Here is a 112,901-nt window from a genome sequence, read left to right on the forward strand (position 1 = left end):
ATCGCGGTACCGGACACGCGTGACGGTGGCGCTCAGGCATGTCCCGGCCGACCCAACAACCCATAATCGGTTTCACCAATGTATCACCTCTCGCGAGAGTCGAAACAGGAGAGCATCAATTCTTCGGGTAGCCGTAGCGTTCGCGTATCCTCTACAAGGAACCGAGACCGATGACGAAACAGGAGACAGTCATGGCCCGAGCACTGCGTGCCGATGCCGAGCGCAGTGTGCGCGCGATTCTGGAGGCGGCCGAGCGGGTTCTCGCCCAGGACGCGGGTGCCTCCATGGAGCAGATCGCCGAGGCGGCGGGGCTGACCCGGATCACGGTGCACCGGCGGTTCGCGAGCCGGCAGGCTCTCCTGGAGGCGCTCGCGGTCTCGGCGAAGCAGCAGCTCATCGAGGCCATCGAGGAGGCCCGGCCCGACGCCGCCCCCGCGCTCGTCGCTCTCTACCGGGTGACCGCGAACGTCCTGACGGTCAAGAGCGCCTGGCGCTTCACCCTCAGCCACGCCACCCCCCACAGCGAGGCCGCCGCCGCTCTCTGGGCCGAGATCAACGCTCACACCCATCAACTACTGGCCAGGGCGCAGCGCGAGGGACTCCTCGCCCCGGACGCGGACCTGGAATGGACGATGCAGGTGTACTACGCCCTCCTCAACGAAGCCCTGAACAAGCCCGGGTCAGAAGCGGATCCGGTCGGTCAGGACCCGGACGTCCTGGCCACGCTCGTCATCGACACACTCCTGCACGGCGCGGGACCGCGTCCCTGACCCGCCCCGCGGCTGCTCGTACCGGTGGGTATCGGCCCGGACAGCGCCGTCACCTTGCTGATCACCATGGGAGACAACTCCGAGCGGCTGAGCACCGAGGCGTCCTTCGCTGCCCTGTGCGCAGTCAGCCCCATCGAGTACTCCTTGGACCGTCGGACCTCGCGTCGGCTCAACCAGGGCGGCGACCGGCAGGCCAACCTGATCAGGACGGTATGACCCCCAATCATAGGGGCGACCGTGAGACGTGAGAGGGTCTGACGCGTGAGTGAGACACCGTCGAACACCCTGCAATACCGCTTTGACGGGCCAGAAGACGGACCGGTCCTGATCCTGGGGCCCTCCCTGGGTACGACCTGGCACATGTGGGACCGCCAGATACCTGAGCTGTCCCGCCACTGGCGCGTGCTGCGGTTCGACCTGCCCGGCCACGGCGGCGCCGCCGCGCACCCCGCCCATTCGATCCCCGACCTCGCCGAGCGCCTGCTGGGCACGCTCGACAAGCTGGGCATCGACCGCTTCGGCTACGCGGGTTGCTCGATCGGCGGGGCCATCGGCGCTGAGCTCGCGCTACGACATCCGCTCAGATTGGGCTCCCTCGCACTCGTCTCCGCCGCACCGCGCTTCGGCACCGCCGACTCCTACCGCCAGCGCGGCGTGGTGGTCCGCACCAACGGCCTCGACCCGATCGCCCGCGCCACCCCCGACCGCTGGTTCACCCCCATGTTCGCCGCCGGTCAGCCCGCTATCGTCGACTGGTCCGTCCAGATGGTCCGCACCACCGACCCCGGCTGCTACATCGCCGCCTGCGAGGCCCTGGCCGCCTTCGACATCCGCGCCGAACTCGGCCGCATCGGCGCCCCGACCCTGGTCGTGGTGGGCGCCGACGACGAGGTGACCCCGCCGGCCGACGCCCGGGTGATGGTCGCCGGGATCCCCGACGCCCGGCTCGCGCTGGTCCCCGGCGCCTCCCACCTGGCGCCCGTCGAACAGCCCACCGCCGTCACCGACCTCCTGGTGCGCCACTTCTCCGCCTCCTGGCAGTCCGCGGACCAGCCGACCGGGATGACCGCGATCCCCACCCCCGCGGCTCGATCGATGCTCGCCACCGCGCCGCCCACCGGCGTGCCCGTCAACGGCTTCCCGGTCAATGGCGTCCCCGTCAACGGAGTCCCCGTGAATGGAGCCGCGAACGGAGCCGTCAACGGCGTTGCCGACGGTGTACACATCACCGGCGCCCCGGTCGCCGAGATCAGCTACGTCGAGCCCGGCTCCGCCCTCGTCGACACCCGTTCGGACGCGTACGAGAAGGGGATCAGGGTCCGCCGGGAAGTGCTCGGCGACGCCCATGTGGACCGCGCCCAGTCCAACGCCGACGAGTTCACCGGCGACTTCCAGGACTTCATCACCCGCTACGCCTGGGGCGAGGTGTGGAACCGGCCCGGTCTGGACCGACGCACCCGCAGCGTGATCACCCTCACCGCGCTCGCCGCCCGCGGCCACCTCGACGAGCTCGCCTTCCACACCCGCGCCGCGCTGCGCAACGGGCTGACCCCCGCCGAGATCAAGGAGGTGCTGCTGCACACCGCCGTCTACTGTGGGGTGCCCACCGCGAACTCGGCCTTCGCCGTGGCGCAGCGCGTCATCCGCGAGGAGACCACGCCCGAGGGGTGACGCTTCCCGTGAGCGCCCCCGGGAGCGCCCGGCGCGCCCGCCGGGAGGACAATGATCCCCATGAAGCTCACCAAGAAGGGCCACGCCTGCGTGGCGCTGGAGAAGGACGGTCAGTCGCTCGTCATCGACCCCGGCGCGTTCAGCGAGGAGGACGCCGCGGTGGGCGCGGACGCGATCCTGGTCACCCACGAGCACATCGACCACTTCGACGAGCCGCGGCTGCGCGCCGCGCTCGACGCCAACCCCGCCGCGCGGATCTGGACGCTCGCCGCCGTCGCCGAGCGGATCGCGGACGCCTTCCCGGGCCGGGTGCACACCGTCGGCGAGGGCGACACCTTCACCGCCGCGGGATTCGACATCGAGGTCCACGGGCAGCTGCACGCCGTCATCCACCCGGACATCCCGCGGATCACCAATGTGGGCTACCTGGTGGACGGCACCGTCTTCCACCCCGGCGATGCGCTCACCGTGCCCGAGCGGCCGGTCGAGACCCTGATGCTGCCGGTCCACGCGCCGTGGAACAAGCTCGCCGAGATCGTCGACTACGTCCGCGAGGTCGCGCCGAGCCGCGCGATCGACATCCACGACGCCCTGCTGTCCGACGTCGCGCCGCTGGTCTACGGCCGTATGCTCGGCCCCGAGGGCCCCGGAATCGGCGCCGATCACCTGCGCCTGGTGCCGGGGGAGAGCGTCACGGCCTAACGACCTGGGGTGCGGTAGGGATCGGCGTCGCGACGCCCGGCACGGCCGCTCGCGGCGTTGCCGAAACGCCCTAGTAGCTCCTTCGCCGAGCTCTCGGCTCCGCTCGAGCAGGGGATACCCCATCCGAGGACCTTCCGGCGCCTCGCGCTCGACCGCACCGGACGCCGCTTCTTCTCCCGATCCCTACCGCACCCCAGGTCGTAGCGAATCCCGCGCGGTGAGCGTTGTCGGACCCGCGAGGTAGGTTGTCCCCTATGCGCATCGCGACCTGGAACGTCAATTCGATCACCGCGCGGCTGCCCCGCCTGCTCGCCTGGCTGGAGAGCAGCGGCACGGACGTGCTGTGCATACAGGAGATCAAGAGCGCCGAGAGCGCCTTCCCGTACGAGCCGCTGCGCGAGCTCGGCTATGAGGCCGCGGTCAACGCCACCGGCCGGTGGAACGGGGTGGGGGTGATCTCCCGCCTCGGCCTGGCGGATGTGACCTTGGGCCTGCCCGGCGGCCCGGACTACGAGGGCGAGCAGGAGCCCCGCGCCATCGCCGCGACCTGCGGCGGCGTCCGCGTCCAGTCGGTGTACGTGCCCAACGGCCGGGAGATCGGGCACCCCCACTACGACTACAAGCTGCGCTGGTTCGAGGCGCTGCGGACCTCCGCCGCGGTCGACGCGGCGGCCGGCGGCCCCTTCGCCGTCCTCGGCGACTTCAATGTGGCGCCGACCGACGAGGACGTATGGGACCGCGCCGTCTTCGAGGGCTCGACGCATGTCACCACCAAGGAGCGCGAGGCGCTGGCCGCCCTGCGCGAGGTGGGCCTGTCCGATGTGATGCCGCGCCCCCTGAAGTACGACCACCCCTTCACCTACTGGGACTACCGGGAGCTGGGCTTCCCGAAGAACAAGGGCATGCGGATCGACCTGGTGTACGGCAATGAGACCTTCACCAAGGCCGTGAGCGATGCGTATGTGGACCGCGAGGAGCGCAAGGGCAAGGGCGCCTCGGACCATGCGCCGGTCGTCGTCGACCTCGAGGTCTGACGCGTCAGACCGGCTGACGCCTTTGACCGGCTGACAGCTCCGACCGGCTGACGCTGTCGACCGGCGCGTGGTCCGGCGGGCGGGTCAGCCGGTCAGCTGCCGCAGATCGATCGAGTCGGCCATCGCCCGCAGCCCCGCGTCGCCGGGGTGCAGATGGTCGCCGCTGTCGTACGCGGGCGCGATCCGCTGCGGCCGCTCCGGATCCCGCACCGCCGCGTCGAAGTCCAGCACCCCGTCGAACTCCCCGCCGCTGTCCCGGATGAAGGCGTTGACGGCGGTGCGCCGGACGTCCACGTCCGCGGTGCACAGCGACTCGCCCTCGCAGGGCGCGATCGTCGCCATCACCACCCGCAGCCCGCGCTCATGCGCGCGCTGGGCGATGGTGCGCAGCCCGGCGGTCAGCTGCTCGGCCGAGGCGCCCCAGCGCAGATCGTTGATGCCCTGGAAGACCACGACCGTACGGACGGTCGTCTGGGCGAACACATCGCGCTCCAGCCGGTGCAGGGCGCTCACCCCGCCGGTGTCCGTGCTCACCCCCTCGCCCGGGTAGCGGTCGGTCACCACGCGGTTGGCGGAGATGCCCTGGTTGAGCACCCCGTACGCGGGGACGTCGGACTGGCCGAGCAGCCGCCGGGCCAGCACGTCCGGCCAGCGCCGGTTGGCATCGGTGGTCGACTTGGTGCCGTCGGTGATCGAGTCGCCGAGGGTCACCACCGACCCCGGGCCGCCCCCGACGTCCACACCGGTCAGAAACGGCCAGGTGGTCAGGGTGCCGGTGTACGCCTCGCCGCCCGCGTCGGCCGTGTGGTCACCGCTGCCCGGCGGGCTCAGATACGAGCGCTGGGTCGCCTGGCTGTGCACCGGCACGGCCTGGACCGGCTCCGGCAGATGGATGCTCACCAGCAGATTGGCGTCCGGTGGCACGTCGAAGCCCACCGGGTCGCTGAACTCCTGCGCCCCCGCCGCGATCTCGATGCCCTCCCGGCCGCCGAAGGTGAGCGGGACGGGGTCGCCGTCCGCCGCCGCGCCCTGCGCCTGCAGCGAGACGCTGGCGTGGCCGATCCGCACCGGGGCCGCCGCGAAGGTGTTGGCCAGCCGGATCCGGGCCGTCGGGCCGCCCGCGCTGGTGTGCACCACGAGCCGCAGCGTCTGATCGGTCCACGGGCCGACCGCCGTATAGCCGCTGGTGCTCGCCGACCAGCTGCCCGTCCAGCCCTCGGCGGCCCGGCGCACCGAGGCGGCGAACACATGCAGATCGGCCGCGCCCGGGTCGCGGGGCAGCACCACCGAGGAGATCTCCCGGCCGCGCTCCACCGGCACCGTCACCGCGTACAGCCGCGCGGTCTCCACCCGCTGTCCGGCACCGCTGTTGACATGGGGGAGGGCGACCGCCCGGGTGCCCGTCGGGCCCGAGCGCCAGTCCGGAGCGGTGAGCGTGTACGTACTGCTCGACCCGTCGCGGTAGCGGACGAGGCCGGTGCCGCTCGCCTCGCCGCCGGTCCCCGCGACCAGGAACGACAGCCCGTCGCCGCGACCGCGCAGCCGTACCGCCTGCCCGTCGGCCCGTACGTTGTCGGCGCGCGCGTCGTTGGCCGCGCGGGGCCAGGTGAGCCGGGCCGAGTCGATGGTGAGGGTGCGGCCCGGGGTCCAGCCGGCGGCCCGCAGATCCTGCGCGGACAGCGAGTTGCCCGTCCCGTCGAAGTCCGCGCCGCCGGGGTCGGCGTCGTCGCTGACCGCCGTGTTGTCGAAAAGCCGCTCCAAGGGGAGCGGCTTTCGGGGTTCTTGGCCGGGCGACCCCGGCGTGGCGGCGCCCGCCGGCGCCGCCGTCCAGGCGAAGGAGAGGGCGATACCTCCCGTCACGAACGCGGTCGCTGTCCACCGTCTGCCGACGAGCATGCGTGTGTCCCCTCTCGCAACCAACCCAACCGGCGATCCGACAGGTGCGGGACGAACGTAGAGAGGCGGGTGGGTGCCGTCAAGACAATGATCAGATCACGGCACGTCCGCGCGCCCTGTGGTGTGGTGGGCGTGGGGGTGCCACGCTGAGTGGTATGAACATCCCGTTCTTGGGCAACTGGCGCAAGCGACACGACCAGGCGCACGGCACGGCTGTCATGACCGCCCGGGAGGCGGATCCGCAGGGCGTGGCCCAGCTGTTGTCGGAGTGTGAGCTGCTGCGCGCCCGGGCGGCGTCCGCGGGGGTCGGGCTCGACGACTCGGCGGCCTCCTTGGAGGCGCTGGACCAACTGCTGCCGCGCTGGCGCGACGACCCCGACGAACTGCGGTGGCTCGGCAACGACGCCGGCCTGTATCTGGGCACGGTGATCATCCGTACCGTGCCCGGTGCGCTGTGGCAGGTGTGGCCCAACGGGCGGCCCGTCGTCCGGCTCTCCTCCGGGCGGGAGATCGATGTGGTGGGGGCGGGCTATGAGTGGGCGGCCGACGGCGCGCCCGAGCTTTCGCATGTGTACGCGGAGGTCGCCGAGATCTGAGCCGCGTTCCTGAGCGGTGTTCCGGGGCCGCGTTCCCCCACTCGGTCGCTCTGGGAGGTTAAATACCCATTGATGCGTGTCGTCGGCAAGGCGTCCCTTATGTGCGGATAGTTTGCGCTGAGCCCGACACAGCTGAAAGTGGGTGTGGCGGTATGGCCGTCGGCGAATCGCTGATCGAGCTGCGCGAGGTCAACAAGTACTTCGGCGCGCTGCACGTCCTGCGGGACATCGACCTCGCCGTCGGCCGTGGCGAGGTGCTGGTCGTCATCGGCCCCTCCGGCTCCGGCAAGTCGACGCTGTGCCGGACGATCAACCGCCTCGAGTCCATCGACTCCGGCGCCATCACCGTCGACGGCGTGCCCCTGCCCGAGGAGGGCAAGGAACTGGCCCGGCTGCGTGCCGACGTCGGGATGGTCTTCCAGTCCTTCAACCTCTTCGCGCACAAGACCGTGCTGGCCAATGTGATGCTCGCCCAGCTCAAGGTGCGCGGCCGGACCAAGGAGGAGGCCGAGCGGCGCGCCCGTGAGCTGCTGGACCGGGTGGGGCTCGCGGACCAGGCGGCCAAGTACCCGGGCCAGCTGTCGGGCGGTCAGCAGCAGCGGGTGGCCATCGCCCGCGCGCTGGCCATGGACCCGAAGGTGATGCTCTTCGACGAGCCGACCTCAGCCCTCGACCCGGAGATGATCAACGAGGTGCTGGAGGTGATGCGCCAGCTGGCCCGGGACGGTATGACGATGGTCGTCGTCACCCATGAGATGGGGTTCGCGCGGTACGCCGCCAACCGCGTGGTGTTCATGGACAGCGGCAAGATCGTCGAGGACCGCCCGCCGGACGAGTTCTTCGCGGCGCCGAGCACCGAGCGCGCCAAGGACTTCCTTTCCAAGATCCTCAAGCACTAGGGCCTGGGTGGACCACATGACGCGCATCCGCCGCGCGCTGAGCGGCCCCGGGGAAGTAGGGGTGGGTTTCCGCGTCGTCTGGTGCAGGGGGCACCTCCCAGCGGTAGCTGGGGGAGCATCGCAAGGCGGAGGCTGTGACATCGGCGGCTGCCGCCGCGGGCCCTCGTACCGGGCGCTGCGGTCGATGTGCCGCTGGCGCGGCGTGGCGGGCGGCTCCGACAACGCGGCGAGGTGCCGCCCGCCGCGGCAGGGGGCACCTCCCAGCGGTAGCTGGGGGAGGCTGATGTCACTGCGGCGGCGTGGGGGCCTGCCTCGACTTCCCCGGGGTCGCTTGGCGGCCCTGGTCCTCGCCCTGGTGGTGCTCGCCGCGGCGGCGGGCTGTGGCAAGGAGGGGAGCCCGCCGGTCAAGGGGCCCAAGCCCGGGGCGCTGCCCGCCTACAAGGTGGCCACCGGCTTCCGGCTGCCCTCCTCTCCCACCTGGCAGAAGGCCAAACGCCGCGGCTACCTCATCGTCGGCGCCAAGGAGGACCAGCCGTACCTGGGCGAGAAGGACCCGGCCACCGGCCGCTACTCCGGTTTCGATATCGAGATCGCCAAGATGATGGCGGCCTCGCTCGGCTTCGACCCGAAGACGATCAGGTTCAAGACCATCGCCTCCGCGAACCGCGAGACCGCCCTCCAGAACGGCCAGATCGACTACTACGTCGGCACGTACACCATCAATCCGCTGCGCAAACGTCTGGTCGGCTTTGCCGGCCCCTACTTCATCGCCGGTCAGTCGCTGCTGGTCCGCACCGACGAGCACGACATCCACGGCCCGAAGGACCTGGCCGGCAAGACCGTGTGCTCGGTGGCCGGCTCCACCCCGCTGATGCGCATCCAGACCGACTACCCCAAGGCCCACGCCGTCGCGTACGACACCTACTCGGTCTGCGTCGACAACCTCATCAGCCTCCAGGTGGACGCGGTCACCACCGACAACACCATCCTGCTGGGCTACGCGGCCAAGGCCCCCAATGAGCTGAAGGTGGTCGGCAAGCCGTTCTCCAAGGAGCCGTACGGCATCGGCGTGCCGAAGAAGGACAACGCGCTGCGCTTTACCCTCAACGGCGCGATCGAGGCCAACGAGCGCAACGGCAACTGGCTGAAGGCGTACAACGCGACCCTCGGCCTGTCCGGTGTGCCCGCCCCCAAGCCACCGCCCGTCGACCGCTACCCGCCCCCGCCGCGCTGAGACCCGCCGCGCTGAGAAATCCGTTCCGCCCGTCTCCGCCGACCGACCCCAGGACCCGCCCCCATGGACGTTCTCACGCATAACTTCTCCCTCTACGGCGAGGGCTTCCTCGGCACCGTCGAGCTGACCGTCTACGCCTCGCTGCTCGCGCTCGGGCTCGGCGTCCTGATGGCCGGTTTCCGTGTGGCGCCCGTCGCCCCGCTGCGGGTCTTCGGCACCGCATGGGTGACGGTGCTCCGCAACACACCGCTGACCCTGCTCTTCTTCGCGGTGATGCTCGGCCTGCCCCGCTTCGGGCTGGTCCTGCCGTTCTTCACCTTCGCGGTGCTCGCGCTCGGCTGCTACACCTCGGCGTTCATCTGCGAGGCGGTGCGCTCCGGTATCAACACCGTGCCGGTCGGGCAGGGCGAGGCGGCCCGCAGCCTGGGCATGAACTTCCCGCAGACGCTCGGCTCGGTGGTGCTGCCGCAGGCGTTCCGCACCGTCATCCCGCCCATCGGCTCGACCCTGATCGCGCTCGCCAAGAACTCGGCCATCGCCGGTTCGTTCAGCGTCACCGAACTGCTCGGCACCTACAAACCGCTCAATGAGCGCGGCTACAGCATCATCTGGACCTTCGTCTGGATCGCCCTCGGCTATCTGATCATCACGCTCGCCATCAGCGCGCTGTTCCATGTGCTTGAGCGCCGCTGGGGAGTGCCCCGATGACCACCACCAGCGCCCTCTACGACATCCCCGGCCCGCACGCCCGGGCCCGCCACCGCGCCTACGGCATCCTCGCCGCCGTCGTTCTGCTGCTCCTGCTGGGCTGGGTCGTCTATGCGCTCATCGACACCGGCCAGTTCGCGGCCGAGAAGTGGCGGCCCTTCGAGTACAAGGGCATCCAGCTCCTGCTGCTGCGCGGCCTCGGCAATACGCTCAAGGCCTTCGCCCTCGCCGCGATCCTCTCCCTCGCCCTCGGCGCGGTCCTCGCGGCCGGGCGGCTGTCCGACCACGGCACGGTGCGCTGGGTCGCCACGCTCGTCGTGGAGTTCTTCCGCGCGATGCCCGTGCTGGTGATGATCTTCTTCATCTTCGTGGCGCTGAAGGCGCAGCCACTGCCCGCGCTCGTGGCCGGACTGACCCTCTACAACGGCTCGGTGCTCGCCGAGGTGTTCCGTGCGGGCGTCAATTCCGTCGAGCGCGGGCAGCGCGAGGCGGCGTACTCGCTCGGCCTGCGCAAAACGCAGGTCATGGCGTATGTGCTGGTGCCGCAGGGGGTACGGGCGATGCTGCCGGCCATCATCAGCCAGCTGGTGGTGGCCCTGAAGGACACCTCGCTCGGCTTTCTCATCACCTACGAGGAGTTTCTGCACGCCGGCAAGCTGATCGCCGGCAACCTCGACTACGGCCTCCCGTTCATCCCGGTCGTCATGGTCATCTCCCCGGTCTACATCGGGATGTGCATGCTGCTGTCGTGGTTCGCCAACTGGGTCGCCCAGCGGGAGCGGCGCAGCGTGAAGACCGAGGCGGTGCGGGTGGCCCCGGCCGAGCCCGCCACGATGCTGCCCGGCGACACGCGGACGTGACTCGGCGACCCATCTCCATGAATCGCTTATTGACGCCCATATCGTTCTCGAACTGTCGAAGATTTGCCCTCCTTCTTTCACGGCTTGTAGAAAAGAACGCCGCGAGAGAGGAACGCCATGACTGAACGGCTGCAGCGGGCTCGTGTGGGCAGTGACGCATTGCAGGCACTGGTTGAGGGGCTCGCGGAGGAACTCCGCCGTTCCGTGGTCCTGGACGATCCTCTCGTCCGGTTCATCTGCTCGAGCCGGCACTTCGGTGACGAGGACCCGGTACGCATCCGCAGCCTGCTGCAGGGCCGTGCCGACAGCGAGGTCATCCGGTACGTTCTCGACCAGGGCGTCGCCCAGTGGCCCAAGCCCGGGTTCATAGAGGGCAGCGACGACCTCGGGCTGCTCGCCCGCTACTGCGTACCGTTGCGCACACACGGGCACCTGCTCGGCCTGCTGATGGTCGTCGCACCGGACAAGGCGCTGACGCCACAGGAGACCGACACCATCGCCCGGGCGACCCCGGCCATAGCCGCGCAGATGTACGCGGAGCACCTGGCGGCGGGGGCGGAGGAAACGGGGACGCGGGAACTGCTGCTGGCGCTCCTCGGCGCGAGCCCGGCCGAGCGGAGCGCGGCCCAGCAGCGGCTCCTGGACAGCGGCCTGCTCCCCGACGCCCCGCATGCCGTGGTCAGCGTCGTCCAGCTCTCCTCCTCCCACGAACCCCCGGGGCAGGCGGAGGTCGCGCTGCGCGGCTCGCTGGAGAGGTTCCGTCAGACGCGGTCGGCACACGGCATCCTGGCCGTCACCGCGGAACAGGCGACCCTGCTCCAGCTCAGCGACCGGCCGGTGAGTCAGCGGGAGCTCACAGAGCAGTCCACTCAGATCCTCGAAGCCCTCGCCACCTACCTCGACGCCTCGGCGGCCCCCGTGCTCGGCATCGGCGGACGCCAGAGCGGTGTGGCTGATGCGTGGACCTCCTACGAGCAGGCGCTCGTGGCGGCCCGCGCCGCGCGTCGGATGCCTCATCTGAAGGGCATCGGCGACTGGGAAGAGCTCGGAGAGTTCGCCGTGCTCCTCCAGCTTCCGGACCGTTTCCTGAACGAGACCCTGCTGCCGAGGCAGCTGCGCGCTCTGCTGGCGGCTCCTGGCGGGCACCGGCTTGAGGAGACCCTGCGGTGCTTTCTCGAGCACGCCGGTTCGATACCCCGGACCGCGGAAGCGCTCCAGATCCACCGGACCTCGCTGTACTACCGGCTGCGGCAGATCCAGGAGGTCACCGGGCTCGATCTGGACAGCGGCGCCGACCGGCTGACGTTGCATCTGGGCCTTCGCATTCAGGAGCTCCTGGGGCCGCGCGGTGACAGCACCGCCGGGTAAGCGGGCCCGTACCTTTTCCGCCTCGGCCGGCACGGGCGCTACAGAGTGATGAGGTTTTCCTCCGTCAATCGCTACGTAGCGCGGTGGTGGCGACGGGCCCGGTGAATCCAGAATGCGTTATGCGGGCGCCGACCACGGCGTCGGCTGGAACGCGTATGCGGTCACCGACGCGGTGGACCGGGATCCGCCACGAAGGTCGGGCGGGGGACGGAGAAGGGCCATGGGCGAGCTGACGACCAACGACGGGGTGCGGCTGGTGTACCGGGACAGCGGCGGCGCCGGGGTTCCGCTGATCATGCTCCACGGCTGGGGTCAGACGCAGGAGATGTTCCGGCACCAGCTGACCGGTCTGGCCCCGACCCGTCGCGTCGTCACGCTGGATCTGCGGGGCCATGGAGTGTCCGGGAAGCCGCGGCACGGATACCGCATCGCCCGCCTGGCCCATGACGTCCTCGACCTCGTCGACCACCTGGGGCTCGACCGTTTCGACGCGCTCGGCTGGTCGATGGGCGTCTCGGTGTGGTGGAGCTTCATCGATCAGTACGGCACCGACCGGATCCGCCGGTTCGTGGCGGTGGACCAGCCGGCGGCCGTCGCGGCCGTCCCCTGGATGACCCCCGAGCAGCAGCAGGACTCCGGCGCCATCTTCGACGTGGCCGGCCTGCTGGAACTCGGTGCCGCGCTCGCCGGGCCCGACGGCGACCGGGTGCGTGACGACTTCGTGCGCGGCATGTTCTCCGGCGACCCCGACCGCGAAATCCTCGCCTTCGTCGCCGAGGAGATCAAGTCGACGCCGGCCTACGCCGGAGTGCCGCTCCTCTTCGACCACTGCGCGCAGGACTGGCGCGATGTCCTTCCCCGCGTCGACGTGCCGACATTGGTCATGGGCTGCGACGGGAGCCATGTGAACCCCAGTTCGCAGCGGTTCATCGCGAGCCGGATCCCCGATGCCCGGCTCCATGTCTTCCCGACCAGCGTGGCGAGCTCACACTTCCCGTTCCTCGAGAACCCGCCCGCTTTCAATGCCGTCGTCGACAAATTCCTGTCGTAGACCTCGGGGCGGCACGGAAACCCTTACAGCGAAATAACGAAACCTGGTGCGACTGGAGTTCGCCGTGACCACGTCGTTCATATCATGCATGCCAAAAAACGCGGAAAAGCGAATGTTTGAACGCGCTCCCCACGACGGTTCGGGGCGCTTCACGATCCTTCCCTGGTCGTCACCGGGAGGAGAGGGTGAATGCCTGTATCTGGGGCTGAACATTTTCGGTTCACGGCGACTTCCGGGCGAGGAGTCACAGCCGTCTCCGAGGCCGGGCGATCTGGTTCTCGCCGACTCCCCGCGGTCCGCGTGCCTTCGCCACGACGGCTTCGCGTTCTTTCGAATACCCTGCTCTTACCTGGGTATTTCGGGAGACGACCTGCGCTTCCTCGCGGATACCGAGGTGAGTGGCGGCAGGGGCGTCGCCGCGCTGGTCTCGAGATTCCTGACCATGCTCACTGGCGAGGTGGATGTCCACACCTCGGAAAACGGACGGCGGCTCGCGCTCAACGCCGTGGACCTCGTCGCGTTGCTCGTGGCGGAACTCCTTGAATCCCGCAGGGCCGAGACACCGGACGCCGGCAGCGAGATGCTCACACGCATCCGCGTCCACATAGAGAAGAACCTGATGGATCCCGGCCTGTCGCCGGAGTCGATCGCGCGTGCCCATCACATATCCGTCCGCTACCTGCACAAGCTGTTCCAGAGCGATGGCGTCACGGTGAGTGCGTGGGTGCGCCAGCGCAGGCTCGACTCCTGCCGCCTCGACCTCAGCCGGGCGCCGAACCGCAGGCGCACCGTGGCGGCGGTGGCGCAGACCTGGGGTTTCGCCAGCCCGTCCCACTTCAGCCGGGTCTTCCGTCAGACCTACGGCATGTCCCCGAGGGAGTGGCAGGCATCGGCCTCCGTCGATCAGTGAGAAAAGCGACCTTCCAGCTGCCTTACCCAGAGGAGAAAGCCAGCACATGCCCAGTTCCACTCCCACGGTCGTCCTCGTTCACGGCGCGTTCGCGGACGCGGCCGGCTGGTTCGGGGTCATCAACGAGCTCCAGCGCCACGGCATCCCGGTCATCGCGCCCGCGAACCCACTGCGCGGCCTGGCCTCCGATGCCGCCTACATAGCCTCCGTGGCAGCCCGGACAGCCGGCCCCGTCGTGCTCGTCGGACACTCCTACGGCGGCGCGATCATCACCGTCGCGGGTGCCACGGAGAACGTCGTCGGACTCGTCTACGTCGCGGCCTACGTTCTCGAAGAGGGGGAAAGTCTCGGCGAGCTACAGGGTCGCTTCCCCGACTCTCAGCTGGTCGGCAGCCTGAAGCAGTGGACCTACCCGGTCGAAGGCGGCGACCTCGCCGAGGAGGTCAGCATCACCGAGGAGGCATTTCCCGCGGTCTTCGCCGCCGATGTCTCCGAATCCGTCGGCAAGGTCCTGGCCGCCTCCCAGCGTCCACTCGCCGTGTCCGCGTTCACGGAGGCCGCCTCCGCGGCCGCCTGGAAGACAAAGCCGTCCTGGGCGATCGTGGCCGGCGCGGACCAGGTCATCAACCCCGAGGTGGAGCGTTTCGGTGCGAAGCGGGCGGGGGCCGTGACCGTCGAGATCGAGGGCGCGTCCCATGCCGTCGCCGTCTCCCGGCCGACCGCGGTCGCGGACCTGATCCGCGACGCCGTGCGCGCGACGAGCTGAGCCACGCGGTCACGCGGACGATCCGGCCGCCCGTGTGGCCCTTTGCGGGAGGGCGGGCGACGGCTCGTCTAGTCGCGGACCGGGACCGACAGATACGACGGGTCGCCGGCCGGAGAGGAGAAGGTGAGGTGCGCACCGTCGGGGTTGTGTTCGATGTACAGCGGGTCGACGGTGTCGACGACCAGCGCGAGGCGGTGTCCGGCCGGGACGTCGTACGCCGTCGAGAACAGGTCAAGGTCGACGGCGAAGGGCGTGCCGGGCGTGCGGTCGTGGAAGGTGACGGGGGCGTTGGTGATGAGCTTGCCGACGCCCAGCGCGTCCACGTCGTAGAGGTAGGCCACGGCGGTGCCGCTGGACTTGTCGCTGGTGACGGTGGTGTGCAGGCGCACCGTGCCGCGGATGCGCTGCGCCGCGTCGTAGCGGTCGGTCCGCCAGACGGCGGCCCGCTCGCGTGACAGCAGCGGGACCGAGACCAGCGGCGGGATCTTCAGGAACTGGTCGAGCGCGCCGGTCAGCAGCACCGTGCCCGCGTTGGCGCCGGAGTCGGCGTTCGCGGCGATCTGCCGGGTCTCGCCGAGGTCGACCCTGCGCTGCGCGGAGGGCACGGCCGACCAGCTGGGATAGCCCTCGTAGCCGTCTGCCGTACGGGACTTGAGCTGGACCGGCCGCTCCTGGTCGATGCCGTTGCGCTCGCCCTTGACGTAGCGGTCGAGCCAGCGCCTGGCGTCGTTCCAGGTGTCGTTGGGCAGGCCGAGCAGCCCGGTGAGCTCGCCGGTGGCGTGGTCGCCCGGCCGGAACTCCAGGCGCTTGGGGCCGGTCAGCTTCTCGTAGAAGCCGGCGTAGGTGTTGGGCGGGAAGATGGAGTCGCCCCAGGCGTTGGCCAGCATGATCGCGGCGCCGTTGGCGTTGATCCGGTCGAGGTAGGTGGCGGCGGAGCGCTTCTTGCCCCACTCGACGATGTCCTTCTCCTTGGCGAGGTTCGAGCCGAGGAAGTCCTGGAAGATCTGGCGGAGTTCGGCGCTGGGGCGGCCCAGCAGCTCACCGGAGCCGCTGAGCAGGGCGGCGGCCTGGGCGTGCTGGGTGCGGCCGCTGTAGATGGAGCCGACCAGATCCGCCCAGCCGCTCAGCGCGGCCACGGCCTTGATCCGCTTGTCGAAGCCGGAGGCGAGCAGGCTGATCCCGGCGCCGTACGAGACCCCGGCCATGCCGATCCGGTCGGGGTCGGCGGGGGTGTTGGCCAGCGCCCAGTCGATGACCTTGGACGCGTCGGCGACATCGGGCGGGCCGGCGGTCTCGATCTCCCCGCCGGACTGCCAGAAGCCGCGGACGTTGTAGCTGACCACGACATAGCCGGAGTCGGCCAGCTTCTGGGCCTGGGCGAGATATTCGGCCTGGGGCAGGGCCCAGCTGGTGGGCAGGACGACGAGCGGAAGGCGCTGCGCGTCGGCTGCGCCGCGCGGGGTGACGACGTTGGCGGCCAGCGTGACGCCGCCGTCGCCGGGGATGTCGACGAAGCGTACGGACGAGTCCGCGGCCTGGGCGGCGGTCGGCGGCGGGGCCAGGGGCGCGGCCTGCGCGGCGGGGGCGAGGCCGAGGGCGGCACCGGCCAGCAGCGTCGCGAAGACGGCGCTTGCGGTGGTGGCGCGCAGGGGGGTGCGGGCGTGGGTCACTGTCGCTCCTGAGGGGGAGTGGACCGGCAGAGGGGGCCTGTCCGGCGCCTGACAGGTCCTGAGTGGCTAAGTGACCCGACGGTAACCGCGATGACTTACCCGTGGTAATAGCCGGGTAAGTTACGCCTGGGTAACGATGGTTGGGTCCGGCTCCGCCGCCCGCGCGTCCGGCAGCACGACCCGGAATACCGTCCTCCCCGGCCTGCTCGCCACCTCGATCGTCCCGCCGTGGGCCGCCACCACCGCCCGCACGATGGCCAGCCCCAGACCGGTGTTGCCCGCGGCCCGCGAGCGGCTCGGGTCCGCGCGCGCGAAGCGCTCGAACACCTCGGCCTGCAGCGCCTCGGGGATGCCAGGACCGTCGTCCGCGACCGTCAGCTCCGTCAGTCCTGTCTGTCCGATGCGCACTCCCAGGCGGACCGCCACCTCGGTGCCCGACGGGGTGTGCGTACGGGCGTTGGCGAGCAGATTGGCCACCACCTGCTGCAGCCGGTGCTCATCGCCCGTGACCGTCACCGGCTCCTCGGGAAGCTCCAGCGTCCAGCGGTGGTCAGGCCCCGCGGCGCGTGCGTCGCCCGTGGCGTCCAGGACGAGCCGCGTCAGGTCGACCGGCTTGCGGGCCAGCGGCCGGCCCGCGTCCAGCCGCGCGAGCAGCAGCAGGTCGTCGACCAGCGTGCTCATCCGCTCCGACTCGGCCTGGATCCGCTCCAGCGCGTGGCGCACCTGGCCGGGCACCGGCCCGGGGTGGCGCAGCGCCAGCTCCGCGTGGCCGCGCACATTGGCCACCGGCGTCCGCAGCTCATGGCTGGCGTCCGCGGCGAACTGCCGCAGCCGCTCCTCACTGGCGTGACGGCTGGCCAGCGCGTCGCCGACATGCCCGAGCATCCGGTTCAGGGCGGCGCCCACCTGGCCCACTTCGGTGCGCGGATCGGTGTCCGGCACCGGTGCCGGCATCGCCACTTCCCCGCTGGCCAGCGGCAGCCGCGCCACCCCGGCCGCGGTGGCGGTCACCCGCCGCAGCGGGCGCAGCGACAGCCGTACCCACAGCGCCCCCGCCACCCCCGTCACGGCGAGTGCGGACCCGAAGACCACGGCCTCCACCAGCTCCACCCGGTGCACCGTCTCCTCCACGGAGTGCAGCGGCAGTCCGGTGATCAGGACGTCGCCGTCGTCACCGTTCACGGCCACGACCCGGTAGGCGCCGAGCGCCGAGAGCCGGATGCCGTGCCCGCGCCCGTCGACCGGCACGTCCGTGAGGGCCCGCTTGTCGGCGGCGGTGAGCGGCACATGGGCATCTGTGTCGTCGCGTACCACCGCCGCCTGCGTCGCCTCGTCGCCCTTCAGCCGGGCGCCGAACGTGTACTCCGACTGGCCGCGCGTATCGGGCCGGTTGTCGTCGTCCGGCCGTTCGCCGTGTTCCAGACTCGCCGGGAAGCGGCCGCCGACCGCGGTCAGCTGCTGATCCAGGCGGCGCACCAGAAAATTCTCAAGGGTCAGGACCGTGGTCAGCCCGACGGCCAGGGACGCGGCCGCGAGCAGCACCACGAGGCCCGCGGTGAGCCGGGCGCGGAGGGTGCGGGGGAGCGCGGCCCGCAGTGCACGGGGGAGCGGCCGACGGCTCATGGTGTGTCCGGCTTGAGCACGTACCCGACCCCGCGCACCGTGTGGATCAGCGGGGTCCGTCCCGCGTCGATCTTCTTGCGCAGATAGCTGATGTACAGCTCGACGACATGGGCCTGGCCGCCGAAGTCGTACGACCACACCCGGTCCAGGATCTGCGCCTTCGACAGCACCCGGCGCGGATTGCGCATCAGGAACCGCAGCAGCTCGAACTCGGTGCGGGACAGCTCGACCACCACCCCGCCCCGGGTGACCTCCCGCGCCTTCTCGTCCATCACCAGGTCGCCCACCACCAGCCGGTCCTCGTCCGGCTCGCGGGCCATCCCGGCCCGGCGCAGCAGCCCGCGCAGCCTGGCCAGGACCTCCTCCAGACTGAACGGCTTGGTCACATAGTCGTCGCCGCCCGCGGTGATCCCCGCAATCCGGTCCTCCACGGCGTCGCGCGCGGTCAGGAAGAGCACGCACACGCCCTCCAGCTCCGCCCGCAGCCCGCGCAGCACCGTCAGCCCGTCGGCGTCCGGCAGCATCCAGTCGAGCACGACCGCGTCCGGGCGGAACGCGCGGGCCGTGGCCAGTGCGGACGCGCCGTCGGCCGCCGTACGCACCTCCCAGCCCTCGTAGCGCAGGGCGCCGGACAGCACCTCCGTGAGGTCGGGCTCGTCGTCGACGACGAGGACGCGGACGGGTGTGCCGTCGGGCCGCAGCAGGAAGGTGCTGCCTGTGGTGTGGTTCTCCATGACACATCCAGCATCGCCCGGCGCGCGGCGAGACGGGCTCCCCGGGCCCTCTGAGTTTGCTCTGAGTTTCCTCTGAATCCCGTGCTGATCCCCCCTTTCGCGGGGTTTTCAGAGGGTTCTCAGAAGGTGGGCTGTGAGGCTGACCGCCCTGACCTCCTGCCGTCTGCGAAAGGACCCCTTGTGGCCAGCACCGTCTACGACCGTCACGCCGCGCCGCGTGCCCGGCCGAACGCCCCGGGGCCGCCACACCTGGTCCCCGCACTCGCACAACTGGCGATCTGGGCGGGCGCCGCCGCCGTCCTGGCCCTGTGGTGGAGCGACACCACCTCCGTGGTCGGCGCGGCGGGCTGGCTGACCGACGCCGGCCGCATCACCGGGCTCCTCGCCGGGTACGCGTGCGCGATTCTGCTGCTGCTCATGGCCCGGGTGCCCCTGCTGGACCGCAACGTCGGCAGTGACCGGCTGGCCCGCTGGCACGCGATGGGCGGCCGCTACACGATCTCCCTCGCCCTCGCGCACACCCTGCTGATCATCTGGGGCTACGCGCTGACCTCGCGCACCGGCCTCGTGGACCAGACCACCACCCTCGTCTTCCACTACCCGGACCTGCTCAAGGGCACCATCGGCTTTCTGCTCTTCCTGGCCACCGGCATCCTCTCGGCGCGCGCCGTCCGCCGCCGGGTCTCGTACGAGACCTGGCATCTCCTGCACTTCGCCACCTACCTGGCGGTCTTCCTCGTCTTCGGCCACCAGCTCTCCGACGGCGCCGACTTCGTCGGCAACCGCCCGGCCCAGCTGGCCTGGTACGCGCTGTACGGCGGGGCCGCGGTGCTGCTGCTGTGGTTCCGGTTCGTCGTCCCCGTACGCCGGGCGCTGCGCCACCGGCTGTGGGTCTCGGAGGTCCGGCCGGAGGCGCCCGGTGTCGTCTCGGTGTACCTGACCGGCGACCGACTGGACGAGCTGCGCGCCGAGCCCGGCCAGTTCTTCCGCTGGCGCTTCCTCGCGCCGGGCCTGTGGTGGGCCGCCAACCCGTACTCCCTCTCGGCCGTCGCCCACCCCTCATACCTGCGGATCACCGTGAAGGCGGCCGGTGGCCACAGCGAGGCGCTGGCCCGGCTCACGCCCGGCACCCGGGTCCTGGCCGAGGGGCCGTACGGGGCGTTCACCGCCCGCCGCCGGCGCGCCCCGAAGGTGCTGCTGCTCGGCGGCGGGGTCGGCATCACCCCGCTGCGGGCACTGTTCGAGACCCTGCCCGGCGAGGTGACGCTCGTCTACCGCGCCCGGCGGCCCGAGGACCTGGCGCTGCGCATGGAGCTCGACCGGCTCGCCGCGGCGCGGCGAGCGGTCGTCCACTACGTCGTCGACGAGCCGGCCGAGTACTCGTCCCCGCTCACCTCGCGCGGCCTGCGCCAGCTGGTCCCGGACGTCGCCGAGCGCGAGGTGTACCTGTGCGGCCCGCCGGGGATGGCGGAGGCCGCCCAGCGGGCCCTGCGCAGGGCGGGGGTGCCGCGCCGCCGCATCCACCACGAGTCCTTCGCTTTCTGACCCCGGGTCCCCGACCCCTGCCCCGAGCCCCGATACCCCAAGGAGACCTGGCCGTGCGCAAGGCCGCCATCACCACCGTCTCGACCGTCGCGGGCGTGGTCCTGCTGCTGTCGCTCAAACCGCACCACAGCCCCACGGCGATCGCGGCGGCCCAGCCGCCGTCCCCTTCATCTTCTTCGTCCTCGTCATCCCCTTCGTCATCCCCTTCGTCATCCCCTTCGTCCTCCGTGCCGTCCTCGTCGGGTGGCTCGTCGGGGACCTCGCACACCACCTCGGCCGGCCCGACCGGCACCTACACCGGCGACACGATCAACACCCGCTACGGCCCCGTGCAGCTCGCCGTCACCTTCTCCAAGGGGAAGATCACCACCGTCAAGGCGCTGCAGACCCCGTCCGGCGACGGCCGCTCCCAGCAGATCGCCTCGTACGCCGTACCGCAGCTCACCAATGAGACGCTGCAAGCCCAGAGCGCGCAGATCGACGCGGTCTCCGGCGCCACCTACACCAGCGAGGGCTACGTCCAGTCCCTGCAGAGCGCCCTGGACAAGGCCGGTGTCTGAGGGGCGGCGCGGGGGCGTGCGCCATGTCGAGCACGTCATGGGCACGGTCTTCTCGTTCGACATCCGCGACCCGGCCACGCCCGCCATCGGCCGGGCCCTGGAGGAGGCCGTGGCCTGGCTGCACCACGTGGACGAGGTGTTCTCCACGTACCGCCCGGACAGCGCCATCAGCCGGCTCGGCCGGGGCGAGCTCCCCGTGGAGCGGTGCGGGCCCGAGGTGGCCGAGGTGCTGGGCCTGTGCGAGGCGGCGGCGCGCGCCACCGACGGCTGGTTCAGCCATACGGCCGGGGGCCGGCTCGACCCGTCCGGGATGGTCAAGGGCTGGGCGGTGGAGCGGGCCTCCCGGATCCTGTACGGGGCGGGGGCGCACAACACCTGTGTGAACGGCGGCGGGGACATTCAGCTGCGGGGCGAGGCGGCCCCGGGCGTCCCCTGGCGGGTCGGCATCGCGCACCCTCTGCGCCCCGGGGCGCTGTGCGCCGTCGTCACCGGTCGCGACCTGGCCGTCGCCACCTCCGGCACGGCCGAACGCGGCCCTCACGTACTGGATCCGCACACCGGTGAACCGGCCACCGCCCTGGCCTCCCTCACCCTGACCGGCCCCGGCCTGACCTGGACCGACGCCCTGGCCACGGCCGCCTTCGCGAGGGGCCCGGCCGCCCGCGCCTGGGCCGAGGCCCTGGAATCCCATCAGGCCATGGGGGTCACCGCCACCGGCGAACTCTGGCAGACCCCGGACTTCCCGAGCTGAATCTGAATCCGGGGTGAGTATGGGATGGCGACACGCCGTGGCGTCGGCGTGTCGCCGTCCCATACTCACCCCAAACGGGCTCAGTCGGCCTTGTGAGCGGCGCGCGAGCGGCTCGGGGCCGAGGTGGCGGCCTTGGTGACATCCGCGACGACCTCGACCACGTCCGGTCCGTACGACTGCGAGTTCACGACCTTCAGCAGCAGGCAGAAGGAGCCGTGCGCGCCGTACTTGCGGGCCATCCGGGCGCGGTTGCGTACGAGGTGGCGGATCGCGGCGCGGTGGGTGACCGGGCGCTGGCCCGCGGCCAGGAACACGGGACGGCCGCTCTCACCCGCCGTGAGCCGGGCCAGCAGCACATACTCCACGGCGCCCGGCTCCGGGCGGTACTCGGTCCCGCCTATGGTGAACGAGCCGCGCTCCTGCGACTCGTCGCCCTGGTGGACCGCGACCCCAGGCAGCAGATTGCCCATATGGGCGGCGAGCCGGCGGTGCGCCGTCGGGTCGCCGACGCAGAACTCGGTGCGCGCCCCGAAGCCCTGGAGCCCGGTGTCATGCGGGGCGACCTCGGCGTGTGCGCCGCAGTTCTCCACGACGGCGGCGATCCCGAAGAGCGCGAGCGCGTCATGGCGCGGGATGCTCCAGTGCGCGGAGGTGCTGTCCCGGTGCGTGACCAGCACGCACTCCGAGCCGTCCGGCAGTCCGAAGAACGCCTGCTCGCGGGCGCGCTTGCGGCGCGCATAGGCTGAGTGCACGGCCCAGCCGAGGGCCAGGCCCACGACCAGGGCCGCGCCGGAAGCGATGAGGTCCTGCACGGTGTCAGTCATGGCCGCGCATCGTAGCCGCGATGTGGGTGTTTGTTCGAGCCGGTGGGAGGCTTCGCCTTCTGTGCGCCCCCTGTCGTTTCCGGGACGGTCACCGGTAGGCTCCGGCCCCTGCCGCTCGCTTGGAGGCCCGGATGGAGCACGCCGCAAGACCAGCCGTAACGTCCTCGACCACAGCAACTTCCACTGCCTTGCGCCGACTTCCGGCCCTCGCCGCGACGGCCGGTCTGGTCGTCGCCCTCGGCATCGCCCCGGCGGGCGCGCGAGGCGGCGCACAGGGCGGGGCGGCCCCGGCCGGCACACCCGCCAAGACCCCCGTGGCCGTCGGCTACGGCGGCGCGGTCTCCAGCGTGGACGCCGACGCCTCGGCGGCCGGTATCGAGGTGCTGCGGCGCGGCGGCAACGCGGTGGACGCGGCCGTGGCCACCGCGGCCGCGCTCGGCGTCACCGAACCGTATTCGGCGGGCGTCGGCGGCGGCGGGTACTTCGTCTACTACAGCGCCAAGCAGCACAAAGTGTTCACCCTCGACGGACGCGAGACCGCGCCGCGCAGCGCGGACGACAAGCTCTTCCTGGACAAGGACGGCAAGCCGATCCCGTTCGCCGACGCCGTCACCAGCGGACTGAGCATCGGCACCCCCGGCACCCCCGGCACGTGGGACACCGCGCTGGACACCTGGGGCACCCGCTCGCTCGCCCAGGTCCTCAAGCCCGCTGAGCGCATCGCCCGCGACGGCTTCACCGTCGACACCACGTTCCGCCAGCAGACCGCCGACAACCAGGCCCGCTTCAAGGACTTCCCGGACACCGCCAAGCTGTTCCTGCCCGGCGGCGAACTGCCGGTCGTCGGCTCCACCTTCACCAACCCCGACCTGGCCCGCACCTACGCGCTGCTCGCCAAGAAGGGCGTCGGCGCCGTCTACAAGGGCGAACTGGGCCGCGACATCGTCAAGACGGTGCGCAAGCCCCCCGTGGACCCCGCGGCGCAGCGCGTCGTACGGTCCGGCGATCTGACCGAGCGGGACCTCGCCTCGTACAAGGTCAAGCGCCAGGCCCCGACCAGGACCTCGTACCGCGGCCTCGACGTGTACGGCATGGCCCCGTCCTCCTCCGGCGGCACCACGGTCGCCGAGGCGCTGAACATCCTGGAGAAGACCGACCTCGGCAAGCTCAGCGACCGCGACTATCTGCACCGCTACATCGAGGCCAGCCGGATAGCCTTCGCCGACCGGGGCCGCTGGGTCGGCGACCCGGCCTTCGAGGACGTGCCGACCAAGGGCCTCACCTCGCAGCGGTTCGCCGACTCCCGGGCCTGCCTGATCAAGGCCGACGCCGTACTGAGCAGCCCGCTCGCGCCCGGCGACCCCGCCCGGCCCACCGGCTGCGACAGCGGCGGGACCGCGGCCCCCACGACGTACGAGGGCGAGAACACCACGCACCTCACGGTCGCCGACAAGTGGGGCAACGTCGTCGCCTACACCCTCACCATCGAGCAGACCGGCGGCAGCGGCATCACCGTGCCCGGCCGTGGCTTCCTGCTCAACAACGAGCTCACCGACTTCTCCTTCGCCCCCGCCAACCCCGCCGTCCACGACCCGAACCTGCCCGGCCCCGGCAAGCGCCCGCGCTCGTCCATGTCGCCGACGATCGTCACGGACAAGGGCCGCCCGGTGCTCGCGCTCGGCTCGCCCGGCGGTGCCACGATCATCACCACCGTGCTGCAGACCCTGCTCAACCACCTCGACCGCGGTATGCCCCTGGTCGACGCGATCGCCGCCCCCCGCGCCAGCCAGCGCAACGCCGCACAGACCGAACTGGAGCCGGGGCTGTGGAACAGCCCGCTGCGCGGACAGCTCACGACCCTCGGCCACTCCTTCAAACAGAACCCCGAGATCGGGGCGGCGACCGGCGTACAGCGGCTGTCCGGCGGGCGCTGGCTCGCGGCGGCGGAGACCGTACGGCGCGGCGGCGGTTCGGCGATGGTGGTCAGCCCGGACGAGTGACGGGACCGTCGGGAACTGTCGTCGCTGGTGGACCTCGGCCGGCCGGTGTGTGCGGAGTCGGAAAAACTCCCGTAGCACGTTCGTAACCGTCCCTGTAACACGGAGGGTGTCGAATGCGTCCCCACTGGAGGGGGATTCGTCCATGGGGACGCGGACGGGGACACGGGGAGAGGGATGACCATGGCTGGCGGTCAACTCCCGGCCGAGGTTGAGGAGTTCGCGCGCTACCTGCGTGCGCTGACGAGGCGTCTGGACGCGGAGCGGGGCTGGTACGGAGTCTTCGCGCAGCGCGACCCGGAAGGTATGCGCGCATGCCTCGACGGCCGGGAGGTGCCGCCCTGGGACGTGGTCCAGGCCCTGCTCCAGGACCTGTCCGCCCAGCGCGGCCTCGACGTGGCGAAGGAGGCCGCCACCCGCGCCGCCGCCCTGTACCGCGCCTCCGTCACCGCCTACGACACCACGGTCGGCGGCCGCACCGCCCTCCAGGGCCGGCTGGAGGCGATGCTCCGCGAGCAGCGGCACGCGGCCAAGCGCGAACGCGAACTCCACGCCGCCGTACGCGAAGCCGACGCCACCGCCCGCGAACGCCTCTCGACGGACCTCGCCTGGGCCCGCGACGACTGGGAGCGAGCCACCGCCCGCTGCGAGGAGCTCCGCGCCCGCCTGACCGCCCTGGATGCTCTGCCCTCCCGAACCCCCGCCGCCCGCGGGGGTTCGCCGTCTGGGGGCGGGCGGGGTGGTCTGGCCGTGCCGGACGGGTGGTTCCGGGATGAGGCGGGGGCCGCGGGGTCCGCGCATGCTGGCTCCGCGCACGGCGGGGCGGAGGGGCCGTCGGCTGATGGCGGCGGGATGGCGGGTGGCTCGCAGGCGGGCGGCCCGCGGGCGGGCGCGGGGGCCGCAGCTGCCCGGATGAGGCCACCGCGCGGTTCACGGTTCGCCTCGGCGTACGACGAGACGGACGGCGAGGTGGACGGCGAGCAGCCGCCCGCAGAGCCCGGCTGGGCCGCGCGGCAGGACCACGATCAGAGGGCTGACGGCGGTCCGGGCGCCGGGGCGGCAGCGGCAGCCGGGGCCGGTGGCTCCGCGGTAGCGGCGGAGCGGCCGGGTGGTCCGGGGACGGCTGCGGTGCCTGACGAGCCCGGCGCGGGCGTTGGTGGGGCAGCCGGGGCCGGGGCGGTCGGCGCTGGGCGGGGCGACTGGGCCGCCGGACCGGCTGGGTCCGGCTGGGCCCCACGCCCGGACGATGCCGGGCTGGCCGGCGGCGGCGCTGGGGCCGAGGCGGCCGTCGGCGAGTCTGGCGAGGCCGGGGCGGCGGGGGAGTCGGGAGGGTCCTCGCCTATGGGTGGCCGCTGGGCGGCCGATGGCGGCCCGGGAGGCGCGGCTGGGGGATCGGGCGTTCGCGGGGCCGCGCCGACCACCGGGCCCGTCGGCCCGGCGGGCGCGGCTGGGGGATGGGGCGATCGCGGTGGTGCCGGGGGGCCGAGCGGCCCTGGCCGCGGTCTGGGCGCTGTTGCAGCGGATGCGGCCGGGCCTGCCCCGGCGGCGGGCGGCGGGCGGGGTGACTGGGCTGCGGGGCCCGGTGGTGGCGACGCCACCCGGCCCGGCGTGGGCGGACCAGCTGTGGCGGCGGGCGGCGCTCCGGCCCCGCGCCCCCGGCCGCGTGGGGCGCGGTTCGCCGGGGTGGAGGAGTCCGCGCCCGTGGCGCGGCCGCGCGGGGCCCGGTTCGCGGGGGCCGCGCCGGCCGAGCCGAGCGAGACCGTACAGGTGGCGACCGCGGCGACCGGCGAGGCCGAGGCGGAACAACCAGCCACACCCCGGGGCGCGCGGTTCGCCGGGGCGTACGACGGTGGCGGCGGGGACGGGGCGAAGCGGCGTAGGCGGGACAAGGCGCAGGAGGAGGCCGAGCGGCGCGCGGCGCAGGAGGCGGCGCGGACCGCCGAGGCGCGGCGGGCCGCCGCCGGGGCCGTGGACCGGCTGGCGCGGCTGCGGGCGGACGGCCGGGGCGGGGAGGCGCATGTCCTGCTGTGCGAGGCCGCCGCCTGGCCCGCCCCCTGGCTCCCTCTACTCGCCGCCGAGCTGGAGCGCGCCGGGCTCGACGCGGACGTGGCCACCCTGCTGTGGGAGGTGGCTTGCCTCCCGCCCGCCGCGCTGGCGGCCGCCGCCGGGGCGCTCGTCGCCGCCGCGCGCGGCGAGGACGGCGCGCGGCTGCTGCGGCAGAGCGTCGCGCGCCCCGTCACCGACGTGGCCCAGACCGTGCTCGCGCTGCTGGCCTCGGGCAGCCGCGCGGAAGCGGCGTTTCTGCTGGAGGCGCTGGTGCGGGCGCGCAGACCCGACGAGGCCGCGCAGGCCGCGGCGAACGCCCCGGCCGAGCTGGTGCCGCTGCTGCTGGACGCCGCGAGCGGCGTGTCCTCCAGCAGCCACCACGATCTCGCGCACGCCCTGCGCGCCGCGGGCCTGCCGGGCGTGCCCGGCCTTGCCTGACCCTGAAGTGACCCGCCTTGCCTGACATAACACGAAACGTGAACGTCTTCGTTGAGTAACGGCCGCGGTATTGCCAGAGTGGTCAGTGCGCTTCTACGTTCTTTCCACAGCCGGAATCTACGTGCGTAGACGCCTGCGAAGGCGAAGGAGCTGACCATGGCCAACGTCGTACGTGCCGCGCTCGTCCAGTGCACCTGGACCGGCGATACCGAATCGATGATCGCGAAGCACGAGGAGTACGCCCGGCAGGCCGCCGCCCAAGGCGCCAAGGTGATCGGCTTTCAGGAGGTGTTCAACGCCCCCTACTTCTGCCAGGTGCAGGAGGCGGAGCACTACCGCTGGGCGGAGCCGGTCCCGGACGGGCCGACGGTCCGGCGGATGCGGGAGCTGGCCCGGGAGACCGGCATGGTGATGGTGGTGCCGGTGTACGAGGTGGAGCAGTCCGGCTTCTACTACAACACCGCGGCGGTGATCGACGCGGACGGCAGCTTCCTCGGCAAGTACCGCAAGCATCACATCCCGCAGGTCAAGGGGTTCTGGGAGAAGTACTACTTCAAACCGGGCAACCTGGGCTGGCCGGTGTTCGACACCGCGGTCGGCAAGGTCGGCGTGTACATCTGCTACGACCGCCACTTCCCCGAGGGGTGGCGCGAGCTCGGCCTGGCCGGCGCCCAACTGGTCTACAACCCCTCCGCGACCTCGCGCGGCCTCTCGGCGTATCTGTGGCAGCTGGAGCAGCCGGCGGCCGCGGTCGCCAATGAGTACTTCATCGCGGCGATCAACCGCGTCGGCGTGGAGGAGTACGGCGACAACGACTTCTACGGCACCAGCTACTTCGTGGACCCGCGCGGCCAGCTCGTCGGCGAGGCCGCCGGCGACAAGACGGAGGAGCTGCTCGTCCGGGACCTGGACTTCGGCCTGATCGACGAGGTGCGCCAGCAGTGGGCGTTCTACCGGGATCGACGGCCGGACGCGTACGAGGGGCTGGTGAAGCCGTGAGCGTCGGACGCGCGGCCACCGGGCCGCAGGCGGACACGATGCCCGCACCTCTGCGCCGCGCGGCCGAGGGTGACATGAGCCGCTGCCGCGGCGGGGCGAACAAGGAGGCACGGTGAGTGACGAGCTCCACGACCGCCACAAGGCCGTTCTGCCCGACTGGATCGCCCTCTACTACGAGCGGCCGATCGAGCTCACGCACGGCGAGGGCCGCCATGTCTGGGACGCCGACGGCAACCGCTACCTCGACTTCTTCGGCGGCATCCTCACCACCATGACCGCCCACGCCCTCCCCGAGGTCACCAAGGCGGTCAGCGAGCAGGCGGCGCGGATCCTGCACAGCTCCACGCTCTATCTCGACCGCCCCATGGTGGAGCTGGCCGAGCGCGTCGCCGAGCTGTCCGGCATCCCCGACCCGCGCGTCTTCTTCACCACCTCCGGCACCGAGGCCAATGACACGGCCCTGCTCCTGGCCACCACGTACCGGCGCTCCAACCAGATCCTGGCGATGCGCAACAGCTACCACGGCCGGTCCTTCTCGACCGTCGGCATCACCGGCAACCGCTCTTGGTCGCCGACGAGCCTGTCGCCGCTTCAGACGCTGTACGTACACGGCGGGGCGCGCGGCCGCGGCCCGTACGCCGGGCTGTCGGACGCGGAGTTCATCAAGGCGTGCGTCGCCGATCTGGAGGATGTGCTGGGCCAGGCGTACGGCCAGGTCGCGGCGCTGATCGCGGAGCCCGTGCAGGGAGTCGGCGGGTTCACCTCACCGCCGGACGGGCTGTTCGCCGCCTTCCGGGAGGTCCTGGACCGGCACGGGATCCTGTGGATCAGCGACGAGGTGCAGACCGGCTGGGGGCGGACCGGCGACAACTTCTGGGGCTGGCAGGCACACGCCGCCTCCGGCCCGCCCGACGTCCTCACCTTCGCCAAGGGCATCGGCAACGGCATGTCCATCGGTGGCGTCGTCGCCCGCGCCGAGGTCATGAACTGTCTGGGCGCCAACTCCATCTCCACCTTCGGCGGCAGCCCGATCACCATGGCCGCCGGTCTCGCCAACCTCACCCACCTCCTCGAACACGACCTCCAGGGCAATGCGCGCCGCGTGGGCGGGCTGCTCATGGACCGGCTGCGCACCGCAGCGGCCGGGCTCGACGTCGTACGCGAGGTGCGCGGCCGGGGGCTGATGATCGGCATCGAGCTGGTGGAGCCGGGCAGCGACCGGCCCTCGCCCGACGCGGCCTCGGCCGTCATGGAGGCCGCGCGCGAGGGCGGGCTGCTGCTCGGCAAGGGCGGCGGCCACAACAGCAGCGTGCTGCGTATCGCCCCGCCGCTGAGCCTGACCGCCGCCGAGGCCGAGGAGGGCGCGGAGATCCTGGCGACGGCGCTCCGCACGGCGCAGGCCATGGCGGACGGTTCGGCGGAAGCGGCCGACGAGGCCGGAAGGAGCACCCTCTGATGTCCCGCAGCTCCCGCACCGTGATCCGCGGCGGCCTCGTCATCACCGCGGCCGAGGAGACCCGGGCCGATGTCCTCGTCGAGGACGGCCGTATCGCCGCCCTCGCCGCGCCCGACAGCGCGTACGCCCAGGGCTGGACGGCCGACCGTACGATCGACGCCACCGACAAGTACGTCATCCCGGGCGGGGTCGACGCGCACACTCACATAGAGATGCCTTTCGGCGGCACGTTCGCCTCCGACACCTTCGAGACCGGTACCCGCGCCGCGGCCTGGGGCGGGACGACGACCATCGTGGACTTCGCGGTCCAGTCGATGGGCCACTCACTGCGCGAGGGGCTTGACGCCTGGCACGCGAAGGCGGCGGGCCTGTGCGCGATCGACTACTCCTTCCACATGATCCTCGCCGACGTCAACGAGGGCACGCTCAGGGAGATGGACCTCCTCGTCGATGAGGGCATCACGTCCTTCAAGCTCTTCATGGCCTACCCGGGCGTCTTCTACAGCGACGACGGAAAGATCCTGCGGGCCATGCAGCGCGGCGCCGCCAACGGCGGGCTGATGCTGATGCACGCCGAGAACGGCCTCGCCATCGACGTCCTGATCGAGCAGGCACTGGCCGAGGGCAAGACCGACCCGCGCTACCACGGCGAGGTCCGCAAGTCGCTGCTGGAGGCGGAGGCCACCCACCGCGCGATCCAGCTGGCCCGGGTGGCCGGGGCCCCGCTGTACGTCGTGCATGTCTCGGCCGCGGAGGCCGTCGCGGAGCTGGCCCAGGCCCGCGACAAGGGGCTCCCCGTCTTCGGCGAGACCTGCCCCCAGTACCTGTTCCTGTCCACCGACAACCTCGCCGAGCCGGGCTTCGAGGGCGCCAAGTACGTCTGCTCGACACCGCTGCGGCCGCGCGAGCACCAGGCGGCGCTGTGGCGGGGCTTGCGCACCAACGACCTGCAGATCGTCTCCACCGACCACTGCCCCTTCTGCTTCGTGGGCCAGAAGGAGATGGGCCGCGGCGACTTCTCCAAGATCCCCAACGGGCTGCCGGGCGTGGAGAACCGGATGGATCTCCTCCATCAGGCGGTCGTCGAGGGACATATCTCGCGCCGCCGCTGGATCGAGATCGCCTGCGCCACCCCGGCCCGGATGTTCGGCCTCTACCCGAAGAAGGGCACCATCGCGCCCGGGACGGACGCCGATCTCGTCATCTACGACCCGCGGGCCGAGCAGACGCTGTCCGCCCGGACCCATCACATGAACGTCGACTACTCGGCGTACGAGGGGAAGCGGATCACCGGGCAGGTGGAGACCGTGCTGTCGCGCGGCGAAACCGTCATCGACCGGCGGCAGTACACGGGGCGCGCGGGCCATGGGCAGTTCATCGCGCGCGACACCTGTCAGTACCTGAACTGACCCCTATCGGATATCTGAACTGACCCTGGGAGCGAGTATGGATTTCGGACTCGTCCTGCAGACCGATCCGCCGGCGGCGGGGGTGGTCGAACTGATGCGGCGCGCGGAGGGCGCGGGCTTCACACACGGCTGGACGTTCGACTCGGCCGTGCTGTGGCAGGAGCCGTTCGTCATCTACAGCCGCATCCTGGAACACACCGAGCGGCTGATCGTGGGCCCCATGGTCACCAATCCGTCCACCCGCACCTGGGAGGTCACGGCCTCCACCTTCGCCACGCTCAACGAGATGTACGGCAACCGCACCGTATGCGGCATCGGCCGCGGCGACTCCGCGATGCGCGTGGCGGGCCGCAAACCCAACACCCTCGCCCGCCTCGGCCAGGCCATCGACGCCATCCGCGATCTGGCCGAGGGGCGGGAGGCGGTCGTCGACGGCACCCCCGTGCACATCCCCTGGGTCGAGAACGGCAGACTGCCCGTCTGGATGGCCGCCTACGGCCCCAAGGCGCTCGCCCTCACCGGCCGCAAGGCCGACGGCTTCATCCTGCAACTCGCCGACCTGTATCTGACGGAGTGGATGGTCAAGGCGGTACGGACCGCCGCGGCTGAGGCCGGGCGCGACGCGGCCGCGCTCACCATCTGCGTCGCGGCCCCCGCGTACGTCGGGGACGACCTCGACCACGCCCGCGAGCAGTGCCGCTGGTTCGGCGGCATGGTCGGCAACCACGTCGCCGACCTGGTGAAACGCTACGGCGAGCACTCCGACGCCGTCCCCGAGGCCCTGACCGCGTACATCAAGGGCCGCGCCGGCTACGACTACGCCCACCACGGCCGCACCGGACACCCCAGCACGGGCTTCGTCCCCGACGAGATCGTCGACCACTTCTGCCTGCTCGGTCCGGTCGAGGCCCACATCGAGAAGCTGCGGGGGCTGCGCGCGCTGGGGGTCGACCAGTTCGCGATCTACGCCATGCACGACGCGAAGGAGGCGACCATCGACGCGTACGGCGAACGCGTCATCCCGGCGCTGGCCGACTGACCGGTCTTCCCCTCCTCCGAACCCAACAGCAGCACCGCTGAACCCAACGGCAGAACGCTGAACCCAACGGCAGAACCGCGCTACGGACGCTCCCGCACGGCCCGTCCTGACCACTGTCGAACGAAGTGGGGTTCCATGATCGCCAGCGCACCGCCACCGCCATCGCCGCCCCCGTCGCCCGCCGGATCCGCCCAGACCACGCACCCGGACGGCCGCGTCGAGCTCCCCGTGGGCGCGGCCGTCCCCACCGGGCGGTACGCCAACGAGGACCTGCTGCCCGTACCCGTCGCCCGGCGGACCTGGAACACGTACAACTTCGCCGCCCTCTGGGTCGGCATGGCCCACAACGCGGCGACCTGGACGCTCGCCTCCGGCCTCATCCAGCTCGGCATGGACTGGAAGCAGGCGGTGCTGACCATCGCCGTGGCCAATGTGATCGTGCTGGTGCCGATGCTGCTCACCGGCCACGCCGGCCCGCGCTACGGCATCCCGTTCCCCGTCTTCGCCCGCGCCTCCTTCGGCGTCCGGGGCGCCAACTTCCCCGCGCTGATCCGCGCGGCCGTCGCGTGCGCGTGGTTCGGGATCCAGACGTGGATCGGCGGGGCCGCCATCTTCCTCCTGGCGGGGAAGGTGCTCGGCGACTGGTGGACCGGCGCGGCTTCCTTCGGCGGCTATCCCTGGACGCATTGGCTGTCGTTCGCGCTGTTCTGGGTCCTGCAGATCGCCATCATCGTGCGTGGCATGGAGACCCTGCGGCGCTTCGAGAACTGGGCGGCCCCGTTCGTCATCGTCGGCGCGGTCGCCCTGCTGATCTGGATCTCCAACAAGGCCGGGGGCTTCGGCCCGCTGCTGGACCAGCCCTCCGAACTCGGCTGGGACGGCGACTTCTGGTCGGTGTTCTTTCCCGCCTTGATGCCGATGATCGGTTTCTGGTCGACCTTGTCGCTCAACATCCCCGACTTCACCCGCTACGGGGCCAACCAGCGCTCCCAGTTCTGGGGCCAGTCGCTGGGCCTGCCCACCACCATGACGCTCTTCACCCTGCTCTCGGTCCTGGTGACGTCTGGTACGCAGGCGGTCTACGGCGCGCCCATCTGGCAGCCCGAACAAGTGGCGGCCAAAATCGACAACTGGGCGGGCGTGCTGTTTGCCCTGATCACGATCCTGGTCGCCACCGTATCCGTGAACATCGCGGCCAATGTCGTCTCGCCCGCCTTCGACCTGTCCCATATGGCACCCGGAAAGATCACCTTCCGGGTGGGCGCGGTGATCGCCGCGGTCGTCGGGGTCGCGATCTTCCCCTGGAAGCTGTACTCCAGCCCCGATGTGTACATCTTCACCTGGCTCGACACGGTCGGTGCCCTCCTCGGCACCGTCGCGGGCATCCTGATCGCCGACTACTGGATCATCCGCCGCGCCTTCCTCCACCTGCCCGACCTCTACCGTGAGGGCGGCCGCTACTGGTACTCCGGCGGCTGGAACTGGCGGGCGCTCGCCGCCTTCGCGGCGGGTGGGGTGCTCGCGATCGGCGGCGCGCACACCGACCCCGGAACGGCGGGCCCGTTCCCGGAGGACGGGCTGATCCCGTTCCTCAAGCCGCTGGGCGACTACGGCTGGGCGGTCGGGCTCGGGACCTCGCTCGTCCTCTACACGCTGCTGATGCTGGGACGCCGGGAAACGACTCCCAGGCCATAGTCCTCGGATCTTTTCCGGTAAGCTTCTTGACCCTTGACCCGGTGGCACCCATTATCTTCCGCCATGAAGCGACGACAAGCACTCGCATTGCTCGGAGGTCTTGGCTTAGCCGGACCACTCGCTACCCTCGCGCCCTCCGGCCGCGCATCGGCCGCCGAACTGCCGGAGGGCGTCTACTTCCAGAACCGCGGCAGCGTTGAGGGCTGGGACTACAGCTACACCCAGAAGCAGGGGTCGATCAGCACCATCGACACCCCGACCTACAAGGGCGCGCACTCACTGGAGGCGACCCAGACCTACATCAACGAAACCGGGGGCTACCACTCCGAAGTCCTCCAGCGGGGCGCACAGAGCGTCGGCCAGGACCGCTACTACGGCCAGGCCATCCGCCTCGCGCCCGACTGGCGGTTCCACAACCAGAACGTCACCTTCCAGCAGTGGTCCCCCGAGGACCCGGAGGGCCCCTGGCTGCTGATGTTCGTCCAAGGGGACGAGATCCGTTACGGCGGCCGCGCGGTCTCCGGGACCGTCGGCAAGATCACCGACCTGAGGGGCACATGGATCAGGCTGGTCGTACGGCTCAAGCTGGCCGGCGACGGCCAGGGCGCGTACGAGGTGTGGCTCAACGGACGCAAGACCGTGAGCTCGACCGGCATCACCCTGCTGCCGTCCACCTCGCAGACCATCCGCTGGTCCAGCGGCATCTACTGCACGGCCTGGCGGGACGGCACGCCCGCGGGCGCGTCCACGCTGACGATCCTCCATGACCAGCACCGCATCGCCGCGTCGTACGCGCTGGCGGAGCCGGCCAACTGGACCTGACGCACCCCCACCCTGCCCGCTCGGGCCGCCGGCACGGCACCCGCGTGGTCCATCACGGCACCCGCGTGGTCCACTCCCGCGAGCCGAACTTCGCCTCCGCCAGCCGCTGCGCCTGTGCCGCCTCCTCCTCCGTCACCTTGCCGTCCGCGAGCCCGTACCGCTCGCGGAAGGAGGCGATCATCCGGTCGATGACGGCGGCGCGCGCCAGTCCGGTCTGCCGGCGCAGCGGGTCCACGCGCTTCTTGGCGCTCCTGGTCCCCTTGTCGGACAGCTTCTCCCGGCCGATACGCAGCACCTCGACCATCTTGTCCGCGTCGATGTCGTACGACATCGTCACGTGATGCAGCACCGCCCCGGCCCCGGTCACCACCCGCTTCTGCGCGGCGCCGCCGATCTTCCCGGCGTCGGTCGCGATGTCGTTGAGCGGCTGGTACCACGCCGCGATGCCCATATCACCGAGCGCGCCCAGCACCCAGTCGTCGAGGTACGCGTACGAATCGGCGAAGGACAGGCCGGACACCAGCGACTCCGGCACATACAGCGAGTACGTGATGGTGTTGCCGGGCTCCACGAACATCGCCCCACCCCCGCTGATCCGCCGCACCACCTCGACGCCGTGCCGCTCCGCGCCCTCGGGGTCCACCTCGTTGCGCAGCGACTGGAAACTGCCGATGATCACGGCCGGCGAGGCCCACTCCCACACCCGCAACGTCGGCGGCCGCTGCCCCAGCGCGACCTCCTCGGTCAGCACCTCGTCCAGCGCCATATGCAGGGCGGGCGGCTGCGGACCCTCGTGGATCAGCTGCCAGTCGTAATCCGTCCAGTCGGTGGCATGCGCCAACGCCCGCCGCACCGCGACACCCACGGCCTCCGCCGTGAACCCGAACATGACCGCACCCTCCGGCAACGCCGCCTCGACCCGGCCCGCGAGCCCGCGCGCATCGGTGTCGGCGGGTGCGCCCTCCAGCGCGCGGTTGATGGCGAGCAGCGCCTCGTCGGGCTCCAGGAAGAAGTCCCCGGCGACCCGGACGTCCTTCAGCCGTCCGTCCTCGACCTCGAGATCCACCACCACGAGCTTCCCGCCCGGCACCTTGTACTCACCGTGCATCCGCGCACCCTCGTTCTTGTTGCTGCCTCTGTGTCCCTAGCCTCGGCGTCACCGAGGATTATTCCGCCACGGGGGCTCAGCCGAGCGGGTGCGGCCGGGACAGGCGGTGCGGCGGGGCGAAGGACAGGCCGTTCTCGTCGAGGGCGTTATGGACGGTGATCCGGCCGTCCGGGAAGACGAAGCTGACATCGACGGTTCCGCGGGCCGCGTCGGGGCCGGTCCATTCGAGGAGTTCGACGTTCTGGAGGGGATGGCCCAGGAGCGGCGCCGCTTCGGGAACGGTGCCGTCGCGCCATTGGAGGGCGAAGCCCGGCCATTCGACGGGGCGGCGCGGATCGATGGCGTTCCAGGTGAGGGAGAGTTCGTCGAGCTTCCAGTGGTTGATCTCCACCTGTTCGCCGTCGAAGTCGAGCAACACGGGGCAGTCCGGGAACCACTCGTCGTCCTCCAGATCCCACACCACCCATAGCCGGGCCAGGGGGCGGCCGATGAGGGTCCGCAGCCGGGCTCCGTGGAGCTGCCTGACCGCGCGGGGACCGCGCATCCAGTGCGGCCGGTAGCCCTGGATCCCGAAGTCGAACACGCGATCAGTGTGGCAGCCGTCCGCCACGCCCCTCAGGCGAGGCCGGAGCTCGGGTCGACACCGGTCAGCTCGCAGCTCGCGTCCCACAGGCGCGCCGCGGCTGTGGTGTCGGTCAGGTGATCCCAGAGGGGTGCCGGCCGTGGCAGGCCGCGCAGCCCGAACACCCGGGGAGCCCACAGCTGTCCGCCCGCCACGGCCGGGTCGAGGACGGCCCGTACGGCGGGCCAGGCGGCGGCCTCCTTGCCCTGGACCAAGAGGCCGGCCGGCAGGCCGCGCAGTCGGGCGCTGGTGGTGCGGATGTGGACGGGTGGGCGTGAGGGGGTGAGGGAGTCCAGGGCGCCGCCGGGGTGGGTGACCATGCTCAGCGCCGTGCTGCCGGCCGCCCGCAGGCGGCGGTCGAGTTCCAGGGCGAAGAGCATCTGCGCCAGCTTCGACCGTGCGTAGGTGCGTTTGGGCTGGTAGTCCCGGGTGCTCTGGAGGTCGTCGAGGTCCAGCCGCTCGGACTTCGCCGCGAAGCTGCCCGTGGTGACGATACGGGCCGCGGGGGCGGCCGCGAGCAGCGGTGCGAGCCACCGGGTCAGCGCGAAGTGCCCGAGGTGGTTGGTCGCGAACATCAGCTCATGGCCGTCGTGGGTCTCGCGGCGGGGTGGGTGGTCGAGCATCACCCCGGCGTTGAGGACGACCGCGTCGAGACGGTCCAGGCGCAGCGCTTCCACGGAGGCCTCGAGCGAGGAGAGGTCGGCGAGGTCCAGCCGCAGGGCACGCACCCGCGCGCCGGGCACCCGGGACCGGATCGAGGCCATCGCGGTTTCGGCTTTCGCCGTGTCCCGGCTGCCGAGCACGACGGTGGCCCCCGTACCGGCGAACTGTTCGGCGACGAAGTAGCCGATACCCGCATTGCCGCCGGTGACCAGGACATGCCTGCCTGGGGCGGACGGCAGCCGACGGACGTCCCATGACTCGGTCGGGGTTGGGGAGGGCATACGGGCTCCTTGCGCTCGCGGGGGAGGTGGACCCGCTCAGCGTCACAGTGGTCGCCCACATGCCGTCGACAGATCGCCGACGGCCCTGGCATGACGCCTCAGTACCTCTGCCTGTCCGGTGCGTCGACCAAGAGGGAGCGTCGTACGGTGCGGAAATCGCGGCGCTTGAGGAGCACAGGCTCCGCTGCGCTCCGCCGCGACTGCTGCCGCGCGGTGGCCGAGCGGTCGGTCCAGCGCACCGCTGGGCTGACCGGCTGGCGCGGTGCGTGGGCCACCAGGTCCCGCTGAGGTCGTCGGGGTCTTGGGGGCAGGCACACCGCGCGCGGTATTGGGAGTGGTCGGACCGGCTGGTCAGCCCATGTGTACGGCAGGGGCGTCGGCGTCGGCCTCGGTGTGCTGGCGTTGGGCGTTGATGGCCAGCACGGTGACGACAAGTCCCGCGAGGAACATGGCGCCCGCGGCGGCGAATGCCATGGTGTAGCCGTGGGTTACGGCCTCGCCCGCGCGGGCCGCCAGGGCGAAGTCCTTGGTGGCGAGCGCTCGGTAGAGGGTGGTGGCCGCATCGGGGAGTTTGTCGTTGGCGGCCGAGGTGGCGATCGTGGACAGCACGGCGAGGCCGAGCGCGCCGCCGATCTGCTGGGCGGTGTTCAGCAGTGCCGACGCGATGCCCGTGTCGTGGTGGGCGACGCCGCTGACCGCGCCGAGTGTCATCGGTACGAAGCTCATGCCCAGGCCGAGCGCGGTGACGAACATGGCGGGCATCAGATGCGCGGCGTAGGAGGAGTCGGGCTCCAGAGTGGCGAACCAGAACATGCCGACGGCCCCGACCAGCAGCCCCGGACCGGCGATGAGCCGCGGTGCGAAGTGCGTGATCAGCTTGGAGCTGACCCCGGCCGCTGTGGCCATGCCGAAGCTGAAGGGGAGGTAGGCGAAGCCGGTCTTCACCGGGCTGTAGCCGAGGATGAGCTGCATGTACAGCGTCAGGAAGTAGAACGTGGCGAACATGCCCGCGCCGATGAACAGCATCGTGGCGTAGCTGCCGGAGCGGCTGCGGTCCTTCAACAGGCGCAGCGGCAGCATCGGGTCCGTGGTGCGGGTCTGGAGCAGCAGGAAGGTGGTGAGCAGTACGGCCGCGCCGGTGAAGGACGCCAGGGTCAACGCGTCGGTCCAGCCGTGTTCGCCGCCCCGGGTGATGCCGTAGACCAGGGCGATCAGACCGCCGGTACCGGTGATGGCGCCGGGTATGTCCAGACGGCCGGGGTGGCGCTCCGCCTCGACGAGGGTCTTTGTGCCGGTGAGCACGGCCAGGCCGATGGGGATGTTGACGAAGAACACCCAGCGCCAGTCCAGGAGATCGGTGAGCGTGCCGCCGAGCAGCAGGCCGACCGTGGCGCCGACGCCGCCCATGGCCGCGTACACGCCCATCGCGGTGTTGCGCGGCTTGCCCTGGGGGAACGTGGTGGTGATCAGGGCCAGGGCGCTGGGCGCGGCGAGTGCGGCGCCGACGCCCTGCAGGACGCGGGCGGCGATCAGCAGGCCCTCGCCCGGGGCCAGGCCGCCCAGCAGGGAGGCCAGGGTGAAGACGGCGATGCCGGTTTGGAACATGCGCCGCCGCCCGAACAGGTCACCGGCCCGTCCGCCGAGCAGCAGCAGTCCGCCGAAGGCCAGCGCGTAGGAGTTGACGATCCAGGCGAGGTTCGCGTCGGTGACGTCGAGGTCGGTCTGGATGGCGGGCAGCGCGATGTTGGTGATGGTGGCGTCGAGGACCACCATCAGCTGGGCGGCCGCGATCACGATCAGGGCCAGCCCGAGGTGCCGGCCCCCGCCCGGCGGCGTGCTGGGCGTATCGGCCGGTGCGACGGCGGCAGCCGCACGGTCGGTGGACATGTCGGTAGACATAAGAGAGAGCTCCGGAGGAGAGTCGATTGGCCCTGCTGCGCAAACGGCTTGCGAATCGCTGAGAAAGGCAAGTCTGCAGATGGGGGAGTCGGTATCTGCGTTCGATCATCCCAGCGGTATATGACAATGGACGTCATATATCGAGGGGATTATTCGAGCGGCGCGGTTTCGGGGTACAGAGCTGCCGTTGCCTGTGCCGCCTCCCGGAGCGCGTTCCGTAGTTCGGGAGGATCGATGACCTCGACCTTCGGCCCGAAGGCCAACAGGATGGTGGCGTGGCCGAGTGAATGGAACCGCAGCGTCAGCTCGGTCGCCTGTGTGTCCGGGCCGTCTCCGTCGTGTATGCCCTCGGCGTTGGTGAGGTCGGTTTGGTGGACCAGCAGGAACCGGGTGAGGGAGTCGGCGGCCACGCGGACCGTGACCTTCACGGGCCGCTCCAAGGTCTCGATCTCGCGGCGCAGGTCCTGCCATACGTGCTGCAGCTCAACCCCAGGGCGGAGACGGGCCTGTTCGGACAGGACGCGCGCGGTCACGAGCCGATCGGCGCGGAAGAGCTTCGGCCGGGCCTGGTGGTCGGCCACCAGGTACCAGACGCCGGCCTTGTTCACGAGCCCGTACGCATCCAGCGTGTAGGAGCGTTCGCTTCCGTCACGGCCATGGCGGTAACGGACGCGCAGCCGCCGGTCGCCGAACACCGCGTCCTGCAAACGGGCCAGCTCCGGGACCGGAGCGGGAGCGGCACCGGTGCGCCACCGGTCGGGCTCGATGAACACGCGGCGGCTGGCCAGATCGGCGTCCGGGCGGTGGACCTCGGGGAGCACCGCCATGATCTTACGGAGGGCGGAGCCCATGGCCTGACCCAGCCCGAGATCCGCGTGGGCACTGTCGGACAGCAGAACGAACAGCGCCCGTGTCTCGTCCGCCGTGAGGCCGCTGACGTCCGTACGGTAACCGGGCACCAGCGCGATGCCGCCGCGCGCCCCGCGCTCCGTGTAGACCGGGACGCCCGCCGCCGACAGGGCCTCGACGTCGCGCATCACCGTCCGTACGGACACCTCAAGGCGCTCGGCCAGCTCCCTGGCGGACGTCTGCCCATGCGTCTGCAGCAGGAGCAGAAGCGCCAGCAGCCGCTCGGAACGCACAGCTCACCTCCTTGCGCTTCTCCCCGGGGCCATCGTTCGATGGGAACGCCTCCACCGTAAAGCTCGATATATGACAGGCAGCGTCATATATGGGAATGCGGAGAGGGCAGAGAGGGCACCTTGTCCCTCGATCCCGGGCCTCAGCCCGACGACACCGCCCGCAGAGCCCGCAGCGCACCCGGGTGGCGGCCGGTGAGGCGGTCGAGGGCGGCGGAGGTGGCGTCGTCGGCGGGGAGGTGGACGATGAGGCGCTGGTCGTCGTCGGCGGGCAGTTCGAGGGTTTCGTACGCAAGGCGAAGTTCGCCCACCTCGGGGTGGCGCAGCCGGGTGACACCGCTGGAGCGGGGGAGGCCGGGCAGGGTGGCCACGCGCTCGCTGAAGGCGTCTCCGGTGATGACGGTCAACTCGTCGGCGAGGTGGGCGACATGGGGGTCCGCGCGGAAGGGGCCCTGTTTGAGGGCGGCGACCTGTTCGTCGGCGACATGGGCCCAGTCGGGGTACGCGGTGCGGGCGCGCGGGTCGGTGAAGACGAAGCGGGCGAGGTTCGGCTCGCTGCCGTCCAGCAGGCCGATGGGGCCCGCCAGCCGTTCGTAGCCGGCCGTGTGGGCGAGGATGTCGCCGAGCCGGTTGAGCAGGACGGCCGGGGCGGGCTCCAGGCGGTCGAGCAGGGCGCGTACGGTCGGCCGCACCGTACGGGCGGGGCCCGCGTCGCCCCTGCAGCTGTAGCCGGGCTCGGCACCCTTGGTCAGCCGGTGCAGATGGACGCGTTCGGCGGTGGTGAGGCGGAGCGCGTCGGCCAGCGCGGAGATCACCTGCGCGGAGGGGCGGCGGTCGCGGCCCTGCTCCAGCCGGGTCACATACTCCACGCTGACCCCGGCCAGCGTGGCCAGCTCGGCCCGGCGCAGCCCGGGCGTACGGCGGCGCGGGCCGGTGGGCAGCCCCACCTCGGCGGGGGTGACCGCCTCCCGGCGGAGGCGCAGGAACATACCCAGCTCGTTGTCGCTCACCGTACGAACGTAACAGCCGGGTTGAACGGGATCGTGGCCCTGCCACTACCAGCCTCGGCCCGGCCTTCCTGGCACTGGCGCGGCCCGGCAGATTGGACGGCGTGGCCCTCCCGGCCACTTCGCCACCTCAGCAAGAACCACCTCAGCAAGAGCCACCTCATCAGGCACCACCTCATCAGGCACCACCGCATCAGCAACAAGGAGCACGCCCAGCCATGTCCAGCCAGACCCTCAAGCTCGCAGTGATCCTCGGCAGCGTCCGGGAGGGCCGGTTCGGCCCGACGGTCGCGAACTGGTTCGTCGAACAGGCCGAGGCGCACGGCCGGTTCGCCGTGGACCTCATCGACCTGGCAGACACCCCGCTGCCGCTCGCCCTGCCGCCCATGCCGCCCGCGATGGAGCCGAACCTGCCCCGCCCCGCCGAGATGGCCGACCTCACGGCGCGGCTCGCGGCAGCCGACGCGTTCGTCGTGCTGACGCCGGACTACAACCGCGCCTACCCGGCCGCGCTGAAGGCCGCGATCGACTGGCACTACCTCGAGTGGCAGACCAAGCCGGTCGGCTTCGTCGGCTACAGCGGGGCCAGCGGCGGCCTGCTGGCCATCGAGGGCCTGCGGCAGGTCTTCAACGAACTGCAGGCCCACACGGTCCGCGACTACGTCTCCTTCCCCCGCTACTACGAGCTGTTCGGCCCCGACGGCACGCTCAAGGACCCCGAGGGCCCGAATGCCGCGGCGAAGGCGATGCTGGACCAGCTGCTGTGGTGGGGCTCGGTCCTCCACGACGCCCGGCGCGACCGCCCGTTCGCCGCGGCGTAGTACGCGGCGTAGTACGGGGTGGGGCGGCTAGCCGAAGGGGATCCGGTCCAGCCAGAAGTCGAGGAGTCGCGCGTCCCCCAGCACCTCGACGCCCTCGCCGTGGGCCGGGCGCCGGCGGTAGACCAGCAGCAGGAGCTCGGTCAGCGGGGCCCGCACGGCGACGGCGGCCTTCTCATGGGCCCGGCGCCAGGCGATCACCTCGCCGGTGAGGTCGACCACCCACTCCGCCACCGCATCGGGGCCGGCGTCCGTGGCGTGGAGGTGGATGGTGCGGCCGGGGCCCGGCAGCTCACGCATCCGGGGGTGGATCTCGAAGTGCATCGGCAGCGCGCCGAGCTCCATCCACTCGTCGAGAGCGTCGAGGGCCATGTCCTCGGCGAGGGCGAACTCCGCGCCGAGCGCCAGCGTGGCATCGGCCCGGTGGACGACCGTCTCATGCGTGAACCGGCGGGCGAAGAAGGCCGCGGTCCCGCCGGGCACCGGGGTCCACACCTCCGCGTCGGGCCCCGCCGCGCGCAGCGTGTCCGCCAGCAGCCCGGCGCCCTCGGCGAGCCAGGGGCCGAGCACGGCGGGGTCCTCATGGGCGTACGGGGACAGGTCGCGGAAGTGGTCGTCGGGGAGCGGGCCCGTCGCCCGGGTCCGTACGATCTCAGCGGCCCAGCGCTGGCCGCCGCCGAGATGGCGCAGCAGCTGGCCGACGTTCCAGCCGGGGCAGGACGGCACGGGGGCCGTCAGGTCCGCGCCCTTGATGAGCGGTCGCAACAGGTCGGTCTGCGCGGCGATCTCGGCACATAGGCGATCGTGACTCAGAACGGTCATAGCGCCACGGTAGGACGTGCCACTGACAGCGCCCCGTAGAGCAGGGATCAGCGGGTGCCGGGGGCGGGCTCGGGCTCGGCATCCTGTACGGGCTCCGGCTCCGGCTCGTCCCTGGGCTCCGGCTCCGGCTCGTCCCTGGGCTCCGGCTCCGGCTCGTCCCTGGGCTCCGGCTCCGGCTCCGTGAGCGTGCCCGCGATGAGCCAGGCCAGGGCGCACAGCGCGATCAGCGGGGCCAGCGCGGTGCGCAGACCGGCGACGTCCGCGAAGGCGCCGATGGCCGGGCTGGCCACGCCCCCGACGCTGACGGCCAGGCCCAGCGTGACGCCGCTGGCCGTGCCGACCCGGTTCGGCAGATAGTCCTGGCCCAGCGTGACGTGCAGCGAGAACGGCACGTACAGGGCGGCGGCCGTCAGCGCGGCGAAGGCGTAGAGGGCCGGTCCGGGGATGAACACCAGCCCGGCGACGGCGGGGACCGCCGCCCCGTAGGCGATGCGCAGCGTACGGACGCGTCCCCAGCGCGCGGCCAGCGGGCCGCCCAGTACGGTGCCGACCGCGCCCCCGGCGAACAGCGTGAACAGCGCTGCCGACCCCGCCGCCGAGCCCCCGGGGACGCGCTGCTGGGCGTACAGGGCGATGAACGCGCTCAGGCCCACGTAGACGATCGAACGGCAGACGATGACCGCCGAGAGCCGCAGGAACTCCGGCCAGTTGTCCCGGCCGGTGCCCCGTGCGGCGGCCTGCTCGGCCGCCGCGCGCCGGGCCAGGGACCGGATCGCGGAGGCCGTCAGCACCACCCCGGCCACCGCGGGCACCATCAGCCACGGCGATGCGTTCAGCCCTCCGGCGGACAGGACCGGGGATACGGCGACGGGGGCGAGGGCGAAGCCGATGTTGCCGCCGAGCGAGTACCAGCCCATCGCCACATGGCTGCCGCGGCTCGCCGTCCGGGCCAGCCGCGCCGACTCGGGGTGGTAGGCGGCCACCCCGATGCCCGAGAGGGCGACCGCCAGGCAGGTGAGCGCATACGAATCGCCGGGCCCGGACAGGGCGATGCCAAGACCCGCGCCCAGGGAGCTCACGGGGATCAGCCAGGGCATCGTCCACCGGTCGGTCAACGCCCCGAACAGGGGCTGCACGATCGAGGACAGCAGCGTGGCCGCCAGCACGATGCCGGACGCCGCCGCGTATCCGTAGTGGCGCTCGGCCACCAGGAACGGCACCAGCGTGGGCACAGCGCCCTGGTAGAAGTCCACGGTCGCGTGGCCGATGGCCATCATCGTGATCGGTCTGGATACGGAGCGGTCGCGGGAGTGGTTTTTCGATGTCACGCCGACGATCCTCCGGGCCCGGCGGGTTGGCAGGCTTCCGATAAACTGCCAGGTGATGTCGGTATCCCGCCAAGCGTTCCGCCGCACCGTCCCGGCCCGGCCGCACCGGCCGACGACCACCCGCCTCCTGGACCCGGGCAGCGGGTTGTCCGCACACCGCCATGACGTACACCAGGTCGTCTACGCGGGGCGCGGTGTGCTGTCGGTGACCACCGAGGCCGGGAGCTGGGTCGTCCCCGCCACCCGGGCGATCTGGGTGCCCGTCGGCACCCTGCACCAACACCGGGCGTACGGGCGCACCGTGCTGCACGGTGTCGGCCTGCCGGTGGAGGCCAACCCGCTGGGCCTGGACGGGCCCGCGGTACTGGCGGTCGGCCCGCTGCTGCGCGAGCTGATCATCGCCTACAGCCGCCCGGACGCCGACCCCGCAACCGCGGAGTCCCGCCGTCTGCTCGCCGTCCTGCTCGACCAGTTGCGACAGGCCCCACAGCAGCCCCTGCATCTGCCCACGGCCCGGGATCCGCGGCTGGCCGCCGTATGCGCGCTCCTCCAGCACGACCCCGCGGACCCCCGGCCACTGCCCGAACTGGGCGCCCGGGTGGGGGCGAGCGCCCGCACGCTCACCCGCCTCTTCCGCGCCGAGATGGGCATGACGTTTCCCCAATGGCGCACCCAACTACGGCTGCACCACGCGCTGCTGCTGCTCTCCGACGGCCTCACCGTCACGGCGGTCGCCCACCGCTGCGGCTGGGCCTCGGCCAGCGCGTTCATCGACGTCTTCCGCCGCGCCTTCGGATACACCCCCGGCGACTACCGCAGGCAGGGCTGACGCTCGCCCGACGGTGGCCTGACGGTCAGCCGTAGCCGTAGCCGCCTGACGGTCAGCCGCAGCCGATCCGCGCGGTCCCGACGGCGACGTCGTCGTACCAGAGCGTGTCATCGCCCTCGCCGTAGCTCTCCCAGCCCAGCCGCAGATCCGTGGGCGCGGGGCGCCAGCCGCCCCGGGCCAGCCACTGCTGGTCGACGTCCTGGGTCGGGGTGCCGTCCACGACCAGGCCGGTGACGAGGGAGCCGTTGACCCAGGTGTCCAGGCGGCCCGCGGAGCGGTCGAGCCGGAACTCCAGGCAGGTCCAGGTGTTGAGCGGCAGTGGCGTGGACAGCGCCACGCCTGCTGGGCTCTGCGCGGGGAGGGTCGCGTCGTCGGACTCGCGGTTCCATTGGAGGGCCTTGTTCTGCCCGCCCATCCGCAGGTCCTTGGAGTTGTCGTTGGTGTCGCGCAGGGCGGCGAACGTGACGTGCTGGGCGGGGAGCGCGGTGGTGTGGCGGACCCAGAAGCGTGCGTACAGCTCGGAGCCGGCCGGGACGTCGGACAGGGACGTACCGGCGAAGGCGTGATTGCAGTACCCGGCCTTGCCGGTCACCCGTACGGACTTGGTGCCGGCGTGGGCGACGGTGGAGTCCACGGTCGCGGTGCCGGTGCCGGAGCAGTTGGCCACGCTCGTGGTCCAGCGGCCTGAGGGGGCGGTGCCGGTCTGCGACTCGAAGTCCTCGCAGAAGCCGCTTGCCGTGCACGCGGCCGCGGGGCGGGCTTGGGCGGAGGGGGCGGTGGCGGAGGCGGCGGGGGTGACCGCCGCGGCGGCGGCCAGTGCGGCGGTCGCGGCGGCGAGGGTGCGGAGGCGGTTGGGCTTGCGGGGGTGGGGGTTCGGGTGCGGTTCGGGTGCCATGGGGGTCCTCCTTCGGGGCGCGGGAGTTGGCATTTATGGGAGCGCTCCCATCCAAGGAATGTAGCTGTGAGCATGACAGTCCGGAAGTCGGTCGGCGGTGTTTTGAACCGACGCCGCCGATGAGCCGTAAGGGATAACGGCGGCCCAGACCTCCCGAGCCTGGTCCGCCGTGCCACCATCAGGCTTCGCAAGCACGGAAGGAACTTCGGGGTGTCGCTCTTCACGCGCTCTCGTCAGCTGCCGGACAGGGACAAGGCGAACGCTGAGGAGGGCCCAGCACCGGACGGCCTCGCGGCGCACTCGCCGGACGGGGCCGCCGTCACGGATGATGCCGCCGAGAGCGCGTCGTCTGCGGACGAGGTCGCTTCGGGTGGCATGGCTGCGGATGGTTCTGCGGGTGCTGCGGTGTTGGGTGCCCCCGCTGCGGACGAGGCCGTGGCCGACGAGGCCGTAGCGGGTGACGCCGTGGGCGTCGCCGCCGAGGGTGGCAGCCTCGTGGGTGCCGTCGGGCTGGATGACGCCGCCGAGCATGGCAGCCCTACGGACGCCACCGCTTCGGGCGCCGCGGCTTCAGGCGTCGCCGCGCTGGGCGCCGTCGCTGGGCGCGGGGCCGGTGACGACGCTTCCGTGGGGGACGCTGCGGACGATGCCGCCGCTGGCGTGGCCGTGGCTGCTGATGCCTCGGCAGACACGGCCGTCGCAGGCGGCGCTCCTTCGCAGGCCGCTGCCGGGCGTGGTGCTTCTGCGGGTGCCACCGCGCGCGGCGATGCCTCCGACGGGGGCGCCGATGCGGGGGGTTCCGCGTCTGATGCCGACCTTGCCGGTGTCCCTGGCGCGCGTGATAGCGGCGAGGGGGACACCTCCACGCGCGCCGCCGAGTCGGCTGCCGCCTCCCCGGGCGATGGCACCCCCGGTGATGCCGCGTCGGGTGCTGCTGCTGGGCGCGGCGTCGGCGGTGACACCATCGCGGGCGACCTGGCGGGTGACGCCGCCGCCCCGGGCGATGCCGCCTCCCGAGATGCCGTGCCGGTTGGCGCTGCCTCGCAGGCCGCCTCCCCGGGTGCAGCGGACCCAGGGGCCGACGCCCCCGGTGACGACGACCTGAACGCCGCCACCCCTGGTGACACCTCGCCGGGCGATACCGCTCCCAACCCCGCTGCCCCCGATGACCCCGCCGCCCCAGGCGATACCGCCACCGGCCAACCCGCCACCGAGGCCGCCGCAAGCGGCGGCTGGCGGGGCAAGTACCCCGTCGCCGCACGGGCCTTGGCGTGGGGGGCCACGGCCGTGTCCGTCGCGTTGGTGTTCTTCGCGCTGCTGTTGCCGAATCAGCTTCCCCTCATCCAACCCCGCACCTTCCTGCACATCCCCGTGGAGGGGGTGCTCGGCGCCGGGGTGTTGCTCATCCTGCCGCCGATTCCGAGGCGGGTGGCCGCGGTGCTCGCCGGGGTGTTCCTCGGTCTGCTGACCATCCTCAACCTCCTCGACATCGGCTTCAACGAATTCCTCGGGCGCGGCTTCAACGTGGTGCTCGACTGGATCCTGCTCGACGACGCCCAGTCGTACCTCGAGGACTCGCTCGGCTCGACGACCGCGACGCTCGCCACGATCGGGGTCGTGGTGCTCGTTCTCGTCCTGTTCGCCGTCATGACGCTGGCGTGTCTGCGGATCGGCAAGGTCATGGCACGGAACAACACCGTGGCGACCCGTGCCGTCCTCGTGCTCGGCACCACGTGGGTGGTCTGTACGGCGCTCGGGCTGCAGGTGTCCGGGGCGCCGATCGCTTCCAGGAATACGGTCGTCCTCGTCCAGAACCGGGTGAAGTGGGTGAAGGCGACCCTCAAGGACGAGCGGGAGTTCAAGAAGGTGGCGGCACGGGACTCCTATGGGAACGTCCCGGGCGATCAGTTGCTGACCGGACTGCGCGGCAAGGACGTCATCTTCACCTTCATCGAGAGCTACGGCCGCAGCGCCATCGAGGACCCGGAGATCGCGCCGGGGGTCGACGCGGTGCTCGACGAGAAGACCAAGGAGCTGAGCGGCGCCGGGTACTCGTCCAAGAGCGGCTGGCTCACCTCGGCGACGTACGGCGGCAACAGCTGGCTCGGCCACTCCACCTTCCTGTCCGGACTGTGGATCGACAACCAGAGCCGCTACCGCACCGTCACCGCGGGCCATCACACCACCATCACCAGCGCCTTCAAGCGCACCGGCGCCTGGCGTACGGTCGGCATCATGCCGGGGGTGACCAAGGGGTGGCCGGAGGCGAAGTTCTACGGCCTCGACAACCTCTACGACTCCCGGGACCTCGGGTACAAGGGCCCGAAGTTCAGCTGGTCGACCATGCCCGACCAGTACGCCCTGACGGCCTTCGAGCGTCTTGAGCACGGAAAGAAGCACGACAAGCCGCTGATGTCGGAGATCATCCTGACCTCCAGCCACCAGCCGTGGGCGCCCATCCCCAAGATGATCGGCTGGGACGAGGTCGGTGACGGCTCGGTCTACGACGACATCAAGAAGGCGGGCAAGGACCCCAAGGACGTGTTCACGGACTCCACCCAGGCGCGCGCCGAGTACGGCAAGTCCATCCAGTACTCGCTGAACAGCCTCATCGACTACGTGGTGAAGTACGGCAACAAGAACACCGTGCTCGTCTTCCTGGGCGACCACCAGCCCATGGCGAAGGTCAGCGGCGACAAGGCCAGCCACGATGTGCCGGTCGCGATCGTCGCGCACGACCCGGCCGTGATGAAGCGGATTTCCGACTGGGGGTGGCAGGACGGGCTGCGGCCCGGCGCGGACACCCCGGTCTGGCGGATGGACACCTTCCGGGACCGCTTCCTGAGCGCCTACGGCCCGCAGCCCGGCTCCGGAGCGCCCAGCTCCGGGTCACCCAGCCCGGGGTCGTCCGGTTCCGAGGCGTCCGGTTCCGAGCCGTCCGACTCCCAGCCGGCCAGTTCCAAGTCCACCCGTTCCAAGTCGTCCCGCTGAGCCGATCAGCCCCCGATGTCCAGCACCGCCTTCCCTCGTACCCGCCGCCCCAGCAGCGCCGCCACCGCCTCCGGCGCCCGCTCCCACGAGCCGCGCCAGCCGATCTGCGGGTCGAGTCGGCCCTTGGCCAGCAGGCTCACCAGATAGGCGAGGTCCGGGCCGAAGGGGGATCGTACGACGAAGGGTTCGAGCCGCCGGTCACCGCCCGTCAGCCGCTCGCGCTCGAAGTCGACGGTGGTCGGTTCGAGCGACGCCTTGCCGATGGACTGGGCCGAGCCTCCGGGCTCGACCAGGGCGAACGCCTCGGCCAGCAGCGGGCCGCCCACGTTGTCGAGGACGCCGAAGACCGGTGCGGTGACGTGCTCGAGGCCGACGACGACCTCGTCGGCGCCGAGTTCGCGCAGCCCCTCGCCGCGCTGCGGGCTGCCCACCGCCGCGATGACGTACGCGCCCGCGAGCGCGGCCAGTTGCACCGCGAAGCGTCCCAGGCCGCCCGAGGCGCCGGTGATCAGCACCCGGCGGCCGATCACCGGGCCCAGCGCGCGCACGGCCTGGAGCGCGGAGACCCCCGCGCCCGGCAGGGCGGACGCCGCGCCGAGTTCGACCGCGTCCGGGACCACGGCGAGCTCGGCGGCGTCGACCGCCCGCCGCTCGGCCCACGCTCCCGGTGGTCCGAAGGACACCACGCGGGTGCCGGCCGCAGGGCCGGAGCCGTCGGCGGCGGCTTGGACGACGATGCCCGCCGAGTCCAAGCCGAGCACCTGCCCGGGACGCGCTCGCTCTTCCCGGTAGGCGAGTTCGCCGAAGTTGAGGGATGCCGCGTGGACCTCGACGAGGGCCTGTGCGTCGTGAGGCACCGGCTCCGGGGCCTCGCCGAGCCGCAGGCCCTGGGGAGCCTCGGGGTCGTACAGCAGAGCGCGCATCGCGGTCGCGTCCTTTCCGGTCGCTTGGCCGGCGCCGGGTCGGCGCCGTCGCGTTTCACGCTGCCTCCGGGGTGCGACCGCTGTCCAAGACCTCCTGTTATAGCCATCGGTTATCGAGGTGGCGGGCCCGGGACGCGGTTAAGTTCAGGTAACACCTATTTCCGTGGGCTGTTTCTCCGCTTGACCTCGCCTTTAGGTTCGGCGAGATCGTGATCTTCAAGTGGAGGGTACGGCTGTGGGCATATCGCGCAGAAAGCTCATCCGGCGCGGCGGACAGGCCGCTGCCGGAGCCGGAAGTCTGTGGCTGGGCGGCCAGTTGACCGGGCTCGCCACGGTGGCGAACGCGGCTGAAAACGCAGAAAAGGCCGAAAGCGCCGACAGCGCCGCGGACGGCGCCACTCGGCGGATCACCGTCACCCAGGCGACCAACGCCTCCGCCGCGCTCTCCCCGGACGGCCGGACCGTCGTCCTCGATCTGCTCAATCTGCTCTGGACCGTCCCGGCCGCCGGAGGCGAGGCCACCCGGCTCACCGGTATCGACCAGGAGGCGACCGAGCCCGACTTCTCGCCCGACGGCCGCCACCTGGTCTACCAGTCCTACACCGACGGCAACTTCCACCTCTGGCTCGCCCGCGCCGACGGCACCGGGGCGCGCCGGCTGACCAAGGGCAGCGCCGACCACCGCGAGCCGCGGTTCTCCCCGGACGGCAAGCGGATCGCCTACGCGGGGGAGGCCGACGGCCGGTACGCGATCCACGTCCTCGACCTCGACAGCGGCGCCACCAAGGTGTGGGCGCCGAGCACGGACGCCACCGTCCAGCAGGCGCAGCCCTTCTGGCACCCCGACGGGAAAGCGATCGCCTTCACCTCCGGCAAGGGCGACGCCCCGCAGAGCGTCGTCCAGGTCGATGCCGACGGCAAGCGCACCACGCTCGCCACCGTCACCCAGGGGCGAGTGGCGGGCCCCTCCTTCTCGCCGGACGGCGCCCGCTTCGCCTACGTCCACCTCGGCTCGGCGGGCACCGCCCTCGTGGTCGACGGCGAGACGGTGTCGGACGCGGAGGAGGACGTGTTCCCGTTCGCGGCCCGCTGGCCGTCCGCGGACGAGGTGTTCTACACCGCCGACGGCAAGGTCCGCCGCAGAAAGCTCTCCGGAGACAAGGCGCGGACCGGAGGAGCGGCGAAGGACATCGCCTTCGCCGCCCATCTCACCGTCCCCCGCGTCCAGGAGCGGCCCGCCGCACCCGACAGCGACGCGGCCCCGGCTTCCGCCTCGCCCCGCCCCGTCAAGGGCATCGTCTCCCCGTCCCTCTCCCCGGACGGCGAACGGATCGCCTTCGCCGCGCTCGGCGACATCTGGATCGCACCCGTCACCCCGCCCAGGGGTAAGGGTGCCGCGCCCAAGGCCGTCGTCTCCGACGGACATCTGAACACCGACCCCGCCTGGTCCCCCGACGGCTCCACCCTCGTCTACGTCAGCGACCGAGGCGGCGCCGCCGACCTGTGGGCGTACGACATCGCCGACGGCACGACCCGCCGGCTGACCGACCTCCAGGACGCGGCCTCGGGCCCGGCGTTCAGCCCCGACGGCGCGAGTGTCGCCTTCGGCCTCGGAGCGGGCACCCTGCACACCGTGGACGTGGCCACCGGCGCCGTACGCAAGGTCGCGGGCCCGCTCAACTCGCCCGGCAGGCCCACCTTCTCCGCCGACGGCACCAAGCTCTCGCTGGCCGCCCTGGCACCCGTCACCGCCCGCTACCGCGAGGGCTTCAACCGCGTCCTGACCGTCGACCTGGCCAGCGGCGAGGCGCACTACGACAACCCCGTCCCCGGCAAGTCCCTGGCCAACCGCATCGACGCGGGCCCGGTCCACTCGCCCGACGGCAAGCACACCGCGTACATCGTCGGCGGCACCCTGCACCTCAGCGCCCTGGACGCCGCCGGGCGGCCGACCGGGACCGCGCGCCGGCTGAACGACGAGACCGCCGACGCCCCCAGCTGGAGCGCCGACTCCCGCTCGCTGCTCTACCTCTCCAACGGCCGGCTGCGCCTGGCCGACGCCCGTACGGGCCGCGCGCGGACCGTCCCGGTCAAGCTGACCTGGCGCCCCGCCAAGCCGACCGGCCGCACGGTGGTGCAGGTGGGCGCGGTGTGGGACGGCACGGGCGAGACGCTGCGCCACGACGTCGACATCGTCATCGAGGGCGACCGCATCAAGGCGATCGTCGCGCGCGGATTGGTCCGCGCCGGGGGCGGTGGCCGTACCGTCGACGCGCGCCACCTCACCGCCCTGCCCGGTCTGATCGCCGTCCACGAACACGGCCCCTGGCAGCGGGCCGACACCATGAAGCTGTGGCTGTCGTACGGCGTGACGGCGGTCCGCTCGCCCGGCACCGCCCACTACGCGGCCGTCGAGGCCAAGGAGGCCACCGCCTCCGGGCGCCGCGTCGGCCCCCGGGTCTTCGCGGCGGGCGATCTGATCGACGGCTCGCGCATCTACTACTCCTCCGGCCGCCCCGTCACCGACACCGAGGAACTGGAGCGCGAGCTCGCCAAGGCCGAGGCGCTGGGCCACGACCTGGTCAAGACGTACGTACGGCTGCCGTACGCGATGCAGCGCGCCGCCATCCGCGGCGGCCACCGGCTCGGGCTGCGCGCCACCTCGCACTACCTCTTCGGCCCGCTCGGCCTCGGCTCCGACGGCACCGAGCACCTGGGCGGCACCAGCCGCTACGGCCGCCGCCAGAAGGAAACCCACCTCGGCCACGCCTACGACGACATGACCGAGCCCCTGATCGCCTCCGGTATGGCCTTCACCCCGACCTTCGGGCTGTCCGGCGCCGGTCTGCCCGCCACCCGGGCGGCGCTCTACCGCTATGCCGAATGGGCGGTCGGCGACCGGCGGCTCACCTCGCTGATGAGCGAGGCGGAGTACGAGGAGTTCCGCAGCGGCGTGGCGGCGGCGCAGCAGACCGTCCCCACCGACCTGCTGGCCTTCGTCGCCCGGCATGGGGCGACGGTGCGCAGGCTGCTGGAGGGCGGGGCGCACGTCGGGGTGGGCACCGACAGCCCGCTCGTACCCCCGGCCATCTACTACCACCTCAACCTCCAGGCCATGGTCCGCTACGGCGCCACCCCCCACCAGGCGCTGCGCTCCGCGACCGTCGAGGGCGCGCGGGCGCTGGGCATGAGCGCGCGGATGGGCACCCTGGAGCCGGGGAAGCTCGCCGACCTGGTGCTGGTGGAGGGCGACCCGCTGAGCGACATCCGCGCGGCCGCGGCGGTGCGGAGCGTGGTGCTGGGGGGTGTGGTGCACTCGGTGGACGACCTGGTGAGCGGGAAGTCCTCGGGTTCTGCGGCGGGCGTACGCAGGGCCGCAGCCGTACGGGGCGCCGCGGCCGTGGCCGACGTACCGCAGGGCCCCGCCCGCGAGCGCTACTGGTGGCACCGGGAGGAGCACGCCCACCACAGTTGCTGCTGAGAGCTGAGAGCTGAGAGCTGAGAGCTGAGAGCTGAGAGCTGAGAGCCGGGAACCGGCTGCTGAGGCCGTTCACGCGGCGGCCATTCTGGGGCCGCCGCCCGGTCACCGGCCGTCGCCGGGACATGGTTCCATGAGGGGCATGTTCGAGCAGTTTCTGGTCTCCGGTGCACTGTCCGATGTCGAGGAGGCGGTGCGCAAGGCGGCCGTCACCGAGGTCATGCCGAGGTTCCGGCAGCTCGCCGACCACGAGATCGTCGAGAAGAACGGCCCGCACGACCTGGTGACGGTCGCCGACCGCCAGGCGGAGGAGCATCTGACCGCCTCGCTCACCACGCTGCTGCCCGGCTCGGCCGTGGTGGGCGAGGAGGCCGTGCACGCCGACCCGTCCGTGCTCGGCGCGCTGGGCGGGGACGCGCCGGTGTGGATCGTCGACCCGGTCGACGGCACCCGGCAGTTCGTCCACGGCGACCCGGGCTTCGCGATGCTGGTCACCCTCGCCCACCGCGGCGAGCTGCTGGCCTCGTGGACCTACGCCCCGGCGCTCGACCTGATGGCCGTCGCGCGCCGCGGCGGGGGAGCGGTGCTGAACGGCGAGCCGATACGCGCCGGCCGGCCGGAGCCCGACAAGGAGCTCGAAGTCGCCATCTCGCACCACGACTTCACCACGGACGCCGAGAAGCGCACCCTGTCCGTACTGCGGACACCAGGTGTTGCGCCGCGCCCGTGCGGCTCGGCCGGCCTGGAGTATCTGAATGTGGCCCGTGGCCTGCTGGACGCGGTGGCCTTCACCTGGGAGAACGCCTGGGACCACGCCGCCGGGCTGCTGCTGGTCGCCGAGGCGGGCGGCGCGAGCGCGACGCTGACCGGCGATCCGTTCCGTATCACGGGCGGAAACGCGCTTCCTTTCACCGCGGCGCGGGACGCGGCGACCGTACGGCATATCCTGAGCCTGCTGGGCGCCCCGGCCGACCGGGACGCCGGCTGACCGTTTCTCAGAATGCTTCAAGTATTCCTCAGGACGGGGAGGGAGACCCGACGTGCCGTCCATGCTCGACGCGGTCGTGGTGGGTGCCGGGCCGAACGGGCTGACCGCGGCCGTCGAACTGGCCCGCCGCGGCTTTGCGGTGGAGATCTTCGAGGCCGCCGAGACGATCGGCGGCGGCGCCCGCACCGAAGAGCTCACCCTCCCCGGCTACCGGCACGACCCCTGCTCCGCGGTGCACCCGCTGGGCATCGGCTCCCCGGCCTTCCGCGCCATGCCGCTCGCCCGGCACGGCCTGGAGTGGCTGCACCCCGAGCTGCCGCTGGCCCACCCCTTCCCGGACGGCACGGCCGCCGTCCTGGCCCGCTCGGTCGGCGAGACGGCCATGTCGCTGGGCCCGCGCGACGCCGGTACGTACCGCCGCCTGGTCGCCCCGTACGTCGGCAGATGGGACACCCTCGCCCGCGACTTCCTGCGCACCGCGTGGGACGGGGTGCCCGCCGACCCGGTGACCTGGGCGCGCTTCGGGCTGCACGCCATCCAGCCCGTCACCCTCCTCGGCCGCCGCTTCCGCGACGAGAAGGCGCGCGCGATACTCGCCGGGATGGCGGGCCACGCCATCTCGCCGACCAGTGGCATCGGCACGGCAGGCCTCGCGCTGTTCTTCGCGCTCGCGGGGCACGCCGTCGGCTGGCCCGTCCCGCGCGGCGGCTCGCAGTCGATCTCGGACGCGCTCGGGTCGTATCTGCGCGAGCAGGGCGGCGCGATCCACGTGGGCGTGGAGGTCAAACGGCTGGACGAGCTGCCGCCCGCCCGCGCGTACATCTTCGATACGTCACCGACCGCCCTGGCCCGGATCGCCGGGCTCGGCAACGCGTACCGCCACTTCCGCTACGGGGCCAGCGTCTTCAAGATCGACTACGCCTTGGACGGCCCGGTCCCCTGGACCGCGCCGGAGGCCCGGCGGGCCGGCACGGTCCACGTCGGCCCCACCGCCGGTGAGATCGGCGCCGCGCTGCGGGCCGCCACCGACGGGCGCGCCCCCGATGTCCCGTTCCTGATCACCGCCCAGCCCAGCGTGGTCGACGACTCGCGCGCCCCGGCGGGCAAGCATGTCTTCTGGGCGTACGGCCATGTCCCGCATGGCTGGGACGGGGACGCCACCGAGGCCATAGAGCGGCAGATCGAGCGCTTCGCGCCCGGCTTCCGGGATCTGGTGCTGGCGCGGGCCGTGGCCGGGCCGCCCCAGCTCGCGGTGCGCAACGCGAACTACGTGGACGGTGACATCGCCTGCGGCGCCTTCGCGGGCCTGCAGACCCTGATCCGCCCCAAGCTGGCGCGCGTCCCGTACGCCACGGCCCACCCGTCGGTCTTCCTGTGCTCCTCGGCCACCCCGCCGGGGCCCGGGGTGCACGGCATGTCCGGGCACCACGCGGCGCGCGCGGTGTGGCGGCGGCTGCGCGGCCGAGGCTGACCCTGGCCCGGCTGTCTGGCGGCCCCGTTGGAATGCCGGGGCGGCGGCCGGGCGTTGAACCCTGGGAGAGGGCCAGTCACGAGTCGTTCGACGATGGGACGGAAGCCATGCCTCTGCAGGGCGAGTACGAGCCGAGCCCCGAGAAGTGGGTGCGTGATCAGGTCGAGCAGATCGAGAGCTCTGGTGGCACCAAGGGGATGTCGATCCGGGGGCTGCCGGTCATCCTCCTGACCACCCGGGGCGCTAAGACCGGCAAGATCCGCAAGAGCCCGCTCATGAGGGTCGAGCACGAGGGCAGCTACGCCGCGGTCGCCTCGCTGGGCGGCTCCCCCAAGAACCCCGTCTGGTACTACAACGTGGTGGCCGACCCCCGGGTCGAGCTGCGGGACGGCACGGTGAGCCGGGACATGACGGCCCGGGAGGTCCACGGGGAGGAGAAGGCCCGGTGGTGGGCGCGGGCCGTCGAGGCGTACCCCGACTACGCGGACTACCAGCAGAGGACGGACCGCCAGATCCCGGTCTTCGTCCTGGAGCCCGCGGCCGAGGACCACTGACAGCGGCGTTCACCGGTCGAGCGGTGCTGATTCGGGGCCGATGAGACGTGTCAGCTCATCGGCGACCACCTGGCCCGCGGGCGAGATCCAGCGCCTGCGGTGCCGGGTGAGCTGGACCGGTACGGGCGGCACCGGCGGCCCGTCGACCCGGGCCAGGAGGCCGTCGCGCAGCTGCCGCTCCAGGGTCGCCTGCGGCAGCAGCGTGAGCCCGAGCCCGGCGGCCACACAGGAACGGGCGGCCTCGATGCTGCCGAACCGGGTCAGCCGGGGCCGTGCGTCGGGGAGCGTGAGCAGGGAGCGCACCAGCCGATCGCTGTACGAGCAGCCCTCCTCGTGGACGAAGAAGCTCTCGTCGGCCAGCTCCGGCCACCCCGCCTCGCGCCCGGCCAGCCGGTGGCCGGGCGCGGCCACGTACACCAGCGGCTCGTACGCGATGGGCTGCGCGACCAGGTCGGCGGCCTCGATCTCCGGCTCCAGGAGAAGCGCCAGGTCGAGCCGCCCCGAGCGCAGCCCCTCCATGGCCGCGGCGGTGCCGGCCGCGTGCAGATGGACGTCCACGCCCGGGTGGGTGCGCCGCAGCGAGGCGATCACCCGGGGCAGATGCGACGAGCACAGCGACTCGCCCGCGCCGAGGGCCACCTGGCCCTCCACCGCCCCGTCCGCCCCCGCGCCGTTCCCCGCCGCCGCGGTCGCCCGCAGCCGGGCCTCGGCGTCCAGCACCCGCTCGGCCTCTTCGAGCAGCCGCCGTCCGGACGGGGTCGGGGTGGTGCCGGCGGGCAGCCGGTCGAACAGGCGCGTGCCGAGCTCCCGCTCCAGCGAACGGATCTGGACGGTGACGGTGGACTGGGCGAGATGCAGCTCGGTGGCCGCGGCGGTGAAGCTGCCGGTGCGGGCCAGGGAAACGAAGGTGCGCAGAAGTCTGGTGTCCATCAGATCCTCAGCCTAGCTGGTGCTATCGGGGTCCTCGATGGGCGCGAGCGAAAAGAATCGTTGGACGCGATGGGAGGTGCGGTGAAACGGTATCCCCATGACCGCACACACGGCACCCACCGCAGACAGCACGTCCACCGCACACGGCGCACCGGCCACCGAGACCGACCAGGTTCTGCACTACTCCGCCTTCACCACCGACCCGTCCGGCGGCAACCCCGCCGGGGTGGTGCTCGACGCCACGGCGCTCGACGCCGCCGAGATGGTGGCCGTCGCCGCCCGGGTCGGCTACTCCGAGACCGCCTTCATCACGGCGCGGGACGAGGCCGCGCGCCGCTACGGGCTGCGCTACTTCAGCCCCCGCGCCGAGGTGGCCTTCTGCGGACACGCCACGATCGCCACCGCCGTCGCGCTCGCCGAGCGCATCGGCCCGGGTGAGCTGGTCTTCGACACGATGGCGGGCGAGATCCGCGTGGCGACGACGCTGGACGGCGCGGACGGCGAGAACGGTGGGAACGGAGGGGCCCCGCAGGCCACCCTCACCAGCGCGCCCGCGCACTCCCACCCGGCCGACGAGGCCCTGACCGAGCAGGTGCTGAAGGCCCTGCGCTGGACGCGGGACGACCTGGACCCGGCCCTTCCGCCGCATATCGCCTTCGCGGGCAATGACCACCTCGTCCTCGCCGCGGCCACCCGCGAGCGGCTGGCCGCCCTGGACTACGACTTCGGCGCGCTGGAAGAGCTGATGCGGGTCCACGGGTGGACCACCGTCCACCTGGTGTGGCGCGAGGCCGCGGACCGCTTCGACTTCCACGCCCGCGACCCGTTCCCGCCCGGCGGCGTCGTGGAGGACCCGGCCACCGGCGCCGCGGCCGCCGCCTTCGGCGGCTATCTGCGGGCGCTCGGGCTGGTGACGGAGCCGACCAGGGTCCGGATCCGGCAGGGCGAGGACATGGGGCGGCCCAGCGATCTCCTCGTCGACATACGCCCCGACGAGGAGCGGGTGCGGGTCACGGGCCGGGCGGTGGCGATCCCGGGAGCGTAGGGGTGCGTCCGGCACCTGAGATCGCGGTGAGTACGAGACAGGGACACGCCGACGGCACGGCGTGTCCCTGTCTCGTACTGACCCTGCTGGTTAATTTTTGGTTCAGGCTGTGAGTTCGAGGCGGGTGAGGTGTGTGGTGCGGGTTCGGTCGAGTGGGTGGCCGTTCCACCAGGCGTCGAGGCGGATGAGGTTGAGGGCGACGGCGGAGTAGACGTGTTCGAGGTGGGTTTTCGCTAAGCCGCGGTAGCGGGCTCGTCGGTTTCCGGTCACGGCGATGGCCTGGTGGATGGTGCCTTCCACACCGGCCCGTAGGGCGTATCGGGCCTGCCAGGAGAGGGTGGGCTGCTCCGTTCGGGCGGTGTGAAGGATCTCGTGCACCTCGCGGGGGCGCACGGTGAGCTGTCTGCCACGTCGTTGGGAGGTGGTGCACTGGTCGCGGACGGGGCAGGGCAGGCAGGTGTCGGTGGCGAACTGGATGACGATGGCCTGGGTGTTGCGCTGGCGGGTGGCAGACCAGTGCCGGCTGGTATGACCCTGCGGACAGAGCGCGTGCTGCTGGTCATAGTCGATGGTGAAGTCCTCGGCGGCGTATCCGGCGCGGGCTCTGGCCTGGGCGGAGGTATTGTTCCTAAGCGGGGTGATCAAGGTGATGCCCCAGGCGGCGTGGGCACCGGTGACCAGCTCGGCGGAAGAGTAACCCGAATCGAGATAGTGCTCGCCGGGCAGCAGGCCGCGTCTGTGCAGTGCCTGGTGGACCGGCTCGGTCATCTCCACATCAGTGACCGTCGCGTCCGTAGTGGCCACGTTCGTGATCAGGTTCGGCCCGCCGGCCCCTCCCCCACCGGCCGAGGGGCCGGTGGGGGAGGCAGGTCTCGCTGATGTGGAGTTTGTAGCCGTTCCAGCCCAAGCCGCCGTGATCCTCGCGGCTGAACCGTGCGTCGGTGTCATACGGCGAGGTCAGGCGCACTCTGCCCGGCGGGAGACCGTCCTTGTCCGCCTCCCGCCGCCTGACCACCTCCCGCCGCCTGACCACCTCCCGCCCACTGCCGGTGGTGATGGTGCGCGTGTAGTTCTGCAGCACCACGGTCCGCAGCACCTGCACCGCCTCAAGCTCCCGCAGCCACGGCGGTGCGCCGGGGTGGTGGACCGCTCCCAGCAAGGCGAAAGCATCCCGCCCGTAGTCCACTGCCGGAGCAGCACGCCTGGTGGCCGAGGACGGCAGCCGCCAGGAATCGATCCGGCGCCCGTAACGGCCGCTCCAGCCAGGCACATCGATCACCGCGGCCAGCCACCCGGGCGCGGCGGCGGACAGGGCTTCCACCGCTGCACGTACCGACTCACCGGCCAGCTCCAGCCGGTTCAGGTCCCGCACCGCGGCCGGCACATGGGTGGAATCGGTGCGCTGGCCTCCGCCGGCCCTCACCAGACCCGTCTCCCGCACCGCGGCGAGCAACAGGTCCAGGACCTTCTCCTCCATGCCGTGCTCAATGACCCGGGCACGGAATTCACACAACACCGACGCGTCGAAGCCAGGCTCTTCCAGCCCCAGCCCGTGAAGTCGGTCGGAGCGCGGTTCCGGCCTTTCGACCGGCCCGTTTCTCCGGACCGCTTCCCGCACCCGCCGTGCGCCTCTCAACGCAACGGGCGCTCCACAAGTCCCGCTCTGGGTTCCGCCCGATGTCTCATCCCGTGACCGGCCATGGCGAGGGGATCACTGAACCCCGGTAGCGGTAGCGCGTAGTGCGTACCTTCGCCGGGTTGAACAGTTCTCTCTCCTCGCTGGCCGGCCACCAGCCGCCACCGCAGAAGCGGCGTCGCAGCTGCTTCCAGTTCAGTCCCGGGTGTTTTCGCCGAAGCCAGAAGATGACCCGGCCCCAGGTGTAGGAGCTCAGGTACTGAAAGGCTGTGCTGGACACCCCGGGCCGGAAGTAGGCGCACCAGCCCCGCAGCATCCGGTTGAGACAGATGAGCAGGGCGTCGAATGGCAGGTCCGTGCCTGTCCTGCGGCACTGCGTCTTGACCTTGCCCGTGACGGCCCGTCCGGGCCCGGGGCAGATCGCGCAGTTCACGGACCGGCTTCGGTGGCACGAACGAGGGCCGGAGCATGCCGCGTTCGGTGAGCTTGGCCAGCCAGACCGCGTCCAGGCGGTCGGTCTTGGGCCGGCCCGGGACGTTCTTGACGTCACGGGCGTTGACCAGCCAGCACTCCAGACCACGCGACTCCAGCAGAAAGAAGTACGGCTTCCAATAGGTCGACGTCGCCTCCATCACCACCCGGGTGACGCCCTGGCAGATCAGGTTGTCGGCCAGATCCAGAATCGCGCCGCTGGTCGCGACGGTGTGGGCCGCGGGGGGAGCGAGAATCTGACCGGCGTGCTCGATGGCAACAGTGCGTGGCCCCTCTGCGGCCCGGCACCAGACTGACCTACGGGCTCAGCGTCCCAACGAGCTACCGGCATCGGCGGGCAGGCGCCGCAGCCATGTTTTCACGCCGGCAAGGCGCACACGAAGGGATCAGGGGGAGGACTGACCTGCGAGGTGTCGGACGGCTCCAGCATCTCTCCGCATCTGCGGCGGGCCAAGGCCACCGACGAGGGCGGACGCGGGCTGTTCCTGGTGGCGCAGTTCGCGCGGCGCTGGGGGACCCGTTACACGCCTGACGGCAAGGTGATCTGGACCGAACAACTTCTCCACGACGCCGCTACCGCCGGCGAGGGACTCGCCGCTGCCTACTTCGACGACTTCACCCTCTGACGGGCCGGCTTGTACGAGGCCAGGCCCCATGACGCGGCCGGGAGTGCCCGGCCTCCATGGCGCCAGCCGGTTCCGGTGGGTGCGTCACCGACGGCCGTCCCCGGGAGCCGGGGGCGGCCGTGTCGCGGGCCCTCGGGCCGGGTTCCTGCCTCGCCGTCGAAGGACGGCGATGATCCCTCACCGGCGAACACCTGGCGGCCCGCGTCGGCGCCTGGGACACACTGGGCGGGCGCGGCCCGGTCCGCCTGCCCGATCCGCTACCGGGTGCCTGCCGTCTCCAGTTCGGCCAGCCGGGCAAGTACGCGCTTCGGGAGTTGTCCGGCCGTCAGCCGGAACGGAGTCCACCGGTCCTTGGAGTCCGGCTTCATCGATGCCGAGAACCGGAAACGACCCTTGCTGTTGGGCTTGGCCACCATGTCACCGAACACGCCACTCGGTATGAGCCAGGCCGTCATGATCGCCCCTCGCTCGACATCCACGGCGACGAACAACATGTCCAGGTCGATCCGCGCCTGGAATGTCTGCGACCGCACGAAGGCCGTCAGCCTGCCCTGCTGAACCTGCGATCCGGTGGACATCCGCGCCTTCACCTGCACCGCGAGAGTCGCGGAACTCCCCCGCCGGTGAAAGACGAGGTCCACGCCCTCGTCGTCCACGAGTGATGTGGAGACATTCAGCTCTCCACCCGTGGCGAGAATGGCCGAGGCCGCGACCAGGTACTCGGCCGCCTTCCCCATCCGTGCGGCCGCGGGGCTCTTCTCCAGATAGTCCTCGCCATCGCTCATCATCTGAATCCTACGAGCGGGACCACGCCCCTCACCTCCGCCGGCGTCAGGCGAGGCGGCTCCTCCAGTAGAGAAAGGTGCGCTCCGGGTCGGGCGCCAGGTCCCATGGATGAGGTGTCATGTGGCTGCCGAGGCGACGGAAGACAGGGGCGGCCTCGGACGGGCGGCGGGTTCGGGTCAGGGCGAAGGCGAGCAGGTTGAGGTCGGTGACCGCCTCGGCGTGCGGCGGAGCGGTGGTGTGGAACCATCGGTGCAGGGCCGCGTCGGTCTCCTCCACCGCCCCCGGCTCGTTCCAGTGGCCATCGGCGACGAGAGCGCCGATCGGGTCCTGCCGCTGACGGTGGGCGACGAGCTCCACGCGGGCCGCCACCGGCAGCAGGGCGAGCGGTGACCCGTACGGGGCACGGTCGGCCCCCTGTCCGGCGAAGTCCAGCATCTCGGACACCGCGCCGTGTCCGCGCGGGGACAGATACCGCAACAGACGGTGATAGGCGGCTCGGTGCCACGGGGCCCGGGTGACGGCCTCGGTCCACACCGGCACGGCGTCCCTGACCGGGACGGCGAAGGCGTACATCAGGTCCATCAGGGCCAGCCACGGTGCCGGGTCCTCGGGGCAGGCCTCGGCAGCGCGCAGACACGCCTGCTCGGCCTGCCTGGCGCCGGCCCGTCCTTCGGCCGCGGCCCGCGCCGACCGGACGAAGGCGCGCAGCACCAAGGCGTCTCCGTCGTCGGGGCGGTTGTCGGCCCACCGTTCGGAGACCGCGGTCGGCAGGCCGGCCGCCAGTACGGTGAAGCGGTGCGTCCTGCGGTCCCAGTCGTGCCCCGTGTCGCGCAGCAGCGCGGCGACCGGCTCCCAGGAAGGGCGGCTGCGGCCCGCGCCGAGCCCGTGCAGCTGTTGTGCGGGGCGGAGTTCGGTCAGGGTCGCGCGCAGGGCGTGGTCGTCGAGTTCGGGGCCGACTCGCAGGGGTGATCGACGTCTCAGCATGGTGGTCTCGCCGTCGTGGTCTCGCCGAAGGCGGGCGCCTGGGCGGGCGTTGGAGGGAGTCCGCCGGAGTACGGGGATCGCGGGGCGGGCGGGGCCAAAAGCCCCGCCCGCCCCGCGATCCGCGCGTCAGCAGCAGCGGCTCTGCGGGTGGGTCTCACGGTGCAGGGCGCGCAGCACCTCGTACTCCCGCCGCGACGGGAGGGGAGCCTGGGAGTGATGGCGGCGATGGCGTGCGCAGTAGCGGTCGTACTCCGCCTCTCCGGTCAGCTCGCGCAGATACCAGCGCACCGCCCGCACCCAGCGCGGGCCACTCATGAGCCGGCCCCCACCAGCGGTTCGGCACTCCGCTCGGGCTCGTCGATGCGGGACTCGACGTACGGCGCCTCCGTGGTCGGGAGCGGGACGGGGGATCGTACGGCCCGTACGCACACCACCGCCGCGTTGACGATCACTATGGTGACCAGCAGCAGGAACAGGGCCATGAGGACGCCGTCGACGGTGGAGTTGGTGACGACGGTGTGCATGTCGTCGATGGACTTGGCGGGCGGGAGGACCTGCCCGGCGTCGATGGCGTCGGCGTACCGCGTGCGCTGGGCGAAGAAGCCGACCTTGGGGTTGTCGGAGAAGATCTTCTGCCAGCCGGCGGTGTAGGTGACCGCGACCACCCAGGCCAGCGGGATGCCGGTGACCCAGGCCCAGCGCAGTCGCCCGGACTTGATCAGGATGGTCGTACAGACGGTGAGGGCGACGGCGGCCAGGAGCTGGTTGGCGATGCCGAAGAGGGGGAAGAGCTGGTTGATTCCGCCCAGGGGGTCGGTGGCCCCGGTGTAGAGGAAGTAGCCCCAGGCGCCCACGACGAGCGCGCTGCACAGCCAGATGCCCGGCTTCCAGTTGACCCGGCCGATCGGCTTCCAGACATTGCCCAGCATGTCCTGGAGCATGAACCGTCCGACCCGGGTGCCCGCGTCGACCGTGGTCAGGATGAACAGCGCCTCGAACATGATCGCGAAGTGGTACCAGAAGGCCTTCATGGCGCTGCCGCCGAAGACGCCGGAGAAGATCTCCGACATGCCGACGGCCAGGGTCGGCGCCCCGCCGGACCGGGCGATCAGCGTCTGCTCCTCAACTGCCTTTGCGGCGTGCGCCAGTTGGTCGGGAGTGATGGTGAAGCCGAGGCCCGCCACGGCGTGGGACGCCGACTCGGCGGTCGTACCGAGGAGCCCCGCGGGCGCGTTCATCGCGTAGTACAGACCCGGCTCCAGGGTCGCCGCGGCGATCAGCGCCATGATCGCGACGAACGACTCCATGAGCATGGCCCCGTACCCGATCATGCGGACCTGGGATTCCTTCTGGATCAGCTTCGGCGTCGTACCGGAGGCGACCAGCGCGTGGAAGCCGGACAGCGCGCCGCAGGCGATCGTGATGAAGAGGAAGGGGAAGAGGGAGCCGGCGAAGACCGGGCCCGCGCCCGACGAGGCGAACTTGCTGACCGAGTCCGCTTGCAGCTCGGGTGCGGCCACCACGACGCCGACCGCCAGGAGCGCGATGGTGCCGACCTTCATGAAGGTGGAGAGGTAGTCGCGCGGCGCGAGCAGCATCCACACCGGCAGCACGGAGGCGACGAAGCCGTATCCGATGAGGCAGAAGACCAGTGTGGTCGGGCTGAGGGTGAAGGTGTCGGCCAGCGAGGACTCCTGGATCCAGCGGCCGCCGACGATGGCGAGCAGCAGCAGGGCCACACCGATGAGGCTGCTCTCGACGACCCGGCCCGGGCGGATCACGTGCATCCAGAAACCCATGAACAGTGCGATGGGGATGGTCATCGCGACCGAGAAGGTGCCCCACGGGGAGTGGGCGAGGGCATTGACCACGACGAGGGCCAGCACACCGAGCAGGATGATCATGATGGCGAAGACCGCGATCAGGGCGGCGGCCCCACCCGCCCGGCCGATCTCGTCGCGGGCCATCTGGCCAAGTGATTTGCCGTCCCGCCGCATGGACAGGAACAGCACCACCATGTCCTGCACGGCTCCGGCGAAGATCACCCCGGCGACGATCCAGAGCGTACCCGGCAGGTAGCCCATCTGGGCCGCGAGCACCGGTCCCACCAGCGGTCCGGCGCCGGCGATCGCGGCGAAGTGGTGCCCCAGGAGCACCCGGCGGTCGGTGGGCTGGAAGTCGACGCCGTCCTCGAGGCGCTCGGCGGGAGTGGCCCGGCGGTCGTCCGGCTCCAGGAGGCGGCGGACGATGTAGCGGGAGTAGAAGCGGTAGGCGATGGCGTACGAGCCGACGGCGGCGACCACCAGCCAGACCGCGGAGATCTTCTCGCCCCGGGCCAGCGCGAGGACGCCCCAGGCGACCGCGCCAAGCAGGGCGACGGCGGTCCAGAGCAGGATCGCCCGAAAAGAGGTCCGAGGCCTCTGTGGCCCCGGGAGACCGGTTTCGGGCATGGCTGATGTAGGCATGGCGGCTCCTCACCGTGACGGTGGTGTTGTGGCGGGACCTGCGGGTGGATCAGCGGCGACGGCGTTCGCGGGTCAGCGTGTACGCGACGAGCAGGCAGAGGCCGCATCCCGGTGCCCAGGCGAGCTGGTACCAGTAGAAGAACGGCGTCCCCGCGAGCCGCGGGCTCGCACCGGCGTACCAGGGGACCCACAGCAGCCCTGCCGCGGGGGCCAGAAGCAGCACGGCGACGGCGATGTTCCGTAGCCGGTGGTGACCTGTCCGTGCCATGACCTGCGCTCCTCTCCCCCTCACTGTCGGTCTGTGCAAGAGTTGCCCACCCGCCCAAAGTGGTTGACAGCGAATTTCCAGAAGATTTCCTGGCGGCTCCCGGTCATCCGAATCGGCCGTTCGCGCAACCATCCCTTAGGACAGGCACACCAAGGACGGTGACCCGATGGCCGATGGCGCCATGACCGCGACGTTCCTCGCCGTGATCGGCGGAGCGTCGCTGCTGGCCGTCACCGCGCGCCGCCTGCGCCCGAGCGACCGGCTACCGTCCCTGGAGGGCTGGGCGCTGGCCGACCGCAGCCTGGGCCCCGTGTGGACCTGGCTGCTGCTGGGCGGCACGATCTTCACCGCCTACACCTTCACCGCCGTACCAGGACTGGCGTACGGCAACGGGGCGCCCGCCTTCTTCGCGGTGCCGTACACGGTGATCGTCTGCCCGCTCGCCTTCGTCCTGCTGACCCGGCTGTGGACGGTGGCCCGCCGGCACGGCTACGTCACCGCCGCCGACTTCGTGCGCGGGCGGTACGGTTCGCCGCCGCTGGCGCTGGTGGTCGCACTGACCGGGATACTGGCCACGATGCCGTATCTGGCGCTCCAACTGCTCGGCATACGCGCGGTCTTGACTGCCGGGGGCGTCTACCCGCGGGGGGCGGCCGGTGATCTGGTGATGGTGGCGCTGTTCGCGGGGCTGGCGGTGGCGACGTACCGGCACGGGCTGCGCGCGCCCGCCGTCATCTCGGCGCTCAAGGCGGTGGCCGTGTTCCTCTCCCTCACCGCGGTCTGCTGGCTGGTCCTCGAACGGCTCGGCGGGCCCGGCGCGGTCTTCGACCGGGCGGCACGCAGGCTCGGCGGTACGGACACGGCCCACTCGGCCCTCCTCCTCTCCCCCGCCCAGCAGGCCGCCTACGCCACGCTCGCGCTGGGCTCCGCGCTGGCCCTGCTCATGTACCCGCACGTGCTCACCGCCGGTTTCGCCGCCGACGGCCCGCGCACTCTGCGCAAGGTCTCCGTGGCCCTGCCCGCCTGGACGGCGCTGCTCGCGCTGTTCGGCTTCCTCGGCATCGCGGCTCTCGCGGCGGGGGTGCGGGCGCCGGAGGGCGGCGCCGAGTCCGCCGTGCCGATGCTGGTCGACCGGCTCATGCCGGCCCCGCTGGCCGGGCTGGTGTTCGCCGCGATCACGGTGGGGGCGCTGGTCCCGGCCGCCGTGATGTCGATCGCGGCGGCCACCGGCTTCGTACGGAACGTGTACGTCGAGTACGTCCAGCCGACCGCCACACCCAAGCGGCAGGTCCGGATCGCCAAAGCGGTGTCGCTGACGGCGAAGGTCGGCGCTGTCGCGTTCGTGTTCGGGCTGCGCGACCAGGACGCCGTGAACCTCCAGCTCCTCGGCGGCGTCTGGATTCTGCAGATCTTCCCCGCCGTCGCCGTCGGCCTCTTCACCGGTCGGCTGCATCCGCGGGCGCTGCTGGCCGGGTGGGCGGTGGGCATGGTGGCCGGGTCGTTCATGGTGGTGCGGGAGGGGTTCTCGTCCGTCGTCCCCCTCGGCATCGGCGGGCAGCCACTGGAGATCTACGCCGGGCTCGCGGCCCTGCTGCTCAATCTGACCGTCGCCGTGGCCGGCACCGCCGTCCTCGAACGTCTCGGCGTCCCGCGCGGCGTCGACGCGACCGACCTGCCGTCCCGCCTGACTCTCAGGCGCCACCTCGAGACGGAAGCGAACAACCCATGAGACGCAGAACCAGCACCCCCTTGCCGGTGCCGACCAGCACTCCGCTGCCGGTGCCGCGACCGCCGGCTCCGCCCGAGACCCTCGCCCCCGTGGTGGGCGACCCCGCCGACCCGGAACGCGAGGCCGGCGTCGCTCGCCTCTTCGAGCTGCACTACGCCTCGATGCTGCGCCTCGCCGTCCTGCTCGGTGCCGACGACCCGGAGAACGTGGTGGCCGAGGCGTACTACCAGATCTACCGGAAATGGCAGCGGCTGCGGGACGCCGAGGCGGCGGAGGCGTATCTGCGCTCCACGGTGTGCAATCTGACCCGGATGCGCATACGTCACCTGAAGGTCGCCCGCCGGCACGTGGAGAACCCGCCGGACGAGGTCGTCGCCTCCGCCGAGAGCACCGCTATCCTCCACGACGACCAGCGGGTGCTGATCGACGCGCTTCAGCAGTTGCCGACCCGGCAGCGCGAGGCACTCGTCCTGCGCCACTGGCTCGGGCTGAGGGAGAAAGAGATCGCCGTCGCGATGGGCATCTCCAGCGGCTCGGTCAAAACACACACCGCACGCGGCCTCGCCGCCCTGACCCAGACGATGGAGGGCCGGCGATGAACGGCACCAGTCCGGAGCGGACCGAGAAGGAACTGCAGAAGGCCCTGGCCGCCATGGCGGACGGAGTGGGGGTACCTGCCACGCCCGACGCCTATCGCACGGCCCGTGGCGAGTGGCTGCGCCGCGAGCGCCGGCGCAGGCTCATCCTCGCCGTGCTGATCGCCGTTGTCTTCACCCTGGCCACGCTGATCGGCCTGTGGGTCCTCAACCAGGCCCCCACGGGCCCTGGCGTGATCTTCTCCGGCGCCGCGGGGGCGGTCGCCGGCGGGTCGGGCTGATATGACGAAGGCTGCCTTCCCACCGCTTTCGCCGAGAGAACCTCAGTGACTGTCGGATCGTCCCCTTGGCGCGTTGCGGAAGTTCGCTGTCCGGAATCCCGTGCTCACTCCGCGTCGGCGACGATCGACCCCACCCGATCGGTCAGCCCCGGGTCGCGTCGGACCAGGACGGTCGCGTAGCCGACGGCGGCGAGCAGAGCCGCCAGCGCCGCGTACGGGAACCAGCTGTACGGCGGTGGCTGGCCGGGCTTGGCCAGGTAGTAGAGGGGGACGAGGATGGCCAGGGTGCCGAGCGCGGGCAGCACCAGGTGCCGACGGTCCGGAACTCCTGCGGACGGTAGCGGCGGTAGTACAGCGGCAGCGCGATGTTGGACGCGAGGTACACCAGCAGGATCAGGATGGCGCCCAGGCTCGAGGACTCGGCGAAGAAGACCACGGGGTTCATCCGACCGCCGTCCCCGAGCACATGCCCCAGACCCCAGCCCGCGATGATCAGCAGCGCGGTGACGGTGAAGGTGACGATCGCGTTGGTCGGCGTACGGCGCGCGGGGTGCACATGGCTCGGCCGCTGGGCCGGCTTCACCATCGGCTGGCTGTACTGGTTCTTCTGGGTCGTGACGATCGCGGTCGAGGCGACCGCCGGGGCCAAGATCCTGGCCGGCTGGATCCCCGCGGTCCCGCAATGGGGCTGGGCCCTGATCGTCCTTACCGCCACCAACCTGGCCTCGGTCAGCTCCTACGGCGAGTTCGAGTTCTGGTTCGCCGGCATCAAGGTCGTCGCCATCGTCGCGTTCATCGTGATCGGCGGCCTCGCCATCTTCGGGCTGCTGCCCGGATCCGACCACCCCGCGTCCGGCTTCTCCAACCTCACCGCGCACGGCGGCTTCCTGCCGAACGGGCCCGGCGCGGTCGCGGTGTAGTACGACGAGCAGATGGAACTCAGGAAGTAGGCGCCGGTGGCACCGCACTGGTCTTCTCCGCTGCCGGGGCTGACCGCCAGGCCATGCCCCATGCCGGAAATGGTGTAGGTCTCCACGGCCGGCTTTCCGTCGGCGTCGTTGTAGACCTCGTGGGTGGTCCCGCCGGGCAGGTTCGTGGTGCCGGAAGGGGTCTGGCTGATGCCCCACACGTTGGTCCACTGGTCACGCAACTGGTTCGCGTTGGCGGGTATCACCGTCGGGTCGCTCGTGCCCTGCCAGATCGCGACCCGAGGCCAGGGCCCGTTCCACCCGGGGGCGGAGCCGCGCACAAGGTCGCCCCACTGCTGCGGCGTCTTGCTGGTAGGGGTGTACTGGCAGGAAGAGGCGCTGCTGGTGTCCGTAGCGCACTGCGCGGCCAGCCCCGAATCGATCGCACCGGCCGCGAAGACATCCGGGTAGTCGGCCAGCAGGTCCGCGGTCATCCCGCCTCCCGCCGAGAGTCCCGTGACGTACACGCGCTTGGGGTCGATGCCGTAGTGGGCCTTGGCGTAGTCGACCATCTGCTTGACGGACAGCGCCTCTTCCTGGTCCCGGCGAGAGTCCTGCGGCTGGAACCAGTTGAAGCAGGACGCAAGGTTGTTGGAGCTGTTGGTCTGGGGGAAGACCAGCGCGAATCCGTACAGGTCCGCGTACTTGGACCACCCGGAGTGGCTGTAGTAGTCGTTCGCGCTCTGCGTGCACCCGTGCAGGGCGACCACCAGCGGCGCCCCTGACGGCAGGGTGTCGGGGAGGTAGCTGTACATCGCCAGGTCGCCGGGGTTGGAGCCGAAGCCGGTGACCTGGTTCAGCGACGCCGCTTCGGCGGGCTGGGCAGCGATCTGTCCGCCCAGCGCGAGCAGGGTGGTTGCGAGAAGAGTGGCCAGACACCGGCGGAGGACTTGGACGGGGCTGGATCGGGTTGTGGGGGGGGGCATGACGGCTCCAGACTCGACGTCGACAGAGGTTCGGCGCTTTCCGGTGGCAAGCGATACCGCACAGCAGTCCCGGCGTGGGGCCAGGAGATGCGATCGGGTGCCCGCCCGTCGAGGCTGGACCGCCTGCCTGACGAGATGGTGAATTCGGAAGCCGGTTCGCGTCATGGAGGGGGCCAACACTCTTGTGTCGTCTCGTATGGCGGCCCCTCATGTTGGTTCGCTCATACGGTTGGCATGCGCGTCCAGCCCCTGAGTTTGCGGTGAGTCCGAGACGGCGACACGCCGACGGCACGGCGTGTCCTTGTCCTCAATTCACCGCACAGTCACTGCCGCTCAGTGCGGGATGGTGTCGATCACCTCGCGCGCCCCCTGGCGCAGCAGGGCCACCGCCACCGAGGTGCCGAGCGTGGCCGGGTCCAGCGGGCCCGCCCACTCGTGCGCGTCCAGCACCGTCTTGCCGTCCGGGCTGAACACACGGGCGCGCAGGGAGAGGCGGCCGTCGCGCTCGGCCCGGGCGTAGCCCGCGATGGGGGAGTTGCAGTGGCCCTGGAGCACATGCAGGAGCATGCGCTCCGCCGTGATCTCCTTCCAGGCGTCGGCGTCGCCGAGCCCGGAGACCGCGTCGATGGTCGCGGTGTCGTCCTCGCGGCACTGCAGCGCCAGCACCCCGGCCCCGATCGGCGGACACATCGTCTCGACGGGCAGGATCTCGCTGATCCGGTCCGTACGGCCGATGCGCTCGAGCCCGGACACCGCCAGCAGCAGCGCGTCGCACTCGCCCGCGTCCAGCTTCTCCAGGCGGCGGTTGGCGTTGCCGCGCATCGGCACGCACTCCACATGCGGGTGGGAGACGGCCAGTTGGGCCACGCGCCGCACCGACGAGGTGCCGATGCGCGCGCCCTCCGGCAGCTGATCGAGCGTCAACCCGCCGGGGTGGACCAGCGCGTCGCGGATGTCGTCGCGCTTGAGGTAGGCCGCGAAGACCGTGCCCGCGGGCAGCGGCCGGTCGGCGGGGATGTCCTTGACGCAGTGCACGGCCAGATCGGCCTCGCCCGCCAGCAGCGCCGCGTCGACCTCCTTGGTGAACGCGCCCTTCCCGCCGAGCGCCGACAGATCGCCCATCCACCGGTCGCCGGACGTGGTGACCGGCACCACCTCGGTACGGACGCCCGGACGCAGCGCGGCCAGTTCGGCGCGGACCCGCTCGACCTGTGCGAGGGCCATGGGGGAGGAGCGGGAGACAATGCGGATGAGGTCGGTGGACGACATGGCGTACACCATAGGCCCTCCGCAGCGCGCCCCCGGCACCGGCCGGTGGCGCCCCCGTACGCTTCCTCCGTCCGCGCTGGTGAGAGCACTGGCCCGGAAAACGACGGGATGGGGAAAGGGACGGAGCTGCGGTGGCGGTGCGGGTACTGCTGGGCATCCTCGGCGCCGTCGTCGTGCTCGGGATCTTCTCCTCGGTGCTGCGCACGCTGGTCATCCCCCGCCCCACCCGCTCCAGCTTCAGCCTGATCGTCCAGCGCGTGGTGCGCCGGGCGTTCCAGCTGGTGGCCGACCGGCTGCCGACCGCCGAGGCCCAGGACCGGGTGCTCGCGCCCGTGGCCCCGGTGGCCATCGTCGTCACCCTGATCGGCTGGCTGATCTCCTTCATGCTCGGCTACGCCCTGCTGGAGGCGGCGGTCAGCGGCTTCGGCCCCAAGACCGCGCTCACCGAGGCCGGCTCCTCCCTCTTCACGCTCGGCTTCGCCAGCAGCAAGCGCGCCACCCTGACCGCCATCGACTTCTGCGCCGCGGCCACCGGCCCGATCGTGGTCGGCCTCCAGGTCGGCTTCCTGCCCACGCTGTACGGCGCCTACCAGCGCCGGGAGACCGAGGTCACCCTGCTGGAGGCGCGCGCCGGAAGCCCGCCCTGGGGGCCGGAGATCCTGGCCCGCTACGCCCAGGTCGAGCTGTTGGACAGCCTCACCGAACTCTTCCGCAACTGGGAGCGGTGGAGCGCCGAGGTGAGCGAGAGCCACACCACCTACCCGGTCCTCATCGAGTTCCGGTCCCCCAAACCCGGCCGCAACTGGCTGATCGCCCTGCTGGCCATCATGGACGCCGCGGCCCTGCGGCTGGCCTTCAACCCGTCCCAGCCGCCCGCCGAGGTCCGGATGGCGCTACGGGCGGGCTTCGTCTGCCTGCGCGACCTCGCCGACATACGCGGTATCGCGTACGACCACGACCCCCGCCCGGACGACCCGCTCCTGCTCGGTTACGAGGACTTCCTGCGGGGCGTGGCCCGGATGGCCGAACAGGGCTATCCGATGGAGCGCACCCCCGAGGACGCCTGGCCCCACTTCCGCGGCTGGCGCGTCAACTACGAGCCGCTGGCCTACCGCCTGGCGAAGGACATCGACGCCGTCCCGGCCCCCTGGTCCGGTGCGCGCCGCACGGCGGTGGCCATCCGTACCCCGCTCACGCCGGTGGACCGGCGTCCGGTGGGGTGAAGCCCTCGGCGAGGAGGGCGGCCAGGTCGCGGTACGCGGCGAGGACCTTCGCGGGCAGGGCGCTGAGATCCATCTGCTGGTCGCTTGCCAGGCGGGGGTCGTACGGGATCGCCATCTTGGCGCGGCACTCGCCGTGGGGGAAGAGCTCGGTGTATTCAAGCGGGTTGAAGTTGTCCGTCCCCGTGATCACGACGATGCTGCGGCGCAGCAGTTCCGCGTGGCCCTGTGCGGTGATCCAGGCAGCGTCTGCGGTGGTCGGCCTTGCGCCGTTCTCCGCCGACCAGACGATGACCAATTGATCGGCGAGGTCGAAGACTCCGGGCAATGTGAACTCCCCGGTGCCGGGGCTCGCTCGCACGTGGGTGAGCGCGAGCCGGTACCGCTCGCTCAGCGCGTCCATGATGTGCCGGTAGCCCATGTCGTCGATGGGGTTGGCGACCGGAGTGCGGTTCGCGGAGAGAATTTCGAGGCCGTCGGGGGTCCGAGAGGTGAACCACCGCAGCTCGTCGCGGGGACGGAGACCTGACAGCAGCGGGTCCGGATCCCGCAGCCGCGCGCTCTCCCGCTGTGAGCGCTGGATCAGCTTGCCCGGGTCCGGACTGGCGTCGACCGCGATCACGGAGTCCAGCTGCGCTTCGGCGAACACCGAGCCCAGTGCGACGGTGGTCTTGGCCGCTTCGGTGCCCCCGCGCAGGCCGAGCACCGCGATGCGGTGGTGGGATCGGAGAGGTCCGCCGCGGCCAAGAGCCGACCCAGGCATGCGAGGGAGTCGGCGCTCGCTCTCCGGCCCATCAGCACCCGCCCCGAAGCCCGGCGCGGTCCGCGCGATCACCAGGCCGAAGACATCCGCGACCTCGCGCGGCGTCGGAGGGTCCCGGTGCGGGTTGAACAAGCACGAGACGACCATCTCACGCAGCGGCTCCCAGACTGCCCCCGCCCACCGGGACCCGGCCCAATCGACATCGACGGGCTGTCTCGTGGAGGTCCCGGCCTGAGTACGCGCGTCCACTGCGGTGTTGACCCCGTGCCGCTCGCGGGTGGTCGGCCGACCGCCTCCCAGGGCCATCAGGATCTCGCCGAGAGCGAAGACATCCTCGGCCCAGCGACGCGTGACCCAACGCCGCAAATGTCGGTCGGTGATCGCCGTCTGCCAGCCGACCAGCTTCACCGTGTCGTCGGCGACGAGCACCGTATCCGTCGTCAGACGGCCGTGCACCATCCCCTCGGCTGAGCACAGGCTCACAGCCTCGGCCACGTGCATGCCGATCGTGGCTGCCGTCCGCGCGTCCCAATTGTCGGCCGTGCCGTCCGAGAGCAGGGCGGTCAGGGTGCGGGCCAGGCCGCCGTCGGAGGTGAGGACATGTTCCTCCGCGATCCACGGTGGTTCGGCTTCGAGGTCCTGCCCCAGCAGCTTCGGCGCATAGCGCCCGTCCATTCGGCGCAGCGCCTCCGCTACCGAGCTCAGCTCGGCGAGTACGCCTGGTCGGCCGGACTCCTGGTCCACCGTGCGCAGCACGGCGTATTCCCCGTCCGGACCGCGCCCCAGATACGCGTTCGTGCCGCCGCGGGTGCGGACGTGGCATTGCAGGGTGTACGGGCCGAGCGACTGGGGGTCGGTGTCCGACAGCGGGACCCAGCCGTGGCCCCGCCGCTCCCGGAGAGACCATGGCATGGGGGTGGACGCCTGATCATCGGCAGGATCGAACCGTTCGAAGACCTCCCAGACCTCCTGCGCCGTCGGCCGGTTGCGCATCTCGAGACACGCCATCACCACATCCCGGATCGGTCTCCAGCGGGTGGCGCCCCAGCGGGACATGTGGTACACGTTGCCCGCACGACGCGACCATCCTCCGCCGCCCAGGCACAGCAGGATGTCTCCCAGCGCCCGGACGTTGTCCTCGGGGGTCGGCGGGTGCCCGTCCGCGCGTGCAGGGGACGGCACGCCGTCGATGCAGGCAGACGACCAGCCGGTCAAGATGAGGTCCCCATCGGCCACATTCACCGTGCTGGCGGTGAGGTCGCCGTGCACCATGCCCTCCGCGGCGCATACGCGCACGGCGTCCACGAGTTGCCGGGCGAGTGCGAAGGCGGCCTCCGGTGTCCAGCGGTCGGTGCCCGCGCGGAGGTTGTCGTCCAGCCGGTCCAGGATGAAAGGCTCTTCGGCGATCCACGGCATCTCGCCGTGCAGGTGCTCCCGCAGCAGGGTGCGCGCATACCGTCCGTCCATCCGGCGCAGCGCCTCTGCCTGCACGCCGAGCAGGGCGGCGGCCTCTGCGCCTCGCCGATCGCGGGCCGTTTGGACGATGGCTTGGTCGCCGTATACGTCTTCGCCGAGGTAGGCGGTGACGCGCAATCCCGTGTGGTCGGCCAGCCGCAGCGTGTACGGACCGATGGTGCGCGGGTCCTGGGGCGTCGGCGGGAGCCAGCGGCGCCAACGGGTGGGGCTGATCGGCAAGGTCGCGCCCAGCCGGGCCGCCAGCCGTTGCTCCACCGTGCCGAAGGGCCGGGCCTGTGCCGGGAGGCGGTCGGCACCGGACGGGTGGGCGAGCCAGGCCGGGAAGTCGGGGGAGTTGCCCGCGAGTTCCTTCAGGCGGCGGCCGATCAGCTCGCGGGTCTCGTTGAGTTCGGGCAGCGGCACGGCGCCGAGCAGTGCGCGCCGGACGGTGTCGGTGAAGGTGAAGGGGCGTTGCTGGGGCGGGAAGGGCCCCGGGCCGGCCGAGAGCGGCGGCTCGGCCGGGCGCATCAGCCCGCCGAGGAAGACCTCGGCCAGGTGCCCCGTATCCGCCTGCCACTCCACCGCCGTCTGCACCAGCCGCATCACGGGCACCGGCAGCGGGGCGACGGCGGCCAGGTGGGCCGCCAGGCGGTACGCCTCGGGGGAGGCGGCCTCCCGGAAGCGCATGAGACGGCTCAGGTCGTCCCCGGGCCTGGCGGGGGCGGACGGCGTGGCGGCCGGGCGGCGCGGGCGCGGCGGGGCCAGGAGCGGGAGTACGGCCGTGCCGCTCGCGGAGGCGGTCAGCCGGGCCCAGTCGGCCAGGGGCCCGGCGTCCGGTTCCAGTACGGGTACGGGGACGCCGTCGAAGCGCGCGAGCTGCGGAGGCAGTACGGGGTCGGTGACCGTCCAGTCCGCGCCCGGTGAACCGGGCCTGCGGGTACGCACCTGCCAGCGCTGCGCACGGATCCCGGACCCCTCCCACAGGCGTGGCGGCAGGGCGTGCATCACGGCCGTCGGGCCGAGGCCCGCCCAGCGCTCCAGTACGGCGGACATCCGGCCGTCGCGCCACGCCGCGCCCACCCCGTCGCTCAGCACCAGCACCAGCGTGTGGCCCGACGGGTCGGACACCGCCGTGACGGGCAGGGTGGGCGCCTCGGGGACGTACGGCTTGGCGCGCAGCACGGGCGCGTCGGCGCCCCGGGTGTGCAGGCCCAGGACCCTTACGACGCGGAAGGCGCCCGCACGCTGCAGCAGGGCGCGCAGCTCGACCGCGAGCCGCCGCCACAGCAGCATGGACATCCCGTCGTCGACGAGGAGCGCCAGGTCAAGCCAGCGCTCGCGGGCCGGTCGGGTGATCACGTCGGGCAGGCCGGTCTCAGCGAGCGCCGTCGCGGTGGCGACCTCGTCGACCTCCCGCTTGAGCGGGTTGGGCCGGTACTGCTTGAGCGGGCGCAGCGCCCGCCCGATGGGCAGCTCGGCGCGGAGCGCCTTGGCCTCCGGCACCCGCAGCGGTAGCGCGCGGCGGGTGGTGGGCGGCGGGGGAGCGTTGGGGGCGGGCGGCGGCTCGATCGCGCCGTACAGACCCCTCGTACTGCCGCCGGGCCTGCTCTGTCGTGACGGTGTCTGCTGTGACGGCGTCTGCTGTGGCGTCGGCGAGGCGGCGGGTACGGAGGGACGGGGCCGGGCGGCGGGGGCAGGGGAGGCGGCTCGGGCGGCGTCGGAGGTGGTGTCGGGGGAGGGAGCGGCCGGGGTCGTACGGGCGCGCTCCAGCGGCGCCCCCGCCCCTGCCGCCCCGGCCCCCGCCGCCCCCGCGGGCAGCCGCGTGGCCAGCCAGAGCGCGTCGAGCAGCTGCTCCTGGGACAGCTGCGCACCGCTGTCCGCGAGGATCGCGAGCGCGTCATCCAGCCGCCCAAGCGCCTCCGGCCGCCGCCCGGTCCGCCCTCCCCTCGCCACGGGTCACACCACCCCGCCCAGCCGGTGCAGCACCGCGTCGAGCAGCCCGTCCGCCGGCAGGTCCACGCCGCTCGCGCGCAGGAACACCGCGTTCAGCAGCTGGTCGGTGGCCAGTTGGCGGGCGGAACGGCGGCTGAGGAACGCCTCAAGCAGGCGGTCGACGTCGTCCAGCGCGTCCTCGCCCAGATGCGCGGTGACGATCTCCCGCAGCCTGGCCTCGTCGGGGGTGGGCAGCTCCAGGCGTACGCAGCGGCGCAGGAAGGCGGGCGGGAAGTCCCGTTCGCCGTTGCTGGTGATCACCACGATGGGGAACTCCTGGCAGCGCAACCGCCCCCGCCGTACCGTGGCCCGCTCCTCCGCGCGCTCGGTGAGCACGTCGACCACCGACTGCTCCTCGGGCAGCCGGGCCAGCTCCGGGATCTCGAACTCGCCCTCCTCGAAGACCGTCAGCAGGTCGTTCGGCAGATCCACGTCGCCCTTGTCGAGCTCGTCCACCAGCAGCACACGGGGCCGCTCGCCGGGCACCAGCGCCGTGCCGAGCGGCCCGAGCCGTACGAAGCTGCCCAGGGGCGGCTCGGCGTCCCCGCGGTCGCGGCTGAGCGCGGTCTCGCGCAGCCGGCCGATCGCGTCGTAGCGGTAGAGCGCGTCCTGCACGGTGGAGCGGCTGTTGACCGGCCAGTGCAGCACCTCGCCCAGGTCGAGCTCATGCGTGATGGCGCGCGCCAGCGAGGACTTGCCCGTCCCCGGGTGGCCGGTGACCAGCAACGGGCGGCGCAGATGCAGCGCGGCGTTCACCACGTCGGCGTGTTCCGGCGAGATGAGATACGGCCGGGCGGGGGCGGGGCCGTCCGCCGTGTCACCGTCCGGGCCGCCGTCGGGCGCGACCGTGCCGAAGGTGCGCCAGGGCGGGGCGGGCGGCATCTCGTCGACCGGGCGCCGTTGGCCGTCTCCGTGGAACAGCCGCCAGCCGTCGTACGTGGTCACCATACGAATTCCTCATCCTCCGGGTCGTCAAAGTCGGTCGGGTCCGCCAGCTCCAGCACGGGCAGCGGCCGGCCGGCGTTCGGCAGCGGCGGGCCGGTGTTCGGTGGTGGCGGCGCGTCAGCGTCCGGCGGCGTCGCGTTGGTGTTCGGCAACCGCGGTTGGCCCAGCGAATTAATGCCCTGTACGACGGTCAACAGGTGCTCGGACTCGTCGCGCATCCTGCTGGAAGCCACCGCCGAACTGGCTTCGTTCACAGTCAGCCCTGTGGGCAGCCGATCGAAGTCTTCCCCCAGCACCGGCCGCCCCGCCCCCTCCGGCGGCAGCAGATCGGGGTCCGCCCAGGCCAGCACCGGGCGGCCGGGGCAGGTCAAGGGCCGCTGCAGCGCCATGGTCCGGTAGATCCGTACCTGCTCGGGCAGATGCCCGCGCGGATCGGTGAGATGGTCGAGGACAGGGGACCCGGGCTTGTCGCCGCGGTCCCACAGCACCACGGGCACACCGGCGGCCAGACACGTCTGCACGGCGGCGGAACGGCGCTGCCGCGACGCCACGATGTGCGCCCGCCCGGCGAACCGCCGCTCCATCAGCAGCCCGTACAGGGCTCGCGTGCTTTCGGCCGCCTCGTCATCGATGTGCAGCGGCTCCTCGCTGTCCAGCCGCCGCCACCGCTCCCGCCAGTCGGACAGGATCCCTTCGCCGCCCCGCTCGCGCAGCTCGGGGCAGTTGACCACCACCGGGTACTCCGCGCCGAGCACCCGCGGCAGCGGCTGGTCCGGGTCCTCCCAGTCGTCGAGGGGGAGCTCCAGCGAGTCGCGGTCCACGATCAGCTCGACGACGGGAAGCAGCCCGTCCCCCCGGCGCAGCGAACCGACGACCGCCAGGATCTCCCGGGCCACTTCGCCGGACGCACGCGGCCGCTGGTCCTGTTCCGAGACCGGCTGCGGGCCGGATCCGTCGTCGCACCACAGCCGCATGCGGTAGCGCTCGGGGCCGTCGTCGCGAGCGCCGTCGTCGCGAGCGGGCAGCGCGCGCAGTTCGACCAGTACGCGCGGCGGGGTGTGCTGCCACTTCTTCGCCCAGTCCGCGGCGTCCGCCTGCCGGTCCCGCAGGGCCGTCCCGTGCACGCCGAGCCGATCGGCGACCCGGGCGCACCAATGTCGCAGTGCCGCCAGCTGGTCCACCCCGGTGCTCGGTTCATTGGCCCGGAAGCAGGGCGCCGCCACGTACTCGACGGCGCGCAGCAGCCGAGGCACGGCCATGCCGCCGCGCGGGGCGGGCGGGCTGTCGCCGTGCAGGGTCTCCAGATGCTCGACGAGCGCGGCGGTGCTCCCGCCACCGTTCAGCAGGGTGGCGGGCACGGCGGCCAGCGGCAGCGCCGCCCGTACGGCGGCGGGGATGCGGGCCGCCGCGGGGGCGGGCAGCGCGTCCAGCAGCGCGACCAGCCGCTTGAACTCCTGGGGCGAGAGCAGCCGGGACAGGTTGTGCGAGCGCGCCACGGCCAGCAGTTCGTCCGCCAGGTCCCGCGCGGTGAAGCGAACGGCCTCCACCAGGGCGGGCAGCGCCCGCTCCTGGGTGAGCAGCAGCCGGGCGAGCTCCTCGGCCGACGGCGCCCCGTCGGCGTGGTGGCCGAGGCCGCACTGGCGGGCGACGGCCTGCCCGCAGCGCGCCCAGCCACCGACCGTCGGCAGCGGCCTGTCCAGCAGGGTGACCAGCTCCCAGTAGGCGGGGTGGTCGCGTACGCCGTCCTCGGGAGCGGCGGTGAGATGGGCAAGACCCTTGTCGTCCAGCTCCCGCCGGACGCGCTGCCAGGGGATGCCCCAGGCGCGGCGCACGGGACCCCCATGAATAGCCAGCTTCGCGGTGACGAGCCCGACGACGACGCTCTCGTCGTTCGTCCACAGGGGGCCGCCGCTGTAGGACTGCTCGATGTCCAGGGAGCGGTCGCCGCCGTCGAAGTAGCCGAACCTGCCGTCGCAGTTGGTCACCTCGGCGTCGGCGAAGACCCCTGGCTCCCCGCTGCCGTGCCAGGCGCGGACCCGCTGCTCCTTGGCCATGGGGTGCCAGGGCGGCGGCTGGAACGCGGGCGGCAGCGCGCCTGCCACGCGGAGCACCGCGAGATCGCCGTTCCATTCGTAGCCCCCGAGTCCGCCGTCGTCCAACCGCGGCGGGATCCAGGCCGTCAGCTCGGCCTCGCGCTCGACGGTGATCTCCCGGGCGATGATCCGCACCCGTACCGCGACCGGGCCCGGGTGGGCAGGGGCCAGCAAGTCGGGTCTGCCCAGGGCGCTGTTGACGACGTGCGCGCAGGTCAGCAGGTGCTGTCCGGGCAGCAGTACGGCGGAGCCGGCGGGCTCGCCGTCGGCCCCGGCCAGGACGGATACCGCGGGCCGTGAGGCGGGCCCGTGGGTGTGGAACCACCCCATGGCTCAGGCGGCGGGGCCGGAACCGGAACCGGCGCCGGAACCCGGGCCGGAACCGGAACCGCCGTCCGGGCCGCCCGCCCCCGTGCCCATTTCCTCCGACAACTGCCAGGTGGCCGAAACGGTCAGGCTGGCCTGCCCGTTGGCGCCCACGATGCCCAGCTTGAGGTCCTGTCCCACCTGCACACCGAACTGCACATTGATCTCATGCGGCGGGTTCGGCGCGGCGCGCACCGCGTCATGCACCTCCTGCAGCAGCGGGCCCAGCGGCCGCAGCACCGTCCGCAGCGCGTCGGTGGCCAGCGCCGCCGCGGCCCGCGAACCGCGCCCCACCGGGGTCACCCCGCCCACCCCGCCGATCCCACCCGGTCTGCCGGGCCGTGGTCCCCCCGCCTCGCCGCCGGGTCCGCCGCTGGGGGCCGTGCCCACGGGGGCCAGCTCCAGGCGTACGGAGGTGTCGTCGGCAAGCACTATTTCGGCGTAGTCCGTCACACCTTCCATGATGCCGATCACAGCGCCTCTGGACTGCCCTTTCGCGCCAATATGCCGTGGCCCGGCGGGGTGAGTGGACACCCGCGACACCCGCGGACCCACCTCCGCCCCCCCCAGACGTCGATGTCGGATTCTCGCGAGCCAGGGGCCTTCCGATGGCCGATGCTTGAGCCATGCATACCGACACCGACCGCTGCCTGCGCGCCGCCCAGGCCAAGGACGCGCGGTTCGACGGCTGGTTCTTCGTGGCCGTCGTCACCACCGGCATCTACTGCCGCCCGAGCTGCCCGGTCGTCGGCCCCAAGCCCGAGAACATGCGCTTCCACCCGAGCGCGGCGGCCGCCCAGCAGGCCGGGTTCCGGGCCTGTAAGCGCTGTCGCCCCGACGCCAGCCCCGGCTCGCCGCAGTGGAACGAGCGCGCCGACCTGGTCGCCCGCGCCATGCGGCTGATCGCCGACGGGGTGGTCGACCGCGACGGGGTGCCCGGTCTCGCCGCCCGCCTCGGGTACAGCACGCGCCAGATCGAGCGGCAGCTGCGCGCCGAGCTCGGCGCGGGTCCGCTCGCCCTGGCCCGGGCGCAGCGCGCGCAGACCGCGCGGCTGCTCATCGAGACCACCGGGCTGCCGATGGCGGAGATCGCCTTCGCGGCCGGCTTCGCCAGCATCCGGGCGTTCAATGACACCGTCCGCGAGGTGTTCGCGCTGTCGCCCACCGAGCTGCGGCAGCGGGCCAAGCGCGGCGGGCGCTCCGCCGCGCCGGGCGCGCTGACCCTGAGGCTGCCGTTCCGGGCGCCGCTGTGCCCGGACAACCTTTTCGGCCACCTGGCCGCCACCGCCGTGCCCGGGGTGGAGGAGTGGCGCGACGGCGCGTACCGCCGCACGCTGCGGCTGCCGTACGGACACGGGGTCGTGACACTGCGCCCGGAGCCGGACCACATCGGCTGTCAGCTGTCCCTCACCGATATGCGCGACCTGGCCGGGGCGATCAGCAGATGCCGGCGGCTGCTGGACCTGGACGCCGACCCCGTCGCGGTCGACGAGCTGCTGCGCACCGACCCCGACCTGGCGCCGCTGGTCGACAAGGCGCCGGGGCGGCGGGTGCCGCGTGCGGTGGACGCCGACGAGTTCGCGGTGCGCGCGGTGCTCGGGCAGCAGGTGTCCACGGCGGCGGCCCGTACGCACGCGGCCCGGCTGGTGGCCGCACACGGTGAGCGGGTCGAGGACCCGTCGGGCGGGCTGACCCATCTCTTCCCGACCGCGCGCGCCCTGGCGGGCCTCGACCCCGAGGCGCTGGCCATGCCGCGCACCCGCCGCGCCACGCTCCTCGGCCTGATCGACGCGCTCGCCTCGGACCGCCTCGCACTCGGCGTCGGCAGCGACTGGGACGAGGCGCGGGCGCGCCTGGCCGAGCTGCCCGGGATCGGGCCGTGGACCGTCGAGGTCATCGCGATGCGCGCGCTGGGCGACCCGGACGCGTTTCTCCCGACCGACCTCGGGGTGCGGCACGCCGCCGCCGAACTGGGGCTGCCCGCCACCCCGGGGGCGCTGACCCGGTACGCGACCCGCTGGCGGCCCTGGCGCGCGTACGCCGTCCAGTACCTGTGGGCCACCGGCGATCACCCGATCAACTACCTGCCCGCATCGTAGGAAACCCGCACCGTAAGAAACCGCACCGTAAGAAACCCGCACCGTAAGAAACCCGGAATCGAGAAAACCCAGCATGTCCCGCACCCACACCGTCATCGACAGCCCGTACGGGCAGCTCACCCTCGTCGCCGACGAAACCGCCGACGAAACCGCCCTGGCCGGGCTCTATATGACCGACCAGCGCCACCGCCCGGCCGAGGAGACCTTCGGCGCCCACGGCGACCCCGACGAGCCCCCGTTCGCCGAGACCATCCGCCAGCTGCGCCGCTACTTCGCGGGCGAGCTGACCGAGTTCGACCTGCCGCTGCGGCTGTCCGGCACCCCGTTCCAGCGCCGCGTCTGGTCCGAGCTGCAGCGCATCCCGTACGGCGAGACCGTCTCGTACGGACAGCTCGCCGACCGCCTCGGCCAGCCGACCGCCTCCCGCGCCGTGGGCCTGGCCAACGGCAAGAACCCGGTGGGCATCATCGTCCCCTGCCACCGCGTGGTCGGCTCCACCGGCAGCCTCACCGGCTACGGCGGCGGGCTCGACCGCAAGCGGCAGCTGCTGGAGTTCGAGGCGCGGGGGCGGCAGCCGGGTCTCCAACTTTTTTGACGGAGCCTTTTTGACGGACCCGGCATAGCGGAGCGCCCCCGCACACGTCCAAGGAGGTGACAGACGACCGCGAGACGAAGACGACCGATCACGGGGAACCATGAATGACGAGGAAGAGCGCCGCTTCCGCGAGTTCGTCGCGGCGCGCTCGCCCGCGCTGATGCGCACGGCGACCCTCCTGACCGGCGGCGACACCCACGCCGCCGAGGACCTGCTGCAGACGGCGCTGGCGAAGGCGGCGGGGCGCTGGGGCAGGCTGGAGAACCCCGAGGCGTATCTGCGGCAGGTGCTCTACCGGCAGCAGGTGAGCCTGTGGCGGCTGCTGCGCACGCGCCGCGAGACCACGGTGGCCGAACTCCCCGACGCCGCCGGGCGCGAGGACGCCACGGGCGCGGCCGAGCTGAGAATCCAGCTGCGCCGGGCCCTCGCCGGGCTGACGGCGCGTCAGCGCTCCATGCTGGTGCTGCGTTACTTCGAGGACTGCCCCGAAGGGGAGGTGGCCGAACTGCTCGGCTGCTCGGTGGGCACGGTTCGCAGTACGACACACCGGGCGCTGGCCAAACTGCGCAAGCTCGTACCGGAGTTGGCTCCCGGCGCCGTCTCCCGTGGCCCCGAATTCGGTAACTCACCTGCGGAGGTGTGGAAGTGAACGCTGACCAGCTGTTGCGGGACACCCTCCGCGAATGGGCCGAGGAGACACCGGCCCCGGCTCGGCCCGACCTGGCCGGCCGGGCCCTGCTGCGCCGCCGCCGGCGCCGGGCCACCGCGGTGACGGTGGCGGCCGCCGCCTTCGCGCTGCTGGTGGGCGGGGTGGCGGTGCCGGTGCTGGCGGAGAGCGGGCAGGCGGGCCGCTCGGGGCCGGGGCAACGGATGCCCAACGACGTGTCCGCGCACCCGGAGGAGTCGCCGCCGCGCCATCTGATCGCCGCCGGGGGTGTCGCGGTGTCCGCGTATCAGGCGGACCGGAAGACCCGGAAACAGGACGGGGTCGAACGGACGACGTACACCTGGTATCTGTACGACCCCGGGACGCAAGCGTACGAGAAGACGCGTTGGGGCTGGCTGGATGTCGCCCCCGGGATGCGGCGAGCGGCCGTGCTGGAGAAGACACTGCCCGCGTCCCGGGTCGGGATCCTCGATCTGGCCACCGGGGAGGTGACGAAGTGGATCCCGCTGAAGCACAAGGCGGGCGGGGTGCAGTGGTCGCCGGACGGAAAGCGGCTGGTGGTCACCACGTACAGCGGCTACCCGGACAGCGAGGCCTTGTCCGGCTCCGGCGACGAGCACACGGCCCCCGTGAGGACCGGCTACTACCTGGTCGATGTCGCCTCGAGTCAGACGCGGTATCACCCGATGGGCGTCGACACCAGCAAGGCGCTCATCTCGTCCGGCCGTCTTGACGTGCGGTGGAATCGGGACGGCAAGCTGCTGCTGGTCCCGTTGCCGCCGGGCGGTGCCATGGAGACCTGGTACGACCTGGAAGGGCGGCCGAGCAACAAGACGCCCTCGTACGAGGGCCCGGACGCGCCCCCCGCGGGTCTGTCGCCGGACGGCCGCTACTACACGGTGGGCGACGGCTGGACGGCGACCGTGAAGGAGACGCGGACCCACCGGACAGTCGGTGCGGAGTACGGGGGCATGACACTCGCCTGGGCCGACAACGGCCGCCTGGTGCGCTGGGACTGCCGGCCGGATCACAACTGCCAGCGCGGCATGGGCGAGCGGCTGGTGCTGACCGACCCCACCGGGCGTATCGAGATCCCGCTCAGCGGCTACCGCTACAGCGACACCCCCCAGGACTGGGAGCCGCTGATCACCCGCCGCTGACCGGGCGCCTCCGTATCACCCCTCCGCCGCGATGCGCTCCAGCAGCGCGGGCAGGGCCGTGCCGATGGGCTCGCGGATCAACTCGTCCGCGAGCTCGTCGTACGGCGTGGGCTCGGCGTTGACGATGATCAGCCGGGCGCCCGACTCCGAGGCCATCCCGGTGAGCGAGGCCGCGGGCTGGACCTGGAGGCTGGTGCCGACCGCGATGAAGATCTCGCACGCCTTCGCCACCGCGACCGCGCCCGTCAGCACCTCCGGATCGAGGCTTTCCCCGAACATCACGGTGGCCGACTTCAGGATCCCGCCGCAGGCCAGGCACGCCGGGTCCGGATCGCCGCCCGCCACCCGCTCCAGGGCCTCCGCCATCTCGGAGCGCGCCTTGCAACGTGTGCACTGCACGGCCCGCGCCGTGCCGTGCAGCTCCAGGACCTTGCGCGCGGGGAGCCCGGCGAGCTGATGCAGCCCATCCACGTTCTGCGTGATCACTCGGACCGGTGTGCCCGACTGCTCCAGCCGCGCCACGGCTTCGTGCGCCCGGTTCGGCTTGGCGCGCAGCGCCTGGCTGTCCCGCCGCATCTGCCAGGAGCGGCGGCGGATGTCCGGGTCGGACATGTAGTACTCGTACGTCACCAGCTTCTCGGCTTCTGGATCGCGCCGCCACAGTCCTTGTGGGCCGCGGTAGTCGGGGATCCCGGAGTCCGTGGAGATGCCCGCCCCGCTCAGGATCGCCACGAGCGGTCGGCGCGTCGCTTCGGTGCTCATGGGGCGAGCGTACGCACCGGGTACGGACGGCGGCGAGCGCGTTTATTCGGAGCGGTAAAGTCCGCCTTCGAACATGATCGGCGCGGCGGAGGCGGAGAGTTCGAGATGACGCGGTCTGTGTGGCTGAGCGATACGAGCGTGCGGCGAAAGGGCGATCCACCGCCCCAGGACGGGCGCGTCACCTTGGAGATACGCACTTCCGACGGCCCCCACCCCGAGGGCGGGGAGGCGATACGGACCGTGGCCTTCCCCGAGCGGCGGCTTCCGCCCGGCGGCGGCCACAACGAGTACCGCGCCGCCCGCAAACAGGGCGTCCGCGCCTTCACCCTCTGGGCCGACCCGCACCGTACGCAGGTGTTCGCCCAGGTCGTGACCAAGTCGGCGGCCAAGGGCGGCCCCGCCACCTACGAGGTGCTGGGCGCTGCCGGCGAGCCCCTGGCCCTCATCACCCGCGAACCGGCCATGAAGGGTGGCAGGATCCGCACCCGCTGGACCGTCCAGCCGGCCGGGGCACAGCCCGTCATCGGGCTCAAGGGGCGCCCCTTCTGGTGGGGCGTGTGGTGGCTGATCTCCCCGATCCAGGTGGTCATCATGGTCGGCAGCCTGATCGCGGCCAGCGGCGACGTCGCGCGTATGCCGCGCCGTACGAAGTGGCGCGCGGGGGACCGGGTCGTCCTCGACTACCACAGCGGGGTGGGGGACAGCTTCGTGCTCGACGCGGTGGCGGACGGATGGGACGAGCGCGTGACCGCGTCGCTCCTCGCACTGCTCGACAGCCACGACAGCTGGCTGGGCGACGCGTGGGACGCGGTGGACCGGTGATCGCTGCCGGCGCGCCGGCCAGTGTCTGAGTCATCAGGTCGTCGATCTGCGGATAAACCACCTGGCACAACCTCCCAACCCTCCCCTAACCTCTGCTGCACACACGCGAGTGGGGAGTAGGCGTGGCGTTACTCATGGTGGCCGCGACCGTCTATGGAGTGGTGCAGCTCGTGGCGCTGGCGTCGCCGACGCGGTCGGTGCGTGTCTCCACCGCACTGCTGGCGATTCCGCTCGGCGTGTACGGCTGTGGTGTCGTGGCAGCGCTGCTGGAGCTCGCGTACACGCGGATCGAGGCGGACATGACCGGCGAATCGCTGGCGACGGTCGTGGACACCGCGAGTTACACGATCGATCCGGTCATCGAGGAACTCATCAAGCTCACTCCGCTACTGCTGGCCGCATGCAACGTCAGGATTGCCCGGCAGTGGGGCCTCAGCGACTACGTGGTTCTCGGGGCGGGGCTGGGGGCGGGCTTTGGATTGCTGGAGGCGATGGCGCGGTTCGGGCTGGACGCGGACCGAGCGATCTCGCATCCGGCCGGTGGCTGGGCCATCCCGGACAGTCTCCAAGCCCCTTACATACCGGGCCCGGAACAAGTCTTGTCCGCGTGGTTCCCCGCCCCGCAAGGCACGCTCGAGCTTGGCGATTTCACCCCAGAGGCGAGCACCAGCCCGCATCTCGTCTACACCGCTCTGGCCGCGCTCGGCATCGGAGTGCTCGTGCGCGGTCGCGGTTGGTTCCGCTTCCTCTGCCTGCCCCTGGTAGCGGCCCCAACCGCACACCACATGCTCAGCAACTACGCTGCTCAACACTCCACCGATCGCGATGCGACCTCGCTCCTCGACGCCCTCGACGGGATGCTGTGGGCCGTACCGCTCGTGTCCCTGGCGGTCGCGGCGGCCATCGATCTACGCAGGATACGCCGGAGTAAGCGCGCGGTATCCGGCGTTCTGCTCCATGCGGAACAGGCCGGGCATTCCGGTTTTGGGGCGCTGGCGGGGTTCGCCGTGTGGCGGGTGCCCTGGACCGCCCTGATCGCGCTGCGCTTCGCCCGCATGCGCCGCGCCCTGCTGTACGCGGCCGCCCGCCCTCCGCACCCGGGCGCCGGTTCCCTGTACCATGCCGTCGTCCGGACTACCAGGCAGATTGATGCCTCCAACCACGAACACGCATGGCGGTACGTCACTCTGCGCACCGTGCGCCAGGCGGCCGGATCAGTACGGGACTGGCGCCGCCTGTGGTTCATGCTCATCTCCCTGGCTCTCGCACTCCCCTCGCTGATCCTCCTGGGCTTGGGCTCCTTCCCGGCCGCGGCGGACCTCCAGGAACGCTTCGCCTCGGACAACGGTCTGTCCATCCTGATGGCCTTCGGTATGGCCGGACTGCTCTGGCTCGGCTTCCAGTTCTTCATGCTGCAGCGCACCTGGCGGGCGACCCGCACGATCGCCCTTGGCGAGACCCTGACCGCCGTCCGCTTCAGGACCTGGATAGCGGCAGGTGGACTGGTGGCGGGTGTACTCCTGCTGCTGCGCCTTCGGGAAGGCATGGAACCAGACCAACCCGTGATCCGTAATCTCCACCTCCTGGAAGCCCTCAACAACCTTCTGGCCTATCTCGGCTTCGCCCTCATTCTGCTGTCCTTCCTGGCCCTCTTCCCGTCCGGCGGGGGCCTCGTCCTGGTGGGCGTGGGGACCGGCGAGGTGGTCGTCAACGCGGCAGCCTTAGGCACCCTCGGTGTTGTCCTGATGGCCGCTTCGTCCGGTGCCGGACAGCCGGGAGAAGGGGTGAGCCGCGGCTCCGGGGAGGAACAGCAGGGGACGGGAGAGCAGGGACCAGACTTCAAGGACGCGGCGTTCGATGACCGAAAGCTGACCGAGTACGCGCTCAACCCGGAACATCCGGTCGGCAAGAACAAGGCACGCGTCATCAAGTCCAGGACCGGACTGGGTCAAGAGGACACCGCTGAGGTCAAGCACCAGATCATGGACCAAGTGCAGCGTGGCGGAGCTCACCCCGGGAAGGGCGACCAATACGGGCAGCGATGGATCCGGGACGTCGAGCTGTCCGGACCAAATGGGACCATGACGGTCCGGACCGCATGGATTGTCGACGCCGAGACGGGTGCGACCCGGTTTGTCACACTCAGTTTCCCCTGATCAGAGGCAGCAGATGACGAGATTGTTCGACGTCGTTCAACTGGTGGTCGATATCCCTGAGGAAGGTCTGCGTTCAGGCATGACCGGCACCGTGGTCGACCTGTACGAAAACCCTCCGGCCTACGAGGTCGAGTTCAGCGACACCGAGGGGCGTACGCTCGCTCTCCTTGCCCTGCGACCTGAGCAGATCCGCCCCGCGTCGCAGCACTGAAGCCCCGTGTACGGGTTCGCAGGTTCGCGGGATGACGGAGATCAACGAGGTCGCCCAACTCGTCGCGGCTTGCCGGACGGAGCTCGATGAGGAGGAGAAACACTCGGCCAAACGGCTTGATGCGGGTCCGTGCCGAGCGCGAGGAACTCGTGGTGGCGATGCGCGTCGGTTCTGCGGGAACGGCGAGGCCGTAACCGTCGGCGTGCCCGAACAGGTCGACGAGGGCGAGCGCCACCAGGGACGCGCGCCCCCGGCGAGGGAGGGCGGCATCAGCGTGCGGGCCGGGGTCATCCCCAACCGCCGGTCGGGTCCAGCTCCTCGCCGTCGTCTTCGTCGTCCTCGTCGAAGGGATTGGCGAAGATCGACGACAGCGTTTCTTCGACCGGGTTGCCGACCTCGTCCTCAGTGAGGAGGATCCGGCGGAGCATGTTCAGCGGGTACAGGTAGCTTTCCGGGTCATCGGGGGCGCCGACGCAGGGGTGATCGAGCGCGGCGACCTTCCTGGCCGTGTTGAAGAACGGCTCCAGCTCCCCGGTAACGATGTCGGGGATGTACTTCCACACCATCTGTTGGTGGCGGCAGAACACCTCTCCCACGTACCAGATCGCGCCCTGGATGAAGGGCGTCATGCGCTGGTCGGTGACCTCCTCCATGGTGTTCGCGGTTTCCCGGACCAGATCGTCCAGGATCCCCAAGGAGGCCGGGGTGAAGTCCAGCGCGCCCGCGAAGGAGGTCTGTTCGGCCCACCTTTCGTGGGCGTCCTGGCGCTCTCCCATCCACCTGAGCAGGTCGGGGTGCCGGGTCGGGTCGTACGTCTCGTCAGGTTCAGTCATGCCGTCGACGGTAGTAGACACCACTGACGCCACCATGGCGCTGCCGCCAAGTCGACACCCGACACGCCCAAAAACCCTGTGGACGCCAGGGGTTGGGTTGGCAGCCTCTAGTGTGTTGGCCGGCGGTCGGCAAAAACGGACACGGGGGCCCCAACCAGCCGCCCGCCCATACCCCCCACCTAAGTCCCATGGCCCCCACGACCAGGGACACGCATGAAAACACACATACCCATCCGTACCCGGCTCCGGCGACGCCTGGCTTCCTGCCTCGCGGTCGCCTCGGCGGCCGGGATGATGCTCATCGGCCTCCCCGCCACCGCGAACGCAGCGCCCGGCGACTACGCCAAGGTCACGTCCGGCGGACGGTGCGACAAAATGCACCTCGGCAAGACGTTCCCCCGCACCCCGAACAACTCCGGAGCCCCCACCGGCCAGCACCATTGGACCAAGGCCGGTCCGGACGAGGAGTACTACTTCAACCTTGAGTTCAAGGGCTTCGAGAACGTTCCCGCACCCACGGCGGCCGACCTGGACAAGGTCGGCAACACGGACGCGGACGTCAAGAAGTGGGATGCGGCCTACCGGGCGTCGAAGAACCCCGAGGACATGAAGCGCGCGATCTGGGCCCGTTACGCACGCTACGCCGAGGGCAAGCCGTCCCCGAAGACGTTCGCAAAGTGGGTGCCACAGAACCTGATCGGCGCCCAGCACTCCCGGGAGAAGGGCGGCGTCTTCGAGCGGAAGACCGTCCAGAACTTCAACCTCGTCGGCCCGGACTGGCTGTGCGAAGTGACGGTCGAGATCTTCGACAAGGACGGCAACAAGATCGCCTCCCGGCGTTACGACGCCTACAACCAGCGCACCGGCGATCTGGGCGAGTTCAAGGCCGACGGCAAGCGGAAGCCCGGCCAGTTCAGGAACGACAAGATCATCCTTCGCCACAAGGACGCGAAGCACGACTTCACGAAGTCGAAGTTCACCATGTTCGCCGGGGAGAAGCCCAACGGGGCCACCACCAAGGAGTACAAGGCGGAGAACGCCAAGCTCCGCGCCGAACGAGGGTCGGGCAACAACCCGATCCGGATCGCGGAGCGGCGGGCGACGGCGAAGGGCCTGTGGCCGCAGACGAAGTACACCAAGTCCTACCCGGTGTTCAATCCGCGGCCGAACACCGGCACCCAGGGCCCGATCAACTCCATCGCCTACGACTCCGGGAAGAACCCGGCGCAGGCGCGGCAGATCCAGAACCAGTACAACCAGATGAACACCCGCGGTGTCCTCGGCCGCGGCCCCGGCGGCGTCGACTTCTCCACCTTGGAGCTCCAGTACGTCGGCAGCCCCGTCAAGGGCAAAGGGCTGGACTACAGCATGAAGGCCGACTTCATGCCCGACGAGGACAACAATCCCGGCTGGGGTGGGCAAGCGAAACTTCAGCTGGCCTCGGACGCCCTGTTCACGTGGCTGGCCCTCACCCCCGACAGGCAGTGGGTGAACCTGAATCCGGATCAGCCGGACAAGATCATGGATAAGGCGTTCGGGGAGACCGACGCCGGACGCGTCCTCCTCGTGGCCGACATGGAGATGAAGCGGGACTTCTCCCGCGCCATGGACCCCAAGAAGTCCCCCGGCAAAGAGTTCATGAACGCCGCCCCCAAGGTTGACGGGGTGCCGTGCTGGGGATCCGGCCGCAACTGGATCGTTCCCGGCCGGGCGAAGGTCCGCGAGCAGGACGGCGGCATCTACATCCTCGACGCCCCGCTCAAGGTCAACCACGCGGCGATGGACTTCGACACCCCCGTGCAGGGCGAGGACTGCTCGAAGAAGCTCACCAAGGCGGAGAAGGAGCGCAGCCACCGGCTGATCACCCGCTACCTCGTTCCGCACGTCGAGAAGCAGATCAACACCGAGAAGAAGTACGCCGACCTGCGCCGCGTCTACAAGTCCCGGGTAGCCGCCGAGTGGATCCGGCAGCAGGACGCCAAGAAGGCCACCGACTTCCGGCCCATCATCAACAGCAACAATCTCAAGCGGTGGCCGCTGCGGGGTGAGAACGCCGACTGGGACAAGCGCACCGTATGGAAGGAGATGGTGAAGTCCTTCACCGAGGGCGACTTCACGTACGAATGGCCCCTCGGCGACGGACGCGTCTACACCTTCTTCGTCGGCGGCGTCGACTTCTCCAAGGCCCCCAAGCGCAACATCACCCCCGCGGAATTCCAGCTCCAACACCGGCGCCTTCCCCAGACCACGAAGGACAGCGTGCGGGCGCAGACCTCCGCGCGGGATGCCGATGTGACGTTCCTCGGTGGGAACGGGGCCGCGAAGACCGACGACGGCAAGCCCGACCCCACCCCCACGCCGACCTCCACGGACACGGGGAAGCCGACGCCGACCGACGCCCCGTCGACTCCGGCGCCGGATCCCACCACCCCGGGCCCCGGTGACACCGGCAAGCCCACCCAGCCCCCGGCGAAGGACCCTGACGGCGACCTCGCCGACACCGGATCGGATACCCCGGTCGGCCTGATCAGCGCCATCGCCGCCGCCGCCGTCGCGGCAGGCGGAGCGCTGACGTGGTGGATGCGCCGCCGTAAGGCGGACACCACCAGCTGAGATCAACCCGTAGCTACAGCTACCCGAGGAGGCCCGCTCCCTGCTGCTTGCGCTGGGGAGGGGGCCTCTCACCTGCTCAGGGCCGCCGCGGCCCCGTCAGTTGTCCTCTCCGGTGGTGACGTAGTCCCGAATTTCCCGCCGCGGCCGGCGGACGGTCGAACCGGGAACACGCGGGCCCTGCACGCCATGTAGGCGTGGAGGGCGGCAGCGGCCTCGGCGTTGCGTAGATGGCGGGGCTTCACTGAAGTGACACGCGACGGTCGCCGTCATGCGGCGTACGGGTCGACGATGGTGTGCCGGCCCTGGGCGGTGGCCAGCACGTTCTGTGGGAACCGGGGGCCTGCGACGTAATGCCGGCCCTTCGTCTGCCCGACGGCGGTCAGCAACTCGGCCTTCGTCAGGCTGAGTGTTGAGCCTTTCGGCCTTCTCATGGCGAGAACGCCGTACCCGACCCACCATGGCGACTTCGTGCAGGGCGGTCACCTGCCGTTCCGTGACCCCGTACTCGTCGGCCGCCTCCATGAGCTGTGTCCAGCAGTCGTTGGACCGGTCGACGCGGCGTTGCACCCGCTGGGCCTGCTGGTGGTAGGCGAGGAGGTGGGCGAGGGCCCCGCCGCGGGCGATCAGGAGAGTCTGCAGCGACCGTGACATCCGGCCGTTGCCGCCGGACCACGGGTGGATCTTCACGAGGTTCAAGTGCGCCATCGCGGCGCGGATGAGGAAGTGCTGAGCGAGGTCGCCCTCGTTGAGCCAGTCGACCAGTTCGCTCATCAGACCAGGGACCAGTTCCTGGTCCGGGCCCTCGTAGTCCGTGGCGAATTCATCGCCGGGAGCGGTGATGCGGATGGCGGATGTGCGCCACTGGCCCGCGATCTTCCGCGGGCGATGGTGGCCCTGGAGCATCCAGTGGAGGCTGTTCAGCAGCTGCTTGCTGTACTGAAAGTCGGTGACGTCGTGAAGGGACTTGGAGGCGGAGGCGGTCGACCTGTGCTACTTCGCCAACCAGGCCGTGCCGGGCCTGTTCCAGACGGAGCCGTACGCGCGCGCCGTCTTCGTCAGCCGTCAGCCGCTCTTCGATGACGAGACGGTAGAGACGAGAGTCGCCGCGCGGCTGGCCCGACCGGAGATCTTGACGCGGTGGCCGGTGCCCACCGTGAGCGCCGTCATCCAGGAATCTGTCCTGCGCCACCCCTTTGTGGTGGCTGGGCCGTGCAGCGTGGTCAGTTGGAACACTTGCTCGACGTTGCGAGGATGCGTAACGTCGAAGTGCAGATCACGCCGATGGCCAGTGAAGAGCACGCAGGAATGGGCGGCTCCTTCACGCTCCTCACCCCGCCGGGCATACCGCCCCCAGGTCGGCTATCTGGAAGTGCAGCACATCAGCCAGTCCGCGTCCTCGCGGCGAAATATGGCAGCATCCGCTCGCAGGCACTCAGACCACGTGAGTCCCTGCTCCTGATCGAGAAGATGCTGGGGGATAGAGCAGCTACAGCGGTGACGAGGGCGGCGAGTGTGTCGAGGTCGCCGTGACCGACCACATAGTCCGGGGCCGCGACTCCAAGGAGGTGTCGCGGCCCCACCTCGCCGTCGGACGCGCCGACTGGTCGCGGTTCGTGCGGTACGTCGCGCGCGGCTGACCTGGCCCGGTTCAGCCCGCGAGCGGCCGGGCGGTGGGCCGCTGGGCCCGCGCCATCGCCAGCCGGTGCGTACGTGCCGCCAGGTCGCTGATGCGGGCCCCGTCGAAGCCGAACACCGCGCTGCGCACCCGGTCCCGCAGCGGGTCGGTCCACTGCGGCGGGATCGCCGCCGCGCCGCACAGGACGCCCGCCACCGATCCGGCCGTGGCGCCGTTGGAGTCGGTGTCCAGGCCGCCGCGTACGGTGAGGGCGATGGTCGAGGTGAAGTCGCCCTCCCCGTAGAGCAGCCCGGCCGTGATGACGGCCGCGTTGGGCACGGCGTGGATCCAGTGCAGCCCGCTGGTCTCCCGCTCCAGCTGGTCCAGCGTGTCCGACCGGCTCACCCCTGCCTCGTACAGGGCGGCGGCCTTGCGGACCGTACGGGCCAGGCGGCAGCGCGGCGGGATCCTGTCCAGCGCCGCCTCGATCGCGTCGCGCGGGCCGTCGGCCGTGAACGCGGCGGCGATCAGGGCGGCGGCCCACATCGCCCCGTACACGCCGTTGCCGGTGTGCGACAGCACGGCGTCGCGCCGGGCCATCGCGGCGGCGGTGCGCGGGTCGCCGGGGTTGACCCAGCCGTGGATGTCGGCGCGGATGAGGGCGCCGATCCACTCCTGGTAGGGGTTGTCGAGGGTGGCGGTGAGCGGTGGCTTCACCCCGGCGGTGAGGTTGCGGTAGGCGACGCGTTCGGCGGTGAAGGTCTGGAGATACGGCAGGCGCAGCAGCCACAGGTCGCCGACCTGCTCGGTGGTGAAGTCGAAGCCGTGGGTCTCCAGGAGCTGCAGCCCCAGCAGGGTGTAGTCGATGTCGTCGTCGCGGCAGCTGCCGTGGATCCGGCCGCGGACGCACTCCTGCCACTCCGGCCGCAGCTCGAACTCCACGGGGTCCGGCGGCGGCTCCAGCGCGGGGAAGTAGTCGGTCAGGGGCAGGGCGTCCGCGCGGCGCAGATAGCGGTCGATCCGCTCCCGGGTCCAGTGGTCGCCGCGCTCCACGGGCTTGCCGAGCATGTTCCCGGCGATGCGGCCGAGCCAGCCGCCGAGGATCCGATCCGCGAGTGTGCTCCCGCCTAGGGCCATGTGTCAGGTCTACCCGAGCCGATGCGAATACGCAGGCCGGACCGCCCGATATAGGGTCCGGCTGAGGGGTGGCGGGTCGTCGGCCGGGGGGACGGAGAGCGAGGGGTTGCGACGGTGGCGGATGCTGCGGAGACAGAGGCGCACGCGGGGACACAGGACCGGTCCGGGATACGGCCGGGGGCGCCGAGGCGGGTGTTGATCGCCGCGGACAAGTTCAAGGGCTCGCTGACAGCCGTGGAGGTCGCCGCGCATGTGACGGCCGGGCTGCGGCGCGGGGCGCCGGGCGGGGCCGGAGCGGTGAGCGTCGAGGCGCTGCCCGTCGCCGACGGCGGCGACGGGACGGTGGACGCGGCGGTCGCGGCCGGGTTCGAGCGGCGTACGGCACGGGTGACGGGGCCGCTGGGCGAGCCGGTGACCGCGGCGTACGCGCTGCGCGGCGAGGTGGCGGTGGTCGAGATGGCCGAGGCGTCCGGGCTGCGCCACCTGCCGCAGGGGGTCTTCGCGCCGCTGACCGCGACCACGTACGGCAGTGGCGAGCTGCTGCGCGCGGCGCTGGACGCGGGCGCCCGCACCATCGTCTTCGGGGTCGGCGGCAGCGCGACGACCGACGGCGGCGCGGGGATGCTGGCCGCGCTGGGCGCCCGGCTGCTGGACGCGGCGGGCGAGCCGGTTGGGCCAGGGGGCGGCCCACTGCGGGGGCTGGCCACGGCGGATCTGAGTGGCCTGGACCCGCGCCTGGCGGACACCGAGATCGTCCTGGCCAGCGATGTGGACAACCCGCTGACCGGGCCGAAGGGCGCCGCGGCGGTGTACGGCCCGCAGAAGGGCGCGACCGAGGCCGATGTCGCGGCCCTGGACGCCGCGCTCGCCCACTACGCGGAGGTGCTGGGGCTTTTCGTCGGGCCACGGGCCGCGGAGTGCGCACAGGCGCCCGGCGCGGGCGCGGCGGGCGGCATCGGCTACGGCGCGCTCGTCGGCCTCGGCGCGGCCTTCCGCCCCGGCATCGACGTGATGCTCGACGTCCTCGGCTTCGGGCCCGCGCTGGCCCGCGCCGACCTCGTGATCACCGGCGAGGGCTCCCTGGACGAGCAGACCCTGCACGGCAAGGCCCCGGCGGGCGTGGCGGCCGCGGCCCAAGCGCGCGGCGTCGAGGTGGTCGCGGTCTGCGGCCGTCTCGCACTGCCCCCGGAGGCCCTGGCCGACGCGGGCATCAGCCGCGCCTACCCCCTGACCGCCCTGGAACCGGACCCCGCCCGCTGCATCGCCGAGGCCGGCCCCCTCCTGGAACGCGCGGCGGAACAGCTCGCGGCGGACTTCCTCACCTGAGCCGGTTCTGCCCTGAGCCTGACGGGTACGGGTGCGTACCCGTACCCTGGGTGGATGAGTGGAAGGAGCCTCACCATGGCCGACGCCAACATCCGCATCCCCAGCGAGGCACGCGACCGGCTCGCCGAGATAGCGGCGGCCGAGGGGCTGTCCCTGCGGGCGTACCTCGCCCGGCTCGCCGACACCCTGTTGACTCCGGCCGAGCGTGCCGAGCGTGCCGAGCAGGCCCGCGCCGCCCTGCGGGCCTGGAACGGCTACGACCCCAGCCCGGCCGATGAGGCGGGTCTCGACGCGGAGCTGGACCGGCGCCTGGCCGAGGCGGCCGCCCGGTGAGTGACAGCCTGCACATCGTGCTCGACGACGCGGCCATGGTCGCTGCCGGGCAGGGCGACATCCTGGCGTCCCGTCTCATCCACCGGGCGCACGCCGAGGCGGGCTGGTTCCTCTACGCTCCCGCTTGCGCGCTGGTGGAGGCCGACCGGGCCCGCCCCGGCACCGCGGAGCACATCGCCGCTCTGCCCGGCATCACCGTCCTGGACCTCGATCTGCCAGCCGCCCTGGCGGTGGCACGGGACACCTCCGCGTGGGCCGTGGCGCACACGCGGTACGCGGCTCAGCCGACGCCCGAGCGCCCTGACGGCGCAGTGGTGGCGACCGCCGCCGCGGATACGTGGAAGGGGCAGGCGGTACGCGTCCTCGACTTGGGGCCGTGAACCAGGCAAGGCAAAGACACGGAAACGGGGTGGGCCCGAGCGCATCGCTCGGGCCCACCCCATTTCCGTATGCCTGATCCCGCGCTACGGCAGCTGCGCCGTCCTCGCCTCGCGGCGGTTGTCGCGGAAGGCGTTGACCCGGCGGGCCATGGCGAAGAGGGGGATCACCGCGCCGAGGACCAGCTGCAGGGCGCAGGCGGTCTGGAGCAGCAGTTCGCCGCCGGGGGCCTCGAAGGCCCAGGCCGCCAGGAGGGCCATGCTGGTGACGATCCAGCTCAGCATGGCGACCGCGAGCCGGCCGCGGGGCTTGGGGTACTCCACGCGGCTCACCATCAGCCAGGCGACGCCGACGATGGCCAGCAGCGTGGGGACGAACGGCAGGCCCAGCAGCACGACCGACACCACCGTGAGCGCGCCGAAGGGGCTCGGCATGCCCTGGAAGACGCCGTGGGGCATGGTCACGCAGGAGAATCTCGCAAGCCGTAGCACCACCGCCAGCAGCACCACGATCGCGGCGACCGCCGAGACCCGCTGGTAGGCGTCGTCGGCGACCATGCCCCAGACCACCACGAAGTACGCGGGGGCGAGCCCGAAGCTGATCAGGTCGGAGAGGTTGTCCAGCTCCGCGCCCATCGCCGAGCTGCGCAGCTTGCGCGCGACGAGCCCGTCGAACAGGTCGAAGACGGAGGCGAGCAGCATCAGCATGACCGCGGAGGCGGCGCTGTGCCGGGTCATGCCGCCGTCCTCGCTGCCCGTCAGGTGCGGGATGAGGACGCCGGTGGTGGTGAAGTACACCGCCAGGAAGCCACAGGTCGCGTTTCCGAGGGTGAGCGTGTCCGCTATCGACAGGCGCGTCGACAGCGGCATGTCGTCCGTCTCGTCGATTTCATCGGCCCCGTCCACCTCGGCCCCGGGGGCCCAGGCGGCGGCCTGTGTTTCGGGATCAGTGACGGTCAAGGCGAGTCACCCCCGCTGTGGTGGTCTGGCCGACCTCGACCGCGACGTCGATGCCCTTGGGGAGGTAGATGTCGACGCGCGAACCGAAGCGGATCAGGCCGATCCGCTCGCCCTGCTCCACCTTGGTGCCCTGGGGCACATACGGCACGATGCGCCGGGCGACGGCGCCGGCGATCTGCACCATCTCGATGTCGCCGAGCTCGGTGTCGAAGTGCCAGACAACCCGCTCGTTGTTCTCGCTCTCCTTGTTGAACGCGGGCACGAAGCCGCCGGGGATGTGCTCGACGGACGTCACGGTGCCGGCCAGCGGGGCGCGGTTGACGTGGACGTTCAGCGGGCTCATGAAGATGGCGACGCGGGTGCGCCCGTCCTTCCACGGCATGATGCTCTGCACCACGCCGTCGGCCGGGGAGATGACCCGGCCCTCAGCGATCTCTCGCTCAGGGTCGCGGAAGAACCACAGCATGCCCGCCGCGAGAGCGGTGGCGGGCACGGCGACCGCCGCCCAGCGTCCGGAGCGGCGGGCGCGAGTGAGGCTGACCGCCGCCGTGGCGACGGTCGGGAGGAGCCACGGCGACGCTCCGCGCGCGAGGCGGACGCGGCCGCGAGGTGCAGAGGATTGGCTGTGGGGCATGGATGACCTTCGTAGCGGAGGGTGCCGCAACATAACACTTGGGGACGGCGGCTTTCCGGGATCGTATCGGTTGCGAGCGGTAACTGGGCAAGCGCCGGGGCCTGTCGGTGGCTGAAGTCTCCCCGGCATGGTGTGATCTTCTTCTCGCGGTCACCACCGCAATACCATGCCAAAAAGGTAAATTCAGCCGTTGATACGGTACTCCTCCAGCAGTCGTCGTCCGATAATCATTTTCTGGATCTCGGCGGTTCCTTCGCCGATGAGAAGCATCGGGGCTTCGCGGTACAGGCGCTCGATCTCGTACTCCTTGGAGAAACCGTAGCCGCCATGGATGCGGAAGGCGTCCTCCACGACCTCCTTGCAGTACTCGGAGGCCAGGTACTTGGCCATCCCCGCCTCCAGGTCATTGCGCCTGCCCGAGTCCTTCTTACGGGCCGCGTTGACCATCATCGCATGGGCCGCCTCGACCTTTGTGGCCATTTCGGCCAGTTTGAACTGGATGGCCTGATGTTGCGCGATGGGTTTGCCGAAGGTGTGCCGCTGCTGTGCATATGCAACGCCGAGCTCGAAGGCGCGGCGCGCCACACCGCAGCCACGGGCGGCCACATTGACCCGCCCGACCTCCACTCCGTCCATCATTTGGTAAAAACCGCGGCCGGTCGTGCCGCCGAGGACGCGATCCGCCGGAATGCGCAGTCCGTCCAGGATGAGCTCGGTGGTGTCGACGCCCTTGTAGCCCATCTTCTCGATCTTGCCGGGGATGGTCAGCCCGGGGCGGACCTCGCCGAAGCCCGGCTCCTTCTCCACCAGGAAGGTGGTCATGGACTTGTGCGGAGGGACGTCGCCGTCCGCCGCGCCCGGCTCGTCCGTACGGCACAGCACCGCCACCACCGTGGAGGTGCCGCCGTTGGTCAGCCACATCTTCTGGCCGGTGAGCAGATAGTCGTCGCCGTCCCGGACGCCCTTGGTGGTGATCGCGGACACATCCGAGCCCAGGCCCGGCTCCGACATCGAGAAGGCGCCGCGGATCTCGCCCAGCGCCATCTTGGGCAGGAAGTACTCCTTCTGCTCCTGGGTGCCGTGCTGCTTAAGCATGTACGCGACGATGAAGTGGGTGTTGATGATGCCGGACACGCTCATCCAGCCGCGGGCGATCTCCTCCACGCACAGCGCGTAGGTCAGCAGCGACTCGCCGAGCCCCCCGTACTCCTCGGGGATCATCAGCCCGAAGACGCCGAGCTCCTTCAGACCCTCGACGATCTGGGCCGGGTACTCGTCGCGGTGCTCCAGCTCGGTGGCGACCGGCAGGATCTCTTTGTCGACGAAGTCCCTGACGGTCGCCAGGATCTCCTGCTGGACGTCCGTCAGGCCGTCGGTCTGCGCGAGGCGGCTCATCTCAGTCCTCTCCCAGCTTGGGCCGGGCGGGCTGCTCGCCGCCCCGCTCCTTGATGTACGTCGCCGTCGGCACCATCACCTTGCGCCGGAAGACGCAGACGAGCGTGCCGTCCTGCTTGTAGCCCTTGGTCTCCACATGGACCACGCCCCGGTCGGGCTTGGACTTCGACGGGGTCTTGCCGAGCACCGTCGTCTCGCCGTAGATCGTGTCGCCGTGGAAGGTGGGCGCGACATGGCGCAGCGACTCGACCTCCAGATTGGCGATGGCCTTGCCGGAGACGTCCGGTACGGACATGCCGAGCAGCAGCGAGTAGATGTAGTTCCCGACCACCACGTTCTTGCCGAAGTCGGTCGTCTTCTCGGCGTAGTTGGCGTCCAGGTGGAGCGGGTGGTGGTTCATGGTGAGCAGACAGAAGAGGTGGTCGTCGTACTCGGTGACCGTCTTCCCCGGCCAGTGCCGGTAGACATCGCCCACCGAGAACTCCTCATAGGTCCGGCCGAACTGCATGGCGCTCACGCCTCCGGGGTCTCGAAGCGGGACGTACGGGCCATGCCGGCGGCCCGGCCCTTGCCGGCGATCACCAGCGCCATCTTGCGGCTGGCCTCGTCGATCATCTCGTCGCCGAGCATCGCCGAGCCCTTCTTGCCGCCCGCCTCGGACGTGTAGTACTCGTACGCGTCCAGGATCAGCTCGGCGTGGTCGTAGTCCTCCTGTGAGGGCGAGAAGACCTCGTTGGCGGCCTCGACCTGGCCCGGGTGCAGCACCCATTTGCCGTCGAAGCCGAGCGCGGCGGCGCGGCCCGCGACCTCGCGGAAGCCGTCCACGTTCTTGATCTGGAGATACGGTCCGTCGATCGCCTGGAGGTCGTTGGCGCGGGCGGCCATCAGGATCTTCATGAGGATGTAGTGGTAGGCGTCGGCCGGGTAGCCGGGCGGCTGCTCGCCCACGACCAGCGACTTCATATTGATCGAGGCCATGAAGTCGGCCGGGCCGAAGATGATCGTCTCGATGCGCGGGGAGGCCTGCGCGATCGCGTTGACGTTGTTCAGGCCCTGGGCGTTCTCGATCTGCGCCTCGATGCCGATCCGGCCGACCTCGAACCCCATCGTCTTCTCGATCTGCGTCAGCAGCAGGTCGAGCGCGACGATCTGCTCGGCGTTCTGCACCTTCGGCAGCATGATGCAGTCGAGGTTGGGGCCCGCGCCCTCCACCACCGTGACCACGTCGCGGTACGTCCACTCGGTCGTCCAGTCGTTGACGCGCACCACCCGGGTCTTGCCCGTCCAGTCGCCCTCGTTGAGGTACTTGACGATGGTGTGCCGCGCCCCGGGCTTGGCCAGCGGTGCGCATGCGTCCTCCAGGTCCAGGAAGACCTGGTCGGCGGCCAGGCCCTGCGCCTTCTCCAGGAAGCGTGGGTTGCTCCCCGGGACCGCGAGGCAGGAGCGGCGCGGACGCAGACGGTTGACGGGCGACGGGAGGGCGGTCATGCGGGGACCTCCAGGGGGTCGAGGTGGTTCGCGGTGCGGATCTCGTCGACGATACGGCCGATGATCTCTGTGATACCGAAGTCCTTCGGGGTGAAGACGGCAGCCACACCGGCCTCGCGCAGCGCCGATGCGTCCGCGGCCGGGATGATCCCGCCCACGATCACCGGGATGTCGGACGCCCCGGCCGCGCGCAGCCGGGCCAGTACGTCCGGCACCAGCTCGGCGTGCGAGCCGGAGAGTATGGAAAGACCGACGCAGTGCACGTCCTCGGCGACGGCCGCCGAGACGATCTGCTCGGGGGTGAGCCTGATCCCCTGGTAGATCACCTCGAAACCGGCATCCCGGGCCCGTACGGCGATCTGCTCGGCACCGTTGCTGTGCCCGTCCAGGCCCGGCTTGCCGACCAGCAGCCGCAGCTTGCCGACGCCGAGGTCGGCGGCGGTCGAGGCGGCCTTGGCACGGACGGCGGCGAGCGGGGTGCCCTCCTCGGCGGCGACCGCCACGGGCGCCCCGCCGACCCCGGTCGGGGCGCGGAACTCGCCGAACACATCCCGCAGCGCCCAGGACCACTCGCCCGTGGTGACGCCCGCGCGGGCGCACTCCAGGGTCGCGGCCATCAGGTTGTCGCTGCCCGCCGCGGCCTTCTTGAGCGCGGCCAGGGCGTCCTGGGCCCGGCCCTCCTCGCGCCGGTCGCGCCAGGTGACCAGCGCACGGACCACCCGCGCCTCGTTCTCCGGGTCCACCGTCATGATCGCGGTGTCCAGGTCGGCGGTGAGCGGATTGGGCTCGGTGGACTCGTAGCAGTTGACGCCGACGATCTTCTCCTCGCCCGCCTCGATCCGCGCCCTGCGCTCGGCGTGCGAGGCGACCAGCTGCGCCTTGAGATAGCCGGACTCGACGGCGGCCATGGCCCCGCCCATCTCCTGGATCCGGTCGATCTCGGCCAGCGCGGCATCGACGAGCGCGTCCACCTCGGCCTCGATGACGTGCGAGCCGGCGAAGATGTCGTCGTACTCCAGCAGATCGCTCTCATGGGCGAGGACCTGCTGGATGCGCAGCGACCACTGCTGGTCCCAGGGTCGCGGCAGCCCCAGCGCCTCGTTCCACGCCGGGAGCTGTACGGCGCGGGCGCGGGCGTCCTTGGAGAGGGTGACCGCCAGCATCTCCAGCACGATGCGCTGGATGTTGTTCTCCGGCTGGGCCTCGGTCAGCCCGAGGGAGTTGACCTGGACGCCGTAGCGGAAGCGGCGGTGCTTGGGGTCCTGGACGCCGTAGCGCTCCAGGGTGATCCGGTCCCAGATGCGGCCGAAGGCGCGCATCTTGCACATCTCCTCGATGAACCGGACGCCCGCGTTCACAAAGAAGGAGATACGGGCCACCACATCGCCGAAGCGCTCCTGGGGCACCTGCCCGGAGGCCCGTACGGCGTCGAGCACGGCGATGGCGGTGGACATCGCGTAGGCGATCTCCTGCACCGGGGTGGCCCCGGCCTCCTGGAGGTGGTAGCTGCAGATGTTGATCGGATTCCACTTGGGAATGGCACCGACCGTGTACGCGATCATGTCGGTGGTCAGCCGCAGGCTCGGCCCGGGCGGGAAGACATGCGTCCCGCGCGACAGGTACTCCTTGACGATGTCGTTCTGCGTGGTGCCCTGCAGCGCGGCCACGTCGGCGCCCTGCTCCTCCGCGACCACCTGGTACAGCGCCAGCAGCCACATGGCGGTGGCGTTGATGGTCATGGACGTGTTCATCCGCTCCAGGGGGATGTCCTGGAACAGCCGACGCATGTCCCCGAGGTGGCAGACCGGGACGCCGACCCGGCCCACCTCGCCGCGGGCCAGGATGTGGTCCGGGTCGTAGCCGGTCTGGGTGGGCAGGTCGAAGGCGACGGACAGACCGGTCTGGCCCTTGGCGAGGTTGCGCCGGTACAGGTCGTTGGAGGCCTCGGCGGAGGAGTGGCCGGCGTAGGTCCGCATCAGCCAGGGCCGGTCTTTCTTCCTCCGCTGTTCCCTTCGCTCTTCGCGGGCCGTCACGCCGCGCTCCGGAAGAGGTTGATGGCGTCGATGTGGCGCTCGCGCAGCTCCGGGTCGCGCACGCCCAGGCCCTCCTGGGGGGCGAGGCACAGCACGCCGACCTTGCCCTGGTGGACGTTGCGGTGCACGTCGTGGGCGGCCTGGCCGGTCTCCTCCAGGGGGTAGACCTTGGAGAGGGTGGGGTGGATCTTGCCCTTGGCGATCAGCCGGTTGGCCTCCCACGCCTCGCGGTAGTTGGCGAAGTGCGAGCCGACGATGCGCTTGAGCGACATCCACAGATAGCGGTTGTCGTACTCGTGGGTGTAGCCGGACGTGGACGCGCAGGTCACGATGGTGCCGCCCTTGCGGGTGACGTACACGCTCGCGCCGAAGGTCTCCCGGCCCGGGTGCTCGAAGACGATGTCCACGTCCTCGCCGCCGGTCAGCTCGCGGATGCGCTTGCCGAGGCGCTTCCACTCCTTCGGGTCCTGGGTGTGCTCGTCCTTCCAGAACTTGTAGTCCTCGGCGCTGCGGTCGATGATCGCCTCGGCGCCCATGGCCCGGCAGATCTCGGCCTTACGGGGCGAGGAGACCACGCAGACCGGGGTGGCGCCGCCGGCGAGGGCGAACTGGGTGGCGTAGCTGCCGAGGCCGCCGCTGGCGCCCCAGATCAGCACGTTGTCGCCCTGCTTCATCCCGGCGCCGTTACGGGAGACCAGCTGCCGGTACGCGGTCGAGTTGACCAGGCCGGGGGCGGCGGCCTCCTCCCAGCTCAGATGGGCGGGCTTGGGCATGAGCTGGTTGGACTTGACCAGCGCGAGCTCGGCGAGGCCGCCGAAGTTGGTCTCGAAGCCCCAGATGCGCTGCTCGGGGTCGAGCATGGTGTCGTTGTGGCCGTCCGCGGACTCCAGCTCGACGGACAGACAGTGCGCGACGACCTCGTCGCCGGGCTGCCAGATGTTGACGCCCGGTCCGGTGCGCAGCACGACGCCCGCGAGGTCGGAGCCGATGATGTGGTACGGCAGATCGTGCCGCTTGGCGAGCGGGGAGAGCTTGCCGTACCGCTCCAGGAAACCGAAGGTGGGCAGCGGCTCGAAGATCGAGGTCCACACGGAGTTGTAGTTGACCGAGGAGGCCATGACGGCCACCAGGGCCTCGCCGGGGCCGAGTTCGGGCACCGGCACCTCGTCCACGTGCAGGGACTTACGGGGGTCCTTCTCCTTGGTGGTCTGGCCGGTGAACATCTCGGCCTCGTCCTTGTGCACGGTCACCGCGCGGTACGACTCGGGGACGGGGAGGGCGGCGAAGTCCGCGGGCCCCAGGGCGGGGGAGCCGTGGTCGGGCGCTGTCGACGCCAGGATCGCGTCCAGGATTTCGTTCATCGGTGCCTCCGGCGAAGCGTCGGGGGACGCTTGAGGGATCGCTGGGCTCTTTGACGGGTGCTGTGCTGCTGGTGCCGTCGGTTCGGCGGAGGTGGTGCTGGGCAGCGCGCGGGTAGCGCGGAGGGTGCCTGGTGACGCAGGCGGTCCGGGCGCGCAAAGCGGCTTGCGGGGACAGTCGGCGCGCCGTTGTTCGTGCTGCGCGTCGTCCGCTCGGACAACATCACCGTATGGCACCCTGTGCCAGGTCGCAAGACACTGCGTGCCAACAATTTCTCTCACTTGTCATCTTGAGTGCACGCATGAGCGGCAACGGCCGCCCCGGAAGGGACGGCCGTCGCGTTCGGTGTGTGATTGCGTGGGGTCAGCCGCTCTTCTCCAGCGTGAGCGCGAAAATATGCGCCCTCGCGGTCCCCGACGGGGCGCCCAGGGTCACGGTGGCCAGCTCCTTCGCCGGGTCCAGCTCCACCTTCTGGTGGAAGATCGCCGCCTTGGTGCCCAGCGGGCCGGTACGGGTGTGGATCTGGCTGGTGCGCACCGCCTCCGTCTCCCCGTACTTCGGGCCCGACAGCCAGGCCGTGAGCGCGACGTTCACCTTCGCGGTCGAGCCGTCCGCGTAACCGAGCTCGGCGGGCACCGTCACATCCGCCGTATCGCCCGAGCCCAGCACATGCAGCCTGGCGTAGGCGCCCGCCGGGACGGAGATCTTCTGGCCGGCCGCGATGACGTTGTTGTTGGAGCCCTCGCTGCCGTTGGTGAACGAGAAGGTGATCCCGTCGTCCTCCGTCTGCCCGGTCTGCGGCAGCTGGGCCATCGGATACGTCCGGCCGGTGCCGTCGAAGTCGCCGTCCCCGTAGTACATCTCGGTGGTGATGGCGTCGTTGTCGAAGTGGCCGACCAGATCCACCGGGGTGGCCGCGCCCGTCTCCGGCAGCGCCGGCAGCCCCCAGCGCTCGGCGGGCTCGGTGACCTTCACGGGCGCGATCTCGAAGTCCGGCCGCGACCCCGCCGGATACACCACCGCCTCCTCGTCCCGGTCCAGGTCCAGCTCGATCACGCCGTCGGCCACCTCGCGCCACTTCGGCGCGGGCCCGCCGACCCCGGCCACCGTGATCCGCCCGCCGATCGAGTGCCGGATGCGGCACGGCTCCCCGGCCAGGCTGCGCACCCGCACCCAGCGCGTCGTACCGCCCTTGCGCACCCCGCTGACCAGGAACGCGCCCTGGGTGCGGAAGTCGTGCAGCGTTACGTCCCGCCACTCGCCCGGCACCCCCGGGAAGAAGCGGATGGTGTCGCCCCAGCTCTGGCAGAGCATGTCGTGGATGGACTGCGCGCCCGACAGCGGGGTCTCGATGACCGGGCCCGCCTCGTAGTAGTGCGTATTGGGCTGGATGAACCGCGCCACCAGCTCGCGCAGATACTTCAGCGCGTCATCGCCCCGGCCCATCTGGGTGGAGATCGAGGCCGCGCCCGTGAAGCTGTAGCCGCGCAGCGCGCCCTCGAAGCTGATCCAGTGGTCCAGCGAGCGCTCGATCAGGTCGCGGCTCTCCTTCTGGTCCCAGTTGACCAGGTAGAGGGGGTAGACGGAGAGCATGTGGGAGTAGTGGCGGTGCGACTTCGCGAACGGCACCCCGGTGCCGATCATGAAGCCGTTCTCGTCCACCGGGTAGTCCACCAGCTTGTCCAGCACCTCGCGCCACTTGGGCGCCAGGTCGTCGTCCTTGCCCAACAGTTCGACGGTCTCCAGCAGGGTTGTGCAGCTCCAGCGCAGCAGCGCCAGGTCGTAGTTGCAGTCCGGGGCCGACCCGTACTCGGGGGAGAAGGTCTTCGGCAGATGCAGCCTGCCGTCCGACTGCTCCTGGAGAAAGTGCAGGTAGTAGTTGGTGGAGCGGCGCAGCAGCGGATAGAGCACATCCTCCAGCAGACCCCGGTCCATGGAGTGCCGGTAGGTCAGCCATACGTTGTGCAGCGCCCACGGCAGATTGCCGACCTCCGGGTCGCCGACGCCCGGGACCGGCATCGAGCCGTTGTCCTCGCACTGCGCGTCCGTGGAGCGGCGCAGTCCGGCCGAATCGGCCTGGTACTCGGACCCCAGCGCCTTGATCAGGACATCGGTGTTCTCGGTGAGGGTGCGCGGGATCGCGTCAAGCTCCAGGTGGTTGGAGCCGTAGACCGGCCAGTACTCCAGCTGCACATTGAGGTTCCACCACACCCCGGGCCAGGGGGTGGGCTCCACCCAGGGGCCGGTGGTGGCCATCACGGGGGCGTGCTCACGGGCCGCGCAGGCCAGCTTGTAGAGCTGGATCCAGTAGAAGCTCTGCAGCATGCCGTCGGGGATGGAGATGAAGCTCTTGCGGTAGAAGCGGTGCCACCAGTCGCGGTGGGAGCGCAGCAGGCTGGAGACCGGCAGCGCGGACGCCTTGCGGACGGTGGTGCGGACCCGGCCCTCCGCGTCCGTACCGGGGAAGGAGTGTGCGACCGCCAGGTAGTACGTGCGCTCCCGGCCCGTGCCGCGCTCCTTGTACGCGCTCGCCGTCTGCCCGCCCGGGACCAGCGACTGGACGGTGATGCCGATCCCGTCCTCGGTGCGGCTGACCGGGGCCGGGTTCGGCTCGAAGCCTTTGGGCGGGTCCTCGCGGACGATACGCGGGCTGATCGCGGGGGAGGGGCGATACTCCCAGCGGAAACCCTCCTCGCCCTCGCTCGCCTCCACGGTGGCCAGCAGCATCGTCCGGTCGTTGTGCACCAGGGCGCGCAGCTTCAGCGTGCCCTTGTCGGTGGTGATCGTGGAGCGCACCTCGGCGTTCCACAGGTCCAGGCGCAGATCGACGCCGGTCATCGCGCCGACCGGGCGCAGCAGCAGATTGCCGACGGGCAGCCGCGCCACGCCCCAGTCGCTGCCGCCCTCGGCGGGGCGGTGGTCCTGGGACTCGCTGTGGTGGACCGTGAAGCGCAGGGCGTTCTCGCCCGGCTCCTGGTAGACGATCGAGCCGAACAGCCCATTGCCGAGGAACGGCCCCTCGTACCAGGTGCGCGGCATCCGTTTCCACAGCAGGTCCTGCCCGGCGAGGAACCGCTCCCACTCTCCGTCGGTCCGCATGCCCCGCAGGGTCACGGCCTGCTGCGCCGCCGTCGGTGTGGCGGCGGCGGCCGACTCGGCGAGGGTGGCCCCCGCCGTCGTCCCGGCGGCCGCGCCGGCCGCCACCCGGCCCAGGAATCCACGTCTGCTGACTGCCATCTTTCGATCAGCTCCATCCAACACAGCAAACAGATTGATCCGATGATTTGGCTAGACGGGAGCGTAGGAACGGGCTAATGATGCGTCAAGACACCGGATAGGTCAGATGTATCGAGCCGCACTCCTGTCGTACTCCTGCCGCACCCCCAGAGCCGACTCCATCGGGAGGGAACGTTGCGCGTCATACGATCCAGGGCCACCAGAGCCGCGGTGGCCATCGCCTGCGCCGTGGCCGTCCTCGTACCACTACGGGCGCAGGCCGACGCGAAAGCCGATGATCACAGCTGGCGGCTGACCGGCCAAGGCCAGGTCAGCGGGCAGCTCACGCTGACCCGCGACGGCGGGCTGACCCTGTCCGCCCAGCACGCCGGTACCACCGTCCTGCGCCCCTCCGCGCTCGGCATCCGCACCGCCGACACCGACTTCAGCGCCGGGCTGCGCTACGAAGGGCGCAGCGACCGGCGGATCCACGAGACGTACACGACAGTCAGCGGACGCCGCACCCACCACACCTCCGACGCCTCCGAGTCCACCTTCACCTTCCGCAAACAGGGGCAGACCCTCAAGGTCGTCGTCCGGGTCTCCGCCGACGGGCTGGCCTACCGCTACGTACTGCCCGGCAAGGACACCGTCACCGTGCTCGGCGAGGCCACCGAGTTCGCCGTCCCGCCGACCGCCGACTCCTTCCTGCTGCCCTACGACAACGGCCGCCAGGACTACGAATCCACCCACGACCACACCACAGTCGCCGACGCCAAGGCCGGCGACTACGGCTACCCCTCGCTGTTCCACATCGGCGACAGCTGGCTGCTCGTCGAAGAAGCCGACCTCAACAGCTCCTACGGCGGCTCCCGCCTCACTCTCGACGCCACCACCGACCGCTTCGAACTGACCCTCCCCGACCCCGCCGAAGTCAGCTCCGCCGGCCTCACCACACCCTGGCGCACCCTCGTCATCGGCGACCTCGCCACGGTCACCGAGAGCGACCTGCCCACCGATCTCGCCGCGCCCTCCAAGGTCGCCGACACCTCCTGGATCAAACCGGGCAAGGCCGCGTGGTCCTGGTGGTCCGACGGGCAGAGCCCGACCAGCCTCGCCGCGCAGAAGAAGTTCGTCGACTTCGCCGCCCGGGAGGGCTGGAGCTATGTCCTCGTCGACTCCGGCTGGAGCAACGACTGGGTGCCTGAGCTGACCGCCTACGCCAAGGAGAAGGGCGTCGGCATCTGGCTGTGGGCGCGCTGGCAGACCATCGACGCGCAGAGCGAACGGGACCGGCTGATGCCGCTGTGGAAGTCCTGGGGCGTCGTCGGGCTGAAGATCGACTTCCTGGAGTCCGACGGGCAGGACCGGATGCGCTGGTACGACGCGGTCTTCAAGGACAGCGCGAAGTACCAGTTCATGCTGAACTTCCACGGCGCCACCATCCCGCGCGGCCAGGAGCGCACCTGGCCCCAGCTGATGAGCACCGAAGCCGTCAAGGGCGCCGAGGGCACCCGCCCCAAGCCCGGCCGCGAACCCTTCCCGGCCGCGCACTACACGACGCTGCCCTTCACCCGTAACCTCATCGGCTCCATGGACTTCACCCCCGTCACCTTCACCGGGGTACGGCCCACCAGCGACGCGGCGGAGCTCGCGCTGTCCGTGGTGTACGAGTCGGGGGTGCAGCACTTCGCCGACAGCGTCGAGTCGTACGACAGCAAGCCGCTCGCCCGGAAGTTCCTGCGGACCGTACCCACGGCGTGGGACGACACCAAGCTCGTCGACGGCGCCCCCGGCGACCGCGCGGTCCTCGCCCGCCGCTCCGGGGACGACTGGTACCTCGGCGCGATCACCTCGGGCGACGCCCGCACGCTGGACGAGCCCCTGACCTTCCTGGGCGCCGGCAAGTGGCGCGCCGAGCTCTACAAGGACGGCGCGGACGGCCAGATCGTCACCGAAACCCGCGACGTGACGTCCGCCTCCCGCCTGTCGATCGCCATCCCCAAGAACGGCGGCTTCGCGGTCCGCTTCACGCGGGTGGGGTAGAAGGGGTTCTTCCCCCACCCCGCCCCTTCCCGGACCGGGGCTGCGCCCCGGACCCCGATGGGGCGCCCGGTGGGGCTGCGTCCCGCCGCCCAGCTGGGCGGCGGCCCCGGGCCTGGAGGGCGCCCTGGGGCCTCGCGGGGCTCCGCCCCAGAGGCCCCGGATTCGCCCCCCGGCTCAGCGGGGTGCGCCCCGGGCAGCGCCTTCGGCGCCCGCACCCGGGGCTGAGTCCCGCCGTCCTGGCTGGGGCGCAACCCGGGGCCCGGGAGGGCGATTGGGCCTCGCCCTTGGCACGCCCGGGGCTGAGTCCCGCTGCCCCGGCTGGGTCGGCTGCCCCGGGGCCGGTGGGGCCTTCGGGGCAGGGGGCGGAGCCCCCACGGATCGGGGAGGGGGCGTCCCCGGGTGTCTCCGGGGTTCGCCTCAGCGCCCGGGTTTCGCCCGTGAGCCCGGTGGGGCGTGCCCTGGGTGGGGCCCGGGCCTCGCCTTCGGCGGCTCCTGGGTCCTGGCGCCGCCGCGCCCGGCGGTGGGGCCTTCGGGGGCAGGGGGCGGCGCCCCATGGATCGGGGAGGTGGGGGCAAATTACCCGCAGTGGGCCTGGGCTACCGCTTCAGCGCCTGCTCGATCGTGCGCATGACCTCGTCCAGCGGAGCGTCCGTGCGGGCGACCATCACCATCACGTCCTCCTCGCCCTTGGCCGACACCGTGGCCGCCGGGCGGGTGGGGACGGGGCGGGCGGCGCCGATGCCTGTGCCGAAGGCCTGGCGGACGATGTCGAAGGCGTGGTCCAGCTGTCCCTCCACATCGCCCACCCCGCCCGCGCGCAGCCAGCGCCGCAGGACGTGGTTGTGCGCGGTGACCACGGCGGAGGCGGCGACCTCTGCGAGCAGCGGGTCGTCGTCGCCGTCGTGGTGGGCGCCCTCGTCGAAGTGGCCCAGCAGATAGCTGGTGAACAGCCGCTCGTAGCGGGCCACCGAGGCGATTTCGCGCTCGCGCAGGGCGGGCACCTCGCGGGTCAGGCGGTAGCGCTCCACGGAGACCGCAGGGGCGGCGGCGTACATCCGCATGACCTCCTTGATCCCCCGGCACACCGTGTCCAGCGGGTGCTCGTGCGGTGGCGCCGCGTCCAGTACGTCCGCGGCGCGCACCAGCGTGTCGTCGTGGTCCGGGAAGATCGCCTCTTCCTTGGAGCGGAAGTGGCGGAAGAAGGTGCGGCGGGCGACCCCCGCTCTCGCCGCGATCTCGTCGACCGTCGTCGCCTCGTAGCCCTGGGTGGCGAACAACTCCATGGCCGCGGCCGCCAGTTTGCGGCGCATGGTGAGGCGCTGCGCGGAGGCCCGGCGGTTGCCGGCGCTGCCGCTGCCGGCGGAGGAGTTCGAGCGGTTCGTACGCGGCGTACGAGTGGCCTTCAGAGGCTGGGACATGTGGGGAACGTACTGCATTTTCCGGGGGGATGCCCCCTGGACCCCGGGGGTCGCCGGGGCGGGCTCCAGCAGCCCGCCCCAGGCCGGCCGCTCCTCAGGCCTTCGCATACTCGCGGAAGCCGCGCCCCGTCTTCCGCCCCAGGCACCCCGCCGCGACCAGGTGCTCCAGCAGCGGCGCGGGCGCCAGACCGGGCTCCCGGAATTCGCGGTGCAGCACCTTCTCGATGGCCAGGGACACATCCAGGCCCACGACGTCGAGCAGTTCGAAGGGCCCCATCGGATAGCCGCCGCCGAGTTTCATCGCGGCGTCGATGGCGTCCGGCGAGGCGTAGTGCTCCTGGACCATCTTCACCGCGTTGTTGAGATACGGGAACAGCAGGGCGTTGACGATGAAACCGGCCCGGTCGCCGCAGTCCACCGGGTGTTTGCGCACGGCCCGGCACACCTCGTGTGCGGTGGCCCGCACGTCGTCCGCCGTGAGGACCGTACGCACCACCTCGACCAGTTTCATCGCGGGCGCCGGGTTGAAGAAGTGCAGGCCGATCACGTCCTGTGGGCGCGAGGTCGCGCGGGCGCAGGCGATGACGGGGAGGGAGGAGGTGGTCGTGGCCAGCACCGCGCCCGGTTTGCAGACCTTGTCGAGGGTCGCGAACAGCTGCTGTTTGACGGCCAGGTCCTCCGCGACCGCCTCGACCGCCAGGTCCACGTCCGCGAAGGCGTCCAGCGAGCCGGCCGGGGCGATCCGGGCCAGAGTCTCGTCGCGGGCCTGTTCGCTCAGCCGGCCCTTGGCCACCGACCGCTCCAGGGACCGGGCGATCCTGGCCTTGGCGGCCCCCGCCTTCTCCGGGGTGCGGGCGGCCAGTACGACGTCATGGCCCGCCTTGGCGAAGACCTCGGCGATCCCGCTGGCCATGGTGCCCGAGCCGGCGACCCCCACCGTACGGACCGGGCGCGCGGCGGCCGCGGCCTGGGCGGCGGGGTCCGGGGTCAGCGCGTCCGGGACGACGGCGCCGCTGCCCGGCGCCTCGTACGTATAGAAGCCGCGGCCCGCCTTGCGGCCGGTGAGCCCGGCCTCGGCGAGCTGGCCCAGGACGGGCGCGGGCGCGTGCAGCCGGTCGCCGGAGGCCGCGTACATCGCCTCCAGGACGGTACGGGCCGTGTCGATGCCGACCAGGTCGAGCAGCGCCAGCGGGCCCATCGGCAGGCCGCAGCCCAGCCGCATCGCGGCGTCGATGTCCTCGCGCGCCGCGTACTTCGCCTCGTACATCGCGGCGGCCTGGTTGAGATAGCCGAACAGCAGCCCGTCGGCGACGAATCCCGGCCGGTCGCCGAGCCCGACGGGCTCCTTGCCGAGGTCGTGGGCGAGCGCGGTGACCGCGGCGACGGCGGCCGGGGAGGTCAGCACGCTGGAGACGATCTCGACGAGCTTCATGGCGGGCGCGGGATGGAAGAAATGCAGGCCGAGAACGCGCTCCGGGTGGGCGGAGTCGGCGGCCAGCCGGGTCACGGACAGCGCGTTGGTGCCGGTCGCCAGGATGGTGTCGGGCCGGACGACGGCGTCCAGGGCGGTGAAGACCTCCTGCTTGATGTCATAGCTCTCCGGCACGACCTCGATCACCAGGTCGGCGTCGGCCGCGGCCCGCAGATCGGTGGAGACGCGGAAGCGGGCCAGCGCGTCCGCGCGCTCCCGCTCGGTCATCCGCTCGCGGCGCACGGCGCGGGCGGTGGCGGTCTCCAGCGCGGCGAAGGCCCGGCGGGCGGCGCTTTCGCTGATGTCGACGCCGATCACCTCGCGGCCCGCGCGGGCCAGCAGTTCGGCGATTCCGGTGCCCATCGTGCCGAGCCCGATGACGGCGACAGTAGTGAGTGAGGCCGAGGAGGGGGAGAGATCTGGGGAGGGCGTACGGCCGGAGGGACGGCCG

Annotated in this window: 96 protein-coding genes and 7 pseudogenes (1 of these 103 running past the window's edge); 55 read left to right on the top strand and 48 right to left on the bottom strand. The window is 71.4% G+C overall.

The genetic code is table 11. The annotated features are described in order from the left end of the window. Positions 1-191: 191 nt before the first annotated feature. The 5 genes from ACH4U7_RS32455 (at position 192) to ACH4U7_RS32475 (ending at position 4,177) form a co-directional block, all read left to right on the top strand. Positions 192-770, top strand: a complete 579-nt coding sequence (locus tag ACH4U7_RS32455; RefSeq protein ID WP_398531346.1) for a TetR/AcrR family transcriptional regulator — start codon at positions 192-194, stop codon at positions 768-770. 24 nt (positions 771-794) lie between these two features. Next, positions 795-986: a transposase gene (locus ACH4U7_RS32460; RefSeq protein ID WP_398531347.1), complete on the top strand. Its 192-nt coding sequence runs from the start codon at positions 795-797 to the stop codon at positions 984-986. Positions 987-1,031: 45 nt separating this feature from the next. Continuing rightward, the gene (gene pcaC, locus ACH4U7_RS32465; protein WP_398531348.1) at positions 1,032-2,441 is read left to right on the top strand and encodes a 4-carboxymuconolactone decarboxylase; all 1,410 of its coding nucleotides are present in this window, start codon (positions 1,032-1,034) and stop codon (positions 2,439-2,441) included. 60 nt (positions 2,442-2,501) lie between these two features. Beyond that, positions 2,502-3,143, top strand: coding sequence for an MBL fold metallo-hydrolase (locus ACH4U7_RS32470; protein WP_398531349.1), 642 nt, complete (start codon positions 2,502-2,504; stop codon positions 3,141-3,143). A gap of 254 nt (positions 3,144-3,397) precedes the next feature. Further along, positions 3,398-4,177 (top strand): exodeoxyribonuclease III, encoded by a 780-nt coding sequence (locus ACH4U7_RS32475; RefSeq protein WP_398531350.1) that lies wholly within the window; start codon positions 3,398-3,400, stop codon positions 4,175-4,177. Positions 4,178-4,261: 84 nt separating this feature from the next. On the opposite strand, the gene ACH4U7_RS32480 is transcribed toward ACH4U7_RS32475, so the two are convergent. Continuing rightward, complete coding sequence (locus ACH4U7_RS32480; protein WP_398531351.1) at positions 4,262-6,073, bottom strand: SGNH/GDSL hydrolase family protein; 1,812 nt, start codon at positions 6,071-6,073, stop codon at positions 4,262-4,264. Between the two features lie 155 nt (positions 6,074-6,228). Here ACH4U7_RS32480 and ACH4U7_RS32485 point away from each other — a divergent pair, with 155 nt between their 5' ends. The 9 genes from ACH4U7_RS32485 (at position 6,229) to ACH4U7_RS32525 (ending at position 14,465) form a co-directional block, all read left to right on the top strand. Beyond that, positions 6,229-6,669, top strand: coding sequence for a DUF6278 family protein (locus ACH4U7_RS32485; protein WP_398531352.1), 441 nt, complete (start codon positions 6,229-6,231; stop codon positions 6,667-6,669). Positions 6,670-6,821: 152 nt separating this feature from the next. Next, on the top strand, positions 6,822-7,568 hold the full coding sequence (locus tag ACH4U7_RS32490; RefSeq protein WP_398531353.1) for an amino acid ABC transporter ATP-binding protein: 747 nt from the start codon (positions 6,822-6,824) through the stop codon (positions 7,566-7,568). A 283-nt stretch (positions 7,569-7,851) separates the two neighbouring features. Continuing rightward, positions 7,852-8,802, top strand: a complete 951-nt coding sequence (locus ACH4U7_RS32495) for a glutamate ABC transporter substrate-binding protein (RefSeq protein WP_398531354.1) — start codon at positions 7,852-7,854, stop codon at positions 8,800-8,802. 63 nt (positions 8,803-8,865) lie between these two features. After that, positions 8,866-9,510 carry an amino acid ABC transporter permease gene (locus ACH4U7_RS32500; RefSeq protein WP_398531355.1) on the top strand — a complete coding sequence of 215 codons (645 nt, stop codon included), beginning with the start codon at positions 8,866-8,868 and terminating at the stop codon, positions 9,508-9,510. Beyond that, positions 9,507-10,370 carry an amino acid ABC transporter permease gene (locus tag ACH4U7_RS32505; RefSeq protein WP_398531356.1) on the top strand — a complete coding sequence of 288 codons (864 nt, stop codon included), beginning with the start codon at positions 9,507-9,509 and terminating at the stop codon, positions 10,368-10,370. Before ACH4U7_RS32500 ends, ACH4U7_RS32505 begins: the two co-directional genes overlap by 4 nt. A 117-nt stretch (positions 10,371-10,487) precedes the next feature. Further along, positions 10,488-11,738, top strand: coding sequence for a PucR family transcriptional regulator (locus tag ACH4U7_RS32510; protein WP_398531357.1), 1,251 nt, complete (start codon positions 10,488-10,490; stop codon positions 11,736-11,738). A gap of 220 nt (positions 11,739-11,958) precedes the next feature. Continuing rightward, positions 11,959-12,789, top strand: coding sequence for an alpha/beta fold hydrolase (locus tag ACH4U7_RS32515; RefSeq protein WP_398531358.1), 831 nt, complete (start codon positions 11,959-11,961; stop codon positions 12,787-12,789). A 64-nt stretch (positions 12,790-12,853) separates the two neighbouring features. Continuing rightward, positions 12,854-13,699 (top strand): helix-turn-helix domain-containing protein, encoded by an 846-nt coding sequence (locus ACH4U7_RS32520; protein ID WP_398531359.1) that lies wholly within the window; start codon positions 12,854-12,856, stop codon positions 13,697-13,699. A gap of 46 nt (positions 13,700-13,745) precedes the next feature. After that, positions 13,746-14,465, top strand: coding sequence for an alpha/beta fold hydrolase (locus ACH4U7_RS32525; protein WP_398531360.1), 720 nt, complete (start codon positions 13,746-13,748; stop codon positions 14,463-14,465). A gap of 68 nt (positions 14,466-14,533) precedes the next feature. On the opposite strand, the gene ACH4U7_RS32530 is transcribed toward ACH4U7_RS32525, so the two are convergent. The 3 genes from ACH4U7_RS32530 to ACH4U7_RS32540 form a co-directional block, all read right to left on the bottom strand. After that, on the bottom strand, positions 14,534-16,135 hold the full coding sequence (locus ACH4U7_RS32530) for an alpha/beta fold hydrolase (protein ID WP_398531361.1): 1,602 nt from the start codon (positions 16,133-16,135) through the stop codon (positions 14,534-14,536). Between the two features lie 120 nt (positions 16,136-16,255). After that, on the bottom strand, positions 16,256-17,758 hold the full coding sequence (locus ACH4U7_RS32535) for a sensor histidine kinase (protein ID WP_398531362.1): 1,503 nt from the start codon (positions 17,756-17,758) through the stop codon (positions 16,256-16,258). Then, positions 17,755-18,492, bottom strand: coding sequence for a response regulator transcription factor (locus ACH4U7_RS32540; protein ID WP_398531363.1), 738 nt, complete (start codon positions 18,490-18,492; stop codon positions 17,755-17,757). The genes ACH4U7_RS32535 and ACH4U7_RS32540 overlap by 4 nt, the downstream gene beginning before the upstream one ends. Before the next feature lie 180 nt (positions 18,493-18,672). On the opposite strand from ACH4U7_RS32540, the gene ACH4U7_RS32545 reads away from it, so the two are divergent. The 3 genes from ACH4U7_RS32545 to ACH4U7_RS32555 are packed head-to-tail and all read left to right on the top strand — an operon-like array spanning position 18,673 to position 21,348. Beyond that, positions 18,673-20,037 carry a ferric reductase-like transmembrane domain-containing protein gene (locus tag ACH4U7_RS32545; protein WP_398531364.1) on the top strand — a complete coding sequence of 455 codons (1,365 nt, stop codon included), beginning with the start codon at positions 18,673-18,675 and terminating at the stop codon, positions 20,035-20,037. Positions 20,038-20,090: 53 nt separating this feature from the next. Next, positions 20,091-20,597: an FMN-binding protein gene (locus ACH4U7_RS32550; protein ID WP_398531365.1), complete on the top strand. Its 507-nt coding sequence runs from the start codon at positions 20,091-20,093 to the stop codon at positions 20,595-20,597. A 37-nt stretch (positions 20,598-20,634) separates the two neighbouring features. Next, positions 20,635-21,348: an FAD:protein FMN transferase gene (locus ACH4U7_RS32555; RefSeq protein ID WP_398531631.1), complete on the top strand. Its 714-nt coding sequence runs from the start codon at positions 20,635-20,637 to the stop codon at positions 21,346-21,348. 80 nt (positions 21,349-21,428) lie between these two features. On the opposite strand, the gene ACH4U7_RS32560 is transcribed toward ACH4U7_RS32555, so the two are convergent. Further along, the gene (locus tag ACH4U7_RS32560) at positions 21,429-22,172 is read right to left on the bottom strand and encodes a hypothetical protein (protein WP_398531366.1); all 744 of its coding nucleotides are present in this window, start codon (positions 22,170-22,172) and stop codon (positions 21,429-21,431) included. A 131-nt stretch (positions 22,173-22,303) separates the two neighbouring features. Between ACH4U7_RS32560 and ggt the strand changes: the two genes are divergently transcribed. From ggt to ACH4U7_RS32600, 8 genes are all read left to right on the top strand, one after another. Then, a complete protein-coding gene (gene ggt, locus ACH4U7_RS32565; RefSeq protein ID WP_398531367.1) occupies positions 22,304-24,172 on the top strand; it encodes a gamma-glutamyltransferase in 1,869 nt (622 codons plus the stop codon). 180 nt (positions 24,173-24,352) lie between these two features. Beyond that, positions 24,353-26,653: a hypothetical protein gene (locus tag ACH4U7_RS32570; RefSeq protein WP_398531368.1), complete on the top strand. Its 2,301-nt coding sequence runs from the start codon at positions 24,353-24,355 to the stop codon at positions 26,651-26,653. A gap of 156 nt (positions 26,654-26,809) precedes the next feature. Continuing rightward, positions 26,810-27,652 carry a nitrilase-related carbon-nitrogen hydrolase gene (locus ACH4U7_RS32575; protein ID WP_398531369.1) on the top strand — a complete coding sequence of 281 codons (843 nt, stop codon included), beginning with the start codon at positions 26,810-26,812 and terminating at the stop codon, positions 27,650-27,652. Positions 27,653-27,764: 112 nt separating this feature from the next. Next, on the top strand, positions 27,765-29,108 hold the full coding sequence (locus ACH4U7_RS32580; RefSeq protein ID WP_398531370.1) for an aspartate aminotransferase family protein: 1,344 nt from the start codon (positions 27,765-27,767) through the stop codon (positions 29,106-29,108). Then, the gene (gene hydA / locus ACH4U7_RS32585) at positions 29,108-30,517 is read left to right on the top strand and encodes a dihydropyrimidinase (RefSeq protein WP_398531371.1); all 1,410 of its coding nucleotides are present in this window, start codon (positions 29,108-29,110) and stop codon (positions 30,515-30,517) included. The genes ACH4U7_RS32580 and hydA overlap by 1 nt, the downstream gene beginning before the upstream one ends. Positions 30,518-30,554: 37 nt before the next feature. After that, on the top strand, positions 30,555-31,556 hold the full coding sequence (locus ACH4U7_RS32590) for a TIGR03842 family LLM class F420-dependent oxidoreductase (RefSeq protein ID WP_398531372.1): 1,002 nt from the start codon (positions 30,555-30,557) through the stop codon (positions 31,554-31,556). Between the two features lie 135 nt (positions 31,557-31,691). Beyond that, positions 31,692-33,251, top strand: coding sequence for an NCS1 family nucleobase:cation symporter-1 (locus ACH4U7_RS32595; protein WP_398531373.1), 1,560 nt, complete (start codon positions 31,692-31,694; stop codon positions 33,249-33,251). A gap of 63 nt (positions 33,252-33,314) precedes the next feature. After that, positions 33,315-34,073, top strand: a complete 759-nt coding sequence (locus ACH4U7_RS32600; RefSeq protein ID WP_398531374.1) for a polysaccharide lyase — start codon at positions 33,315-33,317, stop codon at positions 34,071-34,073. Positions 34,074-34,125: 52 nt separating this feature from the next. Here the strand turns inward: ACH4U7_RS32600 and ACH4U7_RS32605 are convergent, their stop codons facing one another. From ACH4U7_RS32605 to ACH4U7_RS32630, 6 genes are all read right to left on the bottom strand, one after another. Beyond that, positions 34,126-35,181, bottom strand: coding sequence for a lipoyl protein ligase domain-containing protein (locus ACH4U7_RS32605; RefSeq protein ID WP_398531375.1), 1,056 nt, complete (start codon positions 35,179-35,181; stop codon positions 34,126-34,128). A gap of 76 nt (positions 35,182-35,257) precedes the next feature. After that, a complete protein-coding gene (locus ACH4U7_RS32610) occupies positions 35,258-35,764 on the bottom strand; it encodes a hypothetical protein (RefSeq protein WP_398531376.1) in 507 nt (168 codons plus the stop codon). A gap of 32 nt (positions 35,765-35,796) precedes the next feature. After that, positions 35,797-36,747 (bottom strand): SDR family NAD(P)-dependent oxidoreductase, encoded by a 951-nt coding sequence (locus tag ACH4U7_RS32615; RefSeq protein ID WP_398531377.1) that lies wholly within the window; start codon positions 36,745-36,747, stop codon positions 35,797-35,799. A gap of 351 nt (positions 36,748-37,098) precedes the next feature. After that, positions 37,099-38,634, bottom strand: a complete 1,536-nt coding sequence (locus ACH4U7_RS32620) for an MFS transporter (protein WP_398531378.1) — start codon at positions 38,632-38,634, stop codon at positions 37,099-37,101. 161 nt (positions 38,635-38,795) lie between these two features. Next, a complete protein-coding gene (locus ACH4U7_RS32625; RefSeq protein WP_398531379.1) occupies positions 38,796-39,788 on the bottom strand; it encodes a helix-turn-helix transcriptional regulator in 993 nt (330 codons plus the stop codon). Between the two features lie 140 nt (positions 39,789-39,928). After that, positions 39,929-40,795: a helix-turn-helix domain-containing protein gene (locus ACH4U7_RS32630; protein ID WP_398531380.1), complete on the bottom strand. Its 867-nt coding sequence runs from the start codon at positions 40,793-40,795 to the stop codon at positions 39,929-39,931. 215 nt (positions 40,796-41,010) lie between these two features. On the opposite strand from ACH4U7_RS32630, the gene ACH4U7_RS32635 reads away from it, so the two are divergent. Further along, entirely contained in the window at positions 41,011-41,613 is a 603-nt protein-coding gene (locus tag ACH4U7_RS32635; RefSeq protein WP_398531381.1) for an NADPH-dependent FMN reductase, read from the top strand. Between the two features lie 27 nt (positions 41,614-41,640). Here the strand turns inward: ACH4U7_RS32635 and ACH4U7_RS32640 are convergent, their stop codons facing one another. Together ACH4U7_RS32640 and ACH4U7_RS32645 are read right to left on the bottom strand one after the other, a co-directional pair. After that, on the bottom strand, positions 41,641-42,432 hold the full coding sequence (locus ACH4U7_RS32640; protein ID WP_398531382.1) for a maleylpyruvate isomerase family mycothiol-dependent enzyme: 792 nt from the start codon (positions 42,430-42,432) through the stop codon (positions 41,641-41,643). Between the two features lie 47 nt (positions 42,433-42,479). Beyond that, complete coding sequence (locus tag ACH4U7_RS32645) at positions 42,480-43,709, bottom strand: MFS transporter (RefSeq protein WP_398531632.1); 1,230 nt, start codon at positions 43,707-43,709, stop codon at positions 42,480-42,482. Positions 43,710-43,815: 106 nt separating this feature from the next. Between ACH4U7_RS32645 and ACH4U7_RS32650 the strand changes: the two genes are divergently transcribed. Then, on the top strand, positions 43,816-44,589 hold the full coding sequence (locus ACH4U7_RS32650; protein ID WP_398531383.1) for a helix-turn-helix domain-containing protein: 774 nt from the start codon (positions 43,816-43,818) through the stop codon (positions 44,587-44,589). A 52-nt stretch (positions 44,590-44,641) separates the two neighbouring features. On the opposite strand, the gene ACH4U7_RS32655 is transcribed toward ACH4U7_RS32650, so the two are convergent. Continuing rightward, a complete protein-coding gene (locus tag ACH4U7_RS32655) occupies positions 44,642-45,484 on the bottom strand; it encodes a hydrolase (protein ID WP_398531384.1) in 843 nt (280 codons plus the stop codon). A 570-nt stretch (positions 45,485-46,054) separates the two neighbouring features. After that, on the bottom strand, positions 46,055-46,687 hold the full coding sequence (locus ACH4U7_RS32660) for a hypothetical protein (RefSeq protein WP_398531385.1): 633 nt from the start codon (positions 46,685-46,687) through the stop codon (positions 46,055-46,057). An 84-nt stretch (positions 46,688-46,771) separates the two neighbouring features. On the opposite strand from ACH4U7_RS32660, the gene ACH4U7_RS32665 reads away from it, so the two are divergent. Further along, positions 46,772-48,475, top strand: a complete 1,704-nt coding sequence (locus ACH4U7_RS32665; protein WP_398531386.1) for a sulfatase-like hydrolase/transferase — start codon at positions 46,772-46,774, stop codon at positions 48,473-48,475. A 5-nt stretch (positions 48,476-48,480) separates the two neighbouring features. Here ACH4U7_RS32665 and ACH4U7_RS32670 read toward each other — a convergent pair whose 3' ends face one another. Then, the gene (locus ACH4U7_RS32670; protein ID WP_398531387.1) at positions 48,481-49,398 is read right to left on the bottom strand and encodes a zinc-binding dehydrogenase; all 918 of its coding nucleotides are present in this window, start codon (positions 49,396-49,398) and stop codon (positions 48,481-48,483) included. 235 nt (positions 49,399-49,633) lie between these two features. Here ACH4U7_RS32670 and ACH4U7_RS32675 point away from each other — a divergent pair, with 235 nt between their 5' ends. The 4 genes from ACH4U7_RS32675 (at position 49,634) to ACH4U7_RS32690 (ending at position 55,889) form a co-directional block, all read left to right on the top strand. Continuing rightward, on the top strand, positions 49,634-52,879 hold the full coding sequence (locus ACH4U7_RS32675; RefSeq protein ID WP_398531388.1) for an amidohydrolase family protein: 3,246 nt from the start codon (positions 49,634-49,636) through the stop codon (positions 52,877-52,879). A gap of 139 nt (positions 52,880-53,018) precedes the next feature. Further along, positions 53,019-53,864 carry an inositol monophosphatase family protein gene (locus ACH4U7_RS32680; RefSeq protein WP_398531389.1) on the top strand — a complete coding sequence of 282 codons (846 nt, stop codon included), beginning with the start codon at positions 53,019-53,021 and terminating at the stop codon, positions 53,862-53,864. A gap of 61 nt (positions 53,865-53,925) precedes the next feature. Continuing rightward, positions 53,926-55,335 carry a phytoene desaturase family protein gene (locus ACH4U7_RS32685; protein WP_398531633.1) on the top strand — a complete coding sequence of 470 codons (1,410 nt, stop codon included), beginning with the start codon at positions 53,926-53,928 and terminating at the stop codon, positions 55,333-55,335. 107 nt (positions 55,336-55,442) lie between these two features. Continuing rightward, positions 55,443-55,889 carry a nitroreductase family deazaflavin-dependent oxidoreductase gene (locus ACH4U7_RS32690; RefSeq protein ID WP_398531390.1) on the top strand — a complete coding sequence of 149 codons (447 nt, stop codon included), beginning with the start codon at positions 55,443-55,445 and terminating at the stop codon, positions 55,887-55,889. A 9-nt stretch (positions 55,890-55,898) separates the two neighbouring features. Here the strand turns inward: ACH4U7_RS32690 and ACH4U7_RS32695 are convergent, their stop codons facing one another. Continuing rightward, a complete protein-coding gene (locus ACH4U7_RS32695) occupies positions 55,899-56,819 on the bottom strand; it encodes a LysR family transcriptional regulator (protein WP_398531391.1) in 921 nt (306 codons plus the stop codon). A 97-nt stretch (positions 56,820-56,916) separates the two neighbouring features. On the opposite strand from ACH4U7_RS32695, the gene ACH4U7_RS32700 reads away from it, so the two are divergent. Continuing rightward, positions 56,917-57,864, top strand: a complete 948-nt coding sequence (locus tag ACH4U7_RS32700; protein WP_398531392.1) for a PhzF family phenazine biosynthesis protein — start codon at positions 56,917-56,919, stop codon at positions 57,862-57,864. A gap of 102 nt (positions 57,865-57,966) precedes the next feature. Here the strand turns inward: ACH4U7_RS32700 and ACH4U7_RS32705 are convergent, their stop codons facing one another. The 4 genes and pseudogenes from ACH4U7_RS32705 to ACH4U7_RS32720 form a co-directional block, all read right to left on the bottom strand. After that, positions 57,967-58,668 carry a transposase gene (locus ACH4U7_RS32705; protein WP_398531393.1) on the bottom strand — a complete coding sequence of 234 codons (702 nt, stop codon included), beginning with the start codon at positions 58,666-58,668 and terminating at the stop codon, positions 57,967-57,969. After that, the gene (locus ACH4U7_RS32710; RefSeq protein WP_398531394.1) at positions 58,640-59,341 is read right to left on the bottom strand and encodes a hypothetical protein; all 702 of its coding nucleotides are present in this window, start codon (positions 59,339-59,341) and stop codon (positions 58,640-58,642) included. The genes ACH4U7_RS32705 and ACH4U7_RS32710 overlap by 29 nt, the downstream gene beginning before the upstream one ends. 205 nt (positions 59,342-59,546) lie before the next feature. Continuing rightward, the gene (locus ACH4U7_RS32715) at positions 59,547-59,933 is read right to left on the bottom strand and encodes a group II intron maturase-specific domain-containing protein (RefSeq protein WP_398531395.1); all 387 of its coding nucleotides are present in this window, start codon (positions 59,931-59,933) and stop codon (positions 59,547-59,549) included. Positions 59,934-59,958: 25 nt separating this feature from the next. Next, a pseudogene (locus ACH4U7_RS32720) lies at positions 59,959-60,138 on the bottom strand (transposase); the annotation flags it as partial. Between the two features lie 252 nt (positions 60,139-60,390). Here ACH4U7_RS32720 and ACH4U7_RS32725 point away from each other — a divergent pair. Further along, positions 60,391-60,618 (top strand): annotated as a pseudogene (locus ACH4U7_RS32725) (ATP-binding protein); the annotation flags it as partial. Positions 60,619-60,875: 257 nt separating this feature from the next. On the opposite strand, the gene ACH4U7_RS32730 reads toward ACH4U7_RS32725, so the two are convergent. The 5 genes from ACH4U7_RS32730 to ACH4U7_RS32750 form a co-directional block, all read right to left on the bottom strand. Continuing rightward, entirely contained in the window at positions 60,876-61,403 is a 528-nt protein-coding gene (locus tag ACH4U7_RS32730) for a hypothetical protein (RefSeq protein ID WP_398531396.1), read from the bottom strand. A gap of 46 nt (positions 61,404-61,449) precedes the next feature. Beyond that, complete coding sequence (locus tag ACH4U7_RS32735) at positions 61,450-62,388, bottom strand: hypothetical protein (RefSeq protein ID WP_398531397.1); 939 nt, start codon at positions 62,386-62,388, stop codon at positions 61,450-61,452. A gap of 126 nt (positions 62,389-62,514) precedes the next feature. Further along, positions 62,515-62,703: a YbdD/YjiX family protein gene (locus tag ACH4U7_RS32740; RefSeq protein ID WP_398531398.1), complete on the bottom strand. Its 189-nt coding sequence runs from the start codon at positions 62,701-62,703 to the stop codon at positions 62,515-62,517. Continuing rightward, positions 62,700-64,853, bottom strand: coding sequence for a carbon starvation CstA family protein (locus ACH4U7_RS32745; RefSeq protein WP_398531399.1), 2,154 nt, complete (start codon positions 64,851-64,853; stop codon positions 62,700-62,702). The genes ACH4U7_RS32740 and ACH4U7_RS32745 overlap by 4 nt, the downstream gene beginning before the upstream one ends. A 49-nt stretch (positions 64,854-64,902) precedes the next feature. Continuing rightward, entirely contained in the window at positions 64,903-65,121 is a 219-nt protein-coding gene (locus ACH4U7_RS32750) for a DUF3311 domain-containing protein (protein WP_398531400.1), read from the bottom strand. A gap of 166 nt (positions 65,122-65,287) precedes the next feature. Here ACH4U7_RS32750 and ACH4U7_RS32755 point away from each other — a divergent pair, with 166 nt between their 5' ends. From ACH4U7_RS32755 to ACH4U7_RS32765, 3 genes are read left to right on the top strand one after another with little or no spacing between them, the layout of a single operon-like run. Beyond that, positions 65,288-66,850 (top strand): sodium:solute symporter, encoded by a 1,563-nt coding sequence (locus ACH4U7_RS32755; protein WP_398531401.1) that lies wholly within the window; start codon positions 65,288-65,290, stop codon positions 66,848-66,850. Continuing rightward, on the top strand, positions 66,847-67,449 hold the full coding sequence (locus ACH4U7_RS32760; protein ID WP_398531402.1) for a SigE family RNA polymerase sigma factor: 603 nt from the start codon (positions 66,847-66,849) through the stop codon (positions 67,447-67,449). Before ACH4U7_RS32755 ends, ACH4U7_RS32760 begins: the two co-directional genes overlap by 4 nt. Next, positions 67,446-67,727 carry a hypothetical protein gene (locus tag ACH4U7_RS32765; RefSeq protein ID WP_398531403.1) on the top strand — a complete coding sequence of 94 codons (282 nt, stop codon included), beginning with the start codon at positions 67,446-67,448 and terminating at the stop codon, positions 67,725-67,727. Before ACH4U7_RS32760 ends, ACH4U7_RS32765 begins: the two co-directional genes overlap by 4 nt. A gap of 104 nt (positions 67,728-67,831) precedes the next feature. Here ACH4U7_RS32765 and ACH4U7_RS32770 read toward each other — a convergent pair. Then, positions 67,832-68,286, bottom strand: a pseudogene (locus ACH4U7_RS32770) (APC family permease); the annotation flags it as partial. A 1-nt stretch (position 68,287) separates the two neighbouring features. On the opposite strand from ACH4U7_RS32770, the pseudogene ACH4U7_RS32775 reads away from it, so the two are divergent. Continuing rightward, positions 68,288-68,638, top strand: a pseudogene (locus ACH4U7_RS32775) (amino acid transporter); the annotation flags it as partial. Here the strand turns inward: ACH4U7_RS32775 and ACH4U7_RS32780 are convergent. Then, positions 68,626-69,621: pseudogene (locus tag ACH4U7_RS32780) on the bottom strand (alpha/beta hydrolase family esterase); the annotation flags it as partial. The pseudogenes ACH4U7_RS32775 and ACH4U7_RS32780 sit on opposite strands and share 13 nt — an antisense overlap. 333 nt (positions 69,622-69,954) lie before the next feature. After that, a complete protein-coding gene (gene hemC / locus ACH4U7_RS32785; RefSeq protein ID WP_398531404.1) occupies positions 69,955-70,890 on the bottom strand; it encodes a hydroxymethylbilane synthase in 936 nt (311 codons plus the stop codon). Positions 70,891-71,021: 131 nt separating this feature from the next. On the opposite strand from hemC, the gene ACH4U7_RS32790 reads away from it, so the two are divergent. After that, positions 71,022-72,113, top strand: coding sequence for a hypothetical protein (locus ACH4U7_RS32790; RefSeq protein WP_398531405.1), 1,092 nt, complete (start codon positions 71,022-71,024; stop codon positions 72,111-72,113). On the opposite strand, the gene ACH4U7_RS32795 is transcribed toward ACH4U7_RS32790, so the two are convergent. From ACH4U7_RS32795 to ACH4U7_RS32810, 4 genes are read right to left on the bottom strand one after another with little or no spacing between them, the layout of a single operon-like run. Next, on the bottom strand, positions 72,082-76,281 hold the full coding sequence (locus tag ACH4U7_RS32795) for an SAV_2336 N-terminal domain-related protein (protein WP_398531406.1): 4,200 nt from the start codon (positions 76,279-76,281) through the stop codon (positions 72,082-72,084). The genes ACH4U7_RS32790 and ACH4U7_RS32795 overlap by 32 nt on opposite strands. Positions 76,282-76,284: 3 nt before the next feature. Next, entirely contained in the window at positions 76,285-77,268 is a 984-nt protein-coding gene (locus ACH4U7_RS32800) for an AAA family ATPase (protein WP_398531407.1), read from the bottom strand. Beyond that, positions 77,262-79,688, bottom strand: coding sequence for a trypsin-like peptidase domain-containing protein (locus ACH4U7_RS32805; RefSeq protein WP_398531408.1), 2,427 nt, complete (start codon positions 79,686-79,688; stop codon positions 77,262-77,264). The genes ACH4U7_RS32800 and ACH4U7_RS32805 overlap by 7 nt, the downstream gene beginning before the upstream one ends. Positions 79,689-79,691: 3 nt before the next feature. Beyond that, complete coding sequence (locus tag ACH4U7_RS32810; protein ID WP_398531409.1) at positions 79,692-80,186, bottom strand: CU044_2847 family protein; 495 nt, start codon at positions 80,184-80,186, stop codon at positions 79,692-79,694. Between the two features lie 164 nt (positions 80,187-80,350). Here ACH4U7_RS32810 and ACH4U7_RS32815 point away from each other — a divergent pair, with 164 nt between their 5' ends. The 4 genes from ACH4U7_RS32815 to ACH4U7_RS32830 all read left to right on the top strand — a co-directional run bounded on the left by ACH4U7_RS32815 (position 80,351) and on the right by ACH4U7_RS32830 (position 84,245). Then, positions 80,351-81,823 carry an AlkA N-terminal domain-containing protein gene (locus ACH4U7_RS32815; protein WP_398531410.1) on the top strand — a complete coding sequence of 491 codons (1,473 nt, stop codon included), beginning with the start codon at positions 80,351-80,353 and terminating at the stop codon, positions 81,821-81,823. Positions 81,824-81,896: 73 nt separating this feature from the next. Then, positions 81,897-82,418, top strand: a complete 522-nt coding sequence (locus tag ACH4U7_RS32820; RefSeq protein WP_398531411.1) for a methylated-DNA--[protein]-cysteine S-methyltransferase — start codon at positions 81,897-81,899, stop codon at positions 82,416-82,418. Between the two features lie 100 nt (positions 82,419-82,518). Beyond that, complete coding sequence (locus ACH4U7_RS32825) at positions 82,519-83,067, top strand: SigE family RNA polymerase sigma factor (RefSeq protein ID WP_398531412.1); 549 nt, start codon at positions 82,519-82,521, stop codon at positions 83,065-83,067. Continuing rightward, positions 83,064-84,245 carry a hypothetical protein gene (locus ACH4U7_RS32830; protein ID WP_398531413.1) on the top strand — a complete coding sequence of 394 codons (1,182 nt, stop codon included), beginning with the start codon at positions 83,064-83,066 and terminating at the stop codon, positions 84,243-84,245. The genes ACH4U7_RS32825 and ACH4U7_RS32830 overlap by 4 nt, the downstream gene beginning before the upstream one ends. Before the next feature lie 15 nt (positions 84,246-84,260). On the opposite strand, the gene ACH4U7_RS32835 is transcribed toward ACH4U7_RS32830, so the two are convergent. Further along, on the bottom strand, positions 84,261-85,007 hold the full coding sequence (locus tag ACH4U7_RS32835) for an SIR2 family NAD-dependent protein deacylase (protein WP_398531414.1): 747 nt from the start codon (positions 85,005-85,007) through the stop codon (positions 84,261-84,263). Between the two features lie 105 nt (positions 85,008-85,112). Here ACH4U7_RS32835 and ACH4U7_RS32840 point away from each other — a divergent pair, with 105 nt between their 5' ends. The 3 genes from ACH4U7_RS32840 (at position 85,113) to ACH4U7_RS32850 (ending at position 88,196) form a co-directional block, all read left to right on the top strand. Then, positions 85,113-85,829 (top strand): hypothetical protein, encoded by a 717-nt coding sequence (locus tag ACH4U7_RS32840; protein WP_398531415.1) that lies wholly within the window; start codon positions 85,113-85,115, stop codon positions 85,827-85,829. Between the two features lie 122 nt (positions 85,830-85,951). Next, positions 85,952-87,985: a DUF6883 domain-containing protein gene (locus ACH4U7_RS32845; RefSeq protein ID WP_398531416.1), complete on the top strand. Its 2,034-nt coding sequence runs from the start codon at positions 85,952-85,954 to the stop codon at positions 87,983-87,985. Positions 87,986-87,998: 13 nt separating this feature from the next. After that, a complete protein-coding gene (locus tag ACH4U7_RS32850; RefSeq protein ID WP_398531417.1) occupies positions 87,999-88,196 on the top strand; it encodes a DUF4926 domain-containing protein in 198 nt (65 codons plus the stop codon). A gap of 287 nt (positions 88,197-88,483) precedes the next feature. Here the strand turns inward: ACH4U7_RS32850 and ACH4U7_RS32855 are convergent, their stop codons facing one another. Next, positions 88,484-89,029, bottom strand: a complete 546-nt coding sequence (locus ACH4U7_RS32855; protein ID WP_398531418.1) for a hypothetical protein — start codon at positions 89,027-89,029, stop codon at positions 88,484-88,486. A gap of 213 nt (positions 89,030-89,242) precedes the next feature. Between ACH4U7_RS32855 and ACH4U7_RS32860 the strand changes: the two genes are divergently transcribed. Continuing rightward, positions 89,243-91,642 (top strand): hypothetical protein, encoded by a 2,400-nt coding sequence (locus ACH4U7_RS32860; protein WP_398531419.1) that lies wholly within the window; start codon positions 89,243-89,245, stop codon positions 91,640-91,642. A gap of 266 nt (positions 91,643-91,908) precedes the next feature. On the opposite strand, the gene ACH4U7_RS32865 is transcribed toward ACH4U7_RS32860, so the two are convergent. Continuing rightward, complete coding sequence (locus ACH4U7_RS32865) at positions 91,909-92,073, bottom strand: hypothetical protein (protein WP_398531647.1); 165 nt, start codon at positions 92,071-92,073, stop codon at positions 91,909-91,911. Between ACH4U7_RS32865 and ACH4U7_RS32870 the strand changes: the two genes are divergently transcribed. Further along, on the top strand, positions 92,072-92,290 hold the full coding sequence (locus ACH4U7_RS32870; RefSeq protein WP_398531648.1) for a hypothetical protein: 219 nt from the start codon (positions 92,072-92,074) through the stop codon (positions 92,288-92,290). The genes ACH4U7_RS32865 and ACH4U7_RS32870 overlap by 2 nt on opposite strands. Positions 92,291-92,329: 39 nt before the next feature. Here ACH4U7_RS32870 and ACH4U7_RS32875 read toward each other — a convergent pair. Next, positions 92,330-92,545, bottom strand: a pseudogene (locus ACH4U7_RS32875) (Fic family protein); the annotation flags it as partial. A 106-nt stretch (positions 92,546-92,651) separates the two neighbouring features. On the opposite strand from ACH4U7_RS32875, the pseudogene ACH4U7_RS32880 reads away from it, so the two are divergent. The 3 genes and pseudogenes from ACH4U7_RS32880 to ACH4U7_RS32890 form a co-directional block, all read left to right on the top strand. Next, positions 92,652-92,777 (top strand): annotated as a pseudogene (locus ACH4U7_RS32880) (Scr1 family TA system antitoxin-like transcriptional regulator); the annotation flags it as partial. Between the two features lie 116 nt (positions 92,778-92,893). After that, entirely contained in the window at positions 92,894-93,172 is a 279-nt protein-coding gene (locus ACH4U7_RS32885; RefSeq protein WP_398531420.1) for a Scr1 family TA system antitoxin-like transcriptional regulator, read from the top strand. After that, complete coding sequence (locus ACH4U7_RS32890; protein WP_398531421.1) at positions 93,169-93,279, top strand: DUF397 domain-containing protein; 111 nt, start codon at positions 93,169-93,171, stop codon at positions 93,277-93,279. Before ACH4U7_RS32885 ends, ACH4U7_RS32890 begins: the two co-directional genes overlap by 4 nt. Positions 93,280-93,290: 11 nt before the next feature. Here the strand turns inward: ACH4U7_RS32890 and ACH4U7_RS32895 are convergent, their stop codons facing one another. Continuing rightward, positions 93,291-94,394: an ADP-ribosylglycohydrolase family protein gene (locus ACH4U7_RS32895; RefSeq protein ID WP_398531422.1), complete on the bottom strand. Its 1,104-nt coding sequence runs from the start codon at positions 94,392-94,394 to the stop codon at positions 93,291-93,293. A 192-nt stretch (positions 94,395-94,586) separates the two neighbouring features. On the opposite strand from ACH4U7_RS32895, the gene ACH4U7_RS32900 reads away from it, so the two are divergent. The 3 genes from ACH4U7_RS32900 (at position 94,587) to ACH4U7_RS32910 (ending at position 96,433) form a co-directional block, all read left to right on the top strand. Then, positions 94,587-95,720 (top strand): glycerate kinase, encoded by a 1,134-nt coding sequence (locus ACH4U7_RS32900; protein ID WP_398531634.1) that lies wholly within the window; start codon positions 94,587-94,589, stop codon positions 95,718-95,720. A gap of 75 nt (positions 95,721-95,795) precedes the next feature. Next, positions 95,796-96,053, top strand: a complete 258-nt coding sequence (locus ACH4U7_RS32905) for a hypothetical protein (RefSeq protein WP_065965744.1) — start codon at positions 95,796-95,798, stop codon at positions 96,051-96,053. Then, the gene (locus ACH4U7_RS32910; protein WP_398531423.1) at positions 96,050-96,433 is read left to right on the top strand and encodes a hypothetical protein; all 384 of its coding nucleotides are present in this window, start codon (positions 96,050-96,052) and stop codon (positions 96,431-96,433) included. Before ACH4U7_RS32905 ends, ACH4U7_RS32910 begins: the two co-directional genes overlap by 4 nt. A gap of 84 nt (positions 96,434-96,517) precedes the next feature. Here ACH4U7_RS32910 and pssA read toward each other — a convergent pair whose 3' ends face one another. From pssA to ACH4U7_RS32950, 8 genes are all read right to left on the bottom strand, one after another. After that, complete coding sequence (gene pssA / locus ACH4U7_RS32915) at positions 96,518-97,390, bottom strand: CDP-diacylglycerol--serine O-phosphatidyltransferase (protein WP_398531424.1); 873 nt, start codon at positions 97,388-97,390, stop codon at positions 96,518-96,520. Beyond that, positions 97,377-98,024, bottom strand: a complete 648-nt coding sequence (locus tag ACH4U7_RS32920; RefSeq protein ID WP_385618730.1) for a phosphatidylserine decarboxylase — start codon at positions 98,022-98,024, stop codon at positions 97,377-97,379. The genes pssA and ACH4U7_RS32920 overlap by 14 nt, the downstream gene beginning before the upstream one ends. A gap of 183 nt (positions 98,025-98,207) precedes the next feature. Next, positions 98,208-99,419, bottom strand: a complete 1,212-nt coding sequence (locus ACH4U7_RS32925) for an acyl-CoA dehydrogenase family protein (RefSeq protein WP_398531425.1) — start codon at positions 99,417-99,419, stop codon at positions 98,208-98,210. Between the two features lies 1 nt (position 99,420). Next, entirely contained in the window at positions 99,421-99,927 is a 507-nt protein-coding gene (locus tag ACH4U7_RS32930; protein WP_398531635.1) for a MaoC family dehydratase, read from the bottom strand. A 5-nt stretch (positions 99,928-99,932) separates the two neighbouring features. Further along, entirely contained in the window at positions 99,933-100,907 is a 975-nt protein-coding gene (locus ACH4U7_RS32935; protein WP_398531426.1) for an HpcH/HpaI aldolase/citrate lyase family protein, read from the bottom strand. Continuing rightward, complete coding sequence (locus ACH4U7_RS32940) at positions 100,904-102,940, bottom strand: protein meaA (protein WP_398531427.1); 2,037 nt, start codon at positions 102,938-102,940, stop codon at positions 100,904-100,906. The genes ACH4U7_RS32935 and ACH4U7_RS32940 overlap by 4 nt, the downstream gene beginning before the upstream one ends. Continuing rightward, entirely contained in the window at positions 102,937-104,301 is a 1,365-nt protein-coding gene (gene ccrA / locus ACH4U7_RS32945; RefSeq protein WP_398531428.1) for a crotonyl-CoA carboxylase/reductase, read from the bottom strand. Before ccrA ends, ACH4U7_RS32940 begins: the two co-directional genes overlap by 4 nt. A gap of 361 nt (positions 104,302-104,662) precedes the next feature. After that, positions 104,663-107,536, bottom strand: coding sequence for a glycosyl hydrolase family 95 catalytic domain-containing protein (locus ACH4U7_RS32950; RefSeq protein ID WP_398531429.1), 2,874 nt, complete (start codon positions 107,534-107,536; stop codon positions 104,663-104,665). Positions 107,537-107,710: 174 nt separating this feature from the next. Between ACH4U7_RS32950 and ACH4U7_RS32955 the strand changes: the two genes are divergently transcribed. Further along, positions 107,711-109,561, top strand: a complete 1,851-nt coding sequence (locus ACH4U7_RS32955; protein ID WP_398531430.1) for a glycoside hydrolase family 97 catalytic domain-containing protein — start codon at positions 107,711-107,713, stop codon at positions 109,559-109,561. A gap of 596 nt (positions 109,562-110,157) precedes the next feature. Here the strand turns inward: ACH4U7_RS32955 and ACH4U7_RS32960 are convergent. Both ACH4U7_RS32960 and ACH4U7_RS32965 read right to left on the bottom strand, forming a co-directional pair. Beyond that, on the bottom strand, positions 110,158-110,979 hold the full coding sequence (locus ACH4U7_RS32960; protein ID WP_398531431.1) for a TetR family transcriptional regulator: 822 nt from the start codon (positions 110,977-110,979) through the stop codon (positions 110,158-110,160). A gap of 94 nt (positions 110,980-111,073) precedes the next feature. Next, positions 111,074-112,901, bottom strand: partial view of a 3-hydroxyacyl-CoA dehydrogenase family protein gene (locus tag ACH4U7_RS32965; protein ID WP_398531432.1) — the 3' portion only. Its footprint extends 26 nt past the window's final position; only the last 1,828 of its 1,854 coding nucleotides appear in the window; the start codon falls outside the window, past its right edge; it ends in the stop codon at positions 111,074-111,076.

The sequence above is a fragment of the Streptomyces sp. NPDC020845 genome, assembly GCF_044334165.1.
Classification (GTDB): domain Bacteria; phylum Actinomycetota; class Actinomycetes; order Streptomycetales; family Streptomycetaceae; genus Streptomyces.

What these genes read in the sequence shown, in the direction of transcription:
- ACH4U7_RS32740 (WP_398531398.1), bottom strand. Translation starts at nt 62,703, where the DNA reads ATGAGTGGCCCGCGCTGGGTGCGGGCGGTGCGCTGGTATCTGCGCGAG.
- ACH4U7_RS32700 (WP_398531392.1), top strand. Translation starts at nt 56,917, where the DNA reads ATGACCGCACACACGGCACCCACCGCAGACAGCACGTCCACCGCACAC.
- ACH4U7_RS32600 (WP_398531374.1), top strand. Translation starts at nt 33,315, where the DNA reads ATGAAGCGACGACAAGCACTCGCATTGCTCGGAGGTCTTGGCTTAGCC.
- ACH4U7_RS32840 (WP_398531415.1), top strand. Translation starts at nt 85,113, where the DNA reads ATGACGCGGTCTGTGTGGCTGAGCGATACGAGCGTGCGGCGAAAGGGC.
- ACH4U7_RS32735 (WP_398531397.1), bottom strand. Translation starts at nt 62,388, where the DNA reads ATGCTGAGACGTCGATCACCCCTGCGAGTCGGCCCCGAACTCGACGAC.
- ACH4U7_RS32470 (WP_398531349.1), top strand. Translation starts at nt 2,502, where the DNA reads ATGAAGCTCACCAAGAAGGGCCACGCCTGCGTGGCGCTGGAGAAGGAC.
- ACH4U7_RS32570 (WP_398531368.1), top strand. Translation starts at nt 24,353, where the DNA reads ATGGCTGGCGGTCAACTCCCGGCCGAGGTTGAGGAGTTCGCGCGCTAC.
- ACH4U7_RS32755 (WP_398531401.1), top strand. Translation starts at nt 65,288, where the DNA reads ATGGCCGATGGCGCCATGACCGCGACGTTCCTCGCCGTGATCGGCGGA.
- ACH4U7_RS32490 (WP_398531353.1), top strand. Translation starts at nt 6,822, where the DNA reads ATGGCCGTCGGCGAATCGCTGATCGAGCTGCGCGAGGTCAACAAGTAC.
- ACH4U7_RS32815 (WP_398531410.1), top strand. Translation starts at nt 80,351, where the DNA reads ATGCATACCGACACCGACCGCTGCCTGCGCGCCGCCCAGGCCAAGGAC.
- ACH4U7_RS32835 (WP_398531414.1), bottom strand. Translation starts at nt 85,007, where the DNA reads ATGAGCACCGAAGCGACGCGCCGACCGCTCGTGGCGATCCTGAGCGGG.
- ACH4U7_RS32455 (WP_398531346.1), top strand. Translation starts at nt 192, where the DNA reads ATGGCCCGAGCACTGCGTGCCGATGCCGAGCGCAGTGTGCGCGCGATT.
- ACH4U7_RS32805 (WP_398531408.1), bottom strand. Translation starts at nt 79,688, where the DNA reads ATGGGGTGGTTCCACACCCACGGGCCCGCCTCACGGCCCGCGGTATCC.
- ACH4U7_RS32800 (WP_398531407.1), bottom strand. Translation starts at nt 77,268, where the DNA reads ATGGTGACCACGTACGACGGCTGGCGGCTGTTCCACGGAGACGGCCAA.
- ACH4U7_RS32950 (WP_398531429.1), bottom strand. Translation starts at nt 107,536, where the DNA reads ATGGCAGTCAGCAGACGTGGATTCCTGGGCCGGGTGGCGGCCGGCGCG.
- ACH4U7_RS32695 (WP_398531391.1), bottom strand. Translation starts at nt 56,819, where the DNA reads ATGGACACCAGACTTCTGCGCACCTTCGTTTCCCTGGCCCGCACCGGC.
- ACH4U7_RS32855 (WP_398531418.1), bottom strand. Translation starts at nt 89,029, where the DNA reads ATGACTGAACCTGACGAGACGTACGACCCGACCCGGCACCCCGACCTG.
- ACH4U7_RS32750 (WP_398531400.1), bottom strand. Translation starts at nt 65,121, where the DNA reads ATGGCACGGACAGGTCACCACCGGCTACGGAACATCGCCGTCGCCGTG.
- ACH4U7_RS32680 (WP_398531389.1), top strand. Translation starts at nt 53,019, where the DNA reads ATGTTCGAGCAGTTTCTGGTCTCCGGTGCACTGTCCGATGTCGAGGAG.
- ACH4U7_RS32895 (WP_398531422.1), bottom strand. Translation starts at nt 94,394, where the DNA reads ATGGCCCTAGGCGGGAGCACACTCGCGGATCGGATCCTCGGCGGCTGG.
- ccrA (WP_398531428.1), bottom strand. Translation starts at nt 104,301, where the DNA reads ATGAACGAAATCCTGGACGCGATCCTGGCGTCGACAGCGCCCGACCAC.
- ACH4U7_RS32670 (WP_398531387.1), bottom strand. Translation starts at nt 49,398, where the DNA reads ATGCGCGCTCTGCTGTACGACCCCGAGGCTCCCCAGGGCCTGCGGCTC.
- ACH4U7_RS32485 (WP_398531352.1), top strand. Translation starts at nt 6,229, where the DNA reads ATGAACATCCCGTTCTTGGGCAACTGGCGCAAGCGACACGACCAGGCG.
- ACH4U7_RS32590 (WP_398531372.1), top strand. Translation starts at nt 30,555, where the DNA reads ATGGATTTCGGACTCGTCCTGCAGACCGATCCGCCGGCGGCGGGGGTG.
- ACH4U7_RS32870 (WP_398531648.1), top strand. Translation starts at nt 92,072, where the DNA reads ATGGCGAGAACGCCGTACCCGACCCACCATGGCGACTTCGTGCAGGGC.
- ACH4U7_RS32515 (WP_398531358.1), top strand. Translation starts at nt 11,959, where the DNA reads ATGGGCGAGCTGACGACCAACGACGGGGTGCGGCTGGTGTACCGGGAC.
- ACH4U7_RS32560 (WP_398531366.1), bottom strand. Translation starts at nt 22,172, where the DNA reads ATGACTGACACCGTGCAGGACCTCATCGCTTCCGGCGCGGCCCTGGTC.
- ACH4U7_RS32885 (WP_398531420.1), top strand. Translation starts at nt 92,894, where the DNA reads ATGCGTAACGTCGAAGTGCAGATCACGCCGATGGCCAGTGAAGAGCAC.
- ACH4U7_RS32480 (WP_398531351.1), bottom strand. Translation starts at nt 6,073, where the DNA reads ATGCTCGTCGGCAGACGGTGGACAGCGACCGCGTTCGTGACGGGAGGT.
- ACH4U7_RS32810 (WP_398531409.1), bottom strand. Translation starts at nt 80,186, where the DNA reads ATGGAAGGTGTGACGGACTACGCCGAAATAGTGCTTGCCGACGACACC.
- ACH4U7_RS32710 (WP_398531394.1), bottom strand. Translation starts at nt 59,341, where the DNA reads ATGGAGGAGAAGGTCCTGGACCTGTTGCTCGCCGCGGTGCGGGAGACG.
- ACH4U7_RS32595 (WP_398531373.1), top strand. Translation starts at nt 31,692, where the DNA reads ATGATCGCCAGCGCACCGCCACCGCCATCGCCGCCCCCGTCGCCCGCC.
- ACH4U7_RS32730 (WP_398531396.1), bottom strand. Translation starts at nt 61,403, where the DNA reads ATGAGCGATGGCGAGGACTATCTGGAGAAGAGCCCCGCGGCCGCACGG.
- ACH4U7_RS32505 (WP_398531356.1), top strand. Translation starts at nt 9,507, where the DNA reads ATGACCACCACCAGCGCCCTCTACGACATCCCCGGCCCGCACGCCCGG.
- ACH4U7_RS32645 (WP_398531632.1), bottom strand. Translation starts at nt 43,709, where the DNA reads ATGATGGCCATCGGCCACGCGACCGTGGACTTCTACCAGGGCGCTGTG.
- ACH4U7_RS32525 (WP_398531360.1), top strand. Translation starts at nt 13,746, where the DNA reads ATGCCCAGTTCCACTCCCACGGTCGTCCTCGTTCACGGCGCGTTCGCG.
- ACH4U7_RS32760 (WP_398531402.1), top strand. Translation starts at nt 66,847, where the DNA reads ATGAGACGCAGAACCAGCACCCCCTTGCCGGTGCCGACCAGCACTCCG.
- ggt (WP_398531367.1), top strand. Translation starts at nt 22,304, where the DNA reads ATGGAGCACGCCGCAAGACCAGCCGTAACGTCCTCGACCACAGCAACT.
- ACH4U7_RS32640 (WP_398531382.1), bottom strand. Translation starts at nt 42,432, where the DNA reads ATGACCGTTCTGAGTCACGATCGCCTATGTGCCGAGATCGCCGCGCAG.
- ACH4U7_RS32935 (WP_398531426.1), bottom strand. Translation starts at nt 100,907, where the DNA reads ATGACCGCCCTCCCGTCGCCCGTCAACCGTCTGCGTCCGCGCCGCTCC.
- ACH4U7_RS32925 (WP_398531425.1), bottom strand. Translation starts at nt 99,419, where the DNA reads ATGAGCCGCCTCGCGCAGACCGACGGCCTGACGGACGTCCAGCAGGAG.
- ACH4U7_RS32745 (WP_398531399.1), bottom strand. Translation starts at nt 64,853, where the DNA reads ATGCCTACATCAGCCATGCCCGAAACCGGTCTCCCGGGGCCACAGAGG.
- ACH4U7_RS32685 (WP_398531633.1), top strand. Translation starts at nt 53,926, where the DNA reads ATGCTCGACGCGGTCGTGGTGGGTGCCGGGCCGAACGGGCTGACCGCG.
- ACH4U7_RS32920 (WP_385618730.1), bottom strand. Translation starts at nt 98,024, where the DNA reads ATGCCCCACAGCCAATCCTCTGCACCTCGCGGCCGCGTCCGCCTCGCG.
- ACH4U7_RS32650 (WP_398531383.1), top strand. Translation starts at nt 43,816, where the DNA reads ATGTCGGTATCCCGCCAAGCGTTCCGCCGCACCGTCCCGGCCCGGCCG.
- hemC (WP_398531404.1), bottom strand. Translation starts at nt 70,890, where the DNA reads ATGTCGTCCACCGACCTCATCCGCATTGTCTCCCGCTCCTCCCCCATG.
- ACH4U7_RS32615 (WP_398531377.1), bottom strand. Translation starts at nt 36,747, where the DNA reads ATGCCCTCCCCAACCCCGACCGAGTCATGGGACGTCCGTCGGCTGCCG.
- ACH4U7_RS32820 (WP_398531411.1), top strand. Translation starts at nt 81,897, where the DNA reads ATGTCCCGCACCCACACCGTCATCGACAGCCCGTACGGGCAGCTCACC.
- ACH4U7_RS32620 (WP_398531378.1), bottom strand. Translation starts at nt 38,634, where the DNA reads ATGTCCACCGACCGTGCGGCTGCCGCCGTCGCACCGGCCGATACGCCC.
- ACH4U7_RS32930 (WP_398531635.1), bottom strand. Translation starts at nt 99,927, where the DNA reads ATGCAGTTCGGCCGGACCTATGAGGAGTTCTCGGTGGGCGATGTCTAC.
- ACH4U7_RS32960 (WP_398531431.1), bottom strand. Translation starts at nt 110,979, where the DNA reads ATGTCCCAGCCTCTGAAGGCCACTCGTACGCCGCGTACGAACCGCTCG.
- ACH4U7_RS32825 (WP_398531412.1), top strand. Translation starts at nt 82,519, where the DNA reads ATGAATGACGAGGAAGAGCGCCGCTTCCGCGAGTTCGTCGCGGCGCGC.
- ACH4U7_RS32850 (WP_398531417.1), top strand. Translation starts at nt 87,999, where the DNA reads ATGACGAGATTGTTCGACGTCGTTCAACTGGTGGTCGATATCCCTGAG.
- ACH4U7_RS32635 (WP_398531381.1), top strand. Translation starts at nt 41,011, where the DNA reads ATGTCCAGCCAGACCCTCAAGCTCGCAGTGATCCTCGGCAGCGTCCGG.
- hydA (WP_398531371.1), top strand. Translation starts at nt 29,108, where the DNA reads ATGTCCCGCAGCTCCCGCACCGTGATCCGCGGCGGCCTCGTCATCACC.
- ACH4U7_RS32555 (WP_398531631.1), top strand. Translation starts at nt 20,635, where the DNA reads ATGGGCACGGTCTTCTCGTTCGACATCCGCGACCCGGCCACGCCCGCC.
- ACH4U7_RS32495 (WP_398531354.1), top strand. Translation starts at nt 7,852, where the DNA reads ATGTCACTGCGGCGGCGTGGGGGCCTGCCTCGACTTCCCCGGGGTCGC.
- ACH4U7_RS32690 (WP_398531390.1), top strand. Translation starts at nt 55,443, where the DNA reads ATGCCTCTGCAGGGCGAGTACGAGCCGAGCCCCGAGAAGTGGGTGCGT.
- ACH4U7_RS32510 (WP_398531357.1), top strand. Translation starts at nt 10,488, where the DNA reads ATGACTGAACGGCTGCAGCGGGCTCGTGTGGGCAGTGACGCATTGCAG.
- ACH4U7_RS32905 (WP_065965744.1), top strand. Translation starts at nt 95,796, where the DNA reads ATGGCCGACGCCAACATCCGCATCCCCAGCGAGGCACGCGACCGGCTC.
- ACH4U7_RS32765 (WP_398531403.1), top strand. Translation starts at nt 67,446, where the DNA reads ATGAACGGCACCAGTCCGGAGCGGACCGAGAAGGAACTGCAGAAGGCC.
- ACH4U7_RS32655 (WP_398531384.1), bottom strand. Translation starts at nt 45,484, where the DNA reads ATGGCACCCGAACCGCACCCGAACCCCCACCCCCGCAAGCCCAACCGC.
- ACH4U7_RS32535 (WP_398531362.1), bottom strand. Translation starts at nt 17,758, where the DNA reads ATGAGCCGTCGGCCGCTCCCCCGTGCACTGCGGGCCGCGCTCCCCCGC.
- ACH4U7_RS32865 (WP_398531647.1), bottom strand. Translation starts at nt 92,073, where the DNA reads ATGAGAAGGCCGAAAGGCTCAACACTCAGCCTGACGAAGGCCGAGTTG.
- ACH4U7_RS32575 (WP_398531369.1), top strand. Translation starts at nt 26,810, where the DNA reads ATGGCCAACGTCGTACGTGCCGCGCTCGTCCAGTGCACCTGGACCGGC.
- ACH4U7_RS32605 (WP_398531375.1), bottom strand. Translation starts at nt 35,181, where the DNA reads ATGCACGGTGAGTACAAGGTGCCGGGCGGGAAGCTCGTGGTGGTGGAT.
- ACH4U7_RS32475 (WP_398531350.1), top strand. Translation starts at nt 3,398, where the DNA reads ATGCGCATCGCGACCTGGAACGTCAATTCGATCACCGCGCGGCTGCCC.
- ACH4U7_RS32500 (WP_398531355.1), top strand. Translation starts at nt 8,866, where the DNA reads ATGGACGTTCTCACGCATAACTTCTCCCTCTACGGCGAGGGCTTCCTC.
- ACH4U7_RS32860 (WP_398531419.1), top strand. Translation starts at nt 89,243, where the DNA reads ATGAAAACACACATACCCATCCGTACCCGGCTCCGGCGACGCCTGGCT.
- ACH4U7_RS32540 (WP_398531363.1), bottom strand. Translation starts at nt 18,492, where the DNA reads ATGGAGAACCACACCACAGGCAGCACCTTCCTGCTGCGGCCCGACGGC.